Annotated in this window: 101 protein-coding genes and 1 tRNA gene (1 of these 102 running past the window's edge); 58 read left to right on the top strand and 44 right to left on the bottom strand. The window is 65.3% G+C overall.

Annotated elements, in window-relative coordinates; all coding sequences use genetic code 11:
• The 5 genes in view from AB0P23_RS09975 to AB0P23_RS09955 are tightly spaced (at most 9 nt apart) and all read left to right on the top strand, a layout consistent with a single transcriptional unit that may run on beyond the window.
• Positions 1-459 carry the 3' portion of an ATP-binding cassette domain-containing protein gene (locus tag AB0P23_RS09975; RefSeq protein WP_363797389.1) on the top strand. Its footprint begins 327 nt before the window's first position, so 459 of the gene's 786 nt are visible here — the last part of the coding sequence; its start codon lies beyond the left edge, outside the window; its stop codon occupies positions 457-459.
• Positions 456-1490, top strand: coding sequence for an ABC transporter permease (locus AB0P23_RS09970; RefSeq protein WP_032367059.1), 1035 nt, complete (start codon positions 456-458; stop codon positions 1488-1490). The genes AB0P23_RS09975 and AB0P23_RS09970 overlap by 4 nt, the downstream gene beginning before the upstream one ends.
• On the top strand, positions 1487-2512 hold the full coding sequence (locus AB0P23_RS09965) for a phosphotriesterase (RefSeq protein WP_027495428.1): 1026 nt from the start codon (positions 1487-1489) through the stop codon (positions 2510-2512). The genes AB0P23_RS09970 and AB0P23_RS09965 overlap by 4 nt, the downstream gene beginning before the upstream one ends.
• A gap of 9 nt (positions 2513-2521) precedes the next feature.
• Positions 2522-3274, top strand: coding sequence for a glutamine amidotransferase (locus tag AB0P23_RS09960; protein ID WP_363797387.1), 753 nt, complete (start codon positions 2522-2524; stop codon positions 3272-3274).
• Entirely contained in the window at positions 3271-3891 is a 621-nt protein-coding gene (locus AB0P23_RS09955; RefSeq protein WP_045841058.1) for a TenA family protein, read from the top strand. The genes AB0P23_RS09960 and AB0P23_RS09955 overlap by 4 nt, the downstream gene beginning before the upstream one ends.
• 68 nt (positions 3892-3959) lie before the next feature.
• Here the strand turns inward: AB0P23_RS09955 and AB0P23_RS09950 are convergent, their stop codons facing one another.
• The 7 genes from AB0P23_RS09950 to AB0P23_RS09920 form a co-directional block, all read right to left on the bottom strand.
• Positions 3960-4400, bottom strand: coding sequence for an Hsp20/alpha crystallin family protein (locus tag AB0P23_RS09950; RefSeq protein WP_027495425.1), 441 nt, complete (start codon positions 4398-4400; stop codon positions 3960-3962).
• A 175-nt stretch (positions 4401-4575) separates the two neighbouring features.
• A complete protein-coding gene (locus tag AB0P23_RS09945; RefSeq protein ID WP_032400512.1) occupies positions 4576-5973 on the bottom strand; it encodes an MFS transporter in 1398 nt (465 codons plus the stop codon).
• A gap of 158 nt (positions 5974-6131) precedes the next feature.
• Entirely contained in the window at positions 6132-6791 is a 660-nt protein-coding gene (gene eda, locus AB0P23_RS09940; RefSeq protein ID WP_363797384.1) for a bifunctional 4-hydroxy-2-oxoglutarate aldolase/2-dehydro-3-deoxy-phosphogluconate aldolase, read from the bottom strand.
• A complete protein-coding gene (locus AB0P23_RS09935; RefSeq protein ID WP_363797382.1) occupies positions 6788-8200 on the bottom strand; it encodes a mannitol dehydrogenase family protein in 1413 nt (470 codons plus the stop codon). The genes eda and AB0P23_RS09935 overlap by 4 nt, the downstream gene beginning before the upstream one ends.
• Positions 8197-9132, bottom strand: coding sequence for a sugar kinase (locus AB0P23_RS09930; protein WP_363797380.1), 936 nt, complete (start codon positions 9130-9132; stop codon positions 8197-8199). Before AB0P23_RS09930 ends, AB0P23_RS09935 begins: the two co-directional genes overlap by 4 nt.
• Before the next feature lie 8 nt (positions 9133-9140).
• Positions 9141-10346: a D-mannonate dehydratase ManD gene (gene manD / locus AB0P23_RS09925; RefSeq protein ID WP_032374833.1), complete on the bottom strand. Its 1206-nt coding sequence runs from the start codon at positions 10344-10346 to the stop codon at positions 9141-9143.
• The gene (locus tag AB0P23_RS09920; RefSeq protein WP_206497779.1) at positions 10343-11389 is read right to left on the bottom strand and encodes an alcohol dehydrogenase catalytic domain-containing protein; all 1047 of its coding nucleotides are present in this window, start codon (positions 11387-11389) and stop codon (positions 10343-10345) included. The genes manD and AB0P23_RS09920 overlap by 4 nt, the downstream gene beginning before the upstream one ends.
• 119 nt (positions 11390-11508) lie before the next feature.
• Here AB0P23_RS09920 and AB0P23_RS09915 point away from each other — a divergent pair, with 119 nt between their 5' ends.
• Entirely contained in the window at positions 11509-12222 is a 714-nt protein-coding gene (locus tag AB0P23_RS09915; RefSeq protein WP_206497780.1) for a GntR family transcriptional regulator, read from the top strand.
• 632 nt (positions 12223-12854) lie between these two features.
• Here the strand turns inward: AB0P23_RS09915 and AB0P23_RS09910 are convergent.
• From AB0P23_RS09910 to dcd, 7 genes are all read right to left on the bottom strand, one after another.
• On the bottom strand, positions 12855-13934 hold the full coding sequence (locus tag AB0P23_RS09910; protein WP_032374830.1) for a fused (3R)-hydroxyacyl-ACP dehydratase subunits HadA/HadB: 1080 nt from the start codon (positions 13932-13934) through the stop codon (positions 12855-12857).
• A gap of 83 nt (positions 13935-14017) precedes the next feature.
• Complete coding sequence (locus AB0P23_RS09905; protein WP_032367072.1) at positions 14018-14986, bottom strand: Hsp70 family protein; 969 nt, start codon at positions 14984-14986, stop codon at positions 14018-14020.
• Between the two features lie 137 nt (positions 14987-15123).
• The gene (locus AB0P23_RS09900) at positions 15124-15411 is read right to left on the bottom strand and encodes an ANTAR domain-containing protein (protein ID WP_027495414.1); all 288 of its coding nucleotides are present in this window, start codon (positions 15409-15411) and stop codon (positions 15124-15126) included.
• 148 nt (positions 15412-15559) lie between these two features.
• Entirely contained in the window at positions 15560-16627 is a 1068-nt protein-coding gene (locus tag AB0P23_RS09895; protein WP_363797377.1) for a hypothetical protein, read from the bottom strand.
• A gap of 83 nt (positions 16628-16710) precedes the next feature.
• Positions 16711-18150: a CYTH and CHAD domain-containing protein gene (locus AB0P23_RS09890; protein WP_032400518.1), complete on the bottom strand. Its 1440-nt coding sequence runs from the start codon at positions 18148-18150 to the stop codon at positions 16711-16713.
• Between the two features lie 85 nt (positions 18151-18235).
• Positions 18236-19765 (bottom strand): Hsp70 family protein, encoded by a 1530-nt coding sequence (locus AB0P23_RS09885; RefSeq protein WP_196251017.1) that lies wholly within the window; start codon positions 19763-19765, stop codon positions 18236-18238.
• 105 nt (positions 19766-19870) lie between these two features.
• Entirely contained in the window at positions 19871-20449 is a 579-nt protein-coding gene (gene dcd, locus AB0P23_RS09880) for a dCTP deaminase (RefSeq protein ID WP_027495411.1), read from the bottom strand.
• 140 nt (positions 20450-20589) lie between these two features.
• On the opposite strand from dcd, the gene AB0P23_RS09875 reads away from it, so the two are divergent.
• From AB0P23_RS09875 to AB0P23_RS09855, 5 genes are all read left to right on the top strand, one after another.
• Complete coding sequence (locus tag AB0P23_RS09875) at positions 20590-21318, top strand: hypothetical protein (protein ID WP_051364987.1); 729 nt, start codon at positions 20590-20592, stop codon at positions 21316-21318.
• Positions 21315-23429, top strand: a complete 2115-nt coding sequence (locus AB0P23_RS09870; protein ID WP_196251018.1) for an Rv1355c family protein — start codon at positions 21315-21317, stop codon at positions 23427-23429. Before AB0P23_RS09875 ends, AB0P23_RS09870 begins: the two co-directional genes overlap by 4 nt.
• A gap of 143 nt (positions 23430-23572) precedes the next feature.
• Entirely contained in the window at positions 23573-25366 is a 1794-nt protein-coding gene (locus tag AB0P23_RS09865) for an EAL domain-containing protein (RefSeq protein ID WP_052061526.1), read from the top strand.
• 19 nt (positions 25367-25385) lie between these two features.
• A tRNA-Gly gene (locus AB0P23_RS09860) sits at positions 25386-25459 on the top strand.
• A gap of 189 nt (positions 25460-25648) precedes the next feature.
• Positions 25649-26623, top strand: a complete 975-nt coding sequence (locus AB0P23_RS09855; RefSeq protein WP_032387743.1) for an alpha/beta fold hydrolase — start codon at positions 25649-25651, stop codon at positions 26621-26623.
• A 4-nt stretch (positions 26624-26627) separates the two neighbouring features.
• Here AB0P23_RS09855 and AB0P23_RS09850 read toward each other — a convergent pair whose 3' ends face one another.
• Positions 26628-27815: a helix-turn-helix domain-containing protein gene (locus AB0P23_RS09850; RefSeq protein WP_032367074.1), complete on the bottom strand. Its 1188-nt coding sequence runs from the start codon at positions 27813-27815 to the stop codon at positions 26628-26630.
• A gap of 224 nt (positions 27816-28039) precedes the next feature.
• Here AB0P23_RS09850 and AB0P23_RS09845 point away from each other — a divergent pair, with 224 nt between their 5' ends.
• The 5 genes from AB0P23_RS09845 to AB0P23_RS09825 all read left to right on the top strand — a co-directional run bounded on the left by AB0P23_RS09845 (position 28040) and on the right by AB0P23_RS09825 (position 33432).
• Complete coding sequence (locus AB0P23_RS09845) at positions 28040-29728, top strand: aldehyde dehydrogenase family protein (RefSeq protein WP_363797577.1); 1689 nt, start codon at positions 28040-28042, stop codon at positions 29726-29728.
• 28 nt (positions 29729-29756) lie between these two features.
• Complete coding sequence (locus AB0P23_RS09840) at positions 29757-31343, top strand: GMC family oxidoreductase N-terminal domain-containing protein (protein ID WP_032400460.1); 1587 nt, start codon at positions 29757-29759, stop codon at positions 31341-31343.
• Between the two features lie 155 nt (positions 31344-31498).
• Positions 31499-32197, top strand: coding sequence for a hypothetical protein (locus AB0P23_RS09835; protein ID WP_032367076.1), 699 nt, complete (start codon positions 31499-31501; stop codon positions 32195-32197).
• A gap of 102 nt (positions 32198-32299) precedes the next feature.
• Positions 32300-32770, top strand: coding sequence for a hypothetical protein (locus tag AB0P23_RS09830; protein ID WP_287452729.1), 471 nt, complete (start codon positions 32300-32302; stop codon positions 32768-32770).
• Positions 32767-33432: a methyltransferase domain-containing protein gene (locus AB0P23_RS09825; RefSeq protein WP_032367078.1), complete on the top strand. Its 666-nt coding sequence runs from the start codon at positions 32767-32769 to the stop codon at positions 33430-33432. The genes AB0P23_RS09830 and AB0P23_RS09825 overlap by 4 nt, the downstream gene beginning before the upstream one ends.
• On the opposite strand, the gene AB0P23_RS09820 is transcribed toward AB0P23_RS09825, so the two are convergent.
• The gene (locus AB0P23_RS09820; RefSeq protein WP_346772358.1) at positions 33419-34735 is read right to left on the bottom strand and encodes a hypothetical protein; all 1317 of its coding nucleotides are present in this window, start codon (positions 34733-34735) and stop codon (positions 33419-33421) included. The genes AB0P23_RS09825 and AB0P23_RS09820 overlap by 14 nt on opposite strands.
• 79 nt (positions 34736-34814) lie before the next feature.
• Between AB0P23_RS09820 and AB0P23_RS09815 the strand changes: the two genes are divergently transcribed.
• The 5 genes from AB0P23_RS09815 (at position 34815) to AB0P23_RS09795 (ending at position 38303) form a co-directional block, all read left to right on the top strand.
• Positions 34815-35612, top strand: coding sequence for an S-methyl-5'-thioadenosine phosphorylase (locus AB0P23_RS09815; RefSeq protein WP_283542833.1), 798 nt, complete (start codon positions 34815-34817; stop codon positions 35610-35612).
• A complete protein-coding gene (locus tag AB0P23_RS09810) occupies positions 35609-36667 on the top strand; it encodes an NAD-dependent epimerase/dehydratase family protein (RefSeq protein ID WP_283542834.1) in 1059 nt (352 codons plus the stop codon). Before AB0P23_RS09815 ends, AB0P23_RS09810 begins: the two co-directional genes overlap by 4 nt.
• Positions 36660-37313 carry a glycosyltransferase family 2 protein gene (locus tag AB0P23_RS09805; protein WP_283542835.1) on the top strand — a complete coding sequence of 218 codons (654 nt, stop codon included), beginning with the start codon at positions 36660-36662 and terminating at the stop codon, positions 37311-37313. Before AB0P23_RS09810 ends, AB0P23_RS09805 begins: the two co-directional genes overlap by 8 nt.
• Positions 37310-37966 (top strand): DUF2064 domain-containing protein, encoded by a 657-nt coding sequence (locus AB0P23_RS09800; protein WP_222087113.1) that lies wholly within the window; start codon positions 37310-37312, stop codon positions 37964-37966. The genes AB0P23_RS09805 and AB0P23_RS09800 overlap by 4 nt, the downstream gene beginning before the upstream one ends.
• A gap of 175 nt (positions 37967-38141) precedes the next feature.
• Positions 38142-38303 carry a hypothetical protein gene (locus tag AB0P23_RS09795; protein ID WP_167328661.1) on the top strand — a complete coding sequence of 54 codons (162 nt, stop codon included), beginning with the start codon at positions 38142-38144 and terminating at the stop codon, positions 38301-38303.
• A gap of 5 nt (positions 38304-38308) precedes the next feature.
• On the opposite strand, the gene AB0P23_RS09790 is transcribed toward AB0P23_RS09795, so the two are convergent.
• A complete protein-coding gene (locus AB0P23_RS09790; RefSeq protein ID WP_032367083.1) occupies positions 38309-38743 on the bottom strand; it encodes a MarR family transcriptional regulator in 435 nt (144 codons plus the stop codon).
• Positions 38744-38934: 191 nt separating this feature from the next.
• Here AB0P23_RS09790 and AB0P23_RS09785 point away from each other — a divergent pair, with 191 nt between their 5' ends.
• From AB0P23_RS09785 to AB0P23_RS09775, 3 genes are all read left to right on the top strand, one after another.
• Positions 38935-39987, top strand: coding sequence for a DUF4185 domain-containing protein (locus AB0P23_RS09785; RefSeq protein WP_287452722.1), 1053 nt, complete (start codon positions 38935-38937; stop codon positions 39985-39987).
• A 22-nt stretch (positions 39988-40009) separates the two neighbouring features.
• Positions 40010-40633 (top strand): class I SAM-dependent methyltransferase, encoded by a 624-nt coding sequence (locus AB0P23_RS09780; RefSeq protein WP_283542837.1) that lies wholly within the window; start codon positions 40010-40012, stop codon positions 40631-40633.
• Between the two features lie 79 nt (positions 40634-40712).
• Positions 40713-42548, top strand: a complete 1836-nt coding sequence (locus AB0P23_RS09775) for an acyl-CoA dehydrogenase (RefSeq protein WP_032400463.1) — start codon at positions 40713-40715, stop codon at positions 42546-42548.
• A gap of 370 nt (positions 42549-42918) precedes the next feature.
• Here AB0P23_RS09775 and AB0P23_RS09770 read toward each other — a convergent pair whose 3' ends face one another.
• From AB0P23_RS09770 to AB0P23_RS09755, 4 genes are all read right to left on the bottom strand, one after another.
• On the bottom strand, positions 42919-43905 hold the full coding sequence (locus AB0P23_RS09770) for a hypothetical protein (protein ID WP_219519485.1): 987 nt from the start codon (positions 43903-43905) through the stop codon (positions 42919-42921).
• Between the two features lie 526 nt (positions 43906-44431).
• Positions 44432-44923 (bottom strand): flavin reductase family protein, encoded by a 492-nt coding sequence (locus tag AB0P23_RS09765; RefSeq protein WP_027495391.1) that lies wholly within the window; start codon positions 44921-44923, stop codon positions 44432-44434.
• A gap of 170 nt (positions 44924-45093) precedes the next feature.
• The gene (locus AB0P23_RS09760; RefSeq protein WP_363797370.1) at positions 45094-47337 is read right to left on the bottom strand and encodes a VanW family protein; all 2244 of its coding nucleotides are present in this window, start codon (positions 47335-47337) and stop codon (positions 45094-45096) included.
• 228 nt (positions 47338-47565) lie between these two features.
• On the bottom strand, positions 47566-48870 hold the full coding sequence (locus tag AB0P23_RS09755; protein ID WP_363797368.1) for a helix-turn-helix domain-containing protein: 1305 nt from the start codon (positions 48868-48870) through the stop codon (positions 47566-47568).
• A 148-nt stretch (positions 48871-49018) separates the two neighbouring features.
• On the opposite strand from AB0P23_RS09755, the gene AB0P23_RS09750 reads away from it, so the two are divergent.
• The 5 genes from AB0P23_RS09750 to AB0P23_RS09730 are packed head-to-tail and all read left to right on the top strand — an operon-like array spanning position 49019 to position 53818.
• Complete coding sequence (locus AB0P23_RS09750) at positions 49019-49840, top strand: ABC transporter ATP-binding protein (protein ID WP_230591705.1); 822 nt, start codon at positions 49019-49021, stop codon at positions 49838-49840.
• Positions 49830-50552, top strand: a complete 723-nt coding sequence (locus AB0P23_RS09745; protein WP_027495389.1) for an ABC transporter ATP-binding protein — start codon at positions 49830-49832, stop codon at positions 50550-50552. The genes AB0P23_RS09750 and AB0P23_RS09745 overlap by 11 nt, the downstream gene beginning before the upstream one ends.
• Positions 50553-50578: 26 nt before the next feature.
• Positions 50579-51457 carry a branched-chain amino acid ABC transporter permease gene (locus tag AB0P23_RS09740; RefSeq protein WP_032374817.1) on the top strand — a complete coding sequence of 293 codons (879 nt, stop codon included), beginning with the start codon at positions 50579-50581 and terminating at the stop codon, positions 51455-51457.
• A gap of 1 nt (position 51458) precedes the next feature.
• A complete protein-coding gene (locus AB0P23_RS09735; protein ID WP_045841045.1) occupies positions 51459-52502 on the top strand; it encodes a branched-chain amino acid ABC transporter permease in 1044 nt (347 codons plus the stop codon).
• A complete protein-coding gene (locus tag AB0P23_RS09730; RefSeq protein ID WP_045841044.1) occupies positions 52499-53818 on the top strand; it encodes an ABC transporter substrate-binding protein in 1320 nt (439 codons plus the stop codon). The genes AB0P23_RS09735 and AB0P23_RS09730 overlap by 4 nt, the downstream gene beginning before the upstream one ends.
• A 149-nt stretch (positions 53819-53967) precedes the next feature.
• Here the strand turns inward: AB0P23_RS09730 and AB0P23_RS09725 are convergent, their stop codons facing one another.
• Positions 53968-55266 carry an acetyl-CoA C-acetyltransferase gene (locus AB0P23_RS09725; protein WP_032374814.1) on the bottom strand — a complete coding sequence of 433 codons (1299 nt, stop codon included), beginning with the start codon at positions 55264-55266 and terminating at the stop codon, positions 53968-53970.
• Between the two features lie 139 nt (positions 55267-55405).
• On the opposite strand from AB0P23_RS09725, the gene AB0P23_RS09720 reads away from it, so the two are divergent.
• Positions 55406-56752 (top strand): 3-oxoacyl-ACP reductase, encoded by a 1347-nt coding sequence (locus tag AB0P23_RS09720; protein WP_032383209.1) that lies wholly within the window; start codon positions 55406-55408, stop codon positions 56750-56752.
• Positions 56749-57606 (top strand): MaoC/PaaZ C-terminal domain-containing protein, encoded by an 858-nt coding sequence (locus AB0P23_RS09715; protein ID WP_032369490.1) that lies wholly within the window; start codon positions 56749-56751, stop codon positions 57604-57606. Before AB0P23_RS09720 ends, AB0P23_RS09715 begins: the two co-directional genes overlap by 4 nt.
• An 83-nt stretch (positions 57607-57689) precedes the next feature.
• Here the strand turns inward: AB0P23_RS09715 and AB0P23_RS09710 are convergent, their stop codons facing one another.
• On the bottom strand, positions 57690-58292 hold the full coding sequence (locus AB0P23_RS09710) for a TetR/AcrR family transcriptional regulator (RefSeq protein ID WP_027495382.1): 603 nt from the start codon (positions 58290-58292) through the stop codon (positions 57690-57692).
• 62 nt (positions 58293-58354) lie between these two features.
• Positions 58355-59530: a glycoside hydrolase family 3 N-terminal domain-containing protein gene (locus AB0P23_RS09705; RefSeq protein ID WP_363797364.1), complete on the bottom strand. Its 1176-nt coding sequence runs from the start codon at positions 59528-59530 to the stop codon at positions 58355-58357.
• 154 nt (positions 59531-59684) lie between these two features.
• Between AB0P23_RS09705 and AB0P23_RS09700 the strand changes: the two genes are divergently transcribed.
• From AB0P23_RS09700 to AB0P23_RS09690, 3 genes are all read left to right on the top strand, one after another.
• The gene (locus AB0P23_RS09700) at positions 59685-60152 is read left to right on the top strand and encodes a universal stress protein (protein WP_027495380.1); all 468 of its coding nucleotides are present in this window, start codon (positions 59685-59687) and stop codon (positions 60150-60152) included.
• A gap of 103 nt (positions 60153-60255) precedes the next feature.
• On the top strand, positions 60256-60426 hold the full coding sequence (locus AB0P23_RS09695; protein WP_072692026.1) for a DUF2613 domain-containing protein: 171 nt from the start codon (positions 60256-60258) through the stop codon (positions 60424-60426).
• Between the two features lie 22 nt (positions 60427-60448).
• Positions 60449-64696: an alpha-(1->3)-arabinofuranosyltransferase gene (locus tag AB0P23_RS09690; RefSeq protein ID WP_363797362.1), complete on the top strand. Its 4248-nt coding sequence runs from the start codon at positions 60449-60451 to the stop codon at positions 64694-64696.
• Here AB0P23_RS09690 and AB0P23_RS09685 read toward each other — a convergent pair.
• On the bottom strand, positions 64674-65819 hold the full coding sequence (locus AB0P23_RS09685; RefSeq protein ID WP_080733364.1) for an acyltransferase: 1146 nt from the start codon (positions 65817-65819) through the stop codon (positions 64674-64676). The two genes, AB0P23_RS09690 and AB0P23_RS09685, sit on opposite strands and share 23 nt — an antisense overlap.
• 167 nt (positions 65820-65986) lie before the next feature.
• Here AB0P23_RS09685 and AB0P23_RS09680 point away from each other — a divergent pair, with 167 nt between their 5' ends.
• A complete protein-coding gene (locus AB0P23_RS09680; protein ID WP_032374812.1) occupies positions 65987-67111 on the top strand; it encodes a DUF3068 domain-containing protein in 1125 nt (374 codons plus the stop codon).
• A 101-nt stretch (positions 67112-67212) separates the two neighbouring features.
• Here the strand turns inward: AB0P23_RS09680 and AB0P23_RS09675 are convergent, their stop codons facing one another.
• From AB0P23_RS09675 to AB0P23_RS09665, 3 genes are all read right to left on the bottom strand, one after another.
• Positions 67213-68931, bottom strand: a complete 1719-nt coding sequence (locus tag AB0P23_RS09675) for a nitrilase-related carbon-nitrogen hydrolase (protein ID WP_363797361.1) — start codon at positions 68929-68931, stop codon at positions 67213-67215.
• Positions 68928-70370: a cytosine permease gene (locus AB0P23_RS09670; protein WP_052073940.1), complete on the bottom strand. Its 1443-nt coding sequence runs from the start codon at positions 70368-70370 to the stop codon at positions 68928-68930. The genes AB0P23_RS09675 and AB0P23_RS09670 overlap by 4 nt, the downstream gene beginning before the upstream one ends.
• A 169-nt stretch (positions 70371-70539) precedes the next feature.
• Positions 70540-70977, bottom strand: a complete 438-nt coding sequence (locus tag AB0P23_RS09665; protein WP_032367431.1) for a MarR family transcriptional regulator — start codon at positions 70975-70977, stop codon at positions 70540-70542.
• A 103-nt stretch (positions 70978-71080) separates the two neighbouring features.
• Here AB0P23_RS09665 and AB0P23_RS09660 point away from each other — a divergent pair, with 103 nt between their 5' ends.
• Positions 71081-72157, top strand: coding sequence for a substrate-binding domain-containing protein (locus AB0P23_RS09660; protein ID WP_032374809.1), 1077 nt, complete (start codon positions 71081-71083; stop codon positions 72155-72157).
• On the opposite strand, the gene AB0P23_RS09655 is transcribed toward AB0P23_RS09660, so the two are convergent.
• The gene (locus tag AB0P23_RS09655; protein WP_363797359.1) at positions 72138-73352 is read right to left on the bottom strand and encodes a polysaccharide biosynthesis protein; all 1215 of its coding nucleotides are present in this window, start codon (positions 73350-73352) and stop codon (positions 72138-72140) included. The genes AB0P23_RS09660 and AB0P23_RS09655 overlap by 20 nt on opposite strands.
• A 25-nt stretch (positions 73353-73377) precedes the next feature.
• On the opposite strand from AB0P23_RS09655, the gene AB0P23_RS09650 reads away from it, so the two are divergent.
• Positions 73378-75105 (top strand): hypothetical protein, encoded by a 1728-nt coding sequence (locus AB0P23_RS09650; RefSeq protein ID WP_363797357.1) that lies wholly within the window; start codon positions 73378-73380, stop codon positions 75103-75105.
• On the opposite strand, the gene AB0P23_RS09645 is transcribed toward AB0P23_RS09650, so the two are convergent.
• On the bottom strand, positions 75040-76272 hold the full coding sequence (locus tag AB0P23_RS09645) for a glycosyltransferase family 4 protein (protein WP_287454628.1): 1233 nt from the start codon (positions 76270-76272) through the stop codon (positions 75040-75042). The genes AB0P23_RS09650 and AB0P23_RS09645 overlap by 66 nt on opposite strands.
• A gap of 83 nt (positions 76273-76355) precedes the next feature.
• Here AB0P23_RS09645 and AB0P23_RS09640 point away from each other — a divergent pair, with 83 nt between their 5' ends.
• On the top strand, positions 76356-77126 hold the full coding sequence (locus AB0P23_RS09640; RefSeq protein ID WP_230073183.1) for a class I SAM-dependent methyltransferase: 771 nt from the start codon (positions 76356-76358) through the stop codon (positions 77124-77126).
• 45 nt (positions 77127-77171) lie between these two features.
• The gene (locus AB0P23_RS09635; protein ID WP_219519464.1) at positions 77172-78050 is read left to right on the top strand and encodes an ROK family protein; all 879 of its coding nucleotides are present in this window, start codon (positions 77172-77174) and stop codon (positions 78048-78050) included.
• 66 nt (positions 78051-78116) lie between these two features.
• Here the strand turns inward: AB0P23_RS09635 and AB0P23_RS09630 are convergent, their stop codons facing one another.
• The 4 genes from AB0P23_RS09630 to AB0P23_RS09615 form a co-directional block, all read right to left on the bottom strand.
• The gene (locus AB0P23_RS09630; protein WP_219519461.1) at positions 78117-79946 is read right to left on the bottom strand and encodes a phosphoenolpyruvate carboxykinase (GTP); all 1830 of its coding nucleotides are present in this window, start codon (positions 79944-79946) and stop codon (positions 78117-78119) included.
• 308 nt (positions 79947-80254) lie between these two features.
• Complete coding sequence (locus tag AB0P23_RS09625) at positions 80255-80557, bottom strand: DUF6802 family protein (protein ID WP_032369497.1); 303 nt, start codon at positions 80555-80557, stop codon at positions 80255-80257.
• A 58-nt stretch (positions 80558-80615) separates the two neighbouring features.
• A complete protein-coding gene (locus tag AB0P23_RS09620) occupies positions 80616-82166 on the bottom strand; it encodes a hypothetical protein (RefSeq protein ID WP_363797356.1) in 1551 nt (516 codons plus the stop codon).
• Positions 82163-83248, bottom strand: coding sequence for a hypothetical protein (locus AB0P23_RS09615; RefSeq protein ID WP_155289602.1), 1086 nt, complete (start codon positions 83246-83248; stop codon positions 82163-82165). The genes AB0P23_RS09620 and AB0P23_RS09615 overlap by 4 nt, the downstream gene beginning before the upstream one ends.
• A 244-nt stretch (positions 83249-83492) precedes the next feature.
• Here AB0P23_RS09615 and trmB point away from each other — a divergent pair, with 244 nt between their 5' ends.
• Genes trmB through AB0P23_RS09600 form a run of 3 tightly spaced genes read left to right on the top strand, consistent with a single transcriptional unit; the run spans position 83493 to position 88339 of the window.
• Entirely contained in the window at positions 83493-84251 is a 759-nt protein-coding gene (trmB, locus tag AB0P23_RS09610; RefSeq protein ID WP_287454032.1) for a tRNA (guanosine(46)-N7)-methyltransferase TrmB, read from the top strand.
• Positions 84252-84265: 14 nt separating this feature from the next.
• Positions 84266-84952, top strand: a complete 687-nt coding sequence (locus tag AB0P23_RS09605) for an NYN domain-containing protein (RefSeq protein ID WP_228139387.1) — start codon at positions 84266-84268, stop codon at positions 84950-84952.
• A complete protein-coding gene (locus AB0P23_RS09600; RefSeq protein ID WP_363797354.1) occupies positions 84953-88339 on the top strand; it encodes an MMPL family transporter in 3387 nt (1128 codons plus the stop codon). It begins immediately after the preceding gene.
• 118 nt (positions 88340-88457) lie between these two features.
• Here the strand turns inward: AB0P23_RS09600 and AB0P23_RS09595 are convergent, their stop codons facing one another.
• The 3 genes from AB0P23_RS09595 to AB0P23_RS09585 all read right to left on the bottom strand — a co-directional run bounded on the left by AB0P23_RS09595 (position 88458) and on the right by AB0P23_RS09585 (position 92231).
• Positions 88458-90371 carry a DUF2339 domain-containing protein gene (locus tag AB0P23_RS09595; RefSeq protein ID WP_219519457.1) on the bottom strand — a complete coding sequence of 638 codons (1914 nt, stop codon included), beginning with the start codon at positions 90369-90371 and terminating at the stop codon, positions 88458-88460.
• Positions 90372-90446: 75 nt separating this feature from the next.
• A complete protein-coding gene (locus AB0P23_RS09590) occupies positions 90447-91097 on the bottom strand; it encodes a DUF1707 domain-containing protein (RefSeq protein ID WP_032369502.1) in 651 nt (216 codons plus the stop codon).
• A 21-nt stretch (positions 91098-91118) separates the two neighbouring features.
• Complete coding sequence (locus AB0P23_RS09585; protein ID WP_027495363.1) at positions 91119-92231, bottom strand: glycosyltransferase; 1113 nt, start codon at positions 92229-92231, stop codon at positions 91119-91121.
• A gap of 110 nt (positions 92232-92341) precedes the next feature.
• Between AB0P23_RS09585 and AB0P23_RS09580 the strand changes: the two genes are divergently transcribed.
• A complete protein-coding gene (locus tag AB0P23_RS09580) occupies positions 92342-92731 on the top strand; it encodes a hypothetical protein (RefSeq protein ID WP_027495362.1) in 390 nt (129 codons plus the stop codon).
• 3 nt (positions 92732-92734) lie between these two features.
• On the opposite strand, the gene AB0P23_RS09575 is transcribed toward AB0P23_RS09580, so the two are convergent.
• From AB0P23_RS09575 to AB0P23_RS09560, 4 genes are read right to left on the bottom strand one after another with little or no spacing between them, the layout of a single operon-like run.
• Positions 92735-92953 carry a hypothetical protein gene (locus tag AB0P23_RS09575; RefSeq protein ID WP_032367104.1) on the bottom strand — a complete coding sequence of 73 codons (219 nt, stop codon included), beginning with the start codon at positions 92951-92953 and terminating at the stop codon, positions 92735-92737.
• Positions 92954-92990: 37 nt separating this feature from the next.
• Complete coding sequence (locus tag AB0P23_RS09570) at positions 92991-93617, bottom strand: response regulator transcription factor (RefSeq protein WP_027495360.1); 627 nt, start codon at positions 93615-93617, stop codon at positions 92991-92993.
• Positions 93618-93652: 35 nt separating this feature from the next.
• Complete coding sequence (locus AB0P23_RS09565) at positions 93653-94822, bottom strand: DUF5931 domain-containing protein (RefSeq protein ID WP_057474410.1); 1170 nt, start codon at positions 94820-94822, stop codon at positions 93653-93655.
• Entirely contained in the window at positions 94809-95987 is a 1179-nt protein-coding gene (locus AB0P23_RS09560; RefSeq protein WP_032367436.1) for an AI-2E family transporter, read from the bottom strand. The genes AB0P23_RS09565 and AB0P23_RS09560 overlap by 14 nt, the downstream gene beginning before the upstream one ends.
• A 142-nt stretch (positions 95988-96129) precedes the next feature.
• Between AB0P23_RS09560 and AB0P23_RS09555 the strand changes: the two genes are divergently transcribed.
• The 12 genes from AB0P23_RS09555 to AB0P23_RS09500 all read left to right on the top strand — a co-directional run bounded on the left by AB0P23_RS09555 (position 96130) and on the right by AB0P23_RS09500 (position 107518).
• Positions 96130-97605, top strand: a complete 1476-nt coding sequence (locus AB0P23_RS09555; RefSeq protein WP_027495358.1) for an adenylate/guanylate cyclase domain-containing protein — start codon at positions 96130-96132, stop codon at positions 97603-97605.
• Between the two features lie 9 nt (positions 97606-97614).
• Positions 97615-98748, top strand: coding sequence for a YbhN family protein (locus AB0P23_RS09550; RefSeq protein WP_032392098.1), 1134 nt, complete (start codon positions 97615-97617; stop codon positions 98746-98748).
• Positions 98749-98860: 112 nt separating this feature from the next.
• The gene (locus AB0P23_RS09545; protein WP_287454038.1) at positions 98861-99412 is read left to right on the top strand and encodes a YceI family protein; all 552 of its coding nucleotides are present in this window, start codon (positions 98861-98863) and stop codon (positions 99410-99412) included.
• A 253-nt stretch (positions 99413-99665) separates the two neighbouring features.
• Positions 99666-100040: a DUF3054 domain-containing protein gene (locus AB0P23_RS09540; RefSeq protein ID WP_032374801.1), complete on the top strand. Its 375-nt coding sequence runs from the start codon at positions 99666-99668 to the stop codon at positions 100038-100040.
• A gap of 74 nt (positions 100041-100114) precedes the next feature.
• Positions 100115-101491 (top strand): Na+/H+ antiporter NhaA, encoded by a 1377-nt coding sequence (gene nhaA / locus AB0P23_RS09535; protein ID WP_363797350.1) that lies wholly within the window; start codon positions 100115-100117, stop codon positions 101489-101491.
• 79 nt (positions 101492-101570) lie between these two features.
• Positions 101571-102824 (top strand): APC family permease, encoded by a 1254-nt coding sequence (locus AB0P23_RS09530; RefSeq protein WP_363797348.1) that lies wholly within the window; start codon positions 101571-101573, stop codon positions 102822-102824.
• Between the two features lie 31 nt (positions 102825-102855).
• Positions 102856-103221 carry a metalloregulator ArsR/SmtB family transcription factor gene (locus tag AB0P23_RS09525; protein WP_032406048.1) on the top strand — a complete coding sequence of 122 codons (366 nt, stop codon included), beginning with the start codon at positions 102856-102858 and terminating at the stop codon, positions 103219-103221.
• Positions 103218-104306: an ACR3 family arsenite efflux transporter gene (arsB, locus tag AB0P23_RS09520; protein ID WP_032406047.1), complete on the top strand. Its 1089-nt coding sequence runs from the start codon at positions 103218-103220 to the stop codon at positions 104304-104306. Before AB0P23_RS09525 ends, arsB begins: the two co-directional genes overlap by 4 nt.
• A complete protein-coding gene (locus AB0P23_RS09515; protein ID WP_048317867.1) occupies positions 104306-104728 on the top strand; it encodes an arsenate reductase ArsC in 423 nt (140 codons plus the stop codon). The genes arsB and AB0P23_RS09515 overlap by 1 nt, the downstream gene beginning before the upstream one ends.
• Positions 104725-105141 carry a low molecular weight phosphatase family protein gene (locus AB0P23_RS09510; protein ID WP_363797346.1) on the top strand — a complete coding sequence of 139 codons (417 nt, stop codon included), beginning with the start codon at positions 104725-104727 and terminating at the stop codon, positions 105139-105141. The genes AB0P23_RS09515 and AB0P23_RS09510 overlap by 4 nt, the downstream gene beginning before the upstream one ends.
• 5 nt (positions 105142-105146) lie before the next feature.
• Entirely contained in the window at positions 105147-106202 is a 1056-nt protein-coding gene (locus tag AB0P23_RS09505; RefSeq protein WP_283550059.1) for an ArsO family NAD(P)H-dependent flavin-containing monooxygenase, read from the top strand.
• The gene (locus AB0P23_RS09500) at positions 106199-107518 is read left to right on the top strand and encodes an FAD-dependent oxidoreductase (protein WP_363797345.1); all 1320 of its coding nucleotides are present in this window, start codon (positions 106199-106201) and stop codon (positions 107516-107518) included. Before AB0P23_RS09505 ends, AB0P23_RS09500 begins: the two co-directional genes overlap by 4 nt.
• 80 nt (positions 107519-107598) lie before the next feature.
• On the opposite strand, the gene AB0P23_RS09495 is transcribed toward AB0P23_RS09500, so the two are convergent.
• The 3 genes from AB0P23_RS09495 to AB0P23_RS09485 all read right to left on the bottom strand — a co-directional run bounded on the left by AB0P23_RS09495 (position 107599) and on the right by AB0P23_RS09485 (position 111976).
• Positions 107599-108345, bottom strand: coding sequence for a sulfite exporter TauE/SafE family protein (locus AB0P23_RS09495; RefSeq protein ID WP_094651144.1), 747 nt, complete (start codon positions 108343-108345; stop codon positions 107599-107601).
• A gap of 32 nt (positions 108346-108377) precedes the next feature.
• Complete coding sequence (locus tag AB0P23_RS09490; RefSeq protein WP_287452496.1) at positions 108378-110039, bottom strand: NTF2-like N-terminal transpeptidase domain-containing protein; 1662 nt, start codon at positions 110037-110039, stop codon at positions 108378-108380.
• Positions 110040-110146: 107 nt separating this feature from the next.
• Positions 110147-111976 (bottom strand): penicillin-binding transpeptidase domain-containing protein, encoded by a 1830-nt coding sequence (locus AB0P23_RS09485; protein ID WP_287452491.1) that lies wholly within the window; start codon positions 111974-111976, stop codon positions 110147-110149.
• Positions 111977-112066: 90 nt separating this feature from the next.
• On the opposite strand from AB0P23_RS09485, the gene AB0P23_RS09480 reads away from it, so the two are divergent.
• From AB0P23_RS09480 to AB0P23_RS09470, 3 genes are all read left to right on the top strand, one after another.
• The gene (locus AB0P23_RS09480) at positions 112067-112612 is read left to right on the top strand and encodes a hypothetical protein (protein WP_032374791.1); all 546 of its coding nucleotides are present in this window, start codon (positions 112067-112069) and stop codon (positions 112610-112612) included.
• Between the two features lie 133 nt (positions 112613-112745).
• Complete coding sequence (locus AB0P23_RS09475; RefSeq protein WP_363797343.1) at positions 112746-114365, top strand: ATP-binding cassette domain-containing protein; 1620 nt, start codon at positions 112746-112748, stop codon at positions 114363-114365.
• A gap of 64 nt (positions 114366-114429) precedes the next feature.
• Positions 114430-115215, top strand: coding sequence for an alpha/beta hydrolase (locus AB0P23_RS09470; protein WP_363797342.1), 786 nt, complete (start codon positions 114430-114432; stop codon positions 115213-115215).
• Positions 115216-115343 lie beyond the last annotated feature (128 nt).

Below are 115343 nucleotides of genomic sequence, written 5' to 3'. Positions count from 1 at the left end.
GGCCGCGAGCCACGCAAGGGGCCGTTCCTCGATCGCCACGGGATGCACGAGCGTTCCGCCAAGATTCTGGCGGACCTGCACGTGAAGGTGAAGTCGACCTACCAGGAGATCGGGCAACTCTCCGGTGGGCAACGCCAGACGGTGGCCATCGCACGTGCGGTCTCGTTTCGACCGGACGTGTTGATTCTGGACGAACCCACCGCCGCTCTTGCTGTGGCAGAGGTCGAATCGGTCCTCAAGCTCATCACCGACGTCGCAGCCCAAGGCGTCGGAGTCATCCTGGTGACGCACCGTCTGCAGGACCTGTTCCGGGTCTGCGACCGCATCACCGTCATGTACGAGGGACAGAGCGTCGACGATGTTCCGATCGGCGATCTGAACATCGAGTCGCTCGTCGGATTGATCACGCGCACGCCGGTTCCCCAGCGTTCACCCTCCTCGCCGGAAGGCCGCCCATGATCACCGTGGACAAGAAAGCCCAGCCGACCGTGGAGAAACTGGCGGCACGCCCGACTCTGTGGCAGCAGACCAACAAGCCGACCCTGGCCATGCTCGCGGTCACCATCGCAGTGGCCCTGGTGTTCTCGGTGACGACGTCCTCGTTCCTGACCTTCACCAACATCTCGAACCTCGCGACGCAGATCGCACCGGTTCTCATCATCGCCGTCGCCATGACGTTCGTGATCACCACCGGTCAGATCGACCTGTCGGTCGGAGCGACGGTTGCCTTCGTCGCCGCGATGAGCGCCGAACTCATCCAAGCCGGAGTCGACTCGTCGGTGGTATTCGTCGCGGCACCTCTGATGGGTGCCGCATGGGGCTTGGTCAACGGTTGGCTCGCCGCGTATCAGGGCATTCCGCCGTTCATTGTCACCCTGGCGACCCTGTCGATCATTCGCGGCATCGCGTTGTACAGGACCGAGGGCTTCTCGGTACCGATCACTCCCGGTACCGCCTTTGCGAAACTGGGTACGGCGTCGTGGCTGGGCTTTTCGGCAAGCGCATGGATTGCTCTGGCCGTAGTGATCGTCGGCGCTGTTGCGCTCAATCGCACACGATTCGGCCGCTACGTCACCGGAATCGGCTCGAACGTCGAATCCGTCCGACGCTCCGGCGTCAACACCCGTCGCGTGCTGATGATGACCCTGGTGTTCACCGGGCTCGCCGCGGGCATCGCGGGCCTATTGATCGCTGCACGACTCGGATCGGGATCGGCCAACTCCGCCAATGGTTTCGAGCTCACCGTCATCACCGCAGTGGTGTTGGGAGGCACCAACCTGTTCGGCGGCCGGGGAACGGTCATCGGCACCGTCATAGGTGCAGTGTTGACCGGCATCATCGCCAACGGCCTGACGCTACTCGGTGTGAGCCCGTTCCTGACACCGATCATCACCGGTGTTGTTCTGCTCGTCGCCATCTGGATCAACATGCGCGGGCACTCTCTGGCTTCGCTGTTCAAGCACCTGCAGAGCGCACCGGGTAAGCAATGATCGTCCAGACCGTCACCGGGCCGATCGACTCCAGCGAACTGGGACTGGTGCTACCGCACGAGCATCTGCACAACGACGCCTCGACCGCGTATTCCGAAGCTGCCGACCCGGCTCTGGCGCAGTTGCTGTCCGGTCCGGTATCGGCGGACCGGGCCTGGCTGCTGCACGACAACCCGTACCACAGCGCAGACAACTGCCGAGTGGACGACGCGGCGGCCGTACTCGACGACCTGAAAGTGTTCGCGGACAACGGCGGTACCACGGTCGTCGACCTCACGCCGCCGGGCATCGGGCGGCGACCCGAGATCCTCGAGCACTACTCACGCGAGTCCGGAGTACGCGTCGTCATGGGTTCGGGCTGGTATCTCGAACCCACGCACCCGCCCGAGGTCACCGCGCTCGGTATCGACAACCTCGCGGCCCGGCTCATCGCCGAATTCACCGGCGACGGGCCGCGGCCGGGGGTGATCGGTGAGATCGGCGTTTCGCCGTCCTTCACCGACGCCGAGGCCAAAGCGCTGAGAGCCGCCTGCATCGCCCAAAGAGAAACCTACGTCCCCTTGTTCGTCCATCTCCCGGGCTGGCAACGCAGAGGACATCAAGTCCTCGACATCGTCGTGGACGAGATGGGTGTCGACCCGGCAGCTGTGGTGCTCTGCCACATGGACCCCTCGGGCGACGACCCCGACTATCAGTGCGCCCTCGCCGATCGCGGAGTCTTCCTCGAGTTCGACATGATCGGCATGCCCTTCGAGTTCGCAGGCGAGGGCCAGTCGCCGTCGCCCGCCGATACCGCGTTCGCGATCTGCGGCCTCGTCGGCGGCGGCTATCGATCCCAGTTGCTGCTCAGCCACGATCTGTTTCTCAAGTCGATGCTCCGCAAGTTCGGTGGCAACGGATTGGCCTACGTTCCAGTCTCTTTCGCAGCGCGGCTGGTCCGCAGCGGAATGGACGCACACCACGTCTCCTCGCTCATGCAGGACAACCCCAGGTCGCTCTTCGAGAGCGCCGGAAAAGGATAGAGAACCACCATGGGTAAGAAAGTTCTGATCGCCGGCGAAAGCTGGATGACCTCGTCCACCCACGTCAAAGGCGTCGACGAATTCACCGTCCATTCCTACGTAGAAGGGATCGGCCCCCTGCGCGACGCGCTCACCTCGCGCGGGCACGAAGTGGTTCACATGCCCGCGCACCTCGTTCCCACACAATTCCCCGGCACGGCCGAGGCCCTGTCCGGGTTCGACGTCATTGTGCTGTCGGATATCGGAGCCAATTCGATTCAGCTCGCGCCCAACGTGTTCGACCGCTTCCAGGCCGGCGACGACAGGCTTGCCTCACTGCGTGAGTGGGTGAGCAGCGGAGGAGGATTGATCATGATCGGCGGGTACCTGTCGTTCTCCGGTTTCCAAGCGCGCGCCGCGTATCGGCAGACTGTGCTCGCCGACGTATTGCCGGTGACACTGCTGGCCGAAGACGACCGAGTCGAGGCTCCCGGCGGAATGGTTCCCGATGTCGTCGACAGCACGCACGCCGCACTGGGTGCCAGCGGAACACAATGGCCCGCCTTGCTCGGTTACAACCGAGTGGTGCCGAAGGAGGGCGTTACCGTGCCCGCCACCATCAATGGAGATCCGCTCGTCGCGGTCGGCGAATACGGCTCGGGCCGATCTGCGGTCTTCACCTCCGATTGCTCGCCGCACTGGGCCCCGCCCGAGTTCTGCGAACAATGGCCCGGTTACACCGACCTGTTCGACGGCTTGATCACGTGGGTTGCCGGCGCGTGACACGCTCGCAGCAACTCGTCGAGCGTCAACAGCCCAACCTCGCTGCTGCTCAGCAAGTTCGGTTCATCGTGCAATCGACAGACGGATCACTCTCCGATGAGGACTTTCGAAGGTACCTGGTGATCGAGGAGGCGTTCGTACTCACTGCGGTCCGCATTCTGGGGCTGGTCGTCGCGGAGTCGACGTCATTGGACGACGCGTCGGATCATGTGATGTCGATGTCGAACCTCGTCGGAGAACAGCGAGCGTACTTCGCCGGTCTCCGCGAGAAGTTTCCGTTCGACGGCAATACCGAAGAGTTGGTCGCGAGTTCCTCGGCGCTGTCGGACTATGCCCTCGGACTCGCGCAGCGAGAAGGTAGAAGTGCCGCTCTGGTAGCGATGTTCGCCGCCGAGACCCTGTACCGATCGTGGTGCCGAACAGCGATGAAGTCCTCCGCCGAACGCGAACCGGCACTTCAAGAATGGATTGCCATGCACACCCGGTCGACCTTCGTCGCTCAGGTCGACGCACTGGCCCATGAAGTCGACCGCATGGACGCCGTGGACGACGAGACGCTCGACAGGTGGTTCGAGGGGATGCTGGCCGCCGAAAACGAATTTCACGACGCAGTGTGAGTGCCTGCGGCAGTGGTGCGGCTATGTGCCCTGGGCGGCGCTTTGCCGCACCACTGCGCGAAGCGCACTCAGCTCTTCTGCGGCTCGATGGTCTTCTGCGTGTTGTCGTGGGCGATCTCGATCTTGCGCGGCTTCGCACGCTCAGCCAGCGGGATGGTGACCGTCAGGACGCCGTTGTCGTAGGAGGCCGAGATCTTCTCCGCGTCGACGCCGTCTCCCAGGGAGAGTTGCCGACGGTACGTTCCGGCGAACCGCTCCGACGAAAGCCACTGCACACCATCACTACTCGGAGCGGTGCGATGCGCAGTCAGAGTGAGTGTGCCGCGGTCGATGTCGACGTCGATGGAGCCGGGATCGACGCCGGGTAGGTCGGCGTTGAGTACGTAATGGTCGTCGAGCTTGTACAGATCCATCGGCATGAATCTGGGCGCACGGTCCGAACCACTGGTCGCGCCGAGCATGCCGGCGGCAATCGAGTCGAGGTCACGGAACGGATCGAAGCGAAGCACAGCAACCACCTCCTGTACGACGAAGCGTCCGCCCCTGTGGCGGGCCGCCCTTCACTGTGCAGAACCCAAATTAGCACTCTCCACCGGAGAGTGCCAATAGGGTACTTCGATTTTTTTGCGTTCAATTCTGTTGCAGTGGTGCAGCTATGGGCTCAGCTACACCACTGCGGACATCTCAGGCTGCGTCGGCCAGTCTGACGAGATCGCGCCCCTTGGTTTCCGGTGCCAGGTAGGCCGACACCAGCGTGATCGCGGAGTAGATCACGAGCATCGCCGCGATGGGCCACCAGCTACCGGTCCATGCGGTGAGGCTGGCCGCGAGCAGCGGTCCGATGGCAGTGGCGAGGATGCCGCCGATCTCCTTGGACAGCGCGAGCTGCGTGAAGCGGGTACGTGCGCCGAACAGCTCCGCCATCGTCACGCTTTCGAGCGAGAACAGGCCCAGCACACCGAGGTTCAGAGCAAGAACCATTGCGACGACGAGGGCTATGGTGTTGCCGCTGGTGACCATCAGCATCAGCGGGAACGCGAGAATCATGGTGAGCGCACTGAGCACCATGTACATCGGACGACGGCCGAACTTGTCGCCCAGGATGCCGATGATCGGAATGGTCGCGAAACCGATGAGCGAGCCGTAGACGATCGCGCTGGTGGCGATGGAACGATCGATCAGCAGCGTCGACGCGATGTAACCGACCAGGAACGTCTGAATCAGTCCGGAGTTGCCCGCCTGACCGAAACGCAGACCCAGCGCGATGAAGAACGCGCGCCCCTTCTTCTGCTTGAGACCGGACTCGAGAACGCTGACCTTCACGTCCTCGTCGGTCTTCTCGATCTCGTCGCGCGAGAGAGCCACACCGTCGACCACATCGGCACGCTCCTCGAAGACCGGGCTCTCCTTCAGGTTCGAGCGCAACCACACCGCGAAGATCATCAGGAAGAAGCTCGCGAGGAACGGCACTCGCCAGCCCCAGCTGAGCAACTGATCCTCGGACAAGACAGCGAGCAGCAGGGCCCAGATAGCCGAGGCCGCAAGGGTTCCGGAGTTGGTTCCCAGGGAGACCAGCGATGCGATGAGGCCTCGACGCTTGTCCGGTGCGTATTCGACCAACATGACCGTCGCCCCGGCGATTTCGGCTCCGGCACCGAAGCCCTGGATCAGGCGGAGGGCAACGAGCAGGATCGGCGCCATGATGCCGATCGCGTCGTAAGTCGGCAGTGCGCCGATGAGGGTGGTGGATGCGCCCATCATCGCAATGGTGATGAACAGGACCTTCTTTCGACCGATCCGATCGCCCATCCGGCCGAAGTAGATGGCACCGACCAGGCGGGCCACGTAGCCGACTCCGTAAGTGGCCATGGCGGCGATCAAGCCGATCGCCGGGCTCACGTCGGGGAAGAAGATGCGATTGAAAACGATCGCGGCGGCGAGCGAATACAGCTGGAAGTCCATGAACTCCATTGCCGTACCCAGCCAACCGGACATCGCCGCCTTGGTGAGGTCTTTAGTGCTGCGAGTCGGGACGGCGGTGTTACCGCGATCGTCCGTCGACTCGTTGGTGTCCTGTGACATCCGAAGCTCCATTGCTGGTGATGATCGATGAGTTCATGATGCGAGTTCGCCGCGGCCTCCGCGAGACCTGTGCCTCATCGAGGAGGGTTGGTGGCGCTCGCCACAGTGATATACAAGCACTGTTATACCAATACGTCAATGACCCTTCGCGAACCGAACTACGCGGTGCCGAGCGCACTCGCAGAACGGGCCAGTTCCTCTATCGCGGCCCAGTCCCCCGCCTGCACCAGTGAGCGCGGGGTGAGCCAGCTACCGCCGACGCACACCACATTCGGCAACGCCAGGTAGTCGACAGCGTTCTGCGGAGTGATCCCGCCGGTGGGGCAGAACGTCAAGTGCGGCAACGGGCCTGCCAGCGCGCCCAGTGCCGCTGCGCCACCGGAGAACTCGGCCGGGAAGAACTTCATCTCGGTCGATCCGGACTCGGCAACGGTCATAGCCTCGGTTGCAGTCGACACGCCCGACAGAACAGGCACCGGTAGCGTGCGAACCGCGTCGAGCAGACCCTTCGACGATCCGGGTGAGACCAGGAACCTCGAGCCGGCATCCACCGATCTCATGGCATCGTCGCGGTTCAACACCGTTCCCGCGCCGATGACCACTTCCGGCACGTCCGCAGCGATCGCCGCAATGGCACCGAGCCCGGCCTCGGACCGCAACGTCATCTCGATGATGCTGATGCCGCCCGCATAGAGTGCACGCGCCAGCGGCACCGCGTCCTCGACCCGATCGATGACCACCACAGGAATCACCGGGCTCACGCGCAATACATCCCGGGCAGTGAGGTTTTCGAGCAATGCTTCGTGTTCGGAGGTCATACCAGCACTCGTTTCCACTCGCCGAGCGAGTTGGTCCGTAGGAAGTCGGTCCACGCAACGACCTGCGTGCCGAACGGTGACGTGGGCCCGAGATCGGACCCGAAGATGGACTCGACAGCGAGCAGGTCCGACGCCGACCCGGCCCGAGCCAACCGCGCCGACAACGGATCGTCCAGTGCACGTCCGGCTTCCGTCTCGGCGAGAACGAACGCGCACCAGGCTGCGACGGCGAGTGCGAGCATGTCCGTCGAGCCATCCGCCGACGCCGCGTCCCGCACGGTTCCGAGTAGGCGCGGTCCGAGCTTCTGCGATCCGTCCATCGCCACCTGCCGGGTGGTGTGTTTCAGCGCCGGGTTGGCGAATCTCGTGCGGACCTCGTTGCCGTAGCCGACAGCGTCCATTCCGCCGGCCGTCGTCGGCGCAACATCTCGGAGAACCATGGCCCGGCATATCTCGTCGAGCTCCGGATCCTGGACCGCCTCGGCGATGGTGTTGTGTCCACGCAGAATTCCGAGGTAGGCCAACACCGAGTGGGTGGCATTGAGGACGCGCAACTTCATGGTCTCCCACGGCTCCACGTGTTCGACGAACTGCACGCCCACGCGTTCCCACGCCGGTCGCGGACCCGCGAAATCGTCCTCGATCACCCATTGCCGGAAGGGCTCGCACACCACCAGGGCGTCGTCGCGCAGTCCCGTTCGTCGTTCGTTGTCCGCCCTGTCCTCATCAGTGGTAGCCGGCACGATTCGATCGACCATGCTGCTGGGGAACGTGACTCGACGCGAAATCCATTCGGTCAGACCGTCGTTCATGCCGCGTGCGTCGACGAAGGCACGGACCAGTTCGGAGAGTATGCGCCCGTTCGACGGCAGGTTGTCGCAACACAACACCGTGAGGGGCGCATCGCCTGCCATACGTCGAGCCAAGCCCGCCACCAACTGTCCGGCAACGGTGCGCGGCGGCCTGCCTGCCAGATCCGCCGCGATCTCCGGATCGTCCAGGCGCAGTCGACCCGACGCGGGGTCGAGTCGATAGCCCTTCTCGGTGACCGTCAGCGTGACGATGTGCGTTGCGGGATCGGCGATGGCCTCGACCACCGCGCTGGGGTCAGCGGCCGCGTTTCGTACGTCGAGCATCGAACCGACGACGGTCGCCGTCGTCTCCTCGGTTCCCTTCTGCACCAAAGTGAACAACCCGTCCTGCGGGGCAAGCTGGTCCACCACGGTGTTACTGCGCTGAGTGAACCCGGTGATGCCCCAATTGGTCTCACCGGTCAGCAGCGCCGCCTCGTAGGTGAACGCGGCCTGATGCGCCCGATGGAATGCCCCGACGCCGAGATGCACGATTCCGCTGGACGTGGGACGAACGACCTCGGCGGTCGCATCGGACAATCGTGTGGAGGCCGTCATGTCGTCACTCGTTCTCTGTGACGTCGTATTTCGGCCAGCGGTGCGATGAGGCCGGTGCCGCCCCGCCCGCCGACGCTCAGCGATGCCGCAGCAGCTGCCAGCGCTGCGGCCTCGCGAAGATCGTCGCCGAGCGCGAGACGGGCCGTCAGAGTGCCGGCGAACACATCTCCGGCACCGGTCTGGTCGATGACGTCGAGCGCGGGGATCACCGGTTGGTGCGCCGTCCCCGCAGCGGTGAAGATGCTGGATCCTTCGGACCCTTGCGTGACCACCACGGAACGTGCACCCCAGCCCATCAGGGTTGCTGCAGCAGTCTCCGGTTCGGTTGTGCCCAGGAGCAATTCGATCTCACTCGGTGCCGAGGGCACCATCACCTCGGTACAGGGAGCAACGCTCTGCAGGAATGCGCGGGCCTCGTCGGCCGTGGTCAACCTGGGGCGAAAGTTGGGGTCGTAGACGAATCTGCCCGAGCGCTGCGCCGCGTGCAGCATCGTGCGGGCGAGCGTCGGCGACAGTGCCGCAGCGATTCCGCCGCCCAGCACGGCACCTGCCTGCTCGATCACACCCTCGGGCAGGTCCGCCACATCGAGCTGACTGCCCACCGATCCGGATCGGGCATAGGAGAACTGGCGATTCCCCTCCGGATCGATGTGCAGGAAATAGACACCCTGCTGTCCGGGAACTCGCCGAATGTAGGTGTCGTCGATACCGAGTTCACGAATACGCCGACAGACGGCATCACCGAGTTCGTCGTCGGATACCCGCGCGATCAGCGCTACCGAAGCACCTGCAGCAGCGGCCGCGGCACCTGCGTTGACGACGTCTCCCGACACCCCGAGCGCAGCACCTACTCCGTGCCGGAAGGCCTCGGTGGTCGAAACCTCCACGAGGGGCTCGCCGAGCAGGACGACATCGAATTGCGTTGTGGTCATGTGGCGCTTCACCAATCGTGCATGCTGCCGTCGAGACGGCGATTGACGGGCAGATACTTGGGGTTGTACGGGTACTTCGCGGCGGCCTCTTCGTTCACCTCGACGCCGATGCCCGGCTTGTTTCCCGGGTGCATGAAACCGTCGGTGAAGGTGTAGCTGGTCTGGAACACATCGCCGGTCGGGTCGACGTGACCCATGTACTCCTGCACGCCGAAGTTCGGGATCGACAGATCGACATGCAATGCGGCTGCGAGGGAGACGGGCGAAAGATCGCCCGCACCATGAGATCCGGACCGAACGCCGTAGAGATCCGCCAACGAGAAGATTCTGCGCAGATGGGTGATGCCGCCGGCGTGTGAGACCGACGCTCGGATGTAGTCGATCCACCGGTTGGTGATCAGATCCTGGCAGTCCCAGATCGAGTTGAAGATCTCGCCGACGGCAATCGGGGTGGTCGTGTGTTGGCGAATGGTGGCGAAGGCACTCTGATCCTCGGCTGGAGTGGGATCCTCGATCCAGAACATGCGCATCTCTTCGAGGTCGCGCCCGAGTCGTCCAGCCTCGATCGGGCTCAGACGGTGGTGCACGTCGTGGAGCAGGTGAAAGTCGAACCCGTGACGTTCACGCACGGCACCGAGCATCTGCGGTGCGAACCGCATGTACGGGGCGGTATCCCACGAATCTTCCTGCGGCGCAGCGCCGGAGGCTGGTTCGTAGAAGCCGTCGACCGGAATTCCGTAGGTCTTCTTCAGGCCAGGAATGGCCGACTGAGCACGAATTGCTTTGTAGCCCTTGTCGAGATGCGCTTGGACGTCGTCGAGCATCTCTTCGATGCTACCGCCGCTGGCGTGCCCGTAGACCATGATTCCGTCTCGTGCAGCACCACCGAGGAGCTGGTAGACCGGCATATCGGCGGCCTTACCCTTGATGTCCCACAGTGCGACGTCGACGGCTGCGATGGCCGTCATGGTCACCGGGCCACGTCGCCAGTACGCGCCCTTGTACAGGTACTGCCAGATGTCTTCGATCCGATGGGGATCGCGTCCGATCAGAAGTGGCGCAATATGGTCCTTCAAGTACGACTCGACTGCGAGCTCGCGTCCGTTCAGCGTCGCATCACCCCACCCGACGATGCCCTCGTCGGTGGTGATCTTGAGCGTGACGTAGTTGCGGCCCGGAGCCGTCACGATGACGGTGGCATCGATGATTTTCATTGCGGTCCTTGCGAAGTGGTGTCGATGACGATCTTGAGCTGGGTGGGGTCGGTGAGCGCGGCCTCGAGCGCTGCGGCAGATTCGGCCAACGGGTACGTCGATGTGACGAGCGCCGCGAGGTCCACTCGAGCCGATCCGGCGAGTGCGATTGCGTCGGCGAATGCCGAAGGGCCGTAACGGAAGCACCCGCGGATGTCGAGCTCCCAGCGTTGCACTGCCCCGATCGGGAATTCGGCAGACGCGCGTCCGGGCACGCCGACGAGCGCCAGAATTCCTGCCGGGCCGAGTGAGCGTGCCGCGTCGGCAATGGCTCCGGGATGTCCCGAGCAGTCGAAGGCGATGTCGAAAGCGCCTTCCGGCAGTGCGTCTTCGCCGGAACGCAACGTCGTGGTGGCACCCAGCGCTGCCGCGACCTCGAGCCGAGCGGGTGCGACGTCGGTGATGGTTGTCTCCGACGCGCCCAGGGCAATGACCGTCTGCAGAACCAACAGACCGATGGGCCCGGCACCGGTGATCGCGATGCGCTTGCCCAACACGGAGCCGACTCTGGCGGCAGCCCACGCTGCGACGGCCAGGGGCTCGATGAGCGCTGCGACATCGTCGTCGATCGAATCCGGGAGTGGGTGCGCGAATTCGGCTGCGAGAACGACGGATTGCCGCAGCAGTCCGTGGTTCGGTGGGGATCCGAAACAGACAACGCTGGGGCAGACGTTGTAGTGACCGCTCAGGCTCAGCGGTGAGGTGCCCTTCGGAATCGCGGGTTCGATGGCCACTCGCTGGCCGATCCGGTCCTGGGACACGCCCGCGCCGACCTCGGTGACGACCCCGAATCCCTCGTGGCCCAAGACGGTGGGCTGCGTCAGCGAGTTGGAGCCGTTGCGGCCGTCGGCGTAGTAGTGCAGGTCCGAGCCACACAGGCTCACGCCGTGTACCTCCACCCTCACCTGGCCGTCGCCGACCTGCATACGGTCGATCTTCTCGATCCGCAGGTCACGTGGACCGTGTAGGACGGCTGCCTCGTCGTTGCCGCTGATCACTGCCATCGCTGTAGAGCCTCCGCCGTAGTGCCTTGAATATCAGTACTACCATACTAGTGACGGGCAGTATTTCGTCAAGGCTTCGGCCCTGTGGGTCACCGACGAGGTCACGTTAGTCTTGACCGGTGAGCACACAGAGCAGCAGGAAAGTCACCGCACGGGAGCGGGCGTACCGAGAATTGCGCCTACGCATCGTGTCGCTGACGCTCCCCCCGGGTAGCCCGCTGTCGGAGAACGACCTCGCCGAGCAGATGTCCGTGAGCCGCACACCCGTCCGCGAAAGCCTGATCCTCTTGGCCGAAGAGGGTCTGGTTCAGGTCTTCCCACAACTCGGCACCTTCGTCTCGCGGGTCGACACCGACCGTGTTGCCGATGCCCAATTCGTCCGTGAGGCAATCGAAACCGCGTCTTTGAAAGATGCAGTCAACTCTCGCTCGGACGAGGACCTCGCTGCGTTGCGCGCCAATCTGGCAGCGCAGGACGAGCCGGGAATCGACATGGACCAGTTCTTCGACTTGGACGAGCAATTCCACCAGCTACTCCTCGCAGCCGGAGGACATTCCGCCGCATGGCGATCCGTCGAATCCGCGAAAGCTCATCTGGATCGGGCCCGACGACTCGGTCTGCGCGACACCCGTCCCATCCCCGACCTAATCGAACAACACACCGCAATAGTCGACGGCCTCGAAGCCCGAGACTTCGAGGCCGCCGCCCAGTCGATGCGCGAGCACCTGCGCGCCGTATTCGCCGACGTCGAATACATCAAGAGCAAGAGCCCACACCTGTTCTCCAACAGCAACGAACGCCCGACGCGCAAAGTCGTCTCCAGCTGGGAATGAGTGCGGCGCTGCCGCTCCGGCGGGTAGCTCGACCACCATGGACGATGAATCGAGCATCGAACCTCAGGACGACCCGCGGGCACAGTGGCGACAACTACCGGAGCCGGTGGAACCCACCCATTAGGGCCAGACCCTCGAGTCCGATACATCCATTTGGGACCACAAACCCAAGAACGACCCGAGCATGGACATCGTTCGCTGACTCGCGCAAGTGCCTTCTTCGGGTCACACCGCCTCGACGGCGTGGCTCAGCCGACACATTTACGCCCCTAGCAGCAATCCACACCCCCCACACGCGGCGTAAATTCCGAACAGGGGCGTAAATCCACACCCACACATCCGCGCCCCCACCGACACATCAGCTCCCCACATTCGGAAACCCGACGCCGATCGGAGTCAGAAATCCGAAACCGAGGAGCCGATACGCGACAACAGGCTCAGCCGACACATCTACGCCCCTAGCAGCAATCCACACCCCCCACACGGGGCGTAAATTCCGAACAGGGGCGTAGATTGCAACCCCCACCCACACATCCACGCCCCCACCGACACATCAGCTCCCCACCTTCGGAAACCCGACGCCGATCGGAGTCAGAAATCCGAAACTGAGGAGCCGATACGGGGCAACAGGCTCAGCCCAATTGCACTGTCGCAGTAGCGCGGTGGCCGAAGATTCGCTTGCCCTCGAAGGTCGCGCCGATCGAGATGACGGCCGTACGGGACTCCTCGTCCTTCGACTTGATCTTGCCGCCGAAGACGATTTCGGCCGGCTTGTGTGTGTCCACCGGGATCGGGGTGGTGAATCGAACGGTGTAGTCCTTCACCGCGCCTGGATCGCCGAGCCACTCGCTGATGAATCCGCCGCCGACACCCATGGTGAGCATGCCGTGCGCCAGGACGTTCTCGAGATCGATCATCTTGGCGAACTTCTCGTCCCAGTGAATCGGGTTCGCGTCACCGGCGACGCCGGCGTAGTTCACCAGATCTCCGCGAGTCAAACGGACAGTGCGCGAGGGCAACTCGTCTCCGACATTGACCTCGTCGAACTTCCGAGTGGGCTGACCCCGGTACTCCTCGACGATGAGCGGCTCGTGTTCCTGCGGAGTGGACAGGGTGTCGTGCTCACTCGCCTCGGCACTGCTGGTGTCGGTCGTCGCACCGAACATTACGATGTTGCGAGCCGCCTCGGAGATGGCCGGATCGATCTCGCCGGATCGCCCGACGAGCAGCGTGGTGTACGTGGTCTGCACCAGTTCGTTCTTCTGGTTGGACACGACGTTCTTGGTGATCATCATGTCTCGACCCATGACCGTCTTGAACGCGTCGAGGGAGACATCGCAGGTCAACTGGTCACCGGCCAGAATCGGCTTCTGGAACACCAGCACCTGATCGGTCTGCAGAATCTGGCTGAGGTCGTAGCCCTCGGCGATGGACTGCAACAGCTTCTTCTGCGCCAGAGTGCCGACCAACGACATGAACGTCAGCGGGGCCACCAGAGCGCTGTGGCCCAGCGCTGCCGCAGCATCACCGTCCCAGTGGGCGGGGTGGAAATCCTGAACGGCACGGGCGTACTCGCGAACCTTCTCGCGGCCCACCTCGTAGTAGTCCTCGGTGCGGTAGTGATACCCGACCATGCTGCGCGCGTGCTCCGCCGGGTCGAATGCTCCCGCATCGGATGCTGCTGCGCCGGACTCCGCTACCTGCTCTGCCACTGTTGCCCCACCGTCTCGTCCCTACTGTTCATCATTACCCGAGCAACCTACCCAACGACGACGCACGTTGGCCAGGAAGGGGCTCAGGCAGAACGGTGCCGCGGGGCGTCCCGGTACCCCACCATGCCCACCATCGCGGCCGGCTGAGTCAGCACCGACGCACTGCTCATCGCGCCGCGCGGACGGTGTTGGCGCGACGCGACCGCATCGATCGCCATCAGGGCCGCCCCGTGCGCAGTGAGGGACTCGGGATTGGCAGGCGCGACGACGGGCAACATCAGATCGCGTCGAAACATCCGACGAAGCGACGGCAGGTTGGCGCATCCGCCCACCATCACCAACGCATTCACGGCGCAGGGTGCGTCGACGATGATGCTGGCCACCCAATCTTCCAGCGATCGGATACTGCGCTCGAGAACATCGTCGAACGTGTTGCGCCACAACCGGACCGGTCCGCCGACGAACGGCCCGGCGACCTCGGCCACCCGCAGGCGTGACAGCTGTTCGCGTGCCGTGCGAACGGACACCAGCAACTCCGCGCGCGCCCGTTCCGAGGCCAATTCGTCTGCCCCGTAGACGGACAGGAGGTAACGCGAGATCTGGGCGTCACACCCGATCCCGCCGAACAACGTGGTGCGGACCGAACTGTGCACCGCTCCCGTGGCAGGGTCGGCGATGGACACGGTGGTTCCCGACGCTCCGATGTCGCACACGGCCACGGTGCGCGCACCTTCGAGCATCCCCGTGCCGCGTAGATACCGAAGTTGTGCCCCGAGCTCCGACGCCACCAGCAGACGATCGGCCTCGTACGTCGAATATGCCGACGTGCGTCCGCGCGCACCGGGATCGTCCGGGACGGCGAGAACGATGTCCGGTCGATCCACCATCTGATCCCGCGACATCGAATCCAACAGATCGAGCGCGACCTGCAGATGGTCGTCGGGATCGAACGATCGCACGACGTGCGCAGAACGTACCGACTCGTCCGACGTATCCAGGGCTACACCCCGGGCAATGGCTGAACCCACCGAGACACCAAGGACAGATCTCATGTTCCCTCGACTCGCCTAGCTACTCCGACCTGGCGATCGTAGCGCCTCGAACCGTCGAGGAGTCGGTAAATGCCCTGTTCTATTCAACTTTCGGTTTGTTTTGGGATTCGTTACAACAACTCGGGCGACGAATTGGGTCAGGCGACGTGCCCGAACCCGTCCCGACGGTCGGCGAGCAACGAGCCCCACTCCTCCTGCGCCGACGACATCGCGGCGCAGCCCACGCCGTTGTCGGAGTCCATTCCTCGTGCCGCAGTGACGATGGACCGAGCCGACTGCACGAGAGAAACATCGAAACGGAAACTGTGCGCTGCCAATTCGGCGAACGCCTCATCCGGACTGCAGCCGCGCAAGGCAATGAGGACACCCACCGCCCTGTCGATGGTCGTGCGCGTCACCGGTTCTACTGCGGATTTGTCGGTCATCGAGAACTCACCGTCTACTGGTCGATCACCCGATGGTAGCCAGGCTCGAGCAGAAGTTCAGGTGTCCGAGTCGAATTCACACCTGTCACATCACGGACTTTTCGAAGTAGCGAACCCGCTCGCTCACAACGGATTATCGATGAAATCGTCACTCGGGCGGATCGGCGACAGGTGGTTGCTCCGTCCGAGGCGCGGGCTCGGGATCAGTGGGCTCCGAAGGCTCCACGGGCTCGGTCGGCCCAGCGGGCTCGGTCGGCCCCGTGGGCTCCGTCGGCTCCGTGGGCTCGGTCGGACCCGGTTCCGTGGGATCGGGGACGTCCGTATCGGTGGGAGCTGTGGTTTCGTCGTTGGTCGGCGGAGTCTCGGTCCCGGGCTTCGAGATCTCTGTTTTCGTATCCCGACCACCGGGGGCGGAATTGCCGCCACCCGAGTTGCCCCGTCCCGTCGACGACGAACTCGGTGCGTTCGACGTCGCACTCGGGGCGGCCACCGGGACCGCGTCGATCCAGACGTCGCCCGACCCGGAGCGGGCGGTCGACACATCCAGAACACCCGCGCCGATCGGTGGAACCGCGGACGGCCCAGCCACAGGAACAACCGGCCCGGCGCTCGACGCCGGCCGACCGGGCGTCGATGGGGCGATGCTGGAATCTGCGGTATCGAGTACTGCGTCCTGAGTCGGCGCGGGCGAGGAGAACGCCCACACGGTTGCCCCACTCAGAGCAGCCAGCACGGCCACACCCAATCCGACCATGGTCCATCGAGATCCCCGCGACGCAGCATCGTATTCTCCGGCCCGATCGTCCCAGTCGGGTTGCCCCGCAGCGATCTCGTCACCCGACGGACGGCCCGTCCTGGACGCGGCACCGACGACGGCGGCGGCCACGTCCAACGGGTACTCGTCGGGCAACCGCGGATCGTCCATCGCCAATACCTCGACGTCGACGACGCGGTGGTCGGCCAGCGCGGCCCGAACGATCTCGCCGTGCAGAAGGTTGTCGCAGACCACGGCGGCACCGTCGACGATCAGGTCTCGTTGAGCTGCCTGTACACGCATGATTCCGAGAACCGTCGCAACGGCGTCACCGATTCCGCCGGGGGCAGCGGCGATCGACACGGGTCGCGAGGTAACCGGGCCCAGACCCGGCAGATCGGTTTCGACCAAGACGGCCGAGATCTCATCGGTTCCGACGTGAACGCCCAACGCAACGGACATACCCGTCGACCCCCCCTACTCGATTCGGTCTCATAGTACACTTCGAGGGTTTAAACGGGGAAAACGACGGTTTGTGTACTCGGTCAGAACTCCAGCTTGCTCGCCTCGTCACGAGCCAGTTCGGCTGCACGGCGCTCACGCTCGAAGAGGAGTCCGAACGTGAACCCGTTCTCGCCGGAGGTGGTTCCCGCTCGAGCCCCGAGGGTGCGCAGAATCTCCGCCGCGATGACGGCATCCTGATGCTCGCCCAGAACTTCTTGAATCTGCTTGTATCTCTTGATATTCGACTTGGACACCTTCTTGTCCACGACGGGTGCCACCAACTCGGCCGCATACCGAGCCCGCTTCGAGGCCTTCCTCGCGCGGTGCAGTTGCTCATCGTCGGTGCCTCGCACAGCCTTCTCGGTGCGGTCTACGGCCTTCTTACCGGCCTTGCGCGCCAGCTTGATCAGCAACCGCTCGCTCACCTCGCCGTCGATCGGCAATCCCCTCGACCAGGCAGCCACGGTCGTGAGCATCTCTCGGTACCGCTCGCCGTCGAGCTCGGCCATCGCAGCTTCGCGGTGGCGGATCTGCTCGGCGAGCAGGTCGTTCTCGATACGCGACGCCACCGGGCCCAGAACCAGTTCCGACTGAAGGTCTCGCAGCGCCGCTGCAAACCGCGCCCGCTGCACCTGCCGATCTCGCACCTCGCCGAGCAGGCTTGCATACCAGGACAATTCGGCTTCGAGTGCGGCCGCGGGCTCGTCCTCGAACACGCTGCCGAAGACGCGAAGCGTACTGCGGTAGCGCCTGATGGCCACCCGCGTGGAGTGAATCGGATCCAGTCCGCGGCGCAGATACACGTCGCCGGCCACGATGGCCTGCGCTTGCTCGTCGAGATAATCGACGAGCAACCGAAGCCCGTCGTGCGCCGGCTCCTCCCGAACCACCGACAGCGCACGGTTCAACTTGGATGGATGTGCCGACGGCGTCGCACCCGACGCGCGAAGCACCTTGCTCGCCTTCTTCAGGAACGATTCCGAGCCGGCCGGCCCGAGCTCGACTTCCACCTCACGCCACTGCGGCCCGGTCGCGCCGCCGATCAGGACGACCGACACCGCGTCGTCGGCGAATTCGGCCACGACGGCTCCGGTTGCATCGGTGACGGTACGAATCTTCCGACGCGTCGTCAGGGTGGCGACAGCCGACAACTGCCTGCCCATGACCGCCCCGCGCAGTACGTCGGCCAGCTCGTCGGGCACGACCTGCGGGTCGCCGTGACCGAGTGGAAGCCTGATCTCGGTTCGCGCCTTCTCCGCAGGAACCTTTGCGTGCCAACCGTTGTCGGAGTCTCCGGTGCGTCGCCGAAGGGTGATTCCCCGACGCAGCAGATCGTGACCGGTGGTGTCGAAGTACTCGCTGACCAGTTCGGTGTCGGTCTCCACCGCCGCGCCGTCGGCAGGAACGAGCGAGGTGAGGGAGGGGAACTCGAAGTCTGCATCGACATCGAACTTGTCTTCGCGCTCGGTCTGTGACTCCATACCGACCATCCTGCCTCGAGGACGCTGCCCCGTGGCGGTCGAAACCGTAGATCTATCGCCGCCACGGCGAAACGAACGGCGGTGTCTACGGTCGCCGAGGCGTGGTAATCGTGGGTTTCGTCGGGGTCGAGGCGCGAGTGGTGGTGTGCGGCAACGTTGTTGCGACCGGCACAGTGCTTGTCGGCGCAGTGGTGGTCGGCGCAGTGGTGGTCGTGGGGTGAGTCGGAGCCGTCGTGGTGGTCGGAGCCGTGGTCGTCGTCGGAACTCGAGTGCCCTCACGCGCGGGCCGAAGAACAGTGACGTCAGGAATCGTGCGGGTTGGAGGCGGTGACTCGGCACCGTTCGGCGAGGTGGGTGCAGGAGAGGACGTCGAGACTCCGGATGTCGGAGACGTCGAGGACGACGGGGCCACGTCCGTGGCCGGCACCGAGGGCGGCGTCGACACGGACGGTGAGCCGTCCACCGCCGGCATCACAGCCTGCGATCGGGCGGAGGGCGACGCGTTCTGCGAGGTCGCGATCGACGGTTCGGGGGTGTCGTCGGTGGTCCGGGCCGCTGCCGCGACCACGGTTCCGGCCACGCACACCGCAACGAGCGCGGCAAGTGCGCCCCCGACGCGGCGGGACTTCGCTGCCCTGGCCATTCGCCTCGACGGGCTGCCGCTGTGCCGCGGACGACGGGAGGGCACGGCGGTCACGGCGGTCACGGCAGGGGCCGGTGCAGGCCTGGCTCCCACGGTCCGCGCGATCCCGGCTGCCCCACGGGCGGCCAACAATTCCGGTCGTTCCGGAACGTAGACGGGCACCGACACGGCGTCGAACAGTGTCTGCCGGACGATCTGCATGTTGGCACCGCCGCCGACTGCGACGATTGCCTCCACGTGAACGCCGATCGCGGCGACGGACTCGAGCACGTCGACGGCAGTGCAGACTGCCGCACGAACGGCGTCGCCGATGAGCTCGTCGAGGTCGTGTCGCCACAACGAGGCGCGACCGCCGACGAACGGCCCGACGACAGAAACGCTGCGCAGGATCGACAGCTGGTGTTTGCCGTCTCGGACGTCGTGCACGAGCTGTCGACGAGCTGCCACCGTCAACGCTTCCGCCGCGCCGAACGTCTCGATCAGGTGGTCGCTGAGCACACGGTCGCAGTCGTCGCCACGGAGTTCTTCGGTGCGATGCGAGGCCAGAACGCGACCGGACTCGACGTCGACCACCGACACGCTGGTGCCGGATGCGCCGACGTCGAACAGCGCGACGCAACGCTCACCGGCGAGCACTCCGGTTTCTCGTAACGCGCCCAGCTGCGCACCCAGTTCGGATACGAGCACGATGCCGTCGGAGAAGTCCTCTCGAAAGGCCGTGTCGGGATCGCTCTCGCGGAGGGCGAGCACCGGGTAGTAGCGAGCGGACGCGTATTCGTCTGCCGTGCTGTGCACCGATGCGACGACGGCATCCCAGGGATCCGGGGCGAGACCGTTGGGCGCGGGCCCGGTGGCAACCGGTTCGAGGACGTGGAGCACCGTGTCGACACCCGAGCTGTCGCTGATCACACTGCGGACGCCACTCGACCCCAAGGAAGCGCCGAGCACGGACGGATCGGGTACCGCGGACACGAGAAACCTCATTCTGGTAGGCCCCAACCCACGTTCGAGCACCAGAATACCGCCACAACCGGGAACTCACCAGGTTTCGTCCAACAAAACAGACCGAATGTTGGTCTATGTCACGTCCGACTGGATGAAGTTCAGATACGCCTTCGACGGAGTGGGACCACGCTGCCCCTGATACTTGGAGCCCACCGCGGCGCTGCCGTACGGATTCTCCGAGGGTGACGACAGCCGGAACAGGCACAGCTGCCCGATCTTCATTCCCGGCCACAGCGTGATCGGCAGGTTGGCGACGTTGGACAGCTCCAACGTGATGTGACCGCTGAATCCCGGGTCGATGAATCCTGCCGTCGAGTGGGTGAGCAGTCCCAGCCGGCCCAGAGAGCTCTTCCCCTCGAGTCGACCCGCCAGATAATCCGGCAACGTCGTCAGTTCGAGAGTGGAACCGAGGACGAATTCCCCCGGATGAAGAACGAACGGCTCACCCGCTCGTGGCTCCACCAACGTCGTCAGCTCGTCCTGCTGCTGGGACGGATCGATGTGGGTGTACCGGGTGTTGTTGAACACCCGGAACAGCTTGTCGAGTCGCACATCGACGCTCGACGGCTGCACCATCGACGGATCGAAGGGATCGATCGCCAGGTTGCCCAGGGTCACTTCGGCACGAATGTCACGGTCGGAGAGCAGCACCACTGCAGGCTACTGGTCCTCACGGGCCTTACGCGAAGCACCCGAGTGACCACTTCCACAGGTACGTGCGGACCGAACAGTCGGACAATCGATCGGTCACACCTCTCACATTCGGTGACACTCCCTCAGGAAGAGCCCCTATGTACATTCGACCCAAGCGCATTCGAATCGACGTTCCTTCGTACTTCGATCATCCCTCCCAGTGCCACATTCTGGCCACGACTCCCACCCGAAGTCCCGCTTTGTGGACGCAATTTCTCGACGGTGCCGAAGAAAGCTACCGACGCCACGACGTGACACCAGCGCTCGAGATATCGGCAATTCGCGACGGCGGGACCACCGCATTGTTCTTCGCCGCTCTCGACCGAACCGGAACGATCCTCGGCGGCGTTCGCGTTCAAGGGCCGTATTCTTCGGCCGATCAATCACACGCACTCGTCGAATTCGCCGCGCATCCCGAGGGCCGTCATCGCGTTCGCGCGATGCTCGACAGCCGCATCGAGGACGGGGTCGTCGAGATCAAGTCGGCGTGGGTTGCCCCGGGAGCACCCCGCGGCCGCGCCGTCACCACCATGATCGCGCAGTCACCGGCGTACAGCACAGCACTGCTGGGCGCTCGTTACGCGCTGGCCACTGCCGCCTCCCACGTCCGCGCCGCGTGGCTGCGCACCGGAGCAGCGATCGCAACGCACATCGAACCGGTGCCCTACCCCGACGACCGATACCGGACCGAGGTGTTCTGGTGGGACCGAACGACTCTCGCGTTCGATGCCGAACTCGAAACGTGGCGGCGCATGAAACGCAACACGGTCTCGCTGCTCGCACAGCACGGCACGTCGAAGAACCTGCACTCGGCGGTGGCGTCGTGACGATTCCCATCACTGCCGAATACAGCTGGCAGCCTGTGATATTCGACGAGACGGTCGCCACACAGCGGGCCGCCCTGGACGAGCTACGGGGTGACACCTCGATCACCGTTCGCGACGAACGCGCCACCCAGCGAGCCGGACTGCATGCATTGTTGCCGAGCCCTGAGCAGAGCCTTCTCGACGAAAGCGACAGGTGGGTCTATTTCCCGTGGCGCAATACCGTCGTCGCCGTTCTCGGTCCGAATTCGTATCGGCACCTCCGACTGGACCGAAACAGAAACAAGATAACTCTCGAGGAACAGCAGAAATTGGGAGATCTCACGATCGGCGTCATCGGTTTGAGCGTCGGACACGCCATTGCGCACACTCTCGCACTCGAGGGAATCTGCGGAACTCTTCGCCTCGCGGATTTCGACGAGATAGAACTGTCGAACCTCAACAGGATTCCGGCGTCGATCATCGATCTGGGTGTCAACAAAGCGATCGTCGCCGCCCGGCGAATCGCCGAAATAGATCCCTACCTGACGGTGGAGGTCTTCCGGAACGGGATCGACGAGACCACGATCGACGAGTTCTTCGACGGACTCGACCTGCTCGTCGAGGAATGCGACTCCCTCGACATCAAGGTCCGGGCACGAGAGGCGGCCAGGTCGCGTCGAATCCCCGTACTGATGGAGACCTCCGATCGAGGTCTGCTGGACGTCGAGCGATTCGACCTCGAACCACAGCGCCCGGTGTTTCACGGCGTACTCGGCGACATCGAGTCCGCCGGTCTGCACGGACTCGGAACCCGCGACAAGATTCCCATCGTGCTCGATCAGCTCGACGCCTCCCTGCTCTCGGCTCGGATGGCGGCCTCGATGGTGGAGGTGGGCGAAACGATCGAGACGTGGCCCCAGCTGGGCGGCGACGTCCAACTCGGGGGTGCCACCATCGCCGCGGCGGTCCGACGATTCGGGACCGGAGCGCACCTACCGTCCGGACGTATCCGCATCGATCTCGAGGTGCACCTCGACGGGCTGAACACGCCGGCCCCCACCCGCAGACAGATCTCGGGTGATGCGGCCGGTCCGCAGAGTGTGGATTCCCATGACTCGATACTCGAAGCGGCACGACGAGCGCCTTCCGGCGGAAACAGTCAGCCGTGGACCTTCTCCTCGAACGGGCCGACCTTCCGGGTCGACGTCGACCGATCACGAACGTCCACCCTCGATATCGCGTACCGCGGCAGCTTCGTCGCTGTGGGCGCAGCCGGATTCAACGCGCGGGTGGCCGCCGCCGCCCAGGGCATGCTCGCCGGCATCGAGATCACCGACGAGGCGGTCGAGCTCTCGTTGCGCGACGGTACCGCCGGACCGATCACCGATCGACGCCTCCTCGACGCCGTGCTCACCCGATCCACGGACCGCGAGCTCGGGTCACCGTCGACGCTGGACGATGCGGTGGTCGCCGATCTCGTTGCGGCCGCAGCCGCCGAAGGCGGACGTGCCGTGCTGTTGACGACGCGCGAGTCCATCACCGCGGCAGCAGACATTCTCGCGGCCGCCGATCGGATTCGGTATCTCACGCCGCATCTGCACCGAGAGATGTTCTCCGAACTGCGCTGGGCAGGCGATCCGGACCCGGATCGGGGCATCGACGTCGCCAGCCTCGGCATCGACGCCGCAGACCTGTCCACGCTGGACATCATCGGGCGGCCCGACGTCATGGCGCTCGTGGCTGCCTGGAACGCAGGCGCTGCTCTGGCCACCGACATGCGCGATCGGGTATCGGCGAGCTCCGCGCTCGCAGTGATCGTGGTGCCCGGATCGACTCCGGCGCATTACATCCGGGGTGGATTTGCAACGGAGAACGTTTGGGTGACTTCACATCTGCACGCACTGGCAGTTCAACCCGTCTCACCACCGTTCCTCTACGCGCGCACGATGGACGAGCACCGAGAATTGTCTCCGACCCACGCAGAGACGTTGCAGCAGTTGAACTTCGAGCTGCGGACGTTGGCGGATCTGGACGAGGCCGAGTCGATCGCTCTGGTGTTGCGGCTCGGCACTGCGCCACGAGGCGCGATATACAGTCGCAGAGTCGCGGTTTCGGCGTCCTTACCGGGGTAGAGTCCGGCATAGACCAGGGGGAACAGTCCTGCACTGCGTCTACAGGAGCGGTTCACGAGACCGCGTCGACGAGAGGCGGGAGTAGGGCCCTGGAGAACAGTCGGACACTCGAGGTCCTCGTCACCGGCGTCGCCACCGAACTCATGGGCGTCGACGCGGCGACGGTGCGAGAAGCATACCTGTCGGTACTGCGTCAGCTCGTGGACTACCTCGGCATCGATTTCAGCTTTCTCCGGCACCACGATTTCGATGCCCGGGCAACCAGACTCACCGCGGAATGGCCACCGCGCCTGAGCGTGCCCGATCCCGACCCCCTGGCCGTCGTCTACTTCGACGAGGCCGACTCGGTCTTCGCGATGGCCGAAACACTGTCCGAACCGGCAGTGTTTCGGCCCGACCCGGAGCAGGAGGACTATCGCCGACGCGTCGAGACCGCCTCGGGATTGAGCGCCACCTCGATGGCCGTCGTGCCGCTGCTGCACTCCGAACGCACCACCGGGATTCTGGGCTTCATCAAAGTGGGAGACCGAAGTTGGTCCCAGGCAGAACTGAACGCCCTCAAAGCAATTGCTGCTCTGCTGTCGCAGTTGCAGGCGCGAGTCAGTGCCGAGGAACAGATCAGGTTCTCGGCCTTGCACGACGGTCTCACCTCACTCCCGAACCGCACCGCACTCACGCAGCACCTCCGTGACCGACTCGATCCGTCGATGCCCGGTCCGGTGGCGGTGTTGCACATCGACCTGGACCGCACCAAGGCGCTGAACGACTTTCTCGGACACCTCGCCGGCGACCAGTATCTCCAGGCTGTCGCCGAACGCCTGCAGGCGTTCGTCGACGAATCGGCGAGTCTCGCGGCCCGCCTGAGCGGCGACGAGTTCGTCGTGGTCCTGGCGGGCCCGTGCTCGCACCGCGTCGCCACCGACCGTGCCCGCACGATCGCCGAGTCGATACAGGCACCGGTCACTCTCGGTGTCGAGAGAATCGGTCGCAGCGCCAGCATCGGAATCGCCTTCGGCGAGCCCGGCACCCACACCGCCGACTCTCTGCTCCGGCAAGCAGGGCAAGCCGCTCTGGTGGCCAAGCGTGCTGGTGGACATCACATCTCGCTGTTCACCGACGAGATGCACGCGCAATCCGAACTCCGCAACGACGTCGAGATCCATCTGCGTGACGCCATTGCAGGCGACTCGCTGACGTTGCACTTCCAACCCGAGGTCGACCTCGTCACCGGGCGCATCACTGCGGTGGAGGCACTGGTTCGGTGGCGTCACCCCACCCGCGGGCTGCTACCACCGTCGGCCTTCATTCCAGTGGCGGAGGAGACGAACCTCGCCGGCGAGCTCGGTCGGTGGGTTCTCGACCACGCGTGCCGGACCTTGGCGGCGTGGCAACGGGACATCCCCGGCCTCGACATCGTGATGCGCGTGAACATCTCGCCCGTACAGCTGGTCACCACCGGCTTTGCGGCCACCGTGGCGAGCGCCCTCGACGAATTCTCGATCGCGGGCTGCAACCTGTGCCTGGAGATCACCGAAGTGGCCGTCGTACAGGATCTTTCGCGTACTCGAGTGACTCTCCGAGAACTGCGGGACCTCGGCGTGCAGGTGGCGATCGACGACTTCGGTACCGGATACAGCTCACTGTCACACCTCAAGGAACTGCCCGTCGACGCGCTCAAGATCGACCGCGCGTTCGTCACCGACCTCGGATCGGGAGCGACCGACGACCTCGCGATCGTCCAGTCGATCATCGGGCTCGCGCACGCGTTCGGCCTGAGCATCATCGCCGAGGGCGTCGAAACCGAGAGTGCCAGGAGCACATTGGTGGCCTTGGGCTGCACCCGCGCTCAGGGCTACCTCTTCTCCGAACCGGTGCCGGCCGAGGACGCCCAGGCCCTGCTGCACGGTGTACGCATCGACGTCGGGCCACCCTGCTAATCTGGACGCCGCACCACACGCCGGTGTAGTTCATTGGTAGAACGCGACCTTCCCAAGGTTGAGAGGCGGGTTCGATTCCCGTCACCGGCTCCACGTTTTCCTTGTCGGCGGTAAACCCGTCTTTCGATCGATCCCCTGCGTCTGCACCCTCGCCGTCACCGGTAGCTCGGTCGGCAATCGGCTTGCGACACAAAAATCGTTACAGAACTATTGTTGTGACTTTTATGCGTTCATGTCCGAATTCGTAGGGACATTTCACAACTGCAGGAATACCGTGTGATCATGCGCGGACCACGCCGAAGTCTGATTCTTCTCGTCGTCGCACTCACCGCTGCACTGTCGGCCTTGTCGACCCAAGCGGCACCACTCGCACATGCCGGCCCGCTCATGCCCATCGCAGCTGCACCGCCGCAACCCGACCACGCCGATGCCATTCGGTACGCGTCGACCAACCGCGACGCCGCCCCGCCCGGGGCCAACGACATGAGCTGCGTGCCCTCTGCCGAGCACCCCAATCCTGTCGTTCTCGTCCACGGCACCGACGCCACCGCCTACTCCGATTGGGCCGGCTTCTCCCCCATCCTGCAGGCCGCGGGCTTCTGCGTCTTCGCGATCAACTACGGCGCGTCGCCGGACGGTAAGTCCAACGGCTACGGCGTCATCGAAGACAGTGCAGCACAACTGAAATCGATGACGGCAACCATCCTCGACGCGACCGGCGCCGCGGCGGTGGACGTGGTGGGCTACTCGCAGGGTGCTGCCGTCGCCCGATACTTCGTCAACAGGCTCGGAGGGGCCGATGTCGTCGACCGATGGGTGGGAATCGCGTCACCGACCTACGGCGGCACCATGTACGGAGTCGCCCCCGTCGTCCAGGCCGTGCCCGGCGCGACCGGTCTGGTAGCCGACGAATTCGGCCCTGGCCTCGCCCAGTTGATGGCCGGATCGGACTTTCTCGAAAACCTCAACGCCGGCGGCGACACCGTCCCCGGCGTCGACTACACCTCGATCGCCACCAAGGTCGACGAGGTCATTCAGCCGTATACCAATGCGCTGCTGCGAGATCCGGGAGCGCACAACATCGTGATCCAGGACGTGTGCCCCGACACCGAGGTCGCCCACTTCACGTTCACCTACGACCCGACCGCGCTGCGTCTGGCGCTCAACGCACTCGACCCCGCGAATGCACGTCAGCCGTCCTGCGTTCCGGTACCGCTGGGAACGGGAATCCTCGACGTCGTGCTGGCCAGCCACTGACCCGTCAGGTCAGTAGTTGGTGGGCTCGAAGCCCGACATAGAGTTCGGCGGCCTGCACGGGATCACGGAAGTCGCGACCGGTGAGTTCGGCGATACGCCGCAATCGGTACAACACCGTATTGCGGTGGTAGTGCAGCTGTTCCGCGGCATCCTTGGTGGAGCCACCGCACGAGAACCACGCATCGAGAGTGGCGAGCAGACTCGTCCGCTCGGCGCGGGGCAACGCCAACAGATCGCCGAGGATCTGACGAGCCGCGATACGGCCGGATTTCGGGTCGCGCGCGAGCAGTAACGGCACCGGGACCGAGTCGTAGCGCACCGGCGTCGACGGCACAGAATCGGGAAAGCTGCACGACCGGGCCAGACGGGCCTGCCCCACGGCGTCACCGATTCCCGACGGCGACCGGAACACCGAACTGACACCGATCCGCCCCGGGCACAGTTCTCCGAAAGTGGCCAGTGCCGTATCGATGTCGGATTCCCGAGCGGCACAGAACAATCCGATGCTTCCGTCCACCTCGGCATCCCACACCGACTCGGTTCCCGCGGCCCGCAACCGAGCGACGACGCCTTCGATACCGAGTCCCGTCGACGAGGGTTCCTGGGATACCACCGCAAAAAAGCCGCGATCCGGAATTCGGAACGCACGCAGGGCATCCGCCGCCGCGGCCGGATTCGCGGCGTGATCGGCGAACAGCACCCGAATCAGCCGGCCGCGGGCTTCGGCGCTCTCGCGGGCTCGCATATCGGCGCTCTCTCGATACGCCTCGGCCGCCTCGTCGGAATACACGTCGACCAATGCCCACACCTGCGCCGCCATGTCCAGCAGCGCGTGGCTGGCCCGGCCGTGCGAACGCACCATCAACTCGTCCCAGACCAGCCGACCACCGAGCCGGAACGCGTGCAGCAATGCCGCCAGCGGTACACCTTGCTCGGCCTTGAGCCTGCCCGCCTGCTGCGCCGACTCGAGCCGAACCGGTGCACGCCCGGACAGCTTGCCCAACATCGAGGCCAGATTGCTGCGAGACGCTTCGTGGAGTTGATCCGCGGTGAGCAGCGTCGCCTCCAGATACGCGTGCTCGGCTCCCAGGATGCGCCGGACCAGTTCGCTCGCCAGCTCGTCGACGTCGTCGAGCATCGCCGCCGCCAGCTCGGTCGGTGACGGATGCAGAGCGGACTCGGTGGTGGTCATGACTGAACCATAGCCCGGCCGATGTAAGCCACACCACACCGAAACTGTGCGACGGCACAATCCGCTGCGCTCGATTGACAGCGGCGGCCCATAGCCTGCCGCCCCGAATGCGACCAGAATCACACTCGAAGCCGTGTATCCGAACGACGAGTGGAGACGAAAAGTTGACCAGCGAAGTCACCCCGCATCTGCAGCCTGTACCGACGAACGGACCGGACGCCTCCCTGGCGGTCGATACCGCTCTTGCCGACCTCGACGCAGGCGAGCAGACCTGGGGCAGGCTCGGCCTGGCCGACCGCCGGGCACTGCTCGAGCGCGTGCACGCGCTCACCACGACGCACGCGCAGGAATGGGTGACCGCCGCCGCGTCGGTCAAGGGCCTCGACCCCTCGTCCAACCTGCTCGGTGAGGAATGGCTCTCCGGCCCGTACTCGTTTCTCGGCGGTCTCGGCACGCTCGCGCACACCCTCTCCGCGCTCGAGGCAGGCGGTAGCCCGCTGGCCGGAGCGAAGTTCGGAACAGCCCCGGGCGGACGAACGACCGTATCGGTGTTGCCGCTCAACAACTTCGAGAAGCTACTGCTCAACGGGTTCAGTGCCGAGGTGTGGCTCCGGCCGGGAATCGACCGTGCCACCGCACAGCGCACCGCAGGCCTCGCCCAACTCGACCCGACGCGCACCGCGGGCGTCGGCGTCGTCCTGGGCGCGGGCAACATCACCTCGATCGCCCCGCTCGACGCCCTCTACGAACTGATCGCCTTCAACCGCGTCGTCGCGCTCAAGCTCAACCCCATCATGGACCCACTGCTGCCGGTCTTCGAGAAGATCCTCGCCCCACTGGTGGACATCGGCGCGCTGCGTCTGCTCACCGGTGGAGCCGACGTCGGCACCTACCTGGTCAACCACGATCGCGTCGACCACGTCCATATGACGGGCAGCGCAATCACCCACGACGCCATCGTCTTCGGCCCGGGACCCGACGGTGCCGCCCGTAAGGCGGCGAACCGGCCGATCCTGACCAAGGAGATCTCCAGTGAACTCGGTGGCGTCTCGCCCACCATCGTGTTGCCGGGCGAGTGGAGCCGCGCGGACATCGAGTTCCAAGCCGAACACGTAGCCACCCAGCGACTGCACAACAGCGGATACAACTGTGTCGCTTCGCAGGTCGTCGTGCTGTCCTCGGAATGGAAGCAGCGCGACGAGTTCATCGCAGCCCTGCGCGCCGCACTCGACCGGGCACCGGCCCGCGCCCCGTACTACCCGGGCAGCGACAGACGGGTGTCCGACGCCACCGCCACGTACCCGTCTGCCGAACGGCTCGGCGACGGCGGTGGCCGGGTGCTCATCACCGACCTCGATCCGGGCGAGTACGCACCGCTCCTGCAGACCGAGTACTTCGCACCAGTCATGGGCGTCATCGAGTTGCCCTACAGCGGAGCAGCATTCGCCGCCAAGGCCGTCCAGACGGCCAACGAGGAGTTCACCGGCACCCTCGGCATCAACATCATCGGCACGCCGAGCACCATCAAGGAACTCGGTGAGAAGTTCGACTCCATGCTTGCAGACCTGAGGTACGGCACCATCGCCGTCAATGCCTGGACCGCCCTCGGATTCCTCACCGCATCGGCCACCTGGGGCGCGTTCCCCGGCCACACCGTCGACGATGTGCAGAGCGGAATCGGCATCGTGCACAACGCATTACTGATCGACGGTGCCGAACGGACCGTGGTGCGCGGACCCTTCCGCCCACTGTCGAGGTCGCTGATCAGCGGAGAGATGTCCATCTCCCCCAAGCCGCCGTGGTTCGTCACCAACAAAACCGCAGCGTCGACCGGGAAACTGCTCACCGCATTCGCCGGAGCACCGTCCTGGACCAAACTCCCGGCAATATTCGCCTCCGCCCTGCGCGGCTGAGCAGCGCCGACGAACCCGAAGGACAATCATGAGCACACAGAACACAACCGCCGACTACATCGTCGTGGGCGCGGGCTCGGCCGGCGCAGTGGTGGCCAACCGGCTCAGCGCCGATCCCCGCAACAGCGTGATCCTGCTCGAGGCAGGCCCGGAAGACAAGAACAAGTTCGCCCACATCCCCGCCGCGTTCTCCAAACTCTTTCGTACCGAGGTCGATTGGGACTACCTCACCGAACCGCAGCCGGGGCTACGCGACCGCAGCATCTACTGGCCGCGCGGCAAGATGCTCGGCGGCTCGTCGTCGATGAACGCCATGATGTGGGTACGCGGATTCGCCGCCGACTACGACGAGTGGGCGGCCAACTCCGACGACTCGTGGTCGTTCCGCAACCTCGTCGGATACTTCCGCAAGATCGAGAACATCGAGGGCACAACAGAACTGGACGCCGGAACCGGCGGGCCGCTGATCGTGTCCCACCAGCGCAGCTCACGCCCGCTCACCTCGTCCTTCCTCTCCGCCGTCGAGGAAGCCGGCTACTCGGTGGAAACCCCCAACCTGCCCGAACCCACGGGCTTCAGCCGCACCATGGTCAACCAGAAACGCGGCGCCCGCTGGAGCACCGCCGACGCCTACCTTCGCCCGGCGAAGAAGCGCACCAACCTCACCGTCCTCACCGAGGCACAGGCCACCCGGGTTCTCTTCGAGGGCAGCGCCGCCGTCGGCGTCGAATACACCTCCGACGGCGTCACCCACACGGTGCGCGCACACAAGGAAGTCGTTCTGTCCGGCGGAGCCATCAACACACCGCAGCTGCTGATGCTCTCCGGCATCGGAGACAAGGAGCAGCTCGCAGCCCACGGCATCACCGTCCGGCACCACTCGCCGGACGTCGGGCAGAACCTCCTCGACCACCTGGCCGCCCTCATCGGATGGAAGACCGAGAAGGACTCCCTGTTCCACGCCGAGAAGATTCCCGAACTCATCAACTATCTCGCGCGCCGACGCGGCATGCTCACCTCCAACGTCGCGGAGGCATACGGCTTCATCCGGAGCCGCGAGGATCTGCCGCTGCCGGACCTCGAACTCATCTTCGGACCGGCCCCGTTCTTCGACGAAGGCCTGATCGCCGCCGACGCACACGCCGCGGTCATCGGCACAGTCCTGCTGCAACCCAAGAGCCGAGGCGAGATCACGCTCCGGTCCGCCGACCCCCTGGCCAAGCCCATCGTCGAGCCGCGTTACCTCAGCGACCCCGACGGAATGGACCGCAGGGCCATGATCGAGGGACTGCGCGTATGCGTCGCGCTGTCGGAGACCCCGTCCCTGAAGTGCCAGCTCGGGGACGTCGTACGCCCCAGGGTGGCGTCGAACATCTCCCCGGCGGATCTGCTCACCGAGGCCCTGGAGCAGAACGCGCACACTCTGTACCACCCGGTGGGCACCGCGCGGATGGGCAACGATGCCGGCAGCGTCGTCGACGCTGCGCTGCGGGTTCGGGGTGTCGACCGACTCCGGGTCGCCGACGCATCGATCATGCCCAGCATCATCCGCGGCCACACCCATGCACCGTCGGTGATCATCGGCGAACGAGCCGCGGATCTGATCCTGGGCTGAGCCGAACGTGAACATGTCTGGTTTGACCGTTCACACCGTGGGGTAACAGGTCGGCACCGCTTCAATGCAGGCATCGCGATGAAGACCCATCCGATCGGCAAGCAGCGCCGAATAACCCACAACGCTCGAGAGACGAGCACGGAAGGTTGACCGACATGTTCACTGTTCGTAAAGCTTTGGCCGCCACCGCAATCGGTGCACTCACCATCGTCCCGCTCGCCGCGTGCTCCAGCGACGACGCATCCAGCACCACCGACGCAGCCACCTCCTCGGAGTCGTCGGCCATGGAGACCACCGAGAGCACTCCCGAGCCCGCAGCCGAGGTCGCCGACCTCAGCAACGGCGTCGACACCGCAGTTGCTCTCGACCCCGGCTTCCTGGGCGCACTGACCACCCTCGGCCTCACGCCGGGCGTAGTCGGAACCGCAACTCTCGCAGACGGTTCCATTCGCTTCCCGATCACCGGTGGCGACGTCAAGTACTGGGAGCCCGGCACGGTCGACCCCTACGTGCAGGGCGAGATCAACCACGACGGCAGCGGATTGTCGCTGACCGCAGGCGAGACCGTGGTCGAGCTGACCAACTTCGACATCGACCCGGGCACGTCGCTGCTCACCGGTGACGTCACGGTCAACGGCGAAGAGGCTGCTGCCGACGCCGTGCTGTTCGACCTCGACGGCCGCACCCTGCAGCCGTTGGCAACCGGCCCCGAGAACACCGCCATCCTGCAGGGCACGCAGGTGAAGATCTCGGAGACCGCAGCCGGACTGCTCAACGACACGTTCAAGACCGACGCTGTCACCCCGGGACTGCTCGTCGGCGTTGCGACCATCACGGTCAAGACCGCCGCATAATCAGCTCCTGAACCCGTGCGCGGGCAGTCACCGACGACGTCGGTGCTGCTCGCGCTCTGGTGCTTTCACAGACGTTTCGTAAAACGCGACAGGGGACCGGGAATGAGAGCCTTCCGACGGATATACGGTGGCCACCCTCTGCATGCCGTCGGCCTGCTGTTGTCTTTCGCACTGGTCGGCTACGTCGTCCACATCGCCGGGCCGAAAACGTTGTGGAACAGCGACATCTGGTGGCATTCCATCGCCGTCTGGTTCTTCGGATCGGTACTGCTGCACGACGCGGTCCTGTTCCCGCTGTACTCGGCGGCCGATCGCCTTCTCACCGGGCTCGGACGACTGCAGATGACCGTCTCGCCCGTCAACTACATTCGCGTCCCGGCTCTCGGCACAGCGCTGACGTTCTTGATGTTCTTCCCCGGAATACTGTCCCAGGGCGCGGAAACCTATCGTGCGGCAACAGGTTTGACCCAAGACCCCTTCTTGGAACGATGGCTGGTTCTGACAACGGTGTTGTTCGCCGCCAGCGCCGTCGTCTACTTCATTCGCTTCACCGTGGTACGGAGCCGAACATGAGCGTCACCGCAGACACCCTTTTCCACCGCGCCGCCGCTGGATTGCCCTGCTGGATCGGCGATTCCGACGGCTCGAGAGAACGTCTGCCCACGGCCCGCTGGATGGGCGGAAGCGCATCCTCGGAAGAGGATCGCCGAGCCGACCACGCCATGATCAGCCGATGTACCGGGTCCACCATCGATCTCGGATGCGGACCCGGCCGGCTGACCGAAGCTCTTGCCCGCCGAGGACTCTCGGCGCTCGGCGTCGACACGTCGAAGGCTGCCGTCGACCTGACCATCGGCCGCGGCGGAAACGCCGTTCTCCGTGACCTCTTCGAGCCTCTGCCCGGCACCGGCACGTGGTCGTGTGTGCTGCTCGCCGACGGCAACATCGGCATCGGCGGGGATCCGGTGCGCCTGCTACGCCGAGCCGCCGATCTGCTGGCACCACACGGAGCCATCATCGCCGAGGTGGACGAACCGAGTGACTCCGGGATTCGGCACCGCACCGTCCGCTGGGAAACCGACACCATGGTCGGCGATTGGTTCGCCTGGTCGAGTGTCAGCGCCGATGCCACCGCCGACCTCGCCCGCGCCGCCGGCTTGCAGATGGTGGACGTGGCTCCGATCGACGGCCGCTGGTTCGCGCAGATGACTCCGGCTCCGCTCACCAATTCGTGAACAGCAGATGATTGACGGCCAAGGCCCCGATCACCTGCAGCGCCAACCAGAATCGATGTGTTCGACGCGGCAGCACCGCCGGGGCGATCAACATCCACATCGCGAACGGCAGCCAGATTCGCTCCGTCTCCGCTTTGCTCAGCTGACTCAGATCGGCCATCACCACCGCCGCGAGGCCGCCGAGCACCAACAGGTTGATCGGCTGCACCCGCGCGGCGATGCGTGGGAAGGCCGCGGGCACAGCGACGCCGAGCGCGCAGAACAGTGCAGCGAAGTTCGCCCAGCCCCAGTACTCGAACGGACGATCCTTGGCGATGCCCTGGTAGTACCGCTCCTGCACCAGCTCGTACCCGTCGTACCACCAGAATCCGTACGCCGTGAAGACCCCCGCAACGAGCAGGGCACCGATCACCGCGCCGAGGAACGGCAGAACCTTTCGGCCCGCTATCAGCACCGCGACCGCGGGCAGACCCATCAACACCAGGCCGTAGTTCAAATAGATTCCGAACCCGAGAAGCACTCCCGCACCGATCGATGCGGGCCACAGCCAGCGCTTAGTCGAGACCGCCAGCAGCGCGATACCCCACGCCGCGACCCCGGCATAGAACGCGTCGGCGGAGACGGCGATCCAGATCGCTGCCGGTGCGATCGCCACGAACGGTGCTGCGCGCCTGGCCATGTCCTCGTCGCCCAGAACACCCAGCGTGAGAACCACAGCAACTGCGGCACTGGTTCCCACCAACACGCACAGCGTTGCCGCCCAGGCCCCGCCGCTCAAACCGAGACGGTCGAGCCAGACGAACGTCAGCAGCGCACCGGGCGGATGGCCCGAGACGTGAGTGGTCCACGAATCCGCCTGGTAATCCAGAATGCGCTCGGAGAATCCGCGCAGTGTCGCGGGGATGTCGGTGATGCCGGGAACCTCGTGCAGGTACTCGTCCGTCGAGGCCAACCGGTCGACGAACCCACGCTTCCAACCGTCGACCATCGCCAGCGCCATCGTCCACGCCGCCGACGCACCCCAGACGACGAACAACAGCCGCGTCCAGGACAGGCGTCGAGCCACGGTCGGTCCCCACAGCACGGTCGCCACCGCGATGAGGACGGCGAACGGCGTTCCCCATCCGACATGAGCCTCACGAAAACCGAACAGCGGTGCGGCGTCTGCAAAATCGCGCACCTGCTGCGGTGTTCTGTTGATGATCGGGGTGACGATCTCGTTGCCCAGATACGGAACGACGAACGCGACGGCAACGAGCACGACGGCCAGCGCACCGGCGACGGCTTCTCTCCAGTAACGGATAGTGTTTTCTCCCTGCGGACTTGAAGACGAACACGGTTTCGGACCAGCATATCGACCGACGGTGATGGAGGATGGGTAGATGAACACGCAAGCGGAGTTACAGGCCGAGATCGCGGTGATCGGCGGCAGTGGCTTCTACTCGTTCTTCGCCGACGACGCCGAAGAGATCGAGCTGGACACGCCCTACGGATCACCGAGCGCACCGATCACCGTCGGCGAGGTGGAAGGACGACGAGTTGCCTTTCTACCTCGACACGGCCGCGCTCACGAATACTCGCCGCACACCCTGCCGTATCGGGCCAACATGTGGGCGCTGCGCATGCTCGGTGTCAGCCGCGTGTTCGCCCCGTGTGCCGTGGGATCGTTGGTGGCCGAATACGGTCCGGGAACCGTCGTGATTCCGGATCAACTCGTCGATCGGACGTCCGGCCGCACCCAGACCTACTTCGACAACGGCGGCATCCACGTCGAATTCGCCGATCCCTACTGCGGGGAGCTGCGCAGCGCGGCCGTCCAGGGGTCCGCGGTCGACGGCGGTGTCATGGTGGTCGTCGAGGGTCCCCGGTTCTCCACTCGCGCCGAAAGCCAATGGTTCGCGCGCCAAGGTTGGACACTGGTGAACATGACCGGTCACCCCGAGGCCGTCCTGGCCCGCGAGCTCGAACTCTGTTACGCGCCGATAGCGTTGGTGACCGACCTCGACGCCGGAATCGAATCCGGTCAGGGAGTCAAGGCAGTGGACGTGTTCGCCGAATTCCAGAAGAACATCGAACCGCTCAAGGCGCTCGTCCGATCCGCAGTGCGCGACGCACCGACGGGCGAGTGCCCCCACTGCCGGGTGCACACCGGAGTCACACTGCCGGTCGAGCTGCCATGACTCGCGTACTGCTCACCGGTGCAGCCGGATTCATCGGGGGCCACATCCTCGACGCATCGCGCGACACCGATCTCGAGATGGTTGCCGTCGACGCCATGTTGGGTTCCGCCCACGGACCCGGCGCGACAGCCGAGGGCATCACCGATCTGGATGTGCGAGACAAGGATTCACTCGTCGAAGTGCTACGCGGTGTGGATGTCGTGTGCCATCAGGCTGCTGTCGTCGGCGCAGGCGTCGACGCCGCGGACGCGCCGGCATACGCCAGTCACAACGACTTCGGAACCGCAGTCCTGCTCGCGGCGATGTACGAGGCAGGGTGTTCCCGCCTGGTGCTGGCATCGTCGATGGTGGTCTACGGCGAAGGGCGCTACCTCAATTCCTCCGGCGAGACCGTCGTGCCGCGACCGCGTACCCGAGCCGATCTGGACGCCGGGCTGTTCGACAACCGCGACCCTGCGTCCGGCGAGCCACTCGATTGGCTACTGGTCGAGGAGGATTCACCGCTGCAACCGCGCAGCACCTACGCAGCGAGCAAACTGGCGCAGGAGAACTACGCCTCCGCGTGGGCACTGTCGACCGGTGGTTCCGTCGTCGCGCTGCGCTACCACAACGTGTACGGCCCGCACATGCCGCGCAACACCCCGTATTCCGGTGTGGCGGCAATGTTCCGGTCCTCGCTCGAACTCGGGAAGCCGCCCACGGTCTACGAGGACGGCAAGCAGGCCCGCGATTTCGTCCACGTGCACGACGTGGCAGCAGCGAACATCGCGTCCATCTCCGCCGAGCTGGACGGCTTCACCGCGCTCAACGTGTGCTCGGGTCATCCGATCACCATCGGGGAGGTGGCGTCCGTTCTCGCCGACGCGAGGGGTGGGCCAGCTCCCGAAATCACCGGCCAGTACCGAGCCGGGGACGTACGGCACATCGTCGCCAGTCCACAGCGGGCAGAAGAGGTTCTGGGATTTCGCGCGCAGATCCTGCCGCAGGACGGTCTCACCGCGTTCGCCGACGCACCGTTGCGCGACGCCGAGGGAACGGGCCCACCCCGTGTCTGAGCCCGGATCGGTCACCGTCGTCATTCCCTGCATGAACGAAGCCGAATCGCTTCCGGCCGTGCTGGATTCGATCCCGCCGGGATATCGAACGATCGTCGTGGACAACAACTCGACCGACGCCACCGCCGCGGTGGCAGCCGCCCACGGCGCTGCAGTGGTAGCGGAAGCCGTCCCCGGATACGGAGCCGCCGTGCACGCGGGCGTCCTCGCCGCCGACACCGATATTGTCTGCGTGCTCGACGGAGACGGCTCGATGGACCCACGCGACCTACCCACCCTGGTGGCTGCACTGAACAGCGCAGACCTGGCCGTCGGCCGTCGCCGGCCCGCCAAGGGAAGCTCCCCGCTGCACGCAAAAGTCGGCAATGCCGTTCTGTCTCTTCGACTTCGGACCAAGTACAACTTGCCCGTACACGACCTCGGTGCCATCCGAGCGGTCCGCCGACAAGCACTACTCGACCTCGATGTCACCGACCGACGTTCCGGCTACCCGCTGCAGCTGCTCGTACTCGCGGCCGAGGCCGGCTGGACCGTCGTCGAACACGACGTGGACTACCGACCACGAACCGCAGGCACGTCCAAGGTCTCGGGCTCGGTCCGCGGCACCATCGTGGCCGTGCGCGATTTCTGGAAGGTGCTCTCGTGACCGTCACCGCCCTCGTCGTAGCCAAAGCACCCGTTCCAGGACTTGCCAAGACCCGTCTCGCCGCCACGATCGGCGACGCGGCCGCCGCCGAGGTGGCAGCTGCCGCGCTGCTGGACACCCTCGACGCCGTCGCGGCAGCGGACGTCGACCACCGCGTCGTGGCCCTCACCGGCCATCTTAGCGACGCGGCCCGCGCCGAGGAACTCACCCGAGCCCTCGCGTCGTTCACCGTGATCCCGCAGCGCGGCGACGGACTGGGCGAACGGCTGGCGAATGCGCACGCCGACGCCGCGCCCGCGGGTGCGGTACTTCAGATCGGAATGGACACCCCGCAGGTCACCGGGCGACTGCTCAGCGACGCAGCCGCGTTGCTGGCCGACACCGATCTACTCGGTGCCGCCGAGGACGGCGGTTGGTGGATCCTGGGTCTACGGAATCCTGCTCAGGCCCGGGCATTGCTGGACGTACCGATGTCTGCCCCGTCGACGGGTGACGACACTCGGGTGGCACTGACCGCTGCGGGTGCCGAGGTCACCATGGTGTCGCAATTGCGAGATGTGGATTTCGAGTCCGATCTCGATGTGGTGTCGAATATGTGCACACCGAACAGTCGCTTTCGCCGAGTCGTCGAACAATTACGCAAAACTCATTGATTTTTGTTTTCGAGAAGGACACGAAAAACAATCCGTCGGGTCTCTACATCTGTTGGGGAACAAGAAGCTTCACTTTGTCGCATTTGCCGGACCGCACGCGATGTATATCGAACAGCAACACTTCATAACCACCGTTTCACGGCGATTTCTCAGACATCAGTGCTACAAAGTGTCCATGACCGGGTTGCTGATAGGCGTAGTCGTCTGGATGGTGTGCGCTGCAATAGTCGCCACCGTCCTCGGCCGCGTCGCGCACCGAGGAGATTCCGAGGAACTCGGATCCACCATCGAGTGGAATATCGACGGTCTCGATCGCGAAGTTCAACACGAGAACTGACGGTCTCAGTCGACTCGATCGACCAATTCGATCAGGATTGCCGACGCTGCGGCCAACGTTTCCCGCTGCCGAGCCGATAACTCGTCCAACTGTTCGGCGAGAGCGATTTCGCGAGACGCCACTTCGTCGCGAGCAGTCGCAACGCCCGCCTCGGTCAACTGCAGCACCACCTGCCTGCCGTCGGTCGGGTGCGGCTCACGGACAATCAGGCCGGCCTCGACCAACTGATGCGACGACCGCGACACCGACGGCGGCTTGATTCGTTCCCGAGAAGCCAGTTCACCGGTCGTCATCGGCCCCTCGCGCAACAACGTCGTCAGAATCGACAACTGAGCCACCGGCAACCGGTCGCTCGAATGGCGCAGACGCAGTCTCCGATTCAGCCGCATCGCACTGACGGACAGATCCCGCGCCAGCTGGGAATCGGGTAGATCACTCACGTGTCCAGATTACGACACCGAGGGGCATTCGCCCGATTCGCGAAACAGGCTACGAGTTGATTGAACTTGCCCATAACAAACCGCTGCCATGGTTCCGAGGTGTTATCGGGGAAACACCATGAAACGGGGCAGTTTTGACACGCGTGGGATCCAGACTCTTGACAGTCGCAGCACTGACGGTGACGGCATCGATGCTGGTCACAGGCCCAACGGCCCTCGCCGACCCCAACGCAATCAACCCAATCGCCGGTCTGAACGGAACATTCGGATTGCCGCAACTGCACGGCCGCGCACAGGCCGTCGCCCAGGTGACCGGAATGTCGAGCCCGAACATGACCCAGAACGTCAACATGATCGGCACCGACCTCGGCATCATGTGGGACAACGGCCGAGGCGAGGTCCTGACCGCCTTCGGCGACACCGCAGGCGTCGGCGTCCCCAACCTCCTGCAAGGCAGCCTCTGGTCCTGGCGCAGCAACGCCATCGTCCGCAGCAACGACCGAAACCTCGCCGACGGCATGAACTTCGACAGCGTCGTCAAGGACGCCGTCGGACAAACCAAAGAAGTCGTCCCCAGCCCCAAGATCCCCTTCGTCGAAATCAGCCGAATCCCCACCGCCGGAGTCGCCGTGGGCGACACCCAGTACCTCAACCTCATGTCGGTCAAGAACTGGGGACCCGCAGGTACCTGGGACACCAACTTCTCCGGCCTCGCCGCCTCGACCGACAACGGAGAGAACTGGGCCGCACTACCCGAGACCCACAGGCCGAGCGCCGGCGGAGATCGAAACTTCCAGCAAAGCGCCTACCTGAAGGACAACGGATACATCTACCAGTACGGCACACCGCCGGGTCGCTCCACACTCGGCCACGTCTCTCGCGTCAGAGAAGCGGACATCACGAGGCTCGGCGAATACGAATATTGGACGGGTAAGGATTGGAAGAAGGGCGACCCTGCTGCGGCCGCCCCCATCGTCGACGGCGTCGGCGAACTGTCGGTTGCATACAACGCCGCTGTGGGCCAGTACCTGATGATGACCACCGACAACGCCAATTCCATTGCGCTGCGGCGTTCTTCATCGCCCGTCGGACCGTGGAGCCCGCCCGAGGTACTGGTCTACACTCGCGAGATCAGCTCGATCTACGCCCCGTACATCCACCCGTTCTCGACGGGCCGCGACCTCTACTTCTTGGCGACGGTGTTCCAGAACTACAACGTGCTGTTGCTGCGGGCCACGCTGTAGCAGTTCCCATTAGGCTTCCGGCGTGGACGCTGCCGAATGGGATCGCAAGTACGAACGCCGAGAACTCGTCTACGGCGAGGCTCCGAATGCCACCTTGGTCGAAGTCGCGACGACAATCCCGCGCGGTCGAGCCCTCGATTTGGCAGCCGGCCAAGGCCGCAACGCCATCTGGCTCGCGACGCGCGGCTGGATCGTGGACGCCGTCGACTTCTCGTCGGTGGCATTGACGCGGGCGAGTCGAGTGGCCGAGTCGGCCCCGCGGTCGGTGCGCGAGCGCCTGACCTGGATACACGCCGATGTGACGAAGCTGGCAACCGAGCCCAACTATGACCTGGTGCTCATATTCTACCTCCATTTGCCTCCGGACGAGCGACGCCGAGCCGTATCGGCTGCGGTGTCGGCGTTGAAACCTGATGGAATCCTCATGATTCTCGGCCATCACTCGTCGAACATCACCGACGGCGTCGGCGGTCCACAGGAGCCCGAGATCCTGTACACGCCAGAGGATCTGGCGGCGGACGTCGGGGACCGACTCACCGTCACCACGGCCGAGAACCGGTATCGAGACGTGACCGGCGGCACAGCGATCGACGCTCTATTACTGGCGAGTAGGTCCGCCCTTGGCAGCGGAACCGATCGGGGGTAATATCCGTTAAGTTACCGACGAGTAGCTAACTTGGGCGGTACTCACGAGACCGCACCACCGACTGGAGAGCGAACGAGCAATGGGCCATTACAAGAGCAACCTCCGGGACCTCGAATTCAATCTCTTCGAGCTGTTCGGACTCGACGAGACCCTCGAGGGCGACAACTTCGGCGACATGGACGGTGAAGTAGCCCGTGACATGCTGCGCGAGGTAGTACGCCTGGCCGAGGGCCCCCTGGCGGAATCCTTCGCGGACGCCGACCGCAACCCCCCGGTCTTCGATCCCGAGACCAACAGCCTGAAGCTGCCCGAATCCTTCAAGAAGTCCTACAAGGCCCTCGCCGACGGTGAGTGGTGGCGCGTCGGCCTCGACGAAGAGGTCGGCGGCATGGCAGCGCCTCGTAACCTCCTGTGGGGCATCAACGAGATGCTCCTCGGCTCGCAGCCCGCCGCCTTCATGTACTCCGCAGGCCCCGGCTTCGCAAACATCCTGTACCACAACGGAACCGACGAGCAGAAGGAATGGGCCAAGGTCGCCGTCGAGCGCCAGTGGGGTGCCACCATGGTCCTCACCGAGCCCGACGCCGGATCCGACGTCGGCGCAGGACGCACCAAGGCGATCAAGCAGGACGACGGCTCCTGGCACATCGAGGGCGTCAAGCGCTTCATCACCTCGGCCGTCTCCGACGACCTCTTCGAGAACATCTTCCACCTCGTGCTCGCCCGTCCCGAAGGTGCCGGACCGGGCACCAAGGGCCTGAGCCTGTTCTTCGTTCCGTCCATCCTCTTCGACTTCGAGAAGGGTGAACTGGGAGAGCGCAACGGCGCCTTCGTCACCGGCGTCGAGCACAAGATGGGCCTCAAGGCCTCCGCCACCTGTGAGCTCACCTTCGGTGGCCACGGCGTCCCCGCCAAGGGCTGGCTCGTCGGCGAGGTCCACAAGGGCATCGCGCAGATGTTCGACGTCATCGAGCACGCTCGAATGATGGTCGGCACCAAGGCAATCGGCACCCTCTCCACCGGCTACCTCAACGCACTCGAGTACGCCAAGGAACGCGTCCAGGGCGCCGACCTGACGCAGATGACCGACAAGACCGCACCGCGCGTCACCATCACGCACCACCCCGACGTGCGCCGCAGCCTCATGATGCAGAAGGCGTACTCCGAGGGCCTGCGCGCGGTGTACCTCTACACCGCCGCACACCAGGACCCGATCACCGCCAAGCAGGTCTCGGACGCCGACGAAGACATCGCCTACCGCGTCAACGACCTGCTGCTGCCCATCGTCAAGGGCGTCGGCTCGGAGATCGCTTACCAGGTGCTCGCCGAATCGCTGCAGACCTTCGGTGGCTCCGGCTTCCTGCAGGACTACCCCGTCGAGCAGTACATCCGCGACGCCAAGATCGACTCGCTGTACGAAGGCACCACCGCCATCCAGGCGCAGGACTTCTTCTTCCGCAAGATCGCACGCGACCGCGGCGTAGCCCTAGCTCACGTTGCCGGACAGATCAAGTCGTTCATCGACAGCGAAGCAGGCAACGGACGCCTCAAGGCCGAGCGCGCACTGCTCGCCACCGCCCTCGAAGACGTCCAGGCCATCGTCACCTCGATGACCCAGCACCTCATGGGCGCACAGGACCAGCCCACCGAGCTGTACAAGGTCGGCCTGGCGTCGGTGCGTTTCCTCATGGGCTTCGGCGACCTCCTCATCGGCTGGCTGCTGCTGCGTCAGTCCGAAATCGCCATCGCTGCACTGGACAACGGCGCAGAGGGCAAGGACAAGGCGTTCTACGAGGGCAAGATCGCAGTGGCCTCGTTCTTCGCCAAGAACATCCTGCCGCAGCTCACCGCCACGCGCGCCATCCTCACCAACATCGACAACGACATCATGGAACTGGACGAAGCAGCATTCTGATTCCCTGAAACCTTCGACGGCCGCACCTGTTTCACGGGTGCGGCCGTTGTTGTTCGTGCGCCGTCGGTCTCGCCTCGGCTGCCGGCCTGCGTAGCGGCGCAAACGCGCGCGCGTTTGTCAGATGCGCGCGGATTCTGCGGAATAGTTAGGCGATTTCGCGCGCGTTCGGCAAATGCGCGCGCGTTTGCGACCTAGCCGGGTCCGATGGACTTCACGCGCCACGGTCACCGAACCCGACCCACGTAGACGCTCCCCCGTAGACGCTTCCCCCTAGCCCCTGGCGACGCTCCCCCAGCCCTGGCGACGCTTCCCCCGGCCCTGGCGCAAACGCGCGCGCGTTTGTCAGATGCGCGCGGCTTTTGCGGAATAGTTAGGCGATTTCGCGCGCGTTCGGCAAATGCGTGCGCGTTTGCTCCCGACTCGATGTAATTCGCACGCTCCCTCGCGGTGCCGGCAGGGCAGCGGCCCGTTCTACAGCTCGGGCAACGCGCGCCACCAACTCTGCTGGATTCGCCAGGTCCGCCCAGGTCCAGCGCACCACCGGATAGCCGAGATCGCGCACCGCGTCCTCCCGTACCTTCTCCCTGAACACCACGTCGCCGGGGTTCTCATCCTGTCGCAAGTATTTGGTGTACTTGGCTTTACCGTCGAACTCGCATACGACGAGGCCATTGACCATCCAATCGATCCGTGCCACCGATCGCCCACTTGGATCCAGGATCTCCACCTGAGACTCGACGTCGAATCCAGCCTCGCGCAATATGATTCGACTCTGCGATTCCCCGGGGTTTCCACTGCGCCCGTCCATGAGGTTCACCGCTCGTCGCGCCTGCGCCACACCTTTCCAGCCCCGAGCCCGCTGCAACTCCGCGTCGAGCTCCCTCTCGTCACAGCACTTCAACGCCACGTCACCTGCGATTACCGCAGACAGCAGCGTCTCGGTTCGAGCAAGGTCGACCACTGTCCGAGCCAGCGAGGTCACCGAGACTCCGTCGACCGTCACGCTCGATAAGGACGGTGCACAGTGCAGGGTCACAGTCGTATTCGTACGACCGCCGCCGCGGCGGTGTCGGGTGATGTGAACCTTGTCCAATCCGCCAGTGGGTAAGGGTAATCCGTGCAGTAGTGCAGCCGAACGGTGACTGACGACGTAACCACCGGACAAGATCGGCAAAATCGCATCGATCAACAGTCTGTGCCGCTCCTGTTCTGTCAGCCCGGCCAATCTCGACGACGGAACGTAGACGCCATTCACAAAACGCTCCCAGCCACCCCGCTCATACATTGCGCGCAACTCGTGATCGGCGCTCCCGTCTGCCAGCGCCTCGGAGCGTCGAATCATTCGGTCGTCCTTCATGCTCCGAGTCTCGGCCATGCGTCGACGGAGTCGAGCTCGAAAGCTGACGACTGTGCACAACTCCCGGCTTGTGGATGAATACAGGTACCGGCGTACCAGTTCGCCTAGCTGTCAGTCCCGCAAACGCGCGCGCACTTGTCAGATGCGCGCAGAATCGTCGACTATTCGGCCACTATTTCACGCGCGTTCAGCACGTGCGCGCGCGTTTGCGAGGCAGACGGAGCCGAAACAGGTGGACGAGCAAACGAGGCCGCACCGAGCGAAGCGCAGCTGCACCACCAGGAGAACCGGCTCGGCAAAGCGTCGCTGGCAGACTTCACGAGACCGATCCGACAAACGCGCGCGCACTTGTCAGATGCGCGCAGAATTGCCCACGATTGGGCCACTATTTCGCGCGCGTTCAGCAAGTGCGCGCGCGTTTGCGAAAATCGGCGGGCGAACCGAACAGGCCGAAGGTGGGCGGACAGGGCCGAACCGGTGGGCGGGCCGAACAGGCTGAAGGGGGCCGAACCAAGTCGAACAGCGGTTACTGCTGAAGTTTGCGGAACTTGCTGCCGTGGAAGACGATTGGATTGACTTCACTCTGTACTTCGAGGGAATGGATGCGTAGCAACACTATTGCGTGATCGCCCGCTGGAATTTGTTGCTCGACGGTGGTGTCGAGCCAGGCGGTGGCACCGACGATGAAGGCCGCGCCTCCGTCGGTGACGGTGAGGTCGAGACCGGCGAAGCGGTCACCGGTTTTCGCAGCCAGAGTGCGGACGGCATCGTTGTGCGCTTCCCCGAGCACGCTGACGCCGATGTTCGGCGCAACTTCCAGCTTCGGCCACGTGGTCGACGTGTTCTGGATGCACACCGCTACCAACGGCGGATCGATCGACACCGACACGAAGCTACTGGCCGCCAAGCCCACCAGGACACCGTCGATTTTCGCAGCGATCGCCACGACGCCGCTGGGGAACTGCGCGTACGCCTCACGAAGTGTCTGTTGATCGAGGACGGTGCGTGTGAGCGTCATGGAGGATGCTCCCTTTCGATCGTGCGGTGCCGAGCGCACCTCTACTGTTGCAACCTCGTCGCGGCGGCATTCGTTCCGGGCATACGTCTACATCCAGCAAACACCCGATCGAGCGTCGACGCCACAGTCCGAATCCGCGTGATTCGAAGTGACACGTCGAGCACAGGACGTCACTCGTCGTCGTTCGGGCGCGGGGGGTCGTCGGGTTCGGGGGCCGGAGCCGGACGATCGGGCTGGACGCACTTGACGATCGGGATGGGGTCGTATTTCACGGTTCTGGTGTTGCGCGAGATCTCCCTGCCCGACGCGGCGTCGCTGATCACCCGGGTGTCACTGGCGGTGAATCCCGGTCCCCCGCCGGATGCGACGCAGCCGGCACCGGCCGGCAATGTCACGGTGTTCGGCGAGGTGGGCCGCGTCCGGGGCCCGGTGATCGATTCGACGTCGACGGTTTTGGTGCCCCACAGCCGGACGGTGACGCTGGACGAATCCGCGAACGACTCGATCACCACGCCGGTGTCGTTGGGGTTGGTGAACTTCAGGTCAATGGCACCTTCGAAGACCGTCGCTTCCCGGGCCTCGGGGTATCGACTGATGTAGTAGCTGTGCTCGGTGTGGTCGGTGTCTTCCATACCCGCGAAGTACGACGCGTTGTACAGCGTCGTCGCGAATTGGCTGATGCCGCCGCCGACGGCACGATCGGGTCGACCGTTGTCGATGATTCCCGATTCGACGAAGCCCTGAGCGGTCCCGCGCGGACCGGTGTACCCGTTGAGCGAGAACGTCTCCTTCGGCTTGACCAGCGCGCCGTTGACGATCTGCGCGGTGAGCCCGATGTTCACGCCCGACGCGTACTCGAAACCTCCGGTCGTGTACTCCGCGACCACCTCTCGCACGCCGAGATTCTCTGCCGCTTCGGTGGTGAGGGCAGGCGGCGCCGGTTCGTAGACGGCCTCGGTCGAGCGCGGACCGTCCGCAGCCAGCAGGGCGGGAAGCTGTTCGAGGGTCTTGTTCCACTCGACCAGCTCTCCCATCACTCCGGGAACGACGGTGGGAGCTCCGCCGGAGAACGTGAACGACGCGTCCTTGGGCGGAACTTCGGTGCGGACCAGTTGCGGAGCAAGAATGCCGGTGGCGATACCGGTGTCGTAGATCGGCGTGAGGCCGCCCTGCCCGTCCGGATCGAAGCGCAGCACCTCACCCACACGGTCCACCGGCAACGTTGCATCGACGTTCTGTCGGCCTTCGATGACCACCGGTGCCGACACTGCGGGGACCGCGACGTTCGACAGAGCCTGATCGACCGCATCCTGCGTCACGGTGACAGGGGTGGATTCGTAGACGACCTCGGTCGCACCCGTCGACCACTCGGTCTGCAGATTTCGACGCGTCCCGTCGGCGTCCAGAACTCGCCCGGCCAGCGGTTCGACGGCTACCGGGGTGGCACCTTCGAAGACGACGTCGCCTTCGACGGGCGCACGGTCCGTCTCCTCTCGCAGGCCGTCCACGGCGACCGAGAGTGCCTGCTCGTCGGTGGTCGAGACAACGCCGATCTCCCGGCTTCCGAACAGCGACGTCAGACGCGTGATCGGGTTGATGGGCTGAGTACCTGCGCGATCGAGCGTCGCGTTCCAATCGACTCCCAGCCCGGCCGCGGCAGGCAACACCTCGACCTGCCGGTCGTCGATGCCCACCTGAATCGGCTCCTCCGCCCGAGGTCCCAATTCGGCACGCAGTACGGCCTCGGCGTCGGAATGACTCTTGCCGCCCACCTCGATGCCGGCAACGGTCACACCGCGCGGAACCCGATCGCTGGAGGCAATCCAGTCCGCCGCGTACAGCAACCCGAGGACGGCAACCACCGCGCCGGTACCGATGGCAATCTTCTTCCACGGCGGCGTGGACCCGGATCCGTCGTGCTCCGCCGAACCGTTCTCAGGGGGAGTAGAGGGAGGTTCAGTCGGTGGCTGAGGTTGCCCGGCGTCAGAAGCGGACGGCAGAACAACGGGCTGCGCCACCGTCGGCGATTCGTCCGCCACCGGTGCGGGCTGCGCGTCCGCGCCGGGTGCAGCAGACTCGCCTTCTTCGAACTGGTCGACGTCCGGATCACCGGCGGTATCGAGGTCGGCAACCGGCTCTGATTGCTGCTCGACCTCGGCGGTGGCATCGGGTTCGGTTCCCTCGGCCTGCGTCAGCTCGGCATTGTTCGCGTCGGCATCGTCAGCCTCGACTTCGTTCGCCTCGGATTCCGTGGCGTCCTGGCCCTCGGAGACCGGCTGCTCTGCGTGCTTCGGGGCCTCGGCATCGTCGCGGATGGCCCCGAACACCTCGGTCGGCGTGTCGTACGGCGGTACGTCAGGGTGGGGCTCGGCACCCTTCGGCGCGTCACCCGACCTACTGTTGCCCTCGCTCACATTCGACCCTTCCAGGACCGTCGATTCATATTCCGGCCTGCTGCGCGGCGTACCCCGCGGACGAGCTTACGCAAACCGCACAGCACCGCTCGTTCCGAGACCCTCGCACGCGCCGCACGCAAAAGGCCCCGCACTGCTGCCGGGTCGGGGGTCAGGCAGCAGTACGGAGCCACACGGAATATATGCAGACTTCAACCACTCGTTACAGCGAGTTCGGAATTGCCATCGTCATTTCATTCGATTGAATGAACCGTGGGTCGTCGAACCGTCGTCCTGCTCCACGGCCCGCGCCCAATGTCCCGTCCTGACCAGCGCAAGAGTGAGCAGGAGCCGGTCGCGTGCATCCGTCAGATCACGCCCGGTCAGCTCCTCGATACGACGCACCCTGTAGATGACGGTGTTGCGATGGCAGTAGAGCGCTTTCGCAGCGTTGGTGGGCGAACCGTCCGAAGCGAGCATGTGCGCCAACGTGTCGAGCAACGTTTCTCGGTGCGGCTCCGGATGCGTGAACAGAGCGCCGAGCGCATGGCGAACCAACAGTTCCGACGATTGATCGTCGGCGGCCATGATCACCCTCGGCAGTCGGTCCGTCGCCAACGCGACGCCACTGTCTTCGGTGATGGTCTCGGCCGTCAGTGCCGCCAGGCGATACGCCGCCGCGAACGACGCCACCCCCTCGGGCGAATGCGCCACACCGACCGGGCCGACCGCCCGCGCGGCAAGGGCGTCGATGACCGATCTCCACGATCCGGTCCCGAGTGCCACGAGCGCGAATTGGTGCCCGTCCCGAGTGTTCCAGTGGGACACTGCGCCGATCTGGTCCATCGCGTCCTCGGGCGCGGGGAGCGGAGGCGACCCCTGATCGTCGAGCGGGCCGACCACGCAGGCGATCTGCTGTGAAGCCGAAAGGCCGAGGGTCGCGCGGGCCTCGATCACGAAAGCCGGATCGCCGCCTCGGCCCGACCGGAGACCGTCCAAGATCACCAGCACGTTGGCGAGATCACGCTGCTGCATACGCGCGCTCTCCTGGCGGTACGCCTCGACGAGAGTTTCGTACTGACTGTCCAGCGCTCTCCACAACTGCTGACCGGCGACGAGCAGGAGATGCTCGTCGATCACGGATCTGCATTGTTCACGCTCGAGCATCAGCTCTTCCCACAGCGTCCGACTCCCGAGCGTGTACGCCTTCAGCACCAACTCCATCGGAATGCCCTGGCGCGCACGCTCTCTCCCGGTGCGACGCCATACCTCTCGGGCGTTGTCGCCCGCGGCCGCAAGACCGGACAGCGTGCGTAGGCCCTGGCTGATATGCGCGCGAGTACTGCGACGAATTTCGCCGGCGATGTCAGGAGTGGTGCTAGCCAGGTACGCGGGTTCCTGCTCTATCAGCGCCAGCGTGATCGAGTCGGCAATCGCATCCGCCCGCGGCGACAGCGCGGCCCACGCACCGCGAATCTTCTCCTGGTCGGAGGGCTTCACAGCGCCGCGCGCAGCGGATCGCGACGTAGCGCGACGCACCCCGGGAGAAGCCATCCGCCCATTTTTGCGCACAGAGCCCACATCACAGGGTGATTTGACCGTTACTGGTGCCCAGACACCCAAACATTCTGTGCGGAGCGCCCATACCGCGCGTTGTGCTGGACGCCCCATAGTGGACCCAACAGATTGTGAGGTGCATCACTTGAACTCTCTCGACACGATGGATCCGGTCCTCACCATGACGGACGTCGACGTGTCCTTCGGCGGCATCGTCGCGCTCTCCGGAGTGACCATCGAGGTACGACCCGGCGAAGTCCTCGGCGTCATCGGACCCAACGGGGCAGGCAAAACCACACTCTTCAACGTCGCGTGCGGTCTCGTTCGACCCCAATCGGGAACCCTCGGCCGACACGGCGAAACCTTGAGCCGCCTGCGCCCACACGACCTGCCCCGGCTCGGCATGAGCCGAACGCTGCAGGGACTGGGACTGTTCGATCGAATGACCGTGCTGGACAACGTCATGGTCGGGGCCGACCGAACGGCACGCACCGGAATCCTCAGCGGCCTCCTGGGCCTTCCCTCGAGCGCGGCCGACGACGCGGCGGTCCGCTCGACCGCGATGAACACCCTGGAACGACTGCGCATCGACGGCTACGCGCACCGGCTGCCACCGAGCCTGCCCTACGCGGTGCGCAAGCGCGTGGCCCTCGCGCGCGCGCTGGTGAGCGAACCGTCGTTGATCCTGCTCGACGAACCCGCCTCGGGCCTGTCCAACGACGAAATGAGCGAACTCGGTGACGAAATCCGCTCTCTCACATCAGCAAACAAGGATTCCCAGCCGGACCGACCGGCAACATCGGTCATGCTCGTCGAACACCACATGGACCTCGTCATGACCGTGTGCGACCGGATCTACGTCCTCGACTTCGGCAAGGTCATCGCCCAAGGCACACCGGATCAGATTCGGGAGGATCCGGCCGTACTGGCCGCATATCTCGGAAACGAGGTGGCACATGACAACTGACGCGACACACCTGAAAATCACCGATCTCACCGTGCACTACGGGCCGGTCACCGCCCTCGATTCGGTGTCGATGACCGTCACCGCGGGCACGATCACCGCCGTACTCGGAGCGAACGGTGCCGGAAAGACCACGCTGCTGCGCACTGTCTCCGGCCTCCTGAAACCGACGTCGGGACGTATCGAGCTCGCCGGCGTCGACATCGTCGGCATACCTCCGGATCGCATGTCCCGTAAAGGGCTTGCACACGTGCCCGAAGGCCGGGGCGTGATCGCCGAATTGACCGTCGACGAGAATCTTCGCCTCGGCGCGTTGGGACGCAACAGAAGTCACGACGCCGTGACCCTCGATCGAATCTACGACATGTTCCCGCCGCTGACCGGACGCCGAACCTCGTCGGCGCACACGCTGTCGGGCGGAGAACGGCAGATGCTGGTGATCGGTCGAGCACTGATGGCAACACCGTCGGTTCTCCTCCTCGACGAACCGTCGCTCGGGTTGGCACCGAAAGTCGCCGCACAGATCTTCGAAACGCTGCGCGCACTCGTCGATTCCGAATCGATGACGGTCGTGCTCGTCGAACAGAACGCACGAAGTGCACTGTCCATCGCCGAACATGCCGTCGTCCTCGATCTGGGCAAGGTCGCGGTGGAAGGCCCGGCCGACACCTTGGCCGGGGACGACGCCCTCCGACACGCCTATCTCGGGTTCTAGAGCAAGCCGAAAGGACGCCAGCCACAGTGCAACAACTGCTCACCATCCTCATCAACGGCGTGACGACAGGCATGGTCTATGCCGCGTTCGCCCTCGCTCTCGTCCTCATCTGGCGATCGACCCGCATCGTCAATTTCGCCCAGGCACCGATGGCCATGATCACCACGTACGTCGCACTGGTCGTCATCGACGCCGGTTACTCGTACTGGTTGGGCTTCGGAGTCGCGCTGCTCAGCGGACTGTTGTTGGGAGCGTTGATCGAACGACTCGTCATTCGGTTCGTCGACAGCTCCTCGCACATCAACCCGGTGATTCTGACGCTCGGGTTGTTCATCATCATCCACGCGGTTGCGGCCATCATCTTCGGGAACCAATTTCGTTCGTTCCCAGCACCGTTCGGTCTCACCGGCCAGAAGGTCGGGGAGATCAACGTGGCCCTGACCGGATACGACGTGTTCAAGATCGTCGCCGTTCTCGTGGTCCTGGGCTTGCTGATTCTGCTGTTCCGGTTCACCGATCTGGGACTGAAGATGCGCGCCAGCGCATTCGAGCAGGAGGTGGCCAAGCTGCTCGGAGTCCGGGTGAGTCGAATGCTCACGCTCGGTTGGGCTTTGGCCGCAGTCGTCGGATCGCTGGCCGGGCTGCTCATTGCGGGTGGCTCGCTGGTGCACCCCGGGTACATGGACTCGATCGTCGTCTTCGGTTTCGTCGCAGCCGTTCTCGGCGGTCTCGACAGCCCGGCAGGCGCAGTGGTCGGAGGCCTGCTGATGGGCGTCGGGCTCAGTTTCGTCAGCGGCTACCTCGGCCAGGACCTCGTGTCGAGCGCGGCGTTGATCATTCTGATCGTCGTTCTCCTCGTCCGCCCGAGCGGGTTGTTCGCCAGCGCAGCAGCCAGGAGGGTATGACGTGAACGCAACTCTCACTCGTCTCACGGCCACCCCGGTACGACGCCACTTCCTCTGCGCTGTCATCGGACTCGTCGTCATCGTGCTGGCGCTCGAATCACTGAGCACCTTCCGTCAGAGTCAGCTGACGTCGGTCGCGTACCTGGCGATCGCAGCCGGCGGATTGACCGTGCTGACCGGTCTGAGCGGGCAGCTCTCACTCGGGCACGGTGCGTTCATGGCCGTCGGTGCGTACACCGCGGCATTGATGCTGCGGGCCAACGATTCCGGATGGTCGGTGCCCCTCGTACTGCTGGCCGCCACCGTGATCTCTGCCCTGGTGGGCGTGGTCGTGGGAGTGGCCGCCGCCCGACTGCACGGCCCGTACCTGGCCGGTGCGACGCTGGCGCTCGCCGTCGCCGTACCGGGACTGGCTCTGTACTTCTCGGACTACCTCGGCGGTGAACAGGGTCTCGTCGTCCCGGCTCCGAAAGTGCCGGACCTGATCGACGACATGATGTTCTTCGTCACCGGAAACGAGCTCAGCGGAACCAAATTCGTCGCCTACGTCAGCTGGGTGCTGCTCGTCGTCGTGTTCTTCCTGTTGGCGAACGTCTCGTCGAGCCGGATCGGCCGTCGCTGGCGGGCCGTTCGGGACGACGAAGTAGCCGCCGAGCTGTCCGGGATCGATCTCGGGCGGGCACGCATCCTGGCGTTCGTCGTCAGCGCCGCATGCGCGGGTGCCGGAGGTGCCGTCCTCGCGATGTCGGCGCGGATCGCGGCCCCGAGCGGGTTCACTCTGACGCTCTCCCTGACATTGCTCTCCGCCGTCGTCATCGGCGGGCTCGGCACTCTGTCCGGGGCATTGATCGGGGCGCTGCTGCTCACCTACATCCCACCGGTGGTCACCAACCTCGGACTCGATCTGGGGCTGAGCAGTCTGCAATCCGCCGAACTCGCACCACTGGTGACCGGCATCTTCACCGTCCTGGTCATCCTGTTCGCCCCACTGGGTCTGGTGGGCACGTTTCGAAGGTTGCGTTCAACCAGAAAAGAGATGAAATGAAGAAGTTCGGATCGGTGGCGGTCAGAACGACCGCACTCGTCGCCGTCGTCTCGTTGGCCGCAGCGTGCGGTGCAGGAGGTAGAGACGAGGCAACAGAATCCTCGGAAGGCTCGACGATCGGCATCACCGACACCTCGGTGAAGATCGGAGCCCACTTCCCCCTGACCGGGGTCGCAGCACCCGGATACAGCGAAATACCCACGGGTGCAAAGGCTTACTTCGACTACGTCAATGCCGCGGGCGGCGTCAACGGCAGGCAGATCGAGTACGTCGTTCGTGACGACTCCTATGACCCGACGACCACCACCCAGGTCGTCAACGAACTCGTCCTCCAGGACGAAGTGTTCGCCGTCGTCGGTGGACTCGGCACAGCGACGCACAGCGCAGTCATCGACTTCCTGAACGAGGAGGGTGTGCCGGATCTCTTCGTCTCCTCCGGCGCCATCATGTGGGGCAACGACCCCGAGAAGTACCCGAATACCTTCGGCTGGCAGCCCGATTACCAGGTCGAGGGCAAGATCATCGGCGACTGGGTGACGAAGAACCGGCCCGACGCCAAAGTCGGGCTGTTCCTTCAGGACGACGATCTCGGCAGGGACAGCGAAGCCGCGGTACGCCAATATCTCGACGACCAGATCGTCGAGGTCGTGCGCTACACCTCCGGCAACACCGATGTCGCACCACAGATCGCCGCTCTGCAGGGTGCCGGAGCCGACCTCGTGCTCGGCTTCAACGTCCCGTCGTACACCGCACTGAGCCAACTGACCGCGATGCGGCTCAACTACGATCCCGAGTGGTTCTACAGTTCGATCGGCTCCGACGTCGACCTGGTCGGTTCTCTGCTCGGACGCTTCTCCCAGGGCGCAGTTACCAACGGTGCGCAATCCCTCGAAGGCATGATTTCGCTCGAATACATCCCCGGCGTCGACTCCCCCGAGAATCCGTGGACGCAACTGTGGCAGAAGGTCTGGGCTCAGAACGGAACAGGTGACCCACTGACCAACTACCGCATCTACGGACTCAGCCAGGCGTACGCGTTCGTGCAGGCTCTTCAGGCGGCAGGCGAGAATCCCACTCGTGAGGGCATCGTCTCCGCGATCCAGGACGGCGGAATGGACTTCGAGGGCCCGCAGCTGGCCCCGTTCCGATACTCCGACGAAAGTCACCTCGGAATCTCCGGAGCCAGTGTCTTCCAGATCCGCGGAGGTGTACCCGAGTACCTGACTCCGGTGCTGCAGACCGACATCGGAGACTCGGCAGTGGAGGAATACACCGGGGACGAATCGACTCCGCCGGAAAGCGGTATACCTGGCTGATCGGATACGAAAAGGCACGCAGAGCGAGCTCTGCGTGCCTTTTCGACGTTGTGATCAGCAGATCCGAAAACCCCTCGTTTGCCGGATCCGCCGACCCTGTGACCCCCAGATCGTGTCCCCGTAGCGGGGAGCAGCCGAAGCTGCGGTGATCAGCGCTCGATGATGGCGGTGACGCCCTGGCCACCGGCCGCGCAGATCGAGATCAGGCCGCGGCCCGAACCCTTTTCGGCCAGCATCTTCGCCAGCGACGCGACGATGCGTCCACCGGTTGCGGCGAACGGGTGGCCCGCGGCGAGCGAGGATCCGTTGACGTTGAGCTTGCTGCGGTCGATGGAACCGAGCGCACCGTCGAGTCCCAGACGCTCCTTGCAGTACGCGTCGCTCTCGAACGCCTGCAGCGTCGCGAGCACCACCGAGGCGAATGCTTCGTGGATCTCGTAGTAGTCGAAGTCCTGCAGCGTCAAGCCATTACGAGCGAGCAGACGCGGAATCGCGTACGTCGGGGCCATCAGCAGGCCGTCCTTGAACGATCCGTTGCCGTGGATGTAATCGACGGCGGCGGTCTCGGAATCGACGAGGTGCGCCAGCACCGGCAGGTTGCGCTCGGCAGCCCATTCGTCGCTCGACAGCAGCGCAGCCGACGCGCCGTCGGTCAGCGGAGTCGAGTTGCCGGCCGTCATGGTGGCGTCGCCCAGCTTGGTTCCGAAGACCGGCTTGAGAGTAGCCAGCTTCTCGACGGTCGATCCCGGACGCAGGTTGTCGTCGCGGGTCAGGCCGAGGAACGGCGTCACCAGGTCGTCGAAGAATCCGCGGTCGTATGCGGCCGCCATGTTGTGGTGGCTCGCTGCGGCCAGTTCGTCCTGGTCCTCGCGGCGGATACCGAATTCCTTCGCGGTGATGGCGGCGTGATCACCCATCGACAGGCCGGTACGCGGCTCACCGTTGCGGGGGATCTCGATGCCGAGCATGCCGGGACGGACGTTGCCGAGAAGCTTGAGGCGAGCGGTGGTGCTCTTCGCCCGGTTGAGCGAGAGCAGGAACTCGCGCAGTTCGTCGTTGACGCCGATCGGAGCGTCGGACGTCGTGTCCACGCCGCCGCCGATACCGGCGTCGATCCGGCCCGAGGCGATGGCGTCGCCGACGGCGATGATCGACTGCAGTCCGGTTCCGCAGGCCTGCTGGATGTCGAAGGCCGGGGTGTACGGGCTCAGCGCGCTGCCGAGCACGACCTCACGGGTGAGGTTGAAGTCCCGGGAGTGCTTGAGCACGGCACCGGCGGCGACGAGGCCGAGACGCTCGCCCTGCAGACCGAAACGGGCGACGAGACCGTCGATGGTGGCGGTGAGCATGTCCTGGTTGGACGCCAGCGCGTACTTCTTGTCCGAACGCGCGAACGGAATGCGGTTGCCACCGACGATTGCGACCGGTCGTAGCTGCTTGCTTGTCACTGACGTCTCCAAACATCGTCCCCAGCATGTGGGGAATGGCCCTGGTGGAGTTTCATCTTACTGGCGAGTAAGTTGGTTGTCGACACCCGGTCGTGCGCCTCGCCCTCAGAGCGAGCAGCGCTGAATGAAAGGTACGACAGTGGCAGCCTCCAAGGGAGCCCCAGATCTCTACTCAACGTTCCTCGCGTCCGCGCCGGGAGCCTTCATCGCCAAGCAGGCCGGCCTGCCGCAGCCCGAGAAGCTGCGCCGCTACAAGGCAGGCGAGCCGCCACTGGCCGGACCGGTCCTGATCGGCGGCAGCGGCCGCCTCGTCGAGCCGCTGCGTGAGCTGCTCTCGGACTACCCGCAGTCGCAGCCGCACGACGACAAGCACGGCGGGTTGGTGTTCGACGCCACCGGCATCGGTAACGTCGCCGAGCTCGAGCAGCTGTTCAAGTTCTTCCAGCCGGTCATCCGCAACCTGGCACCGTCCGCTCGCGTCGTCGTCATCGGCACCACCCCCGAAGAAACGTCGAGCGTCGACGAGCACATCGCGCAGCGCGCCCTCGAAGGCTTCACCCGCAGCGTGGGCAAAGAGGTCAAGCGCGGCGCGACGGCTCAGCTCGTCTACATCTCCCCCAACGCGTCGACCGGGCTCTCCGGCCTCGAATCCACCCTGCGCTTCCTGCTGTCGGCCAAGTCCGCCTTCGTCGACGGCCAGGTCATCGTCGTCGGCGACGCCGACTCGCAGGCACCGGCCTCGTGGGACAAGCCGCTCGCCGGCAAGGTAGCCGTCGTCACCGGCGCTGCCCGCGGCATCGGTGCCACCATCGCCGAGGTTCTCGCCCGTGACGGAGCCACCGTCATCGCCGCGGACATTCCCGCAGCGGGAGAAGCACTCTCGCAGACGGCCAACAAGGTCGGCGGTACCTCGCTGGCCCTCGACGTCACCTCGCCCGACGCCGGCCAGGTCCTCTCGAAGCACCTGCTCGAGCGCCACGGCGGTGCCGACATCATCGTGCACAACGCCGGCATCACCCGCGACAAGACCCTCGCGAACATGGACGACGCCCGCTGGAACTCCGTCATCGGCGTCAATCTTGCTGCGCCGCAACGCATCACCGACGAATTGGTGGCCTCGGGTGCCCTCAAGGAAGGCGGACGCGTCGTCGACGTCTCGTCCATCGCCGGTATCGCTGGCAACCGCGGCCAGACCAACTACGGCACCTCCAAGGCCGGCGTCATCGGCCTGGTGCACGCATCCGCACCGGTGCTCGCGAAGAAGAACATCACCATCAACGCCGTAGCCCCCGGCTTCATCGAAACCGCGATGACGGCGGCCATCCCGTTCGCCACCCGCGAGGCCGGACGGCGCATGAGCTCGCTGCTGCAGGGCGGCGAGACCGTCGACGTCGCGGAGTTGGTCTCCTACTTCGCTTCTCCCGCATCCAACGCCGTCACCGGGCAGGTCGTGCGCGTGTGCGGCCAGAGCCTCCTCGGCGCATGAGCACCGTCACGCTCACCGAGCAGCCGAAGACGTCCCAGATCTACACCTCGGCTGCACTGGGTGCCTTGCCCTTCCTCGGGTCCAAGTCGAAGACGGTGCCCAGCACCGTGTTCGAGCTCAAGGGCCTGCGAGTGGACCAGGACAACCTGGCCGGCTACTGCCGCGCGACGGGGCTGCGATTCGGCGATCAACTCCCGATCACCTACCCGTTCACGCTCGTGTTCCCGACAGTGATGAAACTGATGGTGTCCAAGGGCTTTCCGTTCGCCGCCATCGGTTCGGTACACGCCGAGAACGTCATCGAGCAGTTCCGCGGCATCTCGGCATCGGAGCCGCTGGATATTCGAGTGCACGCGGAGAATCTGCGCGAGCACCGCAAGGGCTTGCTGGTCGACCTGATCAGCGAGGTCAAGGTGGGACGCGAACTGGTCTGGAAACAGACCTCGAGCTTCCTGAGCCTGCAGAAGACCTCGCTCTCGGGTGGACCCCGTGAAACACCGCCTGCAGACGAGGTACCGCCGCCCCCGACCCGCACCCTGCGCGTCGATCAGCGGATCATCAGCCGGTACGCGGCCATCTCGGGAGACCGCAACCCGATCCACGTATCCTCGCTCGGTGCAAAGGCTTTCGGCTTCCCGAAGACCATCGCACACGGAATGTGGAGTGCTGCAGCGGTACTGCAGACGGTCGAAGGTCGTATCCCGGAGGCCGTGAAGTACAGCATCCGATTCGGCAAGCCGATCATCCTGCCCGCGACGATCAATGCCTACGCCGATGCCGTCGGTACCGGCTGGGACCTGTCACTGAAGAACCCGAAGAAGGGTTACCCGCATCTGACGGGCACCCTGCGCTGAGTTAGCTCGAACTCGAAGTTATGGACGGACTTCCCCGGCTTTCCGTCCATAACTTCGAGTTCGGCTGTGTAGGTGGCGGCCAGCTAGGTAGTGGCAGTTTTCTTGCCGGCGAGGCCGCGCCACGCCAGGTTTTCCAGGAGGTCCGCTGCGGCGTCGACCTCGATTTCGCCGCCTGCCACTCGGTCGGCCACGGCCTCACCGGCCCCGACCAACGCGACGGCCATCAGCCCGAAGTTCTGTGACTGTTCCGGGTCTCTGGTGCTCATCGCCAGCAGACCTGCGGTCAGCTCGATCAACCGGTCTCGGCTGCTCTGCACCTGCGAGGCAAAAGCCTGCTGACCGATCGCCTGGCGGTAGAGCACCATCCACGACTTCCGGTTCTCGCCGACGAAGCCGAGGAAGCCGACCAGCGCGCGGCGCAGTTGTTCGCGCGGCGTCAGGGTCGGGTCTGCCGCGGGCGTCAGGGCCTCGACGAACTTGAGGCCCTCACGATGGATGCACGCAGCGAACAGCTCGTCCTTCGAGCCGTAGTACAGATAGAGCATCGGCTTGGAGATGGCCGCCTTCTTGGCGATCGAATCCATCGAAGTCTCGTGAAACCCGTTGTCGGAGAACACATCCACTGCCGCGTCGAGCATCTGCTGCTCACGGACGGCGCGGGGCAGTCTCTTGGTGCCGCCAGCCATGGATCCTCCAATACGTACGAAGCACTAGACGTTACTCCACAGTAAGGTCGAGCGACGACCGATCAGGCTCCGCACGCCCCTTTGAACCGAGCAACCGTCGCCGCCGCCTCGTCCACCTGGGCTGCGGGAAGGCGTCCCGTCGCCACTGCGTCCTCCAGATTGTCCAACACCGCCGGCACCTGATCGGTGGTCAGCCACAACGCCACGTCGGCTCCGGCAACCAACGCCGACTCGACCGCGTCGACGATCCCGAGCCGGGCCGTGATCGCCGCCATGCCACTGAGGTCGTCGGTGAAGATCGGACCGTCGAAGGGCTTCGCTCCGTATCCGACGCCGTCGCGCAGCAACGCCATGGCCGCAGGGCTGATGCTGGCGGGAACACCGGGGTCGGTCAGTCCTGGCACGTCGAGGTGGCCGACCATGACGCCAACTCCGGTGGTGTCGAGCGCGGCGAACGGCAGCAGATCCTTGCCTTTCAGCTCGTCGAGCGGCGGCGTGGTGACGGCCCCGGTGTGCGAATCGCCCGAACCCGAGCCGTGCCCGGGAAAGTGCTTGATGACCGGCTCGACACCCGCATCCTTCAACCCCTTCGCGTACGCACCCGCATACTCGATGACGACCTGCGGATCGTCGGAGAACGAGCGGTCGCCGATGACCGAATCATCGGGCTGAGCACTGACGTCGACAACCGGCGCGAAGTCGACGGTGACGCCGAGATCCTTCAGTCCCCGGCCTCGCGTCAAGGCCTCCTGATACGCCTCGTCCACCGACATCGTCTGCGCCAGTTCCCGCGCCGACGGTGCCGCACCCAAGAGATCGGCAATCCGCGACACGCGTCCGCCTTCTTCGTCGATCGTCACCATCGGTGCCACCGCGGACGCGTCGAGCACCTGCGGAACCTCACGGTTACCGAGCATCGACTCGTCGGTCCAGCTGCCGACGAAGATCCCGCCCACCTGCTCGGTGGACATGATCCGAATCGCGTCCTGCGTTCCGGTGACGCCCACGGTGAGCAACTGCGCAAGACGTTGCCGCTCGGTCAGACCGTCGACGAAAGTGACACACGCGTCGGCCGGCGGAGGCGTCGACTGCGGGACCGTCGTCTGCGCAGCGGTCGTCGTCGAGGACGGAGCCGACTGCGTCGAGGCCACCTGCGACGATTCACTGGAACATGAGACGAGCAACCCCACCCCGACCGTCACTGCTGCAGCGGACCGAACCGAAAACCGAAGTCGCATGGAATACGACGGTAGCCGAGAAGTTGCGTGTTGCTGACCGCCCTCCGGTTGGGATCAATGCGACTTTGTTGCACTCCGAGCGACCGAAACCCACATCGATCCGGGGTGGGGGCGGGGTAATCTGGACGAAAGCGACATGAGGAGAATCACCACCATGACTGCTGACCTCATACTCATTGCCTACGACGGTTCCGACAACGCCAAACGAGCCATCGACTATGCGGGACGGTTTCTCACCACCTCTCGCGCGATCGTCGTCACGGCCTGGGAACCGATGGTGCGTCAAGCAGCGCGGATGTCGGGTCTGTCGGGTGTCATGCAGCCCGAGTGGGTGCCGGACGACGAGGCCGAGGACGTCGCTCTCACCGATGCGAAGGTGACCAACAGCGAGGGCGTCGCCCTGGCCGAGGCCGCAGGCCTGAAGGTGGAAGGCCAGTGCACCGAATGCACCACCGCCATCTGGAGCGCGATCGTGGAGAAGGCCGACGAGATGAACGTCGACATCATCGTCACCGGCACCAGAGGCACCACGGGGCTGCGGGCCCTACTGCAGAGCTCGGTGGCCGAGCACGTGCTGCGGCACAGCCATCGACCCGTGCTGATCGTTCCTCCCGGAAAGTAACGCGTCCACCGGCCGGTTCACAGGGTGCAGGTGATACCGTGATGCCCGCGTGGGGGACAACCTCGCCCACTGCTTCACTGAGCCGACTGACTGGAGAACCGAGATGAAGTTCGCTGTCCCGGGTGTCATTGCCGCCGTCGTCGGAGCCGTACTGGGTGCCGGCGTCGTATTCGGAGTCACCGCCGGTGCAGCAGACAACTCTCGGCCGGACATCGATCGCACCGGAAACGCCGACTCGTCCTTGCTGAACCAGGTTGAGTACGGCAGCCGCTGACGCTGGTCGCTCACGTGGATCGTTGATCTCGGCCGAGCCGCTCGGTCGGATTTGGCTCTTCGGAGTCTCCGCTCTCGCATTCCTGCTCACGTTTCTGCAGGTCCCGGGCTTCACCGTCGCCGATACCAAGTACGACCTGGCGCAGAACCCTCTCGGATTTCTCGAACGCGCCTCGCATCAGTGGAACAGCGCCGCACCGCTGGGCCAGGTGCAGAATCAGGCCTACGGCTACTTCTTCCCGCACGGAGCGTTCTTCGCCGGCGGTGATCTGCTGTCGATCCCACCGTGGATCACGCAGCGCATCTGGTGGGCACTGCTGCTCGTCGCCGGCTTCTGGGGAATCGTCCGGCTCGCCGAGGCACTCGGTGTCGGCAGTCGCACTTCCCGTCTGATCGCAGCGACAGCATTCGTGCTGTCCCCCAGGGTGATCACCACTCTGGCGTCGATCTCCTCGGAGACGATGCCGATGATGCTCGCGCCGTGGGTGCTCGTTCCCATCGTTCGTTGCCTGAACAGTCGGTCCGCAACAAATACGGTTCGGCGTGCGGCGGCACAATCGGCGCTGGCCGTGGCGTTGATGGGCGCGGTCAATGCCGTCGCGACGGCCGCCGCCGTTCTGGTGGCCGTCATCTGGCTGCTGTGTCACCGGCCGAACCGCCGCTGGCTGGTGTTCGCGGCCTGGTGGACCGGCTTTCTGGTGCTGGCGACACTGTGGTGGATCGTCCCACTGCTGTTGCTGGGCAAGGTCTCTCCGCCGTTTCTCGACTACATCGAATCGTCCGGCACGACGACCCAGTGGACGTCGCTGACCGAGGTGCTGCGCGGTACCGGCAGCTGGACCCCGTTCGTCTCTCCCGAGCGGGTGGCGGGCGCCGTGCTGGTGACTCAGCCTGCTGCCGTGATCGCGACCGGCTTGATCGCGGCCGCAGGCATTGCGGGTCTGGCGATGCGCTCGATGCCGGACCGCGGCCGGTTGACGATCATGTTGTTCGTCGGTCTCGTCGGCCTGGGCGCGGGGTTCGTCGGCGATCTCGACGGTCCGTTCGCGGCAACCGTGCGAGTGTTCCTCGATTCCGCGGGCGCGCCTCTGCGCAACATTCACAAACTAGAGCCGGTCATCCGAATCCCGTTGGTACTCGGCCTCGCTCATCTGCTGGCCCGGGTTCCACTGCCGGGTTCGGTTCCACGGCCGACGTGGCGAGCGGCCGTCGCGCATCCCGAGAAGCACCCGATGATGGCGGTGACCGCGCTGATCCTGGTGGCGCTGACGCTCTCGACAGCGCTGGCATGGACGGGCAAGCTGGCGCCGCGCGGTGCGTACGAGGCCGTGCCGCAGTACTGGCACGACGCCGCGGACTGGCTCACCGACCATGCCTCCGGCTCGAGTCCCGACGGTTCCGACGCGCAGCGCGCCTTGATCGTGCCCGGCGCACCGTTCGCTCTGCAGACCTGGGGCCTGACGCGCGACGAGCCGTTGCAGGCTCTCGCGACCACACCCTGGGCCGTCCGAGATGCGGTGCCGCTCACGCCGCCCGGTGCCATTCGCGCCCTCGACTCGGTGCAACGACTCTTCGCCGACGGCAGGCCGTCGACCGGCTTGGCCGACACCCTTGTGGGACAGGGCATCAGCTACGTCGTCGTGCGCAACGACCTGGACCCGGAGGATTCGCGGTCCACCCGACCGGCGTCCGTCCACCGCGTGCTCGACGGTTCGCCGGGGCTCGAGAAGGTGGCAGAGTTCGGCGAGGACGTGGCGCCCGGTCAGGTGGACGGGGTGGTTCTGGACGGCGATCTACGGCCTCCGTATCCGGCCGTCGAGATCTACGCGGTCGATGCCGCAGCGGACGTACCTGCCTCCGGTCCGTACACGGTCGATGTGGATCGGGTGCCGGTGGTGCAGGGCGGGCCCGAGTCGATTCTGCGATCGAACGAGTTGCGCAACAACGGTGTTCGCCTGCCCGTTCCGGCCGGGCCGACGCTGTTGGCGGCGGATGCAGCTGCTGCGGGCCTGCCCGTCGATTCGGTGACGGTGACCGACACACCGATGAATCGCGAGACCGACTTCGGTCAGGTGGACAATCACAACTCCGCGTTGCGGGCCGCCGACGAGCCCCGCCGTTCGCTCAACGAGGTGCCCGACTATCCGGTGTACGGGGCGCAGACCGTGGACGCGGAGTGGGAAGGCGCGACGTTGACCGCGTCGAGTTCGGCGTCGGACGCGACTCAGATCGGGGGCAGTGCGCCCGGCAGTGGGGTCGCGGCCGCAGTGGACGGTGACCTGGCCACCGGTTGGATCAGCAACGGCATCGAACGCGCTGTGGGGCAATGGCTTCAACTCGATTTCGATACTCCGGTGCGCGGCGGGCTGCTGCACATGCGGACCAGCCCGGGAACGATCGGAGACCCGGTCAAGTGGGTCGAGGTCACCACTGCGAACGGCTCGACGGCGGCCCGGGTGGACAAGCCGGGAGACCCGATGACGGTGTCGCTGCCCGGTGGTGAAACTCCGTGGCTGCGCATCACCGCGAAGTCGACGGTCGACGGCACCCGGGGCAGTCAGTTCGGCATCAGCGAGGTGTCGGTGGACGACTACTCCGATCGAGACAACCCCAAGCAGGTCTCCATCGTGCATCGCGCGGTACTGCCACCCACTCCCGCGGGCGCGAGCGTCGACGCGTGGGAGCTGGGCCAAGAATTTCCGGGCCGCTCCGGTTGCCTGGACACCGACGATCGAATCCGGTGCAGCAGTGGACTGTCCAAGTCGCCGGAGGAACTGGGCCGCTTCTCGCGCACGATCGACGTCCCGATGGGCACCGCGGTGATCCCCGAGCTGACGGTGCGCACGCGGCAGTCCCCCGAGCTCGAGGCCCTGCTGGCCCAGCCCGGCCGGCCGTTGGCGAGTGGGGCGTCCGACGTCGCGGACCTCGACGGTTCAGCCTTCGCCGCCACCGACGGCGACCCGCGTACGTCGTGGACGGCACCGGAGAAGTCGATCACCGATCGAGCCGGCACCGACCCCACTCTCACCATCCAATTGCCCGCTCCGACACTGGTGGACGGGCTCGAGCTGAGCCCCAGCCTCGGCGCGCTGCCTGCCCACCCCACGCGGGTGGCAGTGAATCTGGGCAACGGTCCGATGGTGCGCGATGTGGATACCGACGGTTCGACGACACTCGCGTTGGCACCGTACGTGACCGACAGGATCGTGCTGTCCATCGTGGACTGGGACGGCGTACTCGACCGAAACTCGTTGGGCTTCATCCAATCTCAACCGCCCGGATTTGCCGAGGTCACACCGTTGTCCGCCGGTGAGCCGATCGGGCCGCCGTACGACGGTGACCGGCAGATCACGGTCGACTGCTTCGACGGGCCCCTGGTGTCCATCGCGGGGCAGACGGTGCGCACCTCGGTGACGGCCACCGCAGACCAATTCCGTTCCGGCGCAGCTCTACCCGCATCGGTCTGCGACGCGGACATCCCGGTGAACGAAAATTTCGTCAATCCCGTATCGCTCCCCGAGGGACGCCAGGACATCGTCGTCGAACCCGGAGCGTCGTTCTTCGTCGACGGGCTTCGACTGCGCGCCATGCCCATTCCGGCGTTGTGGCCGGACACGTCTGCACCGCAGGCGGCGCGCACCACAGCATGGAGCCCCGATCACCGCGAAGTGACCCTCACCTCGAGCACCTCGGATCGCCTGCTCGTCATCCCCGAAAGCAACAACAGTGGCTGGCGGGCAACGACACCCGGAGGGACCGAACTGACCCCGGTGGTCGTCGACGGCTGGCAGCAGGCCTGGATCGTCCCGGCCGGGGCGTCGGGCACGGTGTCGTTGGATTTCACCACCGACCGCTGGTACCGACTCGGGATCTTCGGCGGACTACTGCTGTTGATTCCGCTGCTGATCGCGGCGGTGCGACGGCCCCGCGGCGTCGTCGATCCGGGCCCCGCGCCCAGGCCCTGGCGTAGCACCCCGGTGGCGTTCGCGGCGCTGCTCGGCGCGGCGATCGTGCTGGCAGGCGTCGTCGGAGCGATCTCGGTGCTGGTTCTCGGTGCCGGCTCGGCGCTGCTGAACCGCCGTTACGGGTCGGAGCTCACGTCTCGCGTATCGGTGTGCGCAGCAGGAGGATTCGCCCTGCTGGGAGCAGCGCTGCTCTCACTAGGGCCGTGGCGGTCGGCCGACGGATATGTGGGCGGGTCCTACGCGGTGCAGCTGGCCTCGTTGATCGGCATCGTCGCGTTGGCCGTCAGCGCGATGCGGAAGCCGTGACCGCCTTCTTCGGCGCGAACCTGCGCCGGGCCGGCTCTTCCACCAGCGCATAGCTCGCGGCAGCGACCGGAATCGACAGCGCCAGGGTCACCGTCAGCACGAACCACATGTCGCCCGAGAAGGGGACGATGCCGAACACCGGGAACACGACGGCGAGCACGGCCAGATGCCAGATGAAGATCCCGTACGACCAGCGGCCGAGGGTCAGCATCACCGGATGCTCGAACACCCGATGCCTGCGGCCGGAATCGGCCAGCACCAACGGCGAAAGCATCGCGAACGCCAGCACGGCACCGAAGACGATCTTGAGCTCGAACTGCCACGGCTCGGGCCGCACCAATCCTTGTGGGCCCGCCAGCGGCGTCGCCGACAGAACGAATGCCGTCACCGCGATCGCGGGCATCACCCATGTGCGACGCGCCCAACGATGCACCCACATCTGCGGACCGACCGATACTTCGGCGAGCACCATGCCGGCGGCGAACCACGGGAAGTAGCCGGGCAACCAGTTGTCGTGATGGATGGCTTCCGGTGTCGCGATCGGAATGAACGCCCAGGAGAGCGTCACCGCGGACGCAGCGAGCAGAACCCACACCCGGTACCTCGCCGACGATCCCCGAAGCCGGATCATCAGCCAGGCGAACAGCGGCAGCAACAGATAGAACGCCACTTCGACCGACAACGACCACATCTGCGTCATGCCCTCGGTCAGTGTCAACGGTACGAACACCTGGGTCAGCGACAGGTTGGCCAGCCACACCCGATAGTCCCCGCCTGCGTGCGGCAGAAACAGCAGGACGAGCACCGTGACCACCCAGTAGGCGGGCAGGATGCGCACTGCGCGTGACCAGAAGTAGCGGCGAGTGGGCTGCGCCTGCGTGAGTCCGCGGGCCTGCGCGGCATGCGGGCGCCACAGCAGAAATCCCGACAGCGCGAAGAAGATCGCCACCGTCAGATCGAACCGGCCCCAGACTCGGCCCATCAGCGGGGAATTGGCGGCCCCGGTCTGGAATGCGACGTGGGTGACGACGATGCCGAGCGCGGCAACTGCCCGCATCCCCTCCAGAGCGGGCACGAAGGCACGCAACGGTACGACGGACGCCGAGTGGACTCGAGTGCTCATGGTGGCTCAAGTGTGCCGTGTCGAACCGGCATGGACGAGACCGGTGCCACTGTCGACTGTTACTGTCACCTGCGACGTGTCGTAAGAAATCGGGCAGCGCATCGGGGAATTCGTACGATCCCGCCTGCGGTGTCTTCCAGTGAAGCGGTCGACTAAGGAGATTCAGCATGGCGGAGCGCTCAGGGCCGAGCCGGATATTGGCCCTTGTTCTCATCGGCTTGGGCGCATTTCTGGTGGTTGCCGCCATCCTCATCCCCACCTACACCGTCTCGGCGCTCGAGAAGACTCCACTCGACCTCGAGGTCACCACCGTCTCCACCGGCACCGGAAGCGTCCTCGACGCGCGGTCGCTGGCCGCCGGTCGCGCCGTGGTCGATCAGAACGTTCCGCTGACCTCACAGCGATTCGTCACCGTCGAGGATCCCTCCGACGCCGACATCATGACTCTTCAGGCCGGACAGACGTTGCGCCGCACCGACAAGCAGGCCGACACCGGACTGCTGACCGCCACGGTCGACCGCGTGAGCATCGACCGCAAGACCTCGATGCCCGTCGAGAGCCCGATCGGCACCATTCAGGTGGCAGGCGACAAGCCGGCCGAGGAAGTGGCCCACACCGGTCTGCAGTACAAGTTCCCGTTCAATGCCGAGCAGAAGAGCTACCCGTACTTCGACGTCAACGCGCGCGCCTCGAAGGACATCGACTTCGTCGAGGAAACCGAGATCAACGGCACGCCGGTGTACCAGTACCAGCAGACCGTCGGACCGGTCGACCTGTCGACCGTGGTGAACCTGCCGACCAACAAGGTCACGCTGCCCGCCGACACCTGGGGCGTCGAAGGTGGAACCGCACCGGTGACGATGACCCGCTGGTACGAGAACACCCGCACCCTGTGGGTCGAGCCCGAGACCGGCGTCGTCGTCAAGGGCGAAGAGCAGATCCACCAGTACTACGGCCGTGAGGCAGGCCGTCCCGAGGTCGACGTACTGAAGGCCCCGATCACGTTCGACGAGAACACCGTCGAGTACCAGATCCAGCAGGCCAAGGACGGACAGGACAAGCTGTCGCTCTTCGGCCGCACCGTTCCGATCGTCGCCGGCATCCTCGGTGTCATCTCGCTGATCGCCGGAGTCGTTCTGCTGCTGCGCGGCGGCGGCAACGGTGGACACCGTCAGCCGGCCCGCACCGACACCGGTCCTCGCCCGACCCCCAGTGGCGGCACCGCACCGAACCGCGACTGGACGACCGATCGCACGGAAGAGATTCCGAGGACGAACCTCTCCAAGGAGTAAGTGCCTATGCAGGAGTAGAGCCTGCGGAACGACCAGATAGCCAGTGGCGTGGTTGTGTGCCCCAGCGGGCACATGACCACGCCACTGGCGTTTTCGGCCACTCAGGCAGTCGAGAGGATTCCGTACTGGTGTGGTTGCCGCATCAGCACGAGGTCTTTGCGGCGCACGACGTTGGTGGGGTACGCCCCGCCCAGGCTCGTGGTGTCCACGACGCAGGTCGCGTGGCCCGGTGCGTCGCTCTCCACGAGGGCTTCGGTTCGGGGGAAGGCAAAGGTGTCGGGCCCGAATACTCCGCTGTGTCCGGCAATTTCGCGGTCGGCGTCGATCGTGTTGGCGAAGGCGAAGTACACGTTGTTCTCGCCTGCCCGGACGCGCATGTGATGCCAGTGCGTGGGATCGGCTCCGGTGGGAATCTCTGCTGCATGAGGGATGTCGGTTCCCGGGTGGGAGCCGACGAAGGTGCCTGCGAGTGCGGCCGGGCAAACGATCAGATCACAGCCACGCAGCGCCAGAATTCGGCCGGCCTCCGGCAACAGTGCATCGTGACCGACGAGCATTCCCACTCTCCCGACGGGAAGGTCGACGACGATCCAGCGGTCGCCCGCATCGAACAGCGAGGTGTGTTCGACGGACAGATGGATCTGGCGGTACGCCGTGCAGGTTCCGTCCGGCTGAACCAGCACTGCGGAGTTGTACACCCGATCGGAACCGATGTCGTGCTCGGCCACACCGACGACCATCGAAACACCATGCCGGGCAGCGATATCGACGACGCGTGAGAGCGACGTCCCGTCGATCGACTCCCCGACCTCGCGCGGCGGGCGATCCGCGGAGACCGGCCCGGTGACGGACAGTTCGGGAAACACGATGAGATCGCTCGCGCCTGCAAGGACGGCGGCCCACTGCTCGATGTCGTCGAGATTGCCGTCGATCGACGTCCCCGGAGTGCATTGCACGACGCTCACCGACGAAGTCCGCCCGGCCGGTAAGGGCGAGTGGCCGTAGAGGGTGAAGAAATCGAGCGGGTTCCACGCGTACGTGTTGGTCTGCAGGTCACGGTACAGATTCGGCCTGCGCACGGGCCCGGCCTCTCGTGTGCGACGAATGTCGATGTCGCCGAGAACGATACCGTCACCGACGTCGAGGCGGCCGGCCACGTTTCCGTCGGGTTCGATGATGCAGGTGCCGCCGCTGAACTGAACGGTTCGTTCGAGACCCCAGCGATTGCTCTCGATGACGTAGCAGTTGTTCTCGAAGGCCCGACTGATCCAGTAGGGGGCAGGAGTGCGTTCGGCGAGCCAGTTGCTGATGTGGCAGATCACGTCGGCACCCTGAAGCGCAGCCACTCGCGCCGTCTCCAGGAAGTGCAGATCCATGCAGATGAGCAGTGCGATGCGACCGAGCGGGGTCTCGAACACCTGGTGCCCGAGATCGCCCGGGGCCGCCCATTTGGGTTCGGCGATGTACGGATGCGTCTTGCGATGTGTGCCGACGATTCCCTCGGGACCGATGAGAACTGCACTGTTGTAGAACAATCCGCTCGTCGCATCGACTTCGGGCATGCCCACGACGATGTAGCAGTTACGACGCGAGGCGATCTCGGCGAACGTCTCGGTGGTGGGGCCGGGGATCTGTTCGACGACGGTTGCCGCTTCCTCGGTGTCGTGGAAGCAGTAGCCGGTGGTTGCCATTTCGGGTGTCGTGATCAGGCGCGCTCCGTCCGACGCCGCCTTCTCCACGAGGTCGCTCAGAGCGGCGACGTTCGATTCCTTGGCGAACAGAGTGGGCTCGAATTGGACGGCCGCTGCAGTGAATGTCATGACGCCACAATCCTTTCGGCGATGAGGGGATCGTTCGATTTCGGTGGTTCGTAGAACTGTCCGCGGGTTGCCATCGTGAGCGGAACGTAGAGAAGAGGACCGAGAAGCATGGCGATGAACGACGCGTAATACGACGGGTAGAGGCCGAACACGCCGAGTCCGCCCACCGCGACGCCCGCTGCCATGGCGATGATGCCGCAGGGGTTCCAATTGCGCACTCGCCCTTCGCGGAACTCGATGTTGTCGCGTGGAGCCAGGCCGAGCAGTCTTCTGCACACGAAGTAGTCCGCGAGCAGAATGAAGATCCAGGTGTTGGTCATGATGCCGGTGACGGCCAGGAACTTGTCGGTGTACTGCAGAATGTTGACGGGGTAGCACAGCACGCCCACCACCAGTAGCGCCACCATCCACCATTGACGCCCGACCTTCCTGGGCGAGAGCACATCCCACGCGTTGGACAGGGCGAGGGATCCTGAATACAGGTTCATGACGTTGATGCGAACCTGGGTGACCACCGCGAAGATCACGCCGAGCAGACCCATGACGATGGCGAAGTACAATCCCGGGTCGGTGGCCGAGAGTTCCGGTGTTGCAGTGGTTCCGGTGAAATGACGCAGCATCGTGAAACCGAGGAACACACCGAGAATCATCACGACGACGATCATCAGCAGTTCTGCCAGCATCAGTCCGGCCGTTCCGACATAGCTGACGCTCTTCTTGACGAACCGTCCGTAGTCGGTGGCGATGAGTGCTTGGAACACGACCTGCCCGTTCGCGAGGCTGAACGCCTGCCACAGTGCGGTGGCGGTGAATCCTCCGGTCGCTTCCCATTCGCCGGGCCCGACGAGTACGTAACCGCTGGCGAGCATGTACATACCGACGGCGAACAGGATCAGGAAGATCGGCATCCCGAATCGCTGCAGAATGTTCATCGAGTGCATACCGCGCCAGGAGAAGAACAGCGCCACGAGTGCGACCAGCGCGAATACCACTGTGGCCCACGCGGAGTCGATATCGATCCCCGCGAGCTCACTGAGCCCGTGCGAGACGATGCTGCCCTCGAAAATGAAGTAGAACACGTAGTTGACCGCGTAGACGAGCGAGGCGACGGCAGAACCCTTGGTTCCGAATCCGAGCCCGCGGGTGAGCAGTGGCAGCGACAGACCCTCCTGGCTGGCGATACGCATGATGAGGCTGCCGACGAGCGTCGCACCGATCACCATGTACGCCACGGGGATCAGGAACATCGGCCATCCCACCAGAAACCCGATCTGGCCGCCGAGGGCGAACCAGAACATCGCGGTCACGTTGCCGGTGAGGACCAGCAGGATCGCCGGCCGCCGCCAGCGTTGGTCGTCGGGCACTCGGGAGGTTGCGTAGCTTTCGATCTGATCGTCGAGGCTGGTCGCTGGCCCCTCGAAGTATTTCTTCATGTTCATGAACGGGTGTCCACTTCGGTTCGCGGCGAGAGCGCTGGCTGCGCTGCATCGGAACAATACTTTCCGTGGACACTATTGCAATGTGAAACATGTTAAAAAGAGATCACGAAAGCGGCCGACCTGGCAGGTTACGGCGGAGACCGCGTCCGAGACCGGACGCCGAGAAAGGTCAGTGGGTGATCGAGGCCGTCTTCGCGTTGGTCTCGAGGGCCCGGAGCAGAGACTGCAACAGCTCACGATCCGACTCCGACGGGAAGACCATCGCCGCGGCGTCGTTCATCATCGGGGCGGCCGCGTCGTGCTTCGCCTTCCCACGGGCCGTCAAGCGGATCAGCACCTGGCGACGATCGACGGTGCCGGTACGGCGGTGCACCAGATTGTTGGAGACCAGCCGGTTGACCGCCTTGGTCAACGTCGGCGGGGAGAGCAATGCGAACTCCGCTGTCTCGGCCATCGTGTGTCCCTCACCGTCGGACAACAACGACAGCACTCGCCATTCTTCGAGGTCCAATTCCCACGGCACGAGGGTGGCGCGCAATCGATCCGACACGGCCCGCTCGACCACGGTGAGCAAACGCGCTGCCGACGCAGCATCCTGGTGATCCACGTGATCGTCCCCCTGCTCGGTTCCTGCGTCGGCGCTACAGTCTCTCTCAGCGATTCTATGGTGAAGCGAACCGCGAAGAGACACCGAGCGGACGGACGGCACGATGAACAGCGATCGGTTCGACACGTTTCGCGTCGGCCTGATCTTTCCGATGTCCGGACCGTTCGGCATCATCGGACCGTCGAGCGAGCTGTCGGCCCAGCTGGCCAGGGACGAACTCAACGCCTCGGCCGGTGTGTTGGGCCGCCGCGTCGAGTTGATGTCCATCGACGGCGGCCGCGATCCGGTGACGGTGGCCCACGAGGTCGCGACGCTGCTCGATGCCGGTGCCCTCGATGCGGTGGCGGGGATGCACACCTCGGCGGTACGGCGAGCCGTCATTCCGGTGACGCTCGGACGGATTCCGTACGTGTACACCTCCATGTACGAGGGCGGCGACCGCTACCCGGGACTGTTCATCACCGGTGAGACCCCTGCCAACCAGCTGGTGCCGGCGCTGGAGTTCCTCGTTCGCGAATTCGGACGACGCCGCTGGGCAATCGTCGGAAACGACTACGTCTGGCCCCGAAAGAGCGCTTCCATCACCGCAACTCGGCTCCGTGGGCTGGGCGCATCGGTGGTGCACGCGGAGTTCGCACCGGTCGGCACGAGCGACTTCGCAAGGACCGTCACCGCGATCGAGCGGTCGGGTGCCGACGCGACCGTGGTCCTCCTCATCGGCGACGACGCAGTCCATTTCCATCAGCAATTCGCCGGTGCCGGGCTGGACGCGCACTGCATCCGCCTCAGTCCACTGATGGACGAGAACATGTTGCTGGCGGCCGGCGGCGAGAACACCCACGGGCTCTACGTCGCGTCCGGCTATTTCGAAACCCTCGCCACCGAAGCAAGTTTGGGATTCTCGGCTCGTTTCGCTCGTTCATTCGGGGTCGATGCGCCGATCGTCGGCGCACTGGGACAGTCGTGCTACGAGGGCATCAAACTGTTGGGCGCGCTGGTGAACAGGGCAGGCACAGCAGATGTTCGCATCATCGAATCCGTATCCGATTCGGTGTCGTTCACCGGTGCCCGTGGGCACCTGTTTCTGTCCGACGGCCACGTTTCGCAACCGATCTATCTGGCGTTGGCGGGTGCTGTCGACTTCGAGATCATCGGCGAGATCAGACCTGCCGGCGACTGATCCTGTCTCCGAACAGAACGACTGCGCACACGACGACCATCGTGACTGCGGCGGTAACGGCTGCGACGGTGACGAACTGGGCCAGGGTGGACGCCACGAACAGCAACAGCAGCACCTCGACCGCGAGGGCGAACCAGGCGACGAGGGCCAGGCGGGTGCGCTCCCCCGCGATCGCCCACAGCAGTGCGCTCTGCAGTACCGCCAGGCACGCCCCCTGCAGTACGAAGAGCCACAAGTATTGCTGCACACCGGAATACGTGTCACCCACAACCACAGGAAGTAGCGGCGACGCCAGCGCGCCCCCGAGTACCAGTACCGTGCCGAGTCCGGCGACGACGGTCAGCGCCGATCGCACTGCGGCAGCCGAGTGCAGCGGGTTCGCCATGCGCGGATACAACACCACTCCGACCGCCTGCGGCAGCCAGAACGCCGCTTTGGACGCGACGGCACCGACCGCGTACAGCCCGGCCTCGGTACTGCTGAGCAACGACCGAGCCAGCACCAGATCCAATGCGGACATCGCGATCAGCACCAACTGCACCTGCGAGGCCTGCAGCACCGTCAGAACGGTCACCCTGGTTTCCGACACCGCGTTCACCGGCACTCCAGCGGCCGACCGCGCGCCGACGGCCACCACCCCGATACCGGCCGCCGTGGCCAGCAGCACCGAACCCGGGCCGCCGCCGAGCAGCAACACGACCACCGCCGGCGCCACCTTGCCGAAACCGGCCGCCGCCAACACCACGCTGAGTGCGCCGAACCGGCCGCGTCCTTGCAGCAGCCCCTGCTCCGCGGCCAACAACACCAGCACCGGCGCAGCGATCACGGCCGACACCGTCGCCGCTGCGGAGACGTCCATGGCCGCCGACAACGCCGGGGACACAGCGAGAGCCAGCACACCCACGACCGCCGCACAGCGGTAGCCGACACCACGCAGCTCGCGCGAACTGCGGCCGCGCACCACCTCGCGCGCGACGACGGACTGCAACGCCAACGCCGGGACCGCCAGAACCAATTGCACCGCAAGAAGACTCGCAAACTCGCCGTAACCCTCGACACCGAGCATGCGACTCGCGAGCACCTGCAGCAGATACGCCACGACATTGGCGAACATCGAGCCGGCCGTCACCATCCCCATCCCGGCGACGGACGCACCCGCCGGGTGGTCTGCCTCGGACGAGGCGCGAAACGACATGCGTCCACGGTATAGGGTGCCGATCATGGCGTGGTCGAGGTCGAGGTGGACGCCGCCGCTCTACAGCCTGCTGCTCTCGCTCGTCGTTCTCGGACCACTGCTCGGCCCTGGATATCTCCTGCTTCGCGACGCCGTCAGCACCCCCCGTTCCTACTTCACCGACTCCGCCTGGGGAATCGCCGACGCGGCCGCGCGGGCAGTGCCGCAGGATGCCACGATCGCGGCCCTGACCACGGTGTTCGACGGCGGCCTTGTGGTCAAGGCCGTTCTGCTGCTGGCGTTGTGGATGGCCGGCTGGGGCGCGGCGGTGATGGCGCAGAGGATGCTGCCCACCGCACCACTGCCTGCGCTGCTCGTCGCGTCGACGGTGGCCGTGTGGAACCCCTACGTCGCCGAACGCCTGCTGCAAGGACATTGGAGTCTGCTCGTCGGCTACGCCGCCCTCCCGTGGACGGTGGTCGCCGCACTCGCGGTCAGGTCCGGTCGCTCCTGGTGGGCCCTCGCCGTCTGCCTGGCCGCGGCCGGGCTCACTCCCACCGGTGCGTTGCTGGCGGCAACCGTCGCGCTACTCGTCGTCGCCCTCCCCGGGGGTGCCCGACGCGGCCTGCGCGTGGTCGCCACCCTCGCGATCGCCGCCGTCGCGTCGGCGCCGTGGTTGACGGCGACGATGGTGTCGGGCGGTGGCGTCGAACCGGCGGATCCGGCGGGTTGGGCTGCGTTCGCAGCACGCGCCGAACCGGGTCTGGGCACGGTGGGTAGCCTGGCCGGTCTCGGCGGAATCTGGAACTCCGATGCCGTACCCGGTTCTCGGACAGGACTTTTCGCTGTCGTGGGGACGGTCCTGTTGCTGACCGTCGTCGCTCTCGGGATACGGCCGCTGTATCTGCGTCGACGCAATCCGGTGATCGTGGGCCTGAGTGTCGTTGCGCTCGCTGCCATCGTGCTTCCTGCGCTGGCAGCAACCGGACCGGGGTTGGCGGCGGCTCGTGTACTGGGCGACACCGTCCCCGGGGCCGGTCTGCTCCGCGATTCGCAGAAGTGGGTCGCGCTGGCCATGCCGATATACGCTCTCGCCGCTGCGGCCGGTGTCAGCTGGTTGGCGTCCCGGCGCACCCGATTCGGCAATGCATGGCTGCCGGGGGGCGTGGCCGTGCTGGCGTTGCTCATTGCGCTCCCCGACCTCGGCTGGGGCGTCGGCAGCGCACTGAAACCGGTGACGTACCCGCAGTCGTGGCGGGCCGTCTCGGCGGAACTCGCCGACCAGGACGGCGACGTGGCCGTCCTTCCCGCCGGAATGTTCCGACGCTTTCCCTACAGCGGCTCAGCACCCGTTCTCGATCCCGCACCCCGCATGCTGCCGCTCGACGTACTGCAGACCGGTGAACTCCTCGTCGCAGGCGGCACGGTCCGCGGGGAAGGAAAACGGGCGACGGACGTGCAGAACGCTCTGCTCGCAGGCGACTCCGCGGACACTCTCGCGGCCCTGGGTGTCGGCTGGGTACTGGTGGAGAACACGACTCCGGGCGAGCTCGGCAATGCGCAGCAGACGTTGGACCGACTCGACGCCGTGTACTCCGACGAGGAACTGAGCCTCTATCGGGTGCCGGATCCGGCGATGCTCGAAAGTCGTTCGGCAACAGCCGTTGTGCTCGCACATCTGGCGTGGGCACTGCTGTTGCTCGGCGGACTAGCGGTAGGACTCCTGAGCCGATTCGGCAGGCGTGTGCGCGTCGGCCGACCCCACCAGGCCTGACGACCAGGTGCCGCGCGTCGTCCCGTCGAGCACCGAGAACACGCCGTCGGCGCACTGGCCCCAGGAGAACTCACCCGCGCGGACTCGTGCCTTCTCACCGAGGCGGGTGCGGGCCTCTGCGTCCTGCAGCAGTTCGGCAACGGCACCGGTCAGCGCGGACACATCGCGGTCCTCGGCTCCGGATGTCGAACCACCCACGAGAACACCGGTGACGCCGTCGATGATCGAATCGGTGAGTCCCTTGGAGCTGCGATAGCCCACCGTGGGAACACCGTGCTGGGCAGCTTCGACGACGGCGAGGCCCCAGCCCTCCTTTCGGGAGGGCATCACATGCACCCACGACCGACCGAGCAGTGCATGCTTGCGCTCCTCGTCGACGTGACCGTGGAAGGTGACGTATCGATCGACGCCCAGGCTCGTGACGTACTCGCGAAGATTCCGTTCCCACCACCCGCCGCCGATGACGTCGAGATGGATGTCGGGAATGCTGCCGCGCAGTGCAGCCACGACGTCGATCGCGTCCTCGATCTGCTTGTGTGGAACCAGCCTCGACAGCACGGACAAGGACGGGTGGGGCGTGCGGGTGTCCTCGCCGCCTTCCGGTACAGACAGTGGGATGTCGTCGGCACCGTTGCGGACCACGGCGATGCGCTCCCGGTCGACACCGAGAGCGATCAGCTCGTCTGCAGAAGGCAACGACACGGTCAGGTACTGATTGCGGCGGTGCACCTTCGGTGAGATCGTCGACTCGAGCCACCAGCCGAGCTTGGCCATCATCGGGCCCGCCACCGGCCACTGCTCACGGTGACAGTGATGCACCAGCAGCGTCACCGGCACACCGAGTACTGCGCGGGAGAAGAACGGAATGCCGTTCTGGGTGTCGATCACGGCATCCGGGGAGATCCCTTTGAGCGGCCCGAAACCGAGCCGACCGGCGGCGATGGCGCCCAGAGCGCGGGGATACACCGACAGACGACCACCACCGCGACTGATCCGGATGCCGTCGACGATCTCCTCGGCCGGAGCACCGGGATAGGAGGCCGTCCGCAGCGTGACACGGACACCTCGTCGAGCCAGGCCCGCGCCTACTTGCTCGAGGTAGCGCTCGCTGCCGCCGCCCTGCGGATGCCCGGTATCGCGCCAGCACAGCAACAGAACCTCGCGCACCGCTCGCTTCACCCCATCCACCGTGCTCGCTTCTCGACCGTCGTCGAATACCGCTGCCACACTAACCGCTAGGGTTCGTTTTCGTGACTTCCGCCGTGACACGACTGTTCGCCTCTCGCGCGACACTGCGTCGCTCGGTGAAGCTCCTGAAGGACTTCGGGCACGAGCAGAGTTCTCCGGACATCTTCTACGGCGCCCTGGCCCGTGATTCCGTCGAACTGATCGGAGACCTGTACCGCGGCCTGACCGGCACCGACATGTCGGCGGCCACGGTGCTCGACGTCGGCGGCGGACCCGGATACTTCGCCGACGTCTTCGGCGCGAGTTGCGCGCGCTATCTGCCCGTCGAACCCGACGCCTCGGAAATGCACGCCGCCGGACTGCAGATCCCCGGTTCGGTGCGCGGCTCCGGCATGGCACTGCCCTTCCGCGACGACAGCGTCGACATCTGCTTCTCGTCGAACGTCGCCGAGCACGTCCGCGAGCCGTGGACCATGGCCGAGGAAATGTTGCGCGTCACCAAACCCGGCGGCCTCACGGTGCTCTCGTACACCATCTGGTTCGGCCCGTTCGGCGGCCACGAGACCCGGCCGTGGCACTATCTCGGCGGCGAATACGCGGCCCGACGCTACGCCCGCACCACCGGACACGAACCCAAGAACCGATTCGGCGAATCCCTGTTCGACATCAGCGCGGCAGACGGATTACGTTGGGCGCGAAGCACTCCCAACGCAACGCTACTGGCCGCGTTTCCGCGCTATCATCCGCGCTGGGCATGGTGGATGATGCGTGTACCGATACTCCGCGAGTTCCTCGGCAGCAACCTCGTCCTGGTCCTGAAACCGACTGGATAGCCAATGGGTCATTCCGCAGGCTCCACTCCCGCATAACCTGGATCGATGACGGCACTCGCGCTCGACATCGGCGGCACCAAGATGACAGCGGCACTCGTCGGCGACGACGGACGTCCGCAGCTCCCGGAGACAGTTCCGACACCGGCCACCGGCGTGTGGGAGGCCTGTGCCGAACTGCTGCACGGGGTCGTCGGAAGCGTCGACGTGACACAGGTCGGGGTCGCGTGCTCCGGTCCGGTCGACCTCGTCACAGGGTCGGTCGCGCCGATCAACGTCGACGAGTGGAAGAACGGGTTCGGCCTGCGCGAGCACATCTCCGCCGCACTGCCCGACGCCGAGGTACTTCTGGCCATGGACGGCAGCGCAGCGGCATTGGGTGAGCATCGATTCGGTGCCGCTGTCGGGATACCGGACGTGCTGAGCCTCGTGGTGTCCACCGGCATCGGCGGAGGTCTGGTGCTGGGCGGGAAGATCGTCGCCGGAGCCAGTGGCAATGCCGGGCACATCGGCCACATCGTCGTCCCCGGTTCGACGACGCCCTGCGCGTGCGGCGGAATCGGGTGCGTCGAGACCGTCTCCAGCGGCCCCTCGGCGGTTCGGTGGGCTCGGGAGCAGGGCTGGCCCGGGAACACCGGTGTCGAACTGGCTACGGATGCCGCCGCGGGCGAACCGCTCGCCGTCACCGCATTGCAACGCGCCGGAGTGGCTCTCGGTCAGGCCATCGCATCGGCGGTCGCACTGGTGGACGTCCGGGTGGTGGTGATCGGCGGCGGCTTCGCTCAGGCCGGCCCGCCGCTGTGGGATCCGATCCGGGAGTCGATCGCCTTGCACGCGCGCCTGAAGTTCCTCGACGGGCTGCAGGTGGTGCCGGCTGCGTTGGGCGGCCTCGGCACCCTGCACGGCGCGGCCGCTCTCACCGCCTGATCTCGCATACTTCGAAAGCCAGAACGGGGCCCACCCCTCGGTGAGCCCCGTTCTGTCTCGTGAATACTACGCGCCCAGGCGCTGCTTGAGGGCGTCGAATTCGTCCTGAATTCCGGTGGGCAGTTTCTCGCCGACGAAGTCGAACCACTCCTGGATCAGCGGGATCTCGGCCTTCCACTCGTCGGTGTTCACCGCGAGTGCCTCGGCGACGTCGTCGACGGTGGTGTCGAGGCCGTCGATATCGAGTGCCTCGGCCGTGGGCACGACACCGATCGGGGTCTCGACCCCCGCGGCCTTGTGCTCGATGCGCTCGACGATCCACTTGAGCACGCGCGAGTTCTCACCGAATCCGGGCCACAGGAAACGCTTGTCGTCGCCGCGACGGAACCAGTTGACGTAGAACACCTTCGGCAGCTTGGACTCGTCGGCGTTCTTGCCGAGGTCGATCCAGTGCTGGAAGTAATCGCCCACGTTGTAACCGAGGAACGGCAGCATGGCCATCGGGTCGCGTCGGACGGTACCGACGGTGCCCTCGGCAGCAGCGGTCTGCTCGGAGCCGACGGTGGCTCCCATGAACACTCCGTGCTGCCAGTCGCGGGCCTCGGTCACCAACGGAACGGTGGTCTTGCGTCGTCCGCCGAACAGGATCGCCGAGATCGGCACACCCTGCGGGTCGTCCCACTCGGGAGCCATCGACGGGCACTGAGCCATCGGCACGCAGTACCGCGAGTTCGGATGTGCGGCATCGGTTCCGGACTCGGGCGTCCAGTCGTTGCCCTTCCAGTCGATCAAGTGATCGGGCTTGCCTTCGAGGCCTTCCCACCACACGTCGCCGTCGTCGGTCAGGCCGACGTTGGTGAACACCGAGTTGCCCTGATCGATGGTCTTCATCGCGTTCGGGTTCGAGTCCCAGTTGGTGCCCGGAGCGACACCGAAGAAACCGAACTCCGGGTTGACGGCGTAGAGACGGCCGTCCTCACCGAAGCGCATCCACGCGATGTCGTCGCCGATGGTCTCGGCACGCCAGCCCGGAATGGTCGGCTGAATCATCGCGAGGTTGGTCTTACCGCACGCGGACGGGAATGCCGCCGCGATGTAGTACGCCTTGTTCTCGGGGGAGATCAGCTTGAGGATCAGCATGTGCTCCGCGAGCCAGCCCTCGTCGTGGGCCATGGCCGACGCGATACGCAGCGAGTAGCACTTCTTGCCCAGCAGAGCGTTACCGCCGTAACCGGACCCGTAGCTCCAGATCTCGCGGTCCTCGGGGAAGTGCGTGATGTATTTCGTGTCGTTGCACGGCCACGGCACGTCGGCCTGACCCTCGGCCAGCGGAGCACCGAGCGAGTGCAGCGCCTTGACGTAGAACCCGTCGTCGCCGATCTTGTCCAGAGCGGCCTGACCCATGCGGGTCATCACACGCATGGAGATGACGACGTACTCCGAATCGGTGAGCTCGACGCCCAACTTGGGATCGGCAGCATCCAGCGGTCCCATGCAGAACGGAACGACGTACATGGTCCGTCCTCGCATGCAACCGCGGTACAGCTCGGTCATCAACGACCGCATCTCCGACGGGTCCATCCAATTGTTGGTGGGACCGGCGTCGATCTCGTCCTTGGAACAGATGTACGTGCGCGACTCGACGCGGGCCACGTCCGACGGATCGGAATTGCCGAGGAACGAGTTGGGCTTCTTCTCGTCGTTGAGACGGGTGAAGGTGCCTGCCTCGACCAGCTTGTCGGTCAGGCGCTCCCATTCGGCGTCGGATCCGTCAGCGAACACCACGGAGTCCGGTTCGGTCAGTTCGGCTACCTGAGCAACCCAGGCAAGCAGTTCTTTGTGTCGAGTCGGCACGCTGTCGGTGCCGCTCAAACCGGGAATGGTCGCTGAGGTCATCTAACTCTCCTGGGGTTAGCCGGAACCGGGAAGAATTCGCACGATCGCTGTGGGCAAGCACGCACGAGTAGATCTCGGTTTTCCCCTCTCGGCGGGGCGCTGCTCGGCCGTTCGAGCTGCAGTACACCATGTTACTGGATACAGCAAGCCGAGGACCGAGCGCCGGATGTCCTGTTCATCAGGTTAACGCCGAGCGACGTGATTCCAGAAACAGGGTGTTGTCCGATTGGTCACAAGACCGATTCAGATAGGGAAAGACCGACGCAAGAAGCCATCCACCAGCGCCGATGCAAATCAGACCGAATGGCCTACAGTCGGCCGGATTCGGACGATCTGCCCTGCCCGAAACCGTTCGCTTCCCGAAAAATCTCCCAGGATTCGTAGTGCCCGTCACGGTCGAAGGCGGTGAACTTGTCTGTCACACCGTCTCCATCGACATCCGTTCCCACCGTCGTTCCGGCCTCCGTCGTCCGAACGGAAGTCTCGTGACGACCGTCGCCGTCGAGATCGAACCAGTCCGTCGAGACGTATCCGCCACCGTCGTCCGACGCGTCCTCGGCCGGCTCGTTCGTCTCGAAACCGCCCACTGCGAAGCCATCCACCGCGATCATCGACGCTCCTCACTGTCGGGTCCCTGTTCGCCGCCTGCGAACATGTTCGGACGTGCACCTACCCGCTTCGACGCATCGGTGCGCCGATCGGTTCCGGATCGCCGGGAGAGAATTCCACGGGCTTCGACGGCACGACCGAGTCGCGCCCGGACCCGCGAAATCGCTCCAGCCCGCGCTCGAGTGCAGCCAGATCCCGATCGCAGGCCGAGAGCAGCGCCGATCTGTGATCGGCGAGCGTGCGAAGTTCGGCGTCGATCTCGGCCAGCGACAGATCGATACGTGCCGCCGCCTCCCGGTCCGCCGAGGTCAATGCCGACGCGAGCGCGGACTCGGCGTCGAGAATGCGAGAGAGCAGCCGCTGTTCCACGTCCGATTTCACGCGAGCCAGACTTTCCTGGGTCCAGCCGCGAAGGTGCGCACGGTCGGCGACGAGTGCGCGTGAGCGGGTCGACCACCACGCGATCGCGGCACCGATGGCCAGTGAGACGATCGTGTTGGCGACGGCCAAGGTAGGAATCAGAGCCAGGGGCGAAACGACGAGCCGACCCAGTCCCACCCCTGCCGAGGCCCCCAGTGCGACCATCAGGACGTCCTCGATCCCGCGTCGCCTGGTCGGTTCGCCGATGTCGATCTCACCGCCTGCGGTACCGGATTCGGGCACCGTGTCGACGAGCCCGAGTTCGACTTCCACGGCGCGGAGACCGGTGGACAATGCAGCGTCGGCGCGTGCTCGAACTGCCTGTACGGACTCGGCGAGGTGCCCGGGCAGATGGCCGAGTTCGGCCCGCCGCGATCCCTCTATCGTCTGCCGTACCCGCGCGCCGAGCATCCGAACGTCCTCGGCCGCAGCGTGAATACAGTCGACCCGAACCCGTTGAATACGGTTGTGCAGCAATGCTCGTCGGTCACCACCGAGATGTTCTCGTTCATCGAGCAGCCGCGCCCGCCGGGCACGCAGAGGGGCGGTGTCACCACCTCCGGTCACTGCGCGAGCTTCGGCCACGATGGCGGCCTTCGCCTCTGCGGCAGATTCCTGCACTACAGCAACGTATTTACGCTGGGCCCCTACCGCCGCGGCCTGCATCAGCAACGCGTCGATTCTGTCGGCGACCGCCCCGAAACCCGACTCCGCGAACACGGCAGCATCGCCGCTCTCCCTACCGGCTCGTGCCAACCGTGCCGAGACCGGATGAACGGAGTGTTCCACCGCACGCGGAACACGCTCGGCGACGATCTCGATATCGGCGTCGACCACTTCGCGCCACCGGCGATGCACATCGATCTTGTTGACCACCAACACAACCGGTGTCGATTCGAAGGCAAGACGCCAGCGCTCGACGTCGGCACGGCCGACCGGAGCCGACGCGTCGACGACGATCACGACCACCGCGGCCTCCTCGACCGAGTCGGCGAACCCGATCTCCGCGCCGTCGCGCCGGGTGAGCAGATGGCATATCTCGGTCTTGCCGGATGCTGCGGTGCCGGTGACGTGAATGCCTGCAGGTCGGCTGCTGCGTGCACGGTCGATGCGTACGAGGGATTCCGAGTTCCGTCGACGCAGAACACCTTTCAGATCGTCCGGCAACGCGATCCGGTTCGGATCGGTCACGGTCTGAGCATCCGCACGTAGCCGCGGCACAGGGCCAGGGCGGAGCGCCGGACGGCGTCGTCCTCCGAGGTGGCGGCACACCGCTTCCACACCAATGCCTGCTCCAGCAGGGCCTGCTCCGAGCCCGTCTCGATCGGCACCGCCAATCGCGCTGCAGCACAGCGCATATCGGCAGCCACCGCCTCGTCCGAAGCCAGATAGGATTCGACGGCCCCTCGAACGTCTCGGTGACGGGCGGATATCTGCAGCAGTTGTTCGTGCAGGTCGTCGTCGCGCGCCGTGGCAGCAGCCGAGACAGCGTCGGACACCACCGTCGTCGCGGCGTCGACGCCGGTGGCCTCCCACAGCTCACGCAGTACATCTGCGTCGGACACCCCGCTGCGCCGCCGGAGCGCCTCGACCAGCAGGGCGAGACCGCGTAATTCCACACGGTCCAGCAGTGCCTCTCGGCGGAGCGTCGAGAGCGGAATATCAGCACTCAGAAACCGATCGACCGTCATCAGATCCCCAGTACGCAGCGCACCGGCCGCGACGGCCCGCACATCGGCCATGTCCACAGCGGAGCCTCGGGCCGCGCCGCCCAGGCCCGCTGCAACAGATCCCATCACCGGCAGCACTTTTCGCCCCAGTTGCTCGGATGCCGCTGCGGCTGTCGCCGCGGGTTCGTCGAGAGTGTCGGCCTTGTTCAGCAGGATCACGGTGTGTGCCGGCGGTCCGCCGGGTCGAGCGGAGAGGAAGGTGATGTCGTCCGGGGACACGGCACCGGCCAGCACGTGGACGAGAACGTCGACATCGGATGCGGTGCGGCTCTGCTGCACCTCCGCGGCACGCGAGGTATCGGCCCATCCGCTCTCGTGCAACCGGACCTCGAACCCGTCGGTATGCAGTCGCGCGGCAGCGAGCACCGAGACAATCACCGACTTCCCGACTCCGACGCGGCCGGAAACGTGCACCTCCAGCGGCCGCAGACGCCGCTCGACAGCATTCTCGACAGCCTTCCGGCCTGCGCCGGCCCCGGCCGCGTCCACCTCTTCCGAGCGCACACGCAATCGACCCAGACCTGCCTCGGCACCGTCCATCATCGATCCCCCCGGAAACGACCCACCGAACGGCCACATCGAGATGTGCGATCGGCTCGTCGAGCACGATCGGCCACGTGGCCCGCAGCCCCCTGCTGCGGCACCGATTCTGGCACACGACGGCCTTTCCGGACGGCCCGTCGAGAATTACACCGTTGTAGTTATAGAACGCGGTCCTACCGCTGATCAGCGATGGAACGGCAAGTCTCAACTTCAACTCGAGACCCACCTGTCACACACTCCGCCGATGCGCGACAATGGACCGGTGAACGAGCCACAGGACACCTCTGCCGACACCGGAGACAACTCGGTGCAGACCCAGGAACGAGGCTCGCGGCTGTACCCCAGAGTGACCAGTTTCCGCTCCCGCCGCGGAGCGCTGACCGACGCTCAGCAGAGCACCTGGGACAACCTGTGGCCGCGCACCGGCCGCGATGTCGCCGACGAGCAGATCGACATCGACGCCTGGTTCGGGCGCAGCGGTCCGGCGATTCTCGAGATCGGGTCGGGCACGGGCACGGCCACCACGGCGATGGCGATGGCCGAGCCGCACGTCAACCTCATGGCCGTCGAGGTCTACCGACCCGGGCTCGCGCAGACTCTGCAGCAGATCGAGCGCGAGAACATCGAGAACGTCAGGTTGTTCCGCGGCGACGCGATGGACGTCCTCGAGAACATGCTGACCTCGGAGTCCTTGACCGGCGTTCGCGTCTTCTTCCCGGACCCGTGGCCCAAGGTGCGCCACCACAAGCGTCGTCTCCTGCAGGGCCCGACGTTCGCGATGATCGCGGATCGCCTGAAGCCGGGCGGCGTTCTGCACGTGGCCACCGATCACGCCGAATACGCTGAGTGGATTGCCGAGGCCGGGAACGCCGAGCCCGGCCTGACCGTTCTCGATTGGGAGTCGCCCATGACGCACGAGCGGCCGGTGACCAAGTTCGAGGGCAAGGCCCAGCAGGTGGGCAGCTCGGTGACGGAATTGATCTGGGGAAAGAAGACAGCATGAGCGTCAGTACGGACATGCCCGACACCGTGATCGATCCCGCCGAGCTCGGGGCGATCGGTGAGTCCCGCCACAGCAAGCGAGTCCTGCTCGTGTGGGATGCACCCAACCTGGACATGGGTCTCGGCGCGATCCTGGGTGGCCGGCCCACCGCTGCCTACCGCCCACGATTCGATGCGCTGGGCCGATGGCTGCTCAGCCGCACCGCCGAACTGTCCACCTCGGGCACCGCGACGCTCGAGCCCGAGGCAACGGTGTTCACCAACATTGCACCCGGCAGCGCCGACGTCGTCCGCCCCTGGGTCGAAGCATTGCGTAACGTGGGCTTCGCGGTGTTCGCCAAGCCCAAGGTCGACGAAGACAGTGATGTCGACGCCGACATGCTCGACCACATCGACTTCCGCAACCGTGACGGCGGCCTCGCCGGTGTCATGGTCGCGTCCGCCGACGGTCAGGCGTTCAAGGGGCCGTTGGAGGCCATCGCAGCAACCGGAGTACCCGTTCAGGTACTGGGATTCCGGGAGCACGCAAGCTGGGCTGTCACGTCGGACATCCTGGAATTCCTCGACCTCGAGGACATTCCCGGCGTCTTCCGTGAGCCACTGCCTCGGGTGAGTCTCGATTCGCTCCCCGACGAGGGCGCGTGGCTGCAGCCCTTCCGACCGCTGTCCGCCCTGCTCGTCGGGCGCCAAGGAGTTTCTTAAGTGTTCGCCAGATGGGGAGACATCGTCTACCGCCTGCGGTACACCGTTATCGGTGTCATGGTGGCCGGGCTGTTGGGCTTCGCTGCCTACGGTCTCGATCTCAACAGCCATCTCAGTCAGAGCGGTTGGGACGATCCGACCTCGGAATCGGCCCAGGCTGCCCGTCTGGCGGACACGACGTTCGGACGCGACAAGCAGGGTGACGTCATCGTCCTCTACACCGCGCCCGAAGGGTCGTCGATCGACGATCCGGAATTCCAGTCGAAGGTCGTCTCGAGCCTCGAATCGCTCCCCGTCGACCATCCCGACCAGATCGAGAAGGTCAACGGCACCTACTTCAAGGTGCCCGGCGCACCCAATCTCGCGGCTCTCGGTACCAACGACAAGCAACATGCCATCGCCAGCATCGCGATGAAGGGTGCCGACGACACCGAACTGACCAACAACTTCCAGGCCGTCAAGGACGCCTTCTACATCGACGGCGTCGACGTGCAGGTGACCGGCCTTCAGGCCGTGGCCGGCGCACTGCAGTCGACGATGGCCGGCGACATCCACCGCATGGAACTGCTGGCGATTCCCGCCGTCGCAGTCCTGCTGTTCTTCATCTTCGGCGGCGTCGTCGCCGCGGCGCTCCCGCTGATCATCGGCGGTCTGACGGTGGTCGGAGCCAACGGCATCGTCAAGGTGTTCACCAACTTCACCGAGGTCAACTCGTTCGTCGCGCCCGTGGTCTCGCTCGTCGGACTCGGGTTGGCCATCGACTACGGACTGTTCATCGTCTCGAGATTCCGCGAGGAACTCGGTGACGGACATACGACGCCACAGGCCGTGCGCCGTACCGTCATGACGGCGGGTCGCACTGTCGTGTTCTCCGCGACGATGATCGTCGCCTCCCTCGGTGGCCTGCTGCTGTTTCCGCAGGGCTTTCTGAAATCCGTCGCATACGGATCCATCGCCACCGTCGCGCTCGCAGCGCTGACGGCCATCACGATCCTGCCCGCGATGCTCGCCATCCTCGGCCCACGCGTCGACGCCCTCGGTCTGAAGTTCATGCGCAAGACCAAGTCGAGCGAAGAGATCGAGAACGGCATGTGGGGCAAGCTCACCCGCTGGGTGATGCGCAACCCCGTCAAGGTCACCGTGCCCATCGTGCTCGGATTGGTCCTTCTGACGCTGCCCGTCGGCAACATCAAATTCGGTGGCATCAACGAGACCTACCTACCGCCGGACAACGTCACCCGCGTCGCGCAGGGAGAGTTCGACAGCCTGTTCCCCGGCCAGCGCACCGAACCCATCAAGATGGTCATCGAAGGCGCGCAGGGCCCGACGCTCGGCGCGATCACCACGCAGGCGAACAACGCTCCCGGATTGATCGAGAAGTTCACCCCCGTCGGTGCCAGCAAGGACGGCGTCATCGTCTTCAAGGCCGGGTTGACCGATCGCAACGACTCGAAACCGGCCATCGACTTCCTCCGCAGCATCGACGTGCCGGACGGCGCGACGGTCATGATCGGAGGTACCCCGGCAATCGAGCAGGACTCGATCAGCGCACTCATCGACAAGCTGCCACTGATGGCCGTGCTGGTGGTGTTCATCGTGACGATGCTGATGTTCCTGACGTTCGGATCGCTGGTGCTGCCGATCAAGGCGGTGCTGATGACCGTCCTCGGCCTCGGTGCCACCATGGGCATCCTGACGTGGATCTTCATCGAGGGTCACGGGGCGGGGCTGATGAACTTCACCCCGGGACCGATCATGGCTCCGGTGCTGGTGCTGATCATCTCGATCGTGTTCGGCCTGTCCACGGACTACGAGGTGTTCCTACTCTCCAGAATGGTCGAGGCACGCGAAAAGGGTGCCAGCACAAGCGAAGCCATCCGCATCGGAACCTCGCATACCGGACGCATCATCACCGCGGCGGCACTGATCCTCATCGTCGTCACCGGCGCGTTCGCGTTCTCCGATCTGGTGATGATGAAGTACATCGCCTACGGCATGATCGCCGCTCTCATCATCGACGCGACGCTGATTCGTATGTTCCTCGTGCCCGCCACGATGAAGCTGCTCGGCGACGACTGCTGGTGGGCTCCGCAGTGGATGAAGCGCATTCAGCGCAAGCTCGGCCTCGGCGAGACCATCCTCGAAGACGAGCTGCTGCCCACCGGAGACGTGCCCGAACTCGCCCTCGCGGGCGGCGCACCCTCGTCGACCGTCGCACCCCCGATGCGTCCGACACCGCGCCGCGGTGAGCCCCTCACCGAACCCATTCCGGTGGTGGCACCGCACGGAGGCGGACCGATCCGTGCCACGCACGCCGCGAAGGAAGAGTCGCGTCGAAGCGTGACCGGCCGGCCGGCGACGCCACCCGAGCCGACCCGCGCGGCACCGACCACTCCCCCGAAGCAGGCCGAGCCCCAGCCTGATTCGGCGCAGCCGTACTCGTCGCAGGCCTACTCGCCCCAGGCTCGCTCGTCGCAGGCTTACTCGCCGCAGGCGCCCGCGGCGCGTCCCACTCCGCCGCGTCCTGCCGAACCGCGCCCACCCGTATCCGGGCCGACTCGGGCTCCGCAAGTTCCGCCGCGTCCGCACGTCGAACCCGAACCGACTCAGGCAGCGGACGTCGTTCGACCCGCTCCCCCGAGTGACGCACCCGCACCGGCACCGGAACAGTCGCCTCAACCGCCGAGTGCACCCCCGAGCCGTACCCGCAGCACGCGAGCGGGACGGGTCGAGGAGCCGGATTCGCGATCCATCGAAAGTTGGCTGGCCGATCTGCGAGCCCCGAGCGCATCGCAGGCACCACGGCCGAGCACTCCGCGAAGCGAGTCGCTCACCAACGGCTCCCGCGGTTCTGACAGCCACACTTCGAATGGTCTCGGCTCGAACGGTCACAGCACCGGTGCCAACGGGTCGTCGTCCCACGGCTCGACCATCAACGGGGCTGCTACCGACGGAGCCGCTACCAACGGGGCCGCCACGAACGGGGCAGCTTCGAACGGGGCCGACGAGCACGGCACCAACGGCTCGAGCACCGGCACCCACGGCGGCACTGCTGCCGGACGCAACGGTTCCGGGCGAAACGGCAACGCCGACAACGGGTCCGAACGCCGCGGCTCGAACGGAAACGGCATCGACCGCAACGGTTCGGACAGCAGTGGCTCCGTCAGCAGTGGTGCCGACCACCGCACCTCGGAACGACATGACACCGAAAGCAACGGCAACGGTGTCGGGGCGAGTTCGGAATCGGATCGCGAGGAGAAGCCGTCCGGTCGTCGTGCCGCTCCGTCCACCGAAGGCGGCGACAGTGGCCGCCACCGCGGCGGCGACAACGGCCAGGTGCTCAGTGTCAGCGAACTGTTGGCTCGGGAGCGCAACCGCTCACGCTGACGCGAGCCGTCACAGCCGGGAGCCACCCCTCCCCCGCAACGCGTGAATGGACCACTGCACCGTCGAGACGTGTGTGCAGTGGTCCATTCACGCAGTGGGGGTCAGGAGGCAGCGGGGGTCAGGAGGTGACCGCGCCCTCTCGGTCCGCGAATACCTTGGCGTATCGGGTCCCCGCGATCAGCAGCAACAAGCCGACTGCGATGAAGGCGATGACGCGGAAGAGTCCGTCCAGGGCGACGAGGTCGAACAGGAACAATTTGGCGATGGAGGCGGCGGTCAGAGACAGTCCGGCCAGCAGTGCCAGGTGAGCGTGGGCAATACTCCGTAAGCCGAAGGCCAGCAGGGCGAATGCTGCGATCATCCACTCGATCGTGGCGGCGGTGTGCCCGGCGGTGAATCCGGTGGTGTTGCCGCCGATCGAGGTTCCCAGGCTCACGGTGGCCGAGGTGAGGCCGTACAGGGCGAGCACTCCGGAGACGATGGCGAGGGTCTGCATTCCGTCGTCGAGGAGTTTCAGTTCGGTCAGGACATAGGCGAACGCGAATGCTGTTGCAGCGAGCAGTATTCCGCCGATGATGCTGCCCGCATTCCCGGCAGCGTGATCGGAGTCCAGGAGAGCCTCCGGCGGGGAGATCGAGACGAAGGTCAACGCACCGATCACACCGAACGCGCTTCCGATCAGGTAGGCCAACGACGAGCGGGTGCGGTGGGCCGCGGCGAACAGCGCCAGGGCAACCGCGAACAGCACGACCGGACGCACGTCGACCGTCGTCGATCCGACTGCGGCCTGCAGCATTGCCACGGCACCGATGATCGAGACGGCGATGCGGGCATGCGCCGGCAGCCAGTGCACCAGCAGCACGATCGCCAGTGCCGCGGCCACCAGAACCAGTTGCACGGTCACGGTGGTCCACCGATCGAACACGCTCGCCGAGATCAGCAGCGGCAGCGCAGCCAGAGCGGTCATGACGGTGGCCACCACGTCGGAGACGTTGCGGCGCAGCAGTTCCAGAGACATACCCATTCCGGACGCGGCCACCAGGACGACGACGAGAAGCAGTCGGTAGTCGGTCGGTTCGGACAGGTCGGTTCCGACCAGCGCTATCAGGACCGTGCCGACGAGGGGAAGGGTCCGGACGATCTGCAGCAGCGGCCAATCACGGCCGATCTGAGCCGGGAAGCTCGCAATGTAGGTGGCGATGAAGAACGCGATCAGGGCCAGGGTCGGACCGTCGGTCAGGATGGGCCCGCACGCCGCGACTCCGGCGAGAATCAATACCGCCATCGGCTGCGACTTCCACTGCACTGCGAGAGCTGTTCCCGCAGCGGCAATTCCGAATGCAGCAATCAACCCGATCACCGGATCGAGCCAGCCGTACAGGACGGACGTCGCCAGAACGTCGAGGTACAGACCCGCAATACCCGTAGCGGCCAGAGCAATTCCGCCGACGCGTCCTCCGGAGCGACCGAACACTCGCACGCCGGCACCGATCAGTGCGAGGGAGAACACCCCGCCTGCGGCGACGCGCAGAGGCGGCCGGAACCAGCCGGCCTGTGCGGCCAGAACCAGCAGCATCACGACGCCGACGAGCGTGACACCTGCGCCCGCGACGGCGAGCAGGCGACTTATGACGCCGTCTCGTTGCCACCACGGCTCACGGGGCGGAGCGGGGGGCCGTGGCGCGACCACCGGCCCTCGCAACGGCGGGGCTGCCATGGACCGGCCGACCGCAGGAGGCGGCGTGACCGGAGGTGCCGACACCGGGCCGCGCGCGGCATAGGGCTGCTGCGGTGCAGGCATCTGGGGCGGCGAGAACGTCTGCGGAGGGACGGTCGGCGCAGACGACCGCGGCACCGGCTGTGGCCTGGCGGGAGCCGAAACGGGCACGGAAGTGGGTGCGGTACCGAGCTGCGACTGCAATGTATGCAGGTCGACGGCCACCTGACGCATGTGGTCGCCCAGGGAATCGAAGCGGCTGGACAGGCGCGCGACGAGTTGCGGGTCCAGCCCGGAGTTCTGGGAAGAAGTCATGGGGTAGATCCTGCGGGCCGCGCGGCTCGATAGCCTGAGTAGTGCTACTCGGATCCCTCGAGTAGTCCAGCCCGACTATCCGAAAATTTTACGGAACGAGCTGCCGAAGGGGTGCTTGACGGTGAGGGAACCGAAGCGGACCTTCCCGGTGAGCACCACGTGCAGCGGTCCGTACGGCGGGCCGGTGCGCACCTTGTTGGTGACGGTACCTGCAACGGCCTCGGCACCGTTGACGTCGGCGGTGGCTTCGGTCGGGAGGATCAACGTGACCGAGCTGCAGTAGTCGTCGACGTGGATGTCGACGACCTGGCTGACCATGACGGCCTGCGTGAAGTCGAGTGTCACCGACGACAGCCGCGTCACCACGTTCAACCGGCGCGGTACGTTCCACGGGCCTTTGCGGGTGATGGTGGACATGCTGCCGCGTACCGTGTCCGGGGTACCGCCGCCGTGTCCCCAGTGCTCCTGCACGACGCGGCGCGGCGTCGGTTGTGGGGTGGGATCGGCGAAGGGTTTCGGCGACGGGAGGTGCTCGCCGGCGATCTGCATGCCCGGTAGATCGGCGAGTACCGAGTTCAGTTCGCCCCGGGTCTTCGACGCCAGAGCGGTGTCCATTCTTTCGGTGAACTCACCGAGCGACAACATGCCTTGGCCGACTGCCCGTTGCAGCAGCTGCCCGACGTGCTCGCGTTCGGCATCGGACACTCGCAGATCCCTTGCCTCCATGGGCCCAGGGTAGCGAAGTTCTCAGGCGGCGTGCCCGCGGAGAACCGACAACATTCCGTGTACCGATGCGGGCCAGCCGAACTCTTCGGCGCGTACCCTCGCCGCGATCCGGCGTCCGTCGGCCGGAAGTCGAAGCAGCCGTTGGATTTCCGCTGCGAAGCCGTCGGCGGTGTTGATCGAGGATCCACCGCATTGCGGGGTGACGATCTGGGCCAGTGCCGAGGTTTCGGAGACGACGACGGGCGTGCCCGCGGCGAGCGATTCCAATGCCGCGAGGCCGAATGTCTCGTGCGGCCCCGGCGCGAGAGCGATGTCTGCCGAGGCGAGCAGCTCGGCGACGGCCGACCTGCCGTCGACGAAGCCGAGGAAGTCGACAGGCAGCCCGCGGGCGCGTCGTTCGAGGCCCGCTCGTCGGGGGCCGTCGCCGGCGATGACCAACCGAGCCCGCATACCCGAATCGCAGAGCGCGGCAAGCGAATCGATGCTGGTCTCGACATGCTTTTCCACCGACAGTCGGCCGCAGTGGACCAGCAGCCGGTCGGCGCTACCCAGCCATGCCGAGCGCGCGCCGGCTCGGCGTCGTCGGGGATGGAACAGCTCGAGATCGACGCCGAGCGGGACTCGATGGACGTTGGGCGTTCCGATTCGATCGAATTCCTGCTGTGCGAACTCGGTGGTGCAGACGACGGCGTCGTACGACTCGGCAGTGCGTCGGTTGGCCGCGTCGGCGAGGGGCCGGGCGTATCGCATCGGCATCGTCTGAGCCAGCAGCCGGTCGAGACGCTCGTGGGAGATCATCACGCTGCGGATGTCGCGCCGCGACGCCCACCTGCCCATTCCGCGCAGGGTCAGCCGGTCCGACACTTCGATCACGTCCGGACGTAGACCCGACGCGATCGAGGCCACTCGTCGCGGGTCGGCCACACGGTAGCCGCCGGTGAACGGAACTTTCGGCGCCGGCACCTCGACGCGCGTCACTCCCGACTGCAGCGTCGTCTCACTCCACCGGGCACCCGGCACGATCAGCGTCACGTCGTGACCAGCGGCCACGTAGCCCGATCCCAGCTGATCGACGGCCGTCCGCAAACCGCCGGACCGCGGCCCGTAGAAGTTCGCCAGTTGAACGATGCGCACCTGCTCAGTCTCTCCAGCCGGACGTCCACCCGATGCCACGGCGGTGGATGGTGACCGAACGTTCGGCGAATATCCGTGTGGAGACCGCTACCAGCGGGTAGGTGAGAGCTATGCGAGTGACACTGCAATCCACCGGCGACGCCCCGGCACCCGAGGTCTGGGAGCGTTACATGGACCCGACGGTCTGGAAGACCTGGGCTCCGCAGATCATGGGCGTCGAATACCGCGGTGAACGCCTCGACTCCGATACCTCCGGCCGAGTGCTGGGGCCGTTGGGGGTGCCGATCGACTTCGAGGTGCACTCGGTGGACGAACACTCGTGGACGTGGGCGTGGTCGGCATGGTTCCAGAACCGAGCCATCGGCGTGGATCTGACACACGGAGTCGTCTCACGACCCAGTGGAACCAGGGCGTGGATCACCATCGACGGCCCGCTGCCGCTGGTTCTTCCCTACCTGCCGATCGCCAAATTCGCGCTCGGCAGGCTGTGTGCCCAGTAGGGGCTACTCGGACCGGGTGACGGTCTTCTCGTCGCTCTTGTCGGCCACTTCGGTCGGCTCGGGCGTCGGAAGCTCGGACTCCTCGCCCGACCCGTCCAGATGGCCGTCGAATTCGTCGATGGCCTCGGCGCGCTCGTCACCGGTCTGATCCTGGTCGGCGTCGACGCCCTTCGTGTGCTCGGCCGGATCGACTGTCGTGTCCACTGCTTCGTTGTCGGTCATGGGGTCAAGAGTGCCCGTCGGGCCGGGTCGCAAACCCCTACAGACCCTTTTCGATGGCGTACCGGGTCAATTCGACGCGGTTGGCCAGCTGCAGTTTTCGCAGTGTCGCCTGCACGTGGTTCTCGACCGTCCGGTGGCTGAGCGTCAAACGGGTCGCAATCTGCTTGGCGCTGAGCCCTTTTGCGACCAGTCTGAGCACCTCGGTCTCGCGCTCGGTCAACGTGGGGCGGGTATCGGACTCCGGCTCCGGTGACGACGACATCCGCCGGAATTCGCCGAGAACCAAACCGGCCAGACCCGGGGTGAACACCGCTTGTCCGGCTGCGGTAGCGCGGACGGCGTCGAACAGTTCCTCCGCCGAGGCACTCTTGACGAGGTAACCCGTCGCACCTGCCTTGATCGCGTCGAGCACGTCGCTGCGTTCCGCCGATGCCGAGAGCACCAGAATCGTGGATTTCGGGGACGCGTCCAGCACTGCGACGGTGGCATCGGCACCGTTCCCGTCGGGCAGATGCATGTCCATGAGGACGACGTCGGGAGTGGTCGCTCGGGCGCGGCGTCCGGCCGCGGCTACTCCGTCCGCGGTGGCGACCACCCGAAATCCGGCGGCCTCGAGATCCCGGGCGACGCCGTCACGCCACATGGGGTGATCGTCGACGACCATCACCGCGATCTCGGCGTTCGGATTCTCGTCGCCGGTCATCTCGCTCCTCTCGTTCGCGGAACCCGAATTTCCCATTCGGTGCCCTCGCCCTCTCCGGTGTCGAGTATCGCAGTACCGCCGAGAGATTCGACCCGGCCGAGGATGGACTTCGAGACGCCCATCCGGCCCTCGGCCTCGGCGGCGGCGAGCCGTCCGGCGGGTATTCCGCGGCCGTCGTCACGAATGCTCAGGATCAGCTCTCCGTCGACGTCTTCGAGCAGTACGTAGGCCTTCGCATCGGCACCTGCGTGAAGTTCGACGTTGGACAGGGCAGTGGTCACGACGGCAGCGAGCTCGTCGGCGACGTCGGATTCGACGAGCACCGGGTCGGCGGGAGTCGACACCGAGATCGACGTGCCGGCCTGGGTGCGCAGCAGGGCGCGCACGTCGACGATCGATCCGGTGTGATCGTCGCGCGGAGCCGACTGTTCGGAGATCAGCACGCGCAGAGCGACTTCCTGCTCACCGGCGAGCTCGGCGAGTTCGGCTGCCGGACCGCCTATTTCGAGACCTCGACGGCGGACGAGGGCCAGCACCTGCAGAACCCCGTCGTGCACCTGTCGGGCCAGCCGCTCACGCTCCTCGGTGATCGCGGCCAACCGTGCCGCACTGCGCAATTCCTCGTGGGCGCGCCGGGCGGTGTTCGACGCCAATCCCAACGCGAGCCCGGCCGACAGCAGCACCGGGGCGGTGGCGTCCGACCACAGGTCGGTGTCGAACCTGTCTCGTACCAGGGCACTGACCAACGACATCACCACACCCGAGGCGATACCACCCTTGGGCCCCAACAGAATTGCGGCGGAGATGACGGCGTTGGTGGCCCACAGGGTGGTGGGCAGGGTCTGGCGGGTGCTGTACCAGTCGTAGTCGGCCACCAACCGCGTCGACGCCATCAGGGCGATCACGATGATCTGATCTGCGAGCACCACCTGCCAGCGCGGCAGGGTGGCCCTCGAGAGCAGGAGTGCCGAAGCTCCGGACCATACGGCCATCAGGGCGACCAACGCCCAACTCAGCCGCGGGTTGGTGTAGTTGTCGACGGTCGCGGCCTGATAGCTGACGGCGTACACGAGAGTGACCAGGCGGAAGGCCTGCGAGGCCCGCCACAGCGGGCTGTCGGGATCGGCCGAGTTCAGCGTCGGCCGCACTCGGTCAGTCGTCCGCATCGGTCTTCGGGTCTGCAGTGTTCAGCTCCCCCTTGGCAAGTCGATCGGGCTCGGACGAACCGGGAGGAGTGTCCGGGTCGCTGGGTTCGGCGGAGTACAGCGTGTCGCTGACATCGAGTTCTTCGTACACCTCGTCGGGGTCGTCGGCGAGCAGCGACCGGACGGCGGTGTTGAGCACCGCAACGATCGGGACCGCCAGCAAGCCGCCGACGATGCCCGCGAGCAGAATGCCGACGGTGATGGACAGCACGACGGCCAGTGGGTGCAGCCGAACGGCGCGGCCGAGCAGAAGTGGCTGCAACACATGGCCTTCGAGCTGCATGACCGCTATCACGATGCCCAGGGTGATGACGGCGGTGATGAGCCCCTTCGTCACCAGCGCGATGAACACTGCGACGAATCCGGTCAGCACGGCACCGATGATCGGTATGAATGCGCCGATGAACACCAGCGAGGCCAACGGAAGTGCCAGCGGTACACCGAGAATGGCGAGCCCGGCTCCGATGCCCACCGCGTCGGCTGCGGCGACGGCCACCGTCGCGCGGACGTATCCCACGAGCGACCCGAAACCTTGGATGCCGGCTGTGCGAATCTTCTTGCGCGCCTTCGTCGGTGCCAGCCGGGTGACGAACTGCCAGATCTGATCACCGCCGTACAGGAAGAAGATCAGCGTGAACAGCGTCAGCAGCGCCCCGGTCAGAATTTCGCCGATCACCGTCGCCGTGGTCAATGCCCCACTGGTGACGGCCTCCTGGTTGTCCTGGATGACCTTGACCAGATTGTCGGTCGCTTGCCGAATCTGGTCTTCGCTGATGTGCAGCGGCCCGTTGCTGAGCCACTCCTCGACGCTGTTGATCGATTGAGTGAACTGATCGCCCACCTGCGGCAGCCCCTCGATGAACTGCTCGACGATGAACGTCATGATTCCGGCGACGACGCCGATGCTGGCGATGATCACGATGATCACCGCAGCGACACGCGGCACTCCCCGGCGCTGCATCCAGTCGACGATCGGCACCAGGAGAGCGGCCGCCAGCAGCGCCAGACCCAGCGGGATGACCACCGTGCTCAATTTCGCAATCACATAGGCAAAAGTGATGAATCCGGCAAACAGGACCAGCAGTCGCCACGTCCATTCCGCCCCAACCCGTACCAGCGGGTGCACCGAATCTGCGGCCGAAGTGAGGCGCGGGGACGCCCCCGTACCTTGCGCCCGCAACTCGTCGGTGCTCACCCGCTAAATTTAACCTGTGCTGGCATCTTTCCGAGCGGTCTCGCTCACCCTGAAGAGTCGCTGGCCGCTCTATATGCTCTCGATGCTCATCGCCAACGTCTTCGGCGCAGTTCTGGTCTTCGCCTTCGTTCGCTACGGTCTGCCCATTCCGGAGTCGCAATCGATCGTCGCCGATCGCGTCCGCAACGTGTACATCTTCGGTGCGTATCTGGGTGTTGCCCTGGTGGTCAGCCTGATCTACGCGTACACACTGCTGCGCTCGGTCATCAGGTGGCAGCTTCGCGGCGGCCCGCCCACCCGCAAGGAACAGATGACGACGCTGCACGCGCCGCTGCGTCAAGCCATCGTGCACCTGATTCTGTGGATCATCGGCGGCATCATCTTCGTGCTGCTGACCATCGCGGAGATGCCGTCGCTGTCCATCGCCGTCATCGTCACCGTCGGTATGGCCGCCACCGTCACCTTCGGTTTCACCTACATGCTCGGCGAACGCATCCTGCGCCCGGTCGCCGCATTGGCACTGAGCGAAGGCCGCTTCGATCGCACGATGACGCCCGGCGTCGGTACCCGCATGGCCATGACGTGGGGACTGGGCACGTTGATGCCCGTCATCGGCATCATCTTGCTGTGTGCCACCCAGCTGACGACCGACCTGGTGTTCTCGCCGAACGCACTGGCCGTGGCCATCATCCTGCTCAGTGTGCTGGCCATCGTGCAGGCCTTCGTCCTGTCGATGCTCACGGCGAGCCAGATCTCCGACCCGATCAGCCAACTGCACAACGCCATCGAACGCGTGCAACGCGGCGAGACCGACGTCGAGGTCGACGTGTTCGACGGCAGCGAGATCGGTCGCCTCCAGGTCGGCTTCAACCGCATGATGGAGGAATCCGCCGAGCGACGCGTGCTGCGTCAGCTGTTCGGCCAGCACGTCGGCGAGGACGTGGCGCGTCGAGCACTGCAGTTCGGTACCGAGCTGGGCGGCGAGACACGATTCGTCGCCGTGCTGTTCGTCGACATGGTCGGATCCACCGCCACCGCGTCGGAACGCCCGCCGAGTGAGGTCGTGGTGTTGCTCAACGAGTTCTTCCGGGTGGTCGTCGACGTCGTCGGACGCCACCACGGCTTCGTCAACAAATTCATGGGCGACGCGGCGCTGGCGATCTTTGGGGCGCCGCTCGACCGTCCCGACGCTCCCACCGCGGCCTTGGCCGCGGCGCGTGAACTGCGTTTCGCTCTGGACGAGATCACCGGACTCGACATCGGCATCGGGGTGTCCGCGGGCCTGGCCGTCGCCGGCAACATCGGCGCGTCCGAGCGCTTCGAGTACACGGTCATCGGAGACCCGGTCAACGAGGCGTCGCGGCTCACCGAACTGGCGAAACTGCGGCCCGGACGCGTTCTGGCATCCACCTCGGCCCTGTACTTCGCCGACGACGAGGAGCAGGAACAGTGGGAGTTGGGCGACCAGGTGCAACTGCGTGGCCGACGACGGGCAACCCACCTGGCCTGGCCGGTGGAGTATCCCGACTCCCCCTCGAGTGACGGTTAGTCTGACAGGATGCCCGACCCCAGCTCGACCAGCGGACCCGCAGCGCGGCGCCCGCGAAACCGGCTGAGATGGGTCAAGTGGATCGCCGCAATCGCCCTGGTCGCTCTGCTGGTGGGCGAGGCAATTTACCTGTGGCCACGGCTGCACGAATCCTGGACAGCAGTACGAGAAATCCATTGGGGCTGGCTGGCTGCGTGCGTAGTTGCCCAAGCCGTGTCGCTCAGCGCGTTCGGCCGAGTCCAGAAGCAGCTGCTCGACGCGGGCGGCGTACAGGTGCGTCAACGCAAGTCCGTGGCCGTCATCTACGGCAGCACCGCGATGTCGCTCACTCTGCCCGCCGGCCAGGTGTTCTCGACGGCCTTCACCTACCGCGAGACCCGGCGCTGGGGTGCGAGTCCGGTTGTCGCCTCGTGGCAGCTCGCCATCTCCGGCGTCATCGCCGCAGCCGGGTTGGCAGTGCTCGGCGTTGCCGGCGGACTGGTGGTCGGTAGTTCGTTCAACACCTTCACCGTGGTGCTCCCGATCATCGGCGTCATCGCGATCGTGGCCGCTGTCCGATACATCTCGAACCACCCGGAGTCCATCAAACAGTTCGCCCGCTGGGGTCTGCGCAAGTACAACGCGTTCCGCAACCACGATCTCGACGCCGGAGCCGAGGCCATCGACAAGGTCATCGGCCAGATCCAATCCGTACAGCTCGGCAAACGGGACGGCGCGCTCACACTGTCCTGGTCGGCCGTGCACCGGCTCGCGGACGTCGCGTGCCTGGCGTTCGCATGTTTCGCCGTCGGCGCAGATCCACGGCTGTCCGGGCTGTTCATCGCATTCGCGGCGGGCAAGGCCGTCGGATCCGTCCCGCTCGCACCCGGTGGTCTGGTGGTCGTCGACGCCACCCTCATCGCGTTCCTGACCAGCGCCGCGTCCATCACCGCGTCGCAGGCAGTGGCGTCGGCCCTGGTCTATCGCGGGGTCAGCTTCATCTTGGTCGCCATCGTCGGGTGGATCGTGTTCCTCGTCCTGTTCCGTAAGCACCAGCACGCCGATCTCGAATTCGACATCGCCCTCGAGCGGCAGGAGACCTCCGATCTCGGCCGAGCCGCCGAGCACGATCGCGACTCCAAAGGCGATCCGGAGACCGCCTAGCCCCGTGCTGTTCGGTATGGCATCCGTCACTGTCCGTTCACCCGGAATATATACGGACCCCGGTCCGCTTGTGTACTATGAGTTTGAAACTTCAACCCAACAAGGAGTCCTCATGACCACCGCCATCGCGCTTCCCGAGCTCACCGCAGGCACCTGGGCCATCGATCCCACCCACTCCACCGTCGGATTCACCGTCCGCCACCTGGTGGTCAGCAAGGTCCGCGGCCGTTTCCAGAACTTCAGCGGCACTGTCACCGTCGCCGCCGACGGCACCCCGTCCGTCGACGCCAAGATCGACGTCACCTCGATCACCACCGACAACGAGCAGCGCGACGGCCACCTCAAGACTGCCGACTTCTTCGAGGTCGAGAAGTTCCCGACCGCGACGTTCAAGTCCACCTCGGTCAAGGCCGACGGCGGAGACTTCGTCGTCACCGGAGACTTCACCCTCCACGGCGTCACCAAGTCCATCGACCTCAAGCTCGAGTTCAACGGCGTCAACGCCGGCATGGGCAACGGACCGGTCGCAGGCTTCGAAGCCAGCACCACCATCAACCGCAAGGACTTCGGCATCAGCATCGACATGCCCCTCGAAGGCGGCGGCGCAGTCGTCGGCGACAAGATCGCCCTGAACCTCGACATCGAGGCCGGCCTGCAGGCGTAAGTTTCACCCCCGCCTCCCGCCCCCGCCTTCCGGATTCACCCCTCCCCTTCCGGATTTACCCCTCCCCTTCCGGATTCACCCCTCCCCTTCCGGATTCACCCCTCCCCTTCCGGATCAATGCGCCTTTGTTGCAGTCCAACCGACTGAAACCCACATTGATCCGGACCTGGGGGGCGGGATCCAGTGGCATCGAACGGCCCGCACCTGCACTCGTAGGCGCGGGCCGTTCGCGTCGGTGTCCTACAGTGGGCCCGTGAAGTTTCGTTCCCCGGCCGTCGCTGCCGTCCTCGATCTCGTCATGATCGTGCTGTTCGCCGCGATCGGCCGTCGCAGTCACGACGAAGCCACCGCGCTGTCCGGCCTCTTCCACACCGCGTGGCCGTTCGTCGTCGGTGCCGCTGTCGGCTGGATCGCGACGTTCGCTCTGTACCGCAACAAGTTCGACGCGTTCCTCGTTCTTCCGACGGGCATTCTGGTGTGGGTGACCACGGTCGTCGGAGGCATGATCCTGCGCACGGCGACAGGTCAGGGAACCGCTACCGCGTTCATCATCGTTGCGACGATTTCGACCGCGGTTCTGCTGCTCGGTTGGCGCGCGATCGCCAGATTCATTCCCTCGGTTCGGTGACAGGGACCTTTTCGCGATAGGATCATCCACGGTGCGCCGGGAAGTCTGGTCGGCAATTGTTCTGTGCTGCGCACATGTCCGCCTACTCGGCGGACGCGCTCAGCACGACGTTGCTACCGAAAGGCGTTGTTCCCGTGTCTGATTCACCGATTCCCAAAGAGAGATTGCCGCTGTTCTCTCGCGGTTCCTGGTCCGAGGCCGACCGCATCGCACAGGTCTTGCGCAAAGAGACCGTCGGCGGCGCATTGCTTCTCGTTGCCACCGTGGTCGCGCTCGTGTGGGCCAACTCACCGTGGTCCGCCGCCTACGACACATTGATGAGCACTCGCGTCGGGCCGTCGGCCCTGCATCTCGATCTGACTCTGTCGACGTGGGCCGCCGACGGGCTGTTGGCCATCTTCTTCTTCGTCGTCGGACTCGAACTCAAACGCGAGTTCGTTGCCGGTGATCTGCGCGATCCGGCACGCGCCGCATTGCCGGTGGCCGCGGCCGTCGGCGGAATGGTCGTTCCCGCAGTCATTTTCGTGCTGTTCAACCTCGGCACCGGGGATGGCGCTCTGCTCGGCTGGGCCATTCCCACCGCGACCGATATCGCGTTCGCCGTGGCCGTTCTCGCTGTGATCAGCACGCATCTGCCGACAGCGCTGCGAACCTTCCTGCTGACTCTGGCCGTGGTCGACGACCTTTTGGCCGTCAGCGTCATCGCGATCTTCTACACCGACGACATCAACTTCATCGCGCTCGGCCTGACGCTGATCCCGCTCGCGCTGTTCGCCGTCGCCGTGCAGATGCGCGTCCGCTCGTGGTGGGTGCTCATCCCGCTGGCCGTGGTGACGTGGGTGCTCATGCACGAGTCGGGTGTCCACGCCACCGTCGCGGGCGTTCTGCTCGGCTTCGCCGTCCCGGTGATCCGGAGCAAGGCGAACGGTGGCCCCGATGCGGGCCCCGGTCTCGCCGAGCATTTCGAGCACAAGATCCGACCCATCTCCGCGGGTATCGCTGTGCCGCTGTTCGCCTTCTGTGCAGCCGGTGTGACTGTCGGCGGCTTCTCCGGCCTGGCCAGCGCCCTGACCGACCCGATTGCCATCGGCATCATCGCCGGCCTCGTCATCGGCAAGGCCATCGGCATCTTCGGCACCACCTACCTGGTCTCGCGCTTCACCCGGGCCACCCTCGATGCCGGCTTGAAATGGCTCGACGTCTTCGGCGTCGCGATGCTCGCCGGTATCGGTTTCACGGTGTCGCTGCTGATCGGCGATCTGGCATTCGGTGAAGGAACAGAGCGCGACGACCACGTGAAGGTCGGTGTGCTCGCCGGTTCGATCATCGCAGCGTCCATCGCGTCGATCATTCTGCGTACCCGCAACAAGGCGTACCGGGACTTCTACATCGAAGAGACCCGCGACGACGACCACGACGGAATTCCGGACGTGTACCAGCAGAAGAAGTAGACCGCGGCCGACATCTGGCCTGTTGCCACTGGTGTAGGGCCTCTACAGTTGTCGCCGTGATCGACATCCGGGTCCAGGCATGACCGACCCACAGCCGCTGGCCCGTCGACTGGGCCTTGTCGATGCAATCGTCATCGGTGTCGGCTCGATGGTCGGGGCGGGAGTGTTCGCGTCGTTCGCTCCCGCGTCGGCCGCAGCGGGTGCCGGCTTGCTGATCGGCCTCGCCATCGCGGCTGTCGTCGCGCTCTGCAACGCAACGTCGTCCGCGCAACTCGCCGCCCAGTATCCGACGTCGGGCGGGACGTACATCTACGGTCGCGAACAACTCGGTGAGTGGCCCGGCTTCCTCGCCGGCTGGACCTTCGTCATCGGCAAGACCGCAAGCTCAGCGGCCATGGCGATGGTGTTCGCGGCCTACGTCGCCCCTTCCGGCTATACGAAAGTCGTTGCGATTCTTGCCATTGTTGCGTTGACGGTGGTGAACTACTTCGGTATCACTCGCACGGCGCTGCTGACGAAGATCCTCGTCACCGCGGTGCTCGCCATCCTCGTCATCGGGGTGGTTCTGGGCTTCGCCGGCTCGCCGGGCAACGGCATCGGCGCTTCGGGATCCCTCACCGGGGACGGCTGGTACGGAATTCTGCAGTCCGCGGGATTGCTGTTCTTCGCCTTCGCCGGCTACGCGCGCATCGCCACCCTCGGCGAGGAAGTGGTGCGGCCCGAGCGCACCATTCCACGGGCCATCGTCTCTGCACTCGGCATCGCGTTGCTGATCTATGCAGCGGTTGCCGTGACATTGTTGACGGTATTGGGCCCGGACCTACTGGCCTCGTCGTCGGCTCCGCTGGTCGATCTCGTTGTGACGTCAGGGTATTCGTGGGCATCACCTGTCATGCGCATCGGTGCCGGACTGGCCGCGCTCGGAGCGTTGCTGGCCTTGATCGCCGGTATCGGACGCACGTCGTTGGCGATGGCCCGCCACCATGATCTGCCGTCGTATCTGACTGCGGTCCACCCTCGCTACTCGGTGCCGCACCGGGCCGAGATCACTCTGGCGGCGATCGTCAGTGCCGCAATCCTGCTAGTGGATCTTCGTGACGCCATCGGCTTCTCGTCCTTCGGAGTGCTGCTGTACTACCTCGTCGCCAACGTCAGCGCGTACACCCAGGGCACCGAACACCGACGCTATCCGCGCCCCCTGCAGGCGCTCGGAGCGCTCGGGTGCCTGGTTCTCATTGCCACGCTGCCCTTGTCGTCGATCGCGATCGGCACCGTTGTGACACTGCTCGGCGTCCTCTACCGTCTGGTCCGGGTTCAGCGACTGTTCACTTGACGGCTGATTCGACAAGGGTCAATATAGACCAATGTCGAATCAAGACCTGACCTCCTCGGCCGGCGCATGCTGTTCGCCGCTCGTCCACGAACCGCTGACCGTGGACTGGGCCGGGGATCTGGCCCGCATGTTCAAGGCGCTGGGCGATCCTGTGCGCCTGCGGTTGCTCAGCCTCGTCGCCAGCCATGCCGGCGGCGAAGCGTGCGTGTGTGACATCTCCCCCGCTTTCGACCTGTCGCAACCGACGATCTCCCACCACCTCAAGGTGCTCCGCGAAGCCGGGCTGCTCGACTGTGAGCGACGCGGAACCTGGGTCTACTACTGGGTCGTTCCAGCTGCTTTGCAACAACTGTCGTCGGTACTCACCGCCGCGGACCCCACGGTGGTCGCGGTATGAGCACCACCACGGACACCGCCGTCGTCGGCAAACTCTCCACGCTCGATCGGTTCCTCCCGGTGTGGATCGGTGTCGCCATGGTCGTCGGCCTGATCCTGGGGCGCATGGTCCCCGGGCTGAACGACGCGTTGTCGTCCATCTCCGTCGACGGGGTGTCGCTGCCGATCGCCGTCGGCCTGCTCATCATGATGTATCCGGTACTGGCCAAGGTCCGCTACGACCGCCTCGACACCGTCACCGGCGACAGGCGACTGCTGATCGGATCGCTCGTTCTCAACTGGGTCCTCGGACCGGCGCTGATGTTCGCTCTCGCATGGCTTTTCCTGCCCGACCTGCCCGAGTACCGGACCGGCCTGATCATCGTCGGCCTCGCTCGATGCATCGCGATGGTCATCATCTGGAACGACCTCGCCTGCGGAGACCGTGAGGCCGCGGCCGTGCTGGTGGCGATCAACTCGGTGTTCCAGGTCTTCATGTTCGCCGTCCTCGGATGGTTCTACCTCTCGGTACTGCCCGGCTGGCTCGGCCTGGAGCAGACCACGATCGAAGCGTCGCCGTGGCAGATCGCGAAGTCGGTGCTGATCTTCCTCGGAATCCCGCTGATAGCCGGATTTGCATCGCGCTTCTTCGGTGAACGCGCCAAGGGTCGTGCGTGGTACGAGGAGAAGTTCATCCCCAGGATCGCCCCGTGGGCTCTCTACGGGCTGTTGTTCACCATCGTCGTTCTCTTTGCGCTGCAGGGTGATCGGATCACCTCACAGCCCTGGGACGTGGTGCGCATCGCGCTGCCTCTGCTGGTCTACTTCGCGGTGATGTGGGGCGGCGGTTACGCACTCGGTGCCGCCATGGGCCTGGGCTACGAACGCACTACCACCCTCGCATTCACCGCTGCGGGCAACAACTTCGAGCTCGCCATCGCCGTCGCCATCGCCACCTACGGCGCAACGTCCGGGCAGGCACTCGCCGGGGTCGTCGGTCCGCTCATCGAGGTGCCGGTCCTGGTCGGCCTCGTCTATGTTTCCCTCGCCTTGCGGAAGCGGTTCTCCCCCAGCCTTTCCACGACCACGTCATCGAAGGATTCCTGATGTCCGACACACCCAGTGTTCTCTTTGTCTGCGTCCACAACGCCGGTCGATCTCAGATGGCCGCCGGATTTCTGACCCATCTCGCCGGCGATACCGTCGAGGTACGTTCTGCCGGTAGCGCTCCCGCGGACACCATCAACTCGGCAGCGGTGGAGGCCATGGCCGAGGTCGGTATCGACATCTCGTCGCAGTCGCCGAAGATCCTGACCACCGAGGCCGTCGAGACGTCCGACGTCGTCATCACCATGGGCTGTGGCGACGCGTGCCCGGTGTTCCCGGGCGTGAGCTACCGCGACTGGGCACTGGCCGATCCGGCAGGAAAAGGCGTCGAGGCAGTGCGCCCGATTCGCGACGAGATCAAGCGTCGGATCGAAGACCTGATCGCCGAACTGGTTCCAGCGAAGCAGAGTTCGGCATCATGACGACACCCAGCGTGCTGTTCGTCTGCGTCAAGAACGGCGGCAAATCACAGATGGCGGCCGGCCTGATGCGCAAGACGGTCGGCAATTCGGTCGAAGTGCACTCTGCCGGAACCGAACCCGGTTGCGCAGTCAACGCACTGTCCGCCGAGGCACTCCTCGAAGTCGGCGTCGATCTGTCGGGTGAAGTACCGAAACCGATCGACCCCGCTCTGCTCGCCCGGATGGACTACGTCGTCACCCTCGGCGGTGAGGCCAAGGTAGACGTGGTCGACGGCCCCAGATTCGAGAACTGGGACACCGACGAACCGTCCGAACGCGGTATCGACGGCATCGAGCGGATGCGTCTGGTGCGTGACGACATCGCGGGCCGCGTCGGAGAACTGGCATCCCGATTGCGCAGCGCGGAAACCTGATTCGAATGAACACCGAGGTGGTGGTGATCGGCGGCGGTCAGGCAGGACTGGCCGCCGGCTACTACCTGCGACGAGCCGGTCTGGACTTCGTCATCCTCGACAACCAGACGCACGCCGGCGGGTCCTGGCAGGACTACTGGCCGTCCCTGCATCTGTTCTCGCCGGCCGAGTACTCGCGACTACCCGGTTGGCCGATGCCGGAGTGGCACAGTGGTTTTCCGCCGGCATCGCATGTGGTGGACTACCTGCGGGCGTACGAGAAGAAGTACGACTTGCCGGTGCAGAGGCCCGTCGACGTGAAGTCCGTGCATCGTACGACCGAGGGCTATCGAGTCGACACCGACGGCGAGTCGTACGGTGCCGCAGCAGTCGTCAGTGCGACGGGAACGTGGTCTCGGCCGTTCTGGCCGAGCTACCCGGGCATGCGTGAGTTCGGTGGGACCCAGCTGCATGCCGCTGACTACCGAACGCCGGATCAGTTCGTGGGCAAGCGAGTGGGCATCGTCGGCGGCGGAAACTCGGCGGCGCAGATACTCGCCGAGATATCCACGGTCGCGCAGACCCTGTGGTTCACCAACCGCGAGCCGAGGTTTCTGCCCGATGACGTCGACGGTCGGGTGCTGTTCGATGTCGCCAGCGATCGGTCCCGCACTCTGGCGGCAGGCGGGCCCGATACCGGAGGGGTCGCCGGTCTGGGCGACATCGTCATGGTCCCGCCGGTGCGGGAGGCCAGGGATCGCGGAGTGCTGCACGCCCGGCCGATGTTCACCGCGATCACCACCGACGGCGTCACCGACGGACATACGACGGAGAAGCTGGATGTAATCCTCTGGTGCACCGGATTCCGACCCGCACTGCGGCATCTGCAGCCGCTGCACCTGCACACCGAAGGATCGGGAATAGTGTTAAACGGCAATCACGTTCGCGGTGAACCGACGCTGGTGTTCCTGGGTTACGGCGACTGGACCGGCCCGGCCTCGGCGACGCTCATCGGCGTCGGCCGGACCGCACGCGCAGCAGTGGACACTCTCGTTCGACGAGGAAAGGTAGATCAGTCATGAACGAATACCCCGTAGTGGTGGTCGGCGCAGGCCCCATCGGTCTCGCTGCCGCGGCGCACCTGACCGAAACCGGTTCTGCCGTCATCCTTCTCGAACGTGGACCGTCGGCCGGATCGGCGGTGTCCGAATGGAATCACGTGCGGCTGTTCTCTCCGTGGTCCGAGGTCGTCGACCCGGCTGCCGCCCGACTGCTCGAACCCACCGGTTGGACTCCACCGGACGGCGACACCTACGCCACCGGACGCGAATGGGTGGAGCACTATCTCGCGCCCCTCGCTGCTGTGCTCGGCGATACCGTCCGAGTCGACTGCGAAGTGGTCGGCGTCGCCCGCCGTGGACGCGACCGCGTCGTCGACGCCGGACGCGACACCGAACCACTGTCGGTGCATGTTCGCCACTCCGACGGCAGCGAGGAACGCATCCTCGCTCGCGCCGTGGTCGACGCGTCGGGCACCTGGGGATCGCCGAATCCGTTGGGAAGCGAGGGACTTCCGGCCATCGGCGAGAAGGCCGCCGCCGACCGCATCGACTACCGAGTCCTCGATTTGACCGATCCGGCGATTCGCTCCCAGTTCGCGGGCAAGCACACCGTCATCGCCGGTAGCGGCCACTCCGCGCTGACCGCCATCATCACCTTCGCAGAGCTCGCCGCCGACGAGCCCGGCACGACGCTCACCTGGGCCGTGCGCCGAGGCGTCACCGCGGAGGTCTTCGGCGGCGGCGCGGCCGACGAACTCGCGGCGCGCGGCGCACTCGGCCAACGCGCGAAGAAGGCCGTCGACGACGGTTACCTCACCGTGGTCTCCGGATTTCGCACCGAAGCCGTTGCGGTGCAGGGTGATCGGCTCACCCTCGTGGGCGACGGCGGCACCCGTATCGAGAACGTCGACCGCGTCGTCGCACTGACCGGGTTCCGTCCGGATCTTTCGTGGTTGTCCGAAGTGCGCCTCGATCTCGATCCCACTCTGCAGGCACCGAAGTTCGTCGCCGAACTGGTGGATCCGAACATCCACTCCTGCGGCTCGGTGTCACCACACGGAGTCGAGGAGCTCACTCAGCCCGAGCCCGGCCTGTACCTGGTCGGCATGAAGAGCTACGGACGTGCGCCGACGTTTCTGTCGATGACCGGATACGAGCAGGTGCGCAGCATCGCCGCCGAACTGGCAGGCGATCACGAGGGCGCGCGAAAGGTGGAGCTGACGTTGCCCGACACGGGCGTCTGCGGTGGGGCCGGCCTGTTCGACGAGCCCGACGCCCCGACGACCGGTGGATGCTGCGGTGCCCCGGCGGCTCCGGAATTGATCGCGCAGCACTGATCTGACTGTCCACTATTTCGTTCCAGAAGCGGGATCGCGCCTCCCGGCTGAAATGGTGGACACTCAGATCACCTACGACGTCAGCCGAATGCCTGGTACCCCAACCAGCCGGCGAGGCCGAGTCCCAGAATGCCGACGCCGACGCGGAGCACGATCGGTGAGATCACCTTGACGGTCGGTGGCCCGCAGGCACCGCCGACGAAGCAGCCGATTGCGAGAGCCAGAGCGGCCCACCAGTTCACGTGGCCGGAGAACGAGAAGATGATCGCCGCAATGAGATTGGCGATGCCGAGGAAGAAGCTCTTCAGAATGCTTGCGCGCCAGAACGTATCGGACGTACAGATCAGCGCCAGGGCCAGGAAGATAACCCCGGCTCCGGCTCCGAAGTAGCCCCCGTAGATGGCGACGGCGAACAGCGCCAGCGGGTACAGCGTCGGAAATTGCTTGCCGCCGGACAGCGTTCGGATTTTCGGCTGCAGAAGCAGTGCAATCGCAGCCATCGCGACCAGGAACGGCACGATGACCTCGAACGATCCCTCCGGAGTGACGAGCAACAGGATGGCTCCGGTGGTCCCGCCGAGCGCCGAGTAGACGGCGTAGCGAATCAGCTGTTTGCCGTCCTTGGCGAGTTCGGCCGACGAGCTCGTAGTGGCACCCACTCCGGCAGCGACCAGCGCGACGGTGTTGGTGACGTTCGCCGAGACCGCGGGAAGCCCTACCGCCAACAGCGCCGGATAGGACACGAGGGATGCGAGCCCGGTGACGAACCCGATGAGGCCGGCGAAGAACCCGGCCACCACCAGTAGTCCGAAATCGAGCACAGTCACCGAACAAAACTACCGTGCCTAACGATCGAGCCCTATTCGACGGGGTTCGCCATCTCCTGCAGAAAGCGGCTCGTCATCCGCACTGCCTGATCTCCACCGTCGGCGTCCTCGATGTAGACGGCGAAGGCAACATCGCCACTGGTGGCGAGCACGAAGCGATCATCGCCGCTCTCCCCGGCAAATCCCTGGACGCCGTCGAACGTATCGAGACCACTGCTGTTCGACGATGCGGCCACGATCTCACGCAGGCGGGCTGCAGCGGCAGGGCCCATGGGCTCGGCCGCGCGGTCTGCCACTGCAGTCTGCCCGGCGACGATGGCCGGCGTGGGCGCGCTGCCGCGGGAGATCGCTGCTGCCATCTGGGCAAGTCCGAACGGTGTCACCGTCGCCTCGGCTCCGGATGCGGTGAAGACGTTCCGAATGCCGTCGATCGCGCTCCGGCTGTCGGCGGGGGTGCCGGTGTAGGCGTCGAGACCGGGCATCGCATAGTGAATTCCCAGACCCAGGCGTGCCGCCGCGTCTTCGGCACTGTCGTCGCCCCGGTCGGCCTGTACGGCTTTGATCAACTCCGACGCGGTGCCGGCCGGATAGGAGCCGGCGAACACCACGTCGCCCTGCTCGTTGGCGTAACTGTTCTGTGCCGCACCGAGTATCGCACCGGTCGACGTGGACACCGCCACGATCGACGCGGACGTACCCGCCATCACCACAGCGTTCTCGGCCGCGAGTTGGACGCGCGGATCGAGTGTTGCGTGCAAGTCCGGTCCGCCCGGTCCCTGGAATCCCACGCGTCGTTCACCGGTTCCGTCGACGGTGTAGGTGTCGACGGCCCAGCCTGCCGTGGCGTCGCGGCCGGATTGCCATGCGGCGCGCAGGGAGTCGAGCACCGGGGAGGTGATTCGACGGTCGTCGACGATGAGCTTCGGCTGCGGGGCGACCACCACTCCCGGCACCGCTCGCAGATCGTCCTCGAGAACGGCGAAGTCGTCGTCGCGCAGTGTCACTGCGGTGATCGGAGCTCCGTGGGCCGAATCGAGTTCCTTCAGTAGCGATTCGGAGGTGATCAGCGGCGCGACGACGTCGATGACATCGGCGAGTTGCTGAGTCGACGCCGCCGGATCACTCATCTGGGCGGGGTCGAGAGAGATGGCGTTGATGGTCCGCTCACTCATCAGCACGTTGTTCGCGGAATCGAAGATCAACGGCGGAGCGGCGTCGGTGCGGGTGTAGCGAACCGACCCGCCCGAGGTCAGATCCGGAACGAGCGTGGCCGGATCCCACGCGATACGCCAGCCGACACTGAGCTTCTTGGTTGCGCCCTGAGCGCTGTACTTCCAGTCCTTGCCCTCGCCGAAATTCCAGGCAGACGCGAGCGTGAAGAATCCGCTCTCGTCGGAGAGATCCATGTACTGAGTCAGGTCGAAGTCGCCCGTCGATCTACCGTCGGCCGACAAACCGTCGAACATCTGATTCAGAGCTGCCGTCGCGGCGTTCGGGTACGTCGTCAGTGCGGCCGCCGCCGCGACATCGCGGTTGTCCAGCGCGTCGACGAATTTGGAGACCAATACCTCGGCCTCGCTCGGTGGGCGGTCGACCATCCAGAACACGGCCGAGACCGACAGCGTCGCCGATGCTGCAACTGCGACGAGGTAGCGACCGCGGACCTTGCGCGGGCCACGACGGACACGACTCATAGAACTCATGAGTCACAATATTCACTGTAGTCACACGAGTAACAAGCACGGGATTCATACGAGCCGGTCACGATTGAGATACGGAGTGGTCCGTTTACCTCGGGCTGTTACCTCAGAAAGCGTCCCGCAGCCTCGATGGCGGGCGCCGAACTTCCCGCGTTGTTCACGAAGACTGCGAACGCGAGATCACCGGAGATCCCAACGAACCAGCCGTGCGCTCCTTCGTTGTTCGGCCCGAATTCGGCGGTTCCGGTCTTGCCGAGCAGCCCCGGAATGTCGTTCAGTGCCGTGGCCGTACCACCGGTGATGGTCTCGCGCATCATGGCCTTGATCTGCTCGGTGACCTGTGGGTTCACCGCTGCCGGCTGCATGTTTCCCACACCGGGCTTACCCGAGACGACCGTCGGCGGGAGCAATCCGTTGTTCGCGATCGACGACGCGACCAGCGCCATACCGAACGGTGACGCAGTCACCTGCCCTTGGCCGATGGCGGATTCGACGCGCTGCGCCGGGGTGTCGGCTGACGGCACCGAACCGGTGACGGTCGTCAGGCCCGGGGTCACGTAGTCGACGCCGAGGCCGTACTGCGCGGCCGCGTCGGTCAGACCGTTCGGCGGCAGGGCGACGCCGAGTCGGCCCATCGTCGTGTTGCACGATTTCGCGAAGGCAGTGTGCAGTGGAACGTCGCCGAGCGCGAAGTTGTCGTCGTTGGGAATCTGACGTCCCTCGATGTTTTCCGTCGCCGGGCACGGCAACACGGTGTCGGGGGTGACGGCACCGGATTGCAGAGCAGCCGAGGTGGTCACCGTCTTGAAGGTCGACCCGGGCGGGTAGAGACCGGTCAGAGCAATCGGGCCCTCCGCATCCGCTGCGGCGTTCTGCGCGACGGCGAGAACCTCTCCGGTAGACGGCCGAAGCGCGACGATCGCAGCCTGCTGCGGCACCGACGCCAGGGCGTTCTCGGCCTTGATCTGCAACGCCGAGTCGACGGTGGTCGCGATGTCGTCACCGGTGGAGGCATCGCGACCGGCAAGCTGGGTGACGGTGTTGTCGGCAGCGACCGATTGGATCGCCCAGCCCCGATTGGCCGCCTGCTCCTGTTCCCACAGCGTCGTCAGGTCGCTGAGAACCGGCGAGACAAGATTGCGATCGGTGGCCAGCAGCCGAGTCTGTGGTGCCAGGGTGACTCCCGGAACGGCCGCGAGCTGCGCTCCGATGGGATCGATATCCGCCTGACGGAGCGAGACTATGGTTGCTGAATTGCCTTGTGCAGCAGCAACGGACGACGCAACAGACTGGGCCGTGATCCCGGGAACGACGGATCCGACGAGAGCTGCGACGGCCACCGGATCGGCCGTCGCATCGACGTTGACGAGGGTGACGACCTGCTGCGACATGAGCTCGCCGCCGTTGGCATCGAAAACCCTGGGCGCGACGAGCGCGTCGGTCGGGGTGAATCGGACCGAGGAATCGGCCGTGAGTCCGGGGACCAAGATGGCCGGGTCCCAGGTGATCTTCCACCCTTGCGGAGTCTCTGCCGCGGTCGCAGACGTCGTGTAGTTCCACTCTTTCGGCTGGCCGTCCGGTTCCGCCGTGCCGTCGGTGGTGGTCGAGAAGCGCCAATCGGCGTTCAGCGTGAACGTGCCCGCATCCTCGTTCGCGTCGACAGCCTCGAAATCGGGAGTGGCGGTCACCGTTCCGCCGCCGGACAGCCCGTCGTACAGCTGGGTGAGCGCGGCGCTCGCGCCCGCGGGATCGGTCGTCAGCGCGGCTGCCTGATCGATGTTCGAGCTGCTGACGGCGGCCGCGAACTGCTCGGCGACAGTCTGCGGCTGATCGGGCCCGCTGTTTCCGCAGGCAGCGACCACCAGCGCCAGTACGGACACGATTGCGGCCAGAGTCGTCGGTCTTCTCGTTGTGCGCACGGAGTCGATCATGCCCCAGGCCTCCGACGAATCGGCGGTGGCGCGAACCCGAGATGGGGTGTAATCATGTAATCAGTATTACGAACCTACAGAGGAGTCACCATGAAACCCAATGGACGCTCGTTCGGTCGCCCCGGCGGCTGGCAGCACGCAGATGTTCCCGACGCCACCGATGCCGGCGACTGGTTCGGCGGCAGATTGCCCGACAGCTGGTTCGAGGGCACCGCGTCGGTCGAGGTGGATCGCGAAGAGATCGTTGTGGTCGGGACGTTGGCCACCGAGGAGGGCAGTTCACCTGCCGCCACCGAAGGCCGCATCGCCCGATTCCGAGAAGGCACCCGGGCCGAGCGCATGCAGATTGCCGACGAGGCCGAGAAGCGCTACGGACGCAAGGTCGCCTGGGGCGTTCGGACCGATTCCGAGGTAGTCCTATTCACCCATCTGGCCGTCCCGGTCATGACCCGCCTGCGTCAGCCCGAACGACGCGTCCTCGACACCCTCGTCGATGCCGGAGTCGCGCGGTCTCGTGCAGACGCTCTGTCGTGGGCCGTGAAGTTGGTCGGCGAGCACACGCAGGACTGGTTGGACGAACTGCGCGGAGCCATGTCGACAGTGGACGAACTACGCAAGAAGGGACCCTCGGTCTAAATCGCTTGCGAATTGCCCACGTTCGGCATTAGCGTGGAGATCGCCTTGTTGCCCACAGATTCGGAGAGGCCATTGCTCTTCCAAAGGTTCTAGACGCCTGCAGTTCGACCGCACGCACACCTTTGGAGCATCCATGCCTCATTCATCTTCCCTCTCTGTCTCCGATCTGACGTTCTCCTGGCCCGACGGCGACCCCGTGTTCGACGCGTTGTCGGCCATCTTCCCCAGCGGCACAACAGGTCTCGTCGGATCGAACGGTGCCGGAAAGTCGACCCTTCTGAGATTGCTCGCCGCAGAACTGACGCCGCAGCGCGGTTCGATCTCGATGCCCGGCGTCCTGGGTTATCTCCGTCAGGACATCGCACTCGACCCCGAGCTCCCGGTGGATCGCGTGCTGGCCATCGATTCGGTCCGAAAGGCATTGCATCGCATCGAATCCGGTACATCTTCCGAGGACGATTTCGCCATCGTCGGATCGGCCTGGGACGTCGAGGAGCGCGCCCTGGCGTTGCTGAACAAGCTCGGTCTGGGCGGCATCGTCGGCACCCTCGAAGACCTGGATCGACCGGTCGGCACGCTGTCCGGTGGCGAAGCGATGCTGCTGGCTCTCACCGCGCAGTTGCTCGCCGAACCAGACGTACTGCTGTTGGACGAGCCGACCAACAACCTGGGTCTCGTTGCACGAGAACGACTGTATGCGGCCGTGGACGGATACTCCGGGGTGCTCGTCGTCTGCAGCCACGACCTCGAATTGCTCGAGCGTGTCGATACCGTCGCCGAGGTCCGCGCCGAACGCAGCGGCACCTCCCGAGTACGCCTGTTCGGTGGAAACTACACGCACTACCGATCGGTGATCGACTCCGAACAGAAAGCCGCTCGGGCGAGCGTCCGAGACGCCAAGAACGACGTGCGCAAGCAGGAACGCGAATTGGTCGATACACAAATCAAACTGGATCGCAGGTTGCGCTACGGCAAGAAGATGGCGGAGCAGAAGCGCGTACCACCGGTCCTTGCGGGCCGACGCAAGCGGGCCGCACAGGAATCGGCCGGCAAACTACGCGGTACCCACGGCGACCGCGTCGACGATGCCCGAACGTCACTGTCTGCCGCCGAGGATCTCCTGCGCGACGACCGCGAGATACGCGTCGACCTGCCCGCAACGAAAGTTCATCCGGGACAGGTAGTTCTGACTCATGACGACGTTCACATCGTCGGTCCCGAACGCATCGCACTCGTCGGGCCGAACGGAAGCGGCAAAACCACCCTGCTGCGCAGTCTCGACGCCGCCGACGCCGAAGTGCCGTGGAAATACCTCCCGCAACGCCTCGACATCTTCGACGAATCACGCACCGTTGCCGAGAACATCGCCGACGTGGCCCCCCACGCCACCGCCGAACAGATCCGTGGACAACTGGCGCGATTCCTCTTCCGCGGATCCGACGCCGACGCCGTCGTCGCCACCCTCTCCGGAGGCGAGCGACTGCGAGCCGCACTGGCACGAATCCTGCTGGCCGAGCCTGCACCGAAACTACTGATGCTCGACGAGCCCACCAACAACCTCGACATCACCAGCCGCCAACACCTCATCGACGCACTGAACACATTCGAGGGTGCACTGATCATCGCCAGCCACGATCGCCCGTTCCTCGACGCGATCGCCCCTACCCGCACCATCGACCTGACGCCGATCGCCCAGCCCACCGACTCGGCCGACTCGGCCGAGGAAACACCCACCCGGGAGGAGTCAATGTGACGTTCGGTGGCCTTTTCGGGGGTCAATGTCACGTTGAGTGGACTTCCAGGGTCAGAATCGGAAGGTGGAATACGCCTCGAATGCAGATGATGGGACGCAGATCGCATACACGGTGGTGGGGTCCGGGCCGCCGTTGTTGATGGTGCACGGCAGTTTCCTGACGCACACGATTTGGCGGACGTTCGGATATGTGAAGGCGTTGCGCGGGACTCGGCAGCTCATACTGGTCGACAGTCGCGGTCATGGCCGCAGCGAGAAGCCCCATACTCCCGACGCCTATGCCATGGCCAATATCGTCGGAGATCTGACGGCGGTTCTCGACGCGGTCGGCGCTCCGACCGTCGACTATCTCGGCTATTCGTTCGGTGCGCGGGCCGGTCTCGCGTTGACGGCGGCGAGGCCCGAACGCGTGCGTTCACTCGCGGTGGGGGGCGGTAGTCACGGCGCTCAGGCGGGAGCGTTCGACAGGCTGTTCTTCCCGGGCTGCGCGGACGTGTTGGAGCGCAGCGGCATGGATGGGTTCCTCGAGGCGTGGAACGAGCACCGCATGTTCCCCATCGACCCGGGAACACGAGCGGTGTTCTCCGCCAACGATGCTCAGGCCATGGCCGCGTACATCCGAGCGTCCGACGCCGATCCCGGCCTACCCGACGACGTCCTGCAGCACTTCACGCAACCGTCGCTGTTCTACGTCGGCAGCGAGGATCGAACCCGGCTGGGCGACACCCGTGCCGCTGCCGCCCTGGTGCCCGACTCCGAACTGCACATCGTTCGCGGGTTCGACCATGCGACGACGATGGCCGCATCGGCCGAGGTGCTCGAATTCCTCGAGCGGTTCTGGGGCAACTGAGCTCAGTGTCCACAATTCGCCTGGAGAATCGGGATCCGGGCTGTTGCGATTTCGATTCGGCTTCCGTTGTGTGGTGTCGGACGGCGGAATCAGTGGGACCGCGGCCGGGCCACCGACCTCAGGTGAGT

Source organism: Rhodococcus sp. NPDC077669 (genome assembly GCF_040686915.1).
GTDB lineage: Bacteria > Actinomycetota > Actinomycetes > Mycobacteriales > Mycobacteriaceae > Rhodococcoides > Rhodococcoides fascians.
This window is presented reverse-complemented; position numbering and strand designations above follow the sequence as displayed.

Coding starts and splice junctions, on each gene's coding strand:
- AB0P23_RS09970 (WP_032367059.1), top strand. CDS start 456: ATGATCACCGTGGACAAGAAAGCCCAGCCGACCGTGGAGAAACTGGCG.
- AB0P23_RS09965 (WP_027495428.1), top strand. CDS start 1,487: ATGATCGTCCAGACCGTCACCGGGCCGATCGACTCCAGCGAACTGGGA.
- AB0P23_RS09960 (WP_363797387.1), top strand. CDS start 2,522: ATGGGTAAGAAAGTTCTGATCGCCGGCGAAAGCTGGATGACCTCGTCC.
- AB0P23_RS09945 (WP_032400512.1), bottom strand. CDS start 5,973: ATGTCACAGGACACCAACGAGTCGACGGACGATCGCGGTAACACCGCC.
- eda (WP_363797384.1), bottom strand. CDS start 6,791: ATGACCTCCGAACACGAAGCATTGCTCGAAAACCTCACTGCCCGGGAT.
- AB0P23_RS09935 (WP_363797382.1), bottom strand. CDS start 8,200: ATGACGGCCTCCACACGATTGTCCGATGCGACCGCCGAGGTCGTTCGT.
- AB0P23_RS09930 (WP_363797380.1), bottom strand. CDS start 9,132: ATGACCACAACGCAATTCGATGTCGTCCTGCTCGGCGAGCCCCTCGTG.
- manD (WP_032374833.1), bottom strand. CDS start 10,346: ATGAAAATCATCGATGCCACCGTCATCGTGACGGCTCCGGGCCGCAAC.
- AB0P23_RS09920 (WP_206497779.1), bottom strand. CDS start 11,389: ATGGCAGTGATCAGCGGCAACGACGAGGCAGCCGTCCTACACGGTCCA.
- AB0P23_RS09905 (WP_032367072.1), bottom strand. CDS start 14,986: ATGAGATCTGTCCTTGGTGTCTCGGTGGGTTCAGCCATTGCCCGGGGT.
- AB0P23_RS09900 (WP_027495414.1), bottom strand. CDS start 15,411: ATGACCGACAAATCCGCAGTAGAACCGGTGACGCGCACGACCATCGAC.
- AB0P23_RS09895 (WP_363797377.1), bottom strand. CDS start 16,627: ATGTCCGTTGCGTTGGGCGTTCACGTCGGAACCGATGAGATCTCGGCC.
- AB0P23_RS09890 (WP_032400518.1), bottom strand. CDS start 18,150: ATGGAGTCACAGACCGAGCGCGAAGACAAGTTCGATGTCGATGCAGAC.
- AB0P23_RS09875 (WP_051364987.1), top strand. CDS start 20,590: ATGTACATTCGACCCAAGCGCATTCGAATCGACGTTCCTTCGTACTTC.
- AB0P23_RS09865 (WP_052061526.1), top strand. CDS start 23,573: ATGGGCGTCGACGCGGCGACGGTGCGAGAAGCATACCTGTCGGTACTG.
- AB0P23_RS09855 (WP_032387743.1), top strand. CDS start 25,649: ATGCGCGGACCACGCCGAAGTCTGATTCTTCTCGTCGTCGCACTCACC.
- AB0P23_RS09850 (WP_032367074.1), bottom strand. CDS start 27,815: ATGACCACCACCGAGTCCGCTCTGCATCCGTCACCGACCGAGCTGGCG.
- AB0P23_RS09840 (WP_032400460.1), top strand. CDS start 29,757: ATGAGCACACAGAACACAACCGCCGACTACATCGTCGTGGGCGCGGGC.
- AB0P23_RS09835 (WP_032367076.1), top strand. CDS start 31,499: ATGTTCACTGTTCGTAAAGCTTTGGCCGCCACCGCAATCGGTGCACTC.
- AB0P23_RS09830 (WP_287452729.1), top strand. CDS start 32,300: ATGAGAGCCTTCCGACGGATATACGGTGGCCACCCTCTGCATGCCGTC.
- AB0P23_RS09825 (WP_032367078.1), top strand. CDS start 32,767: ATGAGCGTCACCGCAGACACCCTTTTCCACCGCGCCGCCGCTGGATTG.
- AB0P23_RS09815 (WP_283542833.1), top strand. CDS start 34,815: ATGAACACGCAAGCGGAGTTACAGGCCGAGATCGCGGTGATCGGCGGC.
- AB0P23_RS09810 (WP_283542834.1), top strand. CDS start 35,609: ATGACTCGCGTACTGCTCACCGGTGCAGCCGGATTCATCGGGGGCCAC.
- AB0P23_RS09795 (WP_167328661.1), top strand. CDS start 38,142: ATGACCGGGTTGCTGATAGGCGTAGTCGTCTGGATGGTGTGCGCTGCA.
- AB0P23_RS09785 (WP_287452722.1), top strand. CDS start 38,935: ATGCTGGTCACAGGCCCAACGGCCCTCGCCGACCCCAACGCAATCAAC.
- AB0P23_RS09775 (WP_032400463.1), top strand. CDS start 40,713: ATGGGCCATTACAAGAGCAACCTCCGGGACCTCGAATTCAATCTCTTC.
- AB0P23_RS09770 (WP_219519485.1), bottom strand. CDS start 43,905: ATGAAGGACGACCGAATGATTCGACGCTCCGAGGCGCTGGCAGACGGG.
- AB0P23_RS09765 (WP_027495391.1), bottom strand. CDS start 44,923: ATGACGCTCACACGCACCGTCCTCGATCAACAGACACTTCGTGAGGCG.
- AB0P23_RS09755 (WP_363797368.1), bottom strand. CDS start 48,870: ATGGCTTCTCCCGGGGTGCGTCGCGCTACGTCGCGATCCGCTGCGCGC.
- AB0P23_RS09745 (WP_027495389.1), top strand. CDS start 49,830: ATGACAACTGACGCGACACACCTGAAAATCACCGATCTCACCGTGCAC.
- AB0P23_RS09730 (WP_045841044.1), top strand. CDS start 52,499: ATGAAGAAGTTCGGATCGGTGGCGGTCAGAACGACCGCACTCGTCGCC.
- AB0P23_RS09715 (WP_032369490.1), top strand. CDS start 56,749: ATGAGCACCGTCACGCTCACCGAGCAGCCGAAGACGTCCCAGATCTAC.
- AB0P23_RS09710 (WP_027495382.1), bottom strand. CDS start 58,292: ATGGCTGGCGGCACCAAGAGACTGCCCCGCGCCGTCCGTGAGCAGCAG.
- AB0P23_RS09705 (WP_363797364.1), bottom strand. CDS start 59,530: ATGCGACTTCGGTTTTCGGTTCGGTCCGCTGCAGCAGTGACGGTCGGG.
- AB0P23_RS09700 (WP_027495380.1), top strand. CDS start 59,685: ATGACTGCTGACCTCATACTCATTGCCTACGACGGTTCCGACAACGCC.
- AB0P23_RS09695 (WP_072692026.1), top strand. CDS start 60,256: ATGAAGTTCGCTGTCCCGGGTGTCATTGCCGCCGTCGTCGGAGCCGTA.
- AB0P23_RS09685 (WP_080733364.1), bottom strand. CDS start 65,819: ATGAGCACTCGAGTCCACTCGGCGTCCGTCGTACCGTTGCGTGCCTTC.
- AB0P23_RS09680 (WP_032374812.1), top strand. CDS start 65,987: ATGGCGGAGCGCTCAGGGCCGAGCCGGATATTGGCCCTTGTTCTCATC.
- AB0P23_RS09675 (WP_363797361.1), bottom strand. CDS start 68,931: ATGACATTCACTGCAGCGGCCGTCCAATTCGAGCCCACTCTGTTCGCC.
- AB0P23_RS09670 (WP_052073940.1), bottom strand. CDS start 70,370: ATGAACATGAAGAAATACTTCGAGGGGCCAGCGACCAGCCTCGACGAT.
- AB0P23_RS09660 (WP_032374809.1), top strand. CDS start 71,081: ATGAACAGCGATCGGTTCGACACGTTTCGCGTCGGCCTGATCTTTCCG.
- AB0P23_RS09655 (WP_363797359.1), bottom strand. CDS start 73,352: ATGTCGTTTCGCGCCTCGTCCGAGGCAGACCACCCGGCGGGTGCGTCC.
- AB0P23_RS09650 (WP_363797357.1), top strand. CDS start 73,378: ATGGCGTGGTCGAGGTCGAGGTGGACGCCGCCGCTCTACAGCCTGCTG.
- AB0P23_RS09635 (WP_219519464.1), top strand. CDS start 77,172: ATGACGGCACTCGCGCTCGACATCGGCGGCACCAAGATGACAGCGGCA.
- AB0P23_RS09630 (WP_219519461.1), bottom strand. CDS start 79,946: ATGACCTCAGCGACCATTCCCGGTTTGAGCGGCACCGACAGCGTGCCG.
- AB0P23_RS09625 (WP_032369497.1), bottom strand. CDS start 80,557: ATGATCGCGGTGGATGGCTTCGCAGTGGGCGGTTTCGAGACGAACGAG.
- AB0P23_RS09615 (WP_155289602.1), bottom strand. CDS start 83,248: ATGATGGACGGTGCCGAGGCAGGTCTGGGTCGATTGCGTGTGCGCTCG.
- trmB (WP_287454032.1), top strand. CDS start 83,493: ATGCGCGACAATGGACCGGTGAACGAGCCACAGGACACCTCTGCCGAC.
- AB0P23_RS09605 (WP_228139387.1), top strand. CDS start 84,266: ATGCCCGACACCGTGATCGATCCCGCCGAGCTCGGGGCGATCGGTGAG.
- AB0P23_RS09595 (WP_219519457.1), bottom strand. CDS start 90,371: ATGACTTCTTCCCAGAACTCCGGGCTGGACCCGCAACTCGTCGCGCGC.
- AB0P23_RS09590 (WP_032369502.1), bottom strand. CDS start 91,097: ATGGAGGCAAGGGATCTGCGAGTGTCCGATGCCGAACGCGAGCACGTC.
- AB0P23_RS09580 (WP_027495362.1), top strand. CDS start 92,342: ATGCGAGTGACACTGCAATCCACCGGCGACGCCCCGGCACCCGAGGTC.
- AB0P23_RS09575 (WP_032367104.1), bottom strand. CDS start 92,953: ATGACCGACAACGAAGCAGTGGACACGACAGTCGATCCGGCCGAGCAC.
- AB0P23_RS09570 (WP_027495360.1), bottom strand. CDS start 93,617: ATGGTCGTCGACGATCACCCCATGTGGCGTGACGGCGTCGCCCGGGAT.
- AB0P23_RS09565 (WP_057474410.1), bottom strand. CDS start 94,822: ATGCGGACGACTGACCGAGTGCGGCCGACGCTGAACTCGGCCGATCCC.
- AB0P23_RS09555 (WP_027495358.1), top strand. CDS start 96,130: ATGCTCTCGATGCTCATCGCCAACGTCTTCGGCGCAGTTCTGGTCTTC.
- AB0P23_RS09550 (WP_032392098.1), top strand. CDS start 97,615: ATGCCCGACCCCAGCTCGACCAGCGGACCCGCAGCGCGGCGCCCGCGA.
- AB0P23_RS09545 (WP_287454038.1), top strand. CDS start 98,861: ATGACCACCGCCATCGCGCTTCCCGAGCTCACCGCAGGCACCTGGGCC.
- nhaA (WP_363797350.1), top strand. CDS start 100,115: ATGTCCGCCTACTCGGCGGACGCGCTCAGCACGACGTTGCTACCGAAA.
- AB0P23_RS09530 (WP_363797348.1), top strand. CDS start 101,571: ATGACCGACCCACAGCCGCTGGCCCGTCGACTGGGCCTTGTCGATGCA.
- AB0P23_RS09525 (WP_032406048.1), top strand. CDS start 102,856: ATGTCGAATCAAGACCTGACCTCCTCGGCCGGCGCATGCTGTTCGCCG.
- arsB (WP_032406047.1), top strand. CDS start 103,218: ATGAGCACCACCACGGACACCGCCGTCGTCGGCAAACTCTCCACGCTC.
- AB0P23_RS09515 (WP_048317867.1), top strand. CDS start 104,306: ATGTCCGACACACCCAGTGTTCTCTTTGTCTGCGTCCACAACGCCGGT.
- AB0P23_RS09510 (WP_363797346.1), top strand. CDS start 104,725: ATGACGACACCCAGCGTGCTGTTCGTCTGCGTCAAGAACGGCGGCAAA.
- AB0P23_RS09505 (WP_283550059.1), top strand. CDS start 105,147: ATGAACACCGAGGTGGTGGTGATCGGCGGCGGTCAGGCAGGACTGGCC.
- AB0P23_RS09500 (WP_363797345.1), top strand. CDS start 106,199: ATGAACGAATACCCCGTAGTGGTGGTCGGCGCAGGCCCCATCGGTCTC.
- AB0P23_RS09490 (WP_287452496.1), bottom strand. CDS start 110,039: ATGAGTCGTGTCCGTCGTGGCCCGCGCAAGGTCCGCGGTCGCTACCTC.
- AB0P23_RS09485 (WP_287452491.1), bottom strand. CDS start 111,976: ATGATCGACTCCGTGCGCACAACGAGAAGACCGACGACTCTGGCCGCA.
- AB0P23_RS09480 (WP_032374791.1), top strand. CDS start 112,067: ATGAAACCCAATGGACGCTCGTTCGGTCGCCCCGGCGGCTGGCAGCAC.
- AB0P23_RS09475 (WP_363797343.1), top strand. CDS start 112,746: ATGCCTCATTCATCTTCCCTCTCTGTCTCCGATCTGACGTTCTCCTGG.